General features: G+C 63.6%; 100 protein-coding genes (1 of these 100 running past the window's edge). 53 read left to right on the top strand and 47 right to left on the bottom strand.

The features are described 5' to 3' along the window. Positions 1-1,016 carry the 3' portion of a sensor histidine kinase gene (locus B0919_RS12635; protein ID WP_078012621.1) on the top strand. Its footprint begins 19 nt before the window's first position, so only the last 1,016 of its 1,035 coding nucleotides appear in the window; its start codon lies off the left edge, out of view; the stop codon is at positions 1,014-1,016. A gap of 154 nt (positions 1,017-1,170) precedes the next feature. On the opposite strand, the gene B0919_RS12630 is transcribed toward B0919_RS12635, so the two are convergent. Beyond that, the gene (locus B0919_RS12630) at positions 1,171-1,710 is read right to left on the bottom strand and encodes an alpha/beta hydrolase (RefSeq protein ID WP_254846573.1); all 540 of its coding nucleotides are present in this window, start codon (positions 1,708-1,710) and stop codon (positions 1,171-1,173) included. Positions 1,711-1,793: 83 nt separating this feature from the next. Between B0919_RS12630 and B0919_RS12625 the strand changes: the two genes are divergently transcribed. After that, entirely contained in the window at positions 1,794-2,564 is a 771-nt protein-coding gene (locus B0919_RS12625; protein WP_078012619.1) for a LytR/AlgR family response regulator transcription factor, read from the top strand. A gap of 20 nt (positions 2,565-2,584) precedes the next feature. Here the strand turns inward: B0919_RS12625 and B0919_RS12620 are convergent, their stop codons facing one another. Continuing rightward, on the bottom strand, positions 2,585-3,784 hold the full coding sequence (locus B0919_RS12620) for an acyltransferase family protein (RefSeq protein ID WP_078012618.1): 1,200 nt from the start codon (positions 3,782-3,784) through the stop codon (positions 2,585-2,587). A 59-nt stretch (positions 3,785-3,843) separates the two neighbouring features. After that, positions 3,844-4,539, bottom strand: coding sequence for an HAD family hydrolase (locus B0919_RS12615; RefSeq protein WP_078012617.1), 696 nt, complete (start codon positions 4,537-4,539; stop codon positions 3,844-3,846). Positions 4,540-4,615: 76 nt separating this feature from the next. Here B0919_RS12615 and B0919_RS12610 point away from each other — a divergent pair, with 76 nt between their 5' ends. Next, on the top strand, positions 4,616-5,257 hold the full coding sequence (locus B0919_RS12610; protein WP_078012616.1) for a chloramphenicol acetyltransferase: 642 nt from the start codon (positions 4,616-4,618) through the stop codon (positions 5,255-5,257). Positions 5,258-5,298: 41 nt separating this feature from the next. Here the strand turns inward: B0919_RS12610 and B0919_RS12605 are convergent, their stop codons facing one another. From B0919_RS12605 to B0919_RS12580, 6 genes are all read right to left on the bottom strand, one after another. Next, the gene (locus tag B0919_RS12605) at positions 5,299-5,835 is read right to left on the bottom strand and encodes a pyridoxamine 5'-phosphate oxidase family protein (protein WP_078012615.1); all 537 of its coding nucleotides are present in this window, start codon (positions 5,833-5,835) and stop codon (positions 5,299-5,301) included. Positions 5,836-5,974: 139 nt separating this feature from the next. Continuing rightward, positions 5,975-6,508: a GAF domain-containing protein gene (locus tag B0919_RS12600; protein WP_078012614.1), complete on the bottom strand. Its 534-nt coding sequence runs from the start codon at positions 6,506-6,508 to the stop codon at positions 5,975-5,977. Between the two features lie 99 nt (positions 6,509-6,607). After that, positions 6,608-7,393, bottom strand: a complete 786-nt coding sequence (locus B0919_RS12595) for a LytR/AlgR family response regulator transcription factor (RefSeq protein ID WP_078012613.1) — start codon at positions 7,391-7,393, stop codon at positions 6,608-6,610. An 80-nt stretch (positions 7,394-7,473) separates the two neighbouring features. Further along, positions 7,474-8,610: a sensor histidine kinase gene (locus tag B0919_RS12590; protein ID WP_078012612.1), complete on the bottom strand. Its 1,137-nt coding sequence runs from the start codon at positions 8,608-8,610 to the stop codon at positions 7,474-7,476. Positions 8,611-8,701: 91 nt separating this feature from the next. Continuing rightward, on the bottom strand, positions 8,702-9,406 hold the full coding sequence (locus B0919_RS12585) for a hypothetical protein (protein WP_078012611.1): 705 nt from the start codon (positions 9,404-9,406) through the stop codon (positions 8,702-8,704). Between the two features lie 294 nt (positions 9,407-9,700). After that, positions 9,701-11,923, bottom strand: a complete 2,223-nt coding sequence (locus B0919_RS12580) for a TonB-dependent receptor (protein WP_078012610.1) — start codon at positions 11,921-11,923, stop codon at positions 9,701-9,703. Positions 11,924-12,109: 186 nt separating this feature from the next. Between B0919_RS12580 and B0919_RS12575 the strand changes: the two genes are divergently transcribed. The 5 genes from B0919_RS12575 (at position 12,110) to B0919_RS12555 (ending at position 17,257) form a co-directional block, all read left to right on the top strand. Beyond that, positions 12,110-13,822 (top strand): T9SS type A sorting domain-containing protein, encoded by a 1,713-nt coding sequence (locus B0919_RS12575; RefSeq protein ID WP_176133026.1) that lies wholly within the window; start codon positions 12,110-12,112, stop codon positions 13,820-13,822. A 342-nt stretch (positions 13,823-14,164) separates the two neighbouring features. Then, positions 14,165-14,626 (top strand): YsnF/AvaK domain-containing protein, encoded by a 462-nt coding sequence (locus B0919_RS12570; RefSeq protein ID WP_078012787.1) that lies wholly within the window; start codon positions 14,165-14,167, stop codon positions 14,624-14,626. A 42-nt stretch (positions 14,627-14,668) separates the two neighbouring features. Next, entirely contained in the window at positions 14,669-15,505 is an 837-nt protein-coding gene (locus B0919_RS12565) for a YsnF/AvaK domain-containing protein (RefSeq protein ID WP_078012608.1), read from the top strand. A 268-nt stretch (positions 15,506-15,773) separates the two neighbouring features. Then, complete coding sequence (locus B0919_RS12560) at positions 15,774-16,787, top strand: SDR family oxidoreductase (protein ID WP_078012607.1); 1,014 nt, start codon at positions 15,774-15,776, stop codon at positions 16,785-16,787. A gap of 35 nt (positions 16,788-16,822) precedes the next feature. Further along, positions 16,823-17,257 carry a hypothetical protein gene (locus B0919_RS12555; RefSeq protein WP_078012606.1) on the top strand — a complete coding sequence of 145 codons (435 nt, stop codon included), beginning with the start codon at positions 16,823-16,825 and terminating at the stop codon, positions 17,255-17,257. Between the two features lie 160 nt (positions 17,258-17,417). Here the strand turns inward: B0919_RS12555 and B0919_RS12550 are convergent, their stop codons facing one another. Further along, positions 17,418-17,966, bottom strand: coding sequence for a DUF4136 domain-containing protein (locus B0919_RS12550; RefSeq protein ID WP_078012605.1), 549 nt, complete (start codon positions 17,964-17,966; stop codon positions 17,418-17,420). Between the two features lie 195 nt (positions 17,967-18,161). Here B0919_RS12550 and B0919_RS12545 point away from each other — a divergent pair, with 195 nt between their 5' ends. Beyond that, positions 18,162-18,653, top strand: coding sequence for a hypothetical protein (locus tag B0919_RS12545; RefSeq protein ID WP_139362091.1), 492 nt, complete (start codon positions 18,162-18,164; stop codon positions 18,651-18,653). Between the two features lie 48 nt (positions 18,654-18,701). Here B0919_RS12545 and B0919_RS12540 read toward each other — a convergent pair whose 3' ends face one another. Next, positions 18,702-19,133 carry an EamA family transporter gene (locus B0919_RS12540; RefSeq protein ID WP_078012603.1) on the bottom strand — a complete coding sequence of 144 codons (432 nt, stop codon included), beginning with the start codon at positions 19,131-19,133 and terminating at the stop codon, positions 18,702-18,704. Between the two features lie 220 nt (positions 19,134-19,353). On the opposite strand from B0919_RS12540, the gene B0919_RS12535 reads away from it, so the two are divergent. Next, positions 19,354-20,313 carry a 3-oxoacyl-ACP synthase III family protein gene (locus B0919_RS12535; RefSeq protein ID WP_078012602.1) on the top strand — a complete coding sequence of 320 codons (960 nt, stop codon included), beginning with the start codon at positions 19,354-19,356 and terminating at the stop codon, positions 20,311-20,313. Positions 20,314-20,405: 92 nt separating this feature from the next. Here B0919_RS12535 and B0919_RS12530 read toward each other — a convergent pair whose 3' ends face one another. Next, the gene (locus tag B0919_RS12530) at positions 20,406-20,795 is read right to left on the bottom strand and encodes a hypothetical protein (RefSeq protein WP_078012601.1); all 390 of its coding nucleotides are present in this window, start codon (positions 20,793-20,795) and stop codon (positions 20,406-20,408) included. A gap of 178 nt (positions 20,796-20,973) precedes the next feature. Here B0919_RS12530 and B0919_RS12520 point away from each other — a divergent pair, with 178 nt between their 5' ends. Both B0919_RS12520 and B0919_RS12515 read left to right on the top strand, forming a co-directional pair. Further along, the gene (locus B0919_RS12520; RefSeq protein WP_078012599.1) at positions 20,974-21,795 is read left to right on the top strand and encodes an aldo/keto reductase; all 822 of its coding nucleotides are present in this window, start codon (positions 20,974-20,976) and stop codon (positions 21,793-21,795) included. Between the two features lie 238 nt (positions 21,796-22,033). Further along, positions 22,034-22,483 (top strand): GNAT family N-acetyltransferase, encoded by a 450-nt coding sequence (locus B0919_RS12515; RefSeq protein ID WP_078012598.1) that lies wholly within the window; start codon positions 22,034-22,036, stop codon positions 22,481-22,483. Positions 22,484-22,568: 85 nt separating this feature from the next. Here the strand turns inward: B0919_RS12515 and B0919_RS12510 are convergent, their stop codons facing one another. The 6 genes from B0919_RS12510 to B0919_RS12485 form a co-directional block, all read right to left on the bottom strand. Next, positions 22,569-23,819, bottom strand: a complete 1,251-nt coding sequence (locus B0919_RS12510; RefSeq protein ID WP_078012597.1) for a glycoside hydrolase family 88 protein — start codon at positions 23,817-23,819, stop codon at positions 22,569-22,571. 135 nt (positions 23,820-23,954) lie between these two features. After that, complete coding sequence (locus B0919_RS12505) at positions 23,955-26,267, bottom strand: glycoside hydrolase family 3 N-terminal domain-containing protein (RefSeq protein ID WP_078012596.1); 2,313 nt, start codon at positions 26,265-26,267, stop codon at positions 23,955-23,957. A gap of 260 nt (positions 26,268-26,527) precedes the next feature. Beyond that, positions 26,528-29,284: a glycoside hydrolase family 2 TIM barrel-domain containing protein gene (locus tag B0919_RS12500; protein WP_254846571.1), complete on the bottom strand. Its 2,757-nt coding sequence runs from the start codon at positions 29,282-29,284 to the stop codon at positions 26,528-26,530. Next, entirely contained in the window at positions 29,284-31,731 is a 2,448-nt protein-coding gene (locus B0919_RS12495; protein ID WP_254846570.1) for a glycoside hydrolase family 2 TIM barrel-domain containing protein, read from the bottom strand. The genes B0919_RS12500 and B0919_RS12495 overlap by 1 nt, the downstream gene beginning before the upstream one ends. A gap of 204 nt (positions 31,732-31,935) precedes the next feature. Then, positions 31,936-33,123 (bottom strand): mannonate dehydratase, encoded by a 1,188-nt coding sequence (gene uxuA, locus B0919_RS12490; RefSeq protein WP_078012595.1) that lies wholly within the window; start codon positions 33,121-33,123, stop codon positions 31,936-31,938. Between the two features lies 1 nt (position 33,124). Then, complete coding sequence (locus tag B0919_RS12485) at positions 33,125-33,940, bottom strand: SDR family oxidoreductase (RefSeq protein ID WP_078012594.1); 816 nt, start codon at positions 33,938-33,940, stop codon at positions 33,125-33,127. 436 nt (positions 33,941-34,376) lie between these two features. Here B0919_RS12485 and B0919_RS12480 point away from each other — a divergent pair, with 436 nt between their 5' ends. Then, positions 34,377-35,495, top strand: coding sequence for a LacI family DNA-binding transcriptional regulator (locus B0919_RS12480; protein WP_078012593.1), 1,119 nt, complete (start codon positions 34,377-34,379; stop codon positions 35,493-35,495). A gap of 226 nt (positions 35,496-35,721) precedes the next feature. Here B0919_RS12480 and B0919_RS12475 read toward each other — a convergent pair whose 3' ends face one another. Beyond that, positions 35,722-36,702, bottom strand: coding sequence for an aldo/keto reductase (locus tag B0919_RS12475; protein ID WP_078012592.1), 981 nt, complete (start codon positions 36,700-36,702; stop codon positions 35,722-35,724). 127 nt (positions 36,703-36,829) lie between these two features. Beyond that, positions 36,830-37,075, bottom strand: coding sequence for a glycine zipper domain-containing protein (locus B0919_RS12470; protein ID WP_078012591.1), 246 nt, complete (start codon positions 37,073-37,075; stop codon positions 36,830-36,832). Between the two features lie 316 nt (positions 37,076-37,391). On the opposite strand from B0919_RS12470, the gene B0919_RS12465 reads away from it, so the two are divergent. The 3 genes from B0919_RS12465 to B0919_RS12455 all read left to right on the top strand — a co-directional run bounded on the left by B0919_RS12465 (position 37,392) and on the right by B0919_RS12455 (position 41,749). Continuing rightward, complete coding sequence (locus B0919_RS12465) at positions 37,392-38,600, top strand: Gfo/Idh/MocA family protein (RefSeq protein WP_078012590.1); 1,209 nt, start codon at positions 37,392-37,394, stop codon at positions 38,598-38,600. Between the two features lie 69 nt (positions 38,601-38,669). Beyond that, positions 38,670-39,641, top strand: coding sequence for a D-2-hydroxyacid dehydrogenase family protein (locus B0919_RS12460; protein ID WP_078012589.1), 972 nt, complete (start codon positions 38,670-38,672; stop codon positions 39,639-39,641). A 395-nt stretch (positions 39,642-40,036) separates the two neighbouring features. Continuing rightward, positions 40,037-41,749, top strand: a complete 1,713-nt coding sequence (locus tag B0919_RS12455; RefSeq protein WP_078012588.1) for a T9SS type A sorting domain-containing protein — start codon at positions 40,037-40,039, stop codon at positions 41,747-41,749. 85 nt (positions 41,750-41,834) lie between these two features. Here the strand turns inward: B0919_RS12455 and B0919_RS12450 are convergent, their stop codons facing one another. After that, entirely contained in the window at positions 41,835-43,097 is a 1,263-nt protein-coding gene (locus B0919_RS12450; RefSeq protein WP_078012587.1) for a cytochrome P450, read from the bottom strand. A gap of 564 nt (positions 43,098-43,661) precedes the next feature. Here B0919_RS12450 and B0919_RS12445 point away from each other — a divergent pair. From B0919_RS12445 to B0919_RS12425, 5 genes are all read left to right on the top strand, one after another. Continuing rightward, positions 43,662-44,564: a fatty acid desaturase gene (locus B0919_RS12445; RefSeq protein ID WP_078012586.1), complete on the top strand. Its 903-nt coding sequence runs from the start codon at positions 43,662-43,664 to the stop codon at positions 44,562-44,564. 146 nt (positions 44,565-44,710) lie between these two features. Further along, a complete protein-coding gene (locus B0919_RS12440; protein WP_078012585.1) occupies positions 44,711-45,157 on the top strand; it encodes a hypothetical protein in 447 nt (148 codons plus the stop codon). A 228-nt stretch (positions 45,158-45,385) separates the two neighbouring features. Continuing rightward, positions 45,386-46,690: a PAS domain-containing protein gene (locus B0919_RS12435; protein ID WP_078012584.1), complete on the top strand. Its 1,305-nt coding sequence runs from the start codon at positions 45,386-45,388 to the stop codon at positions 46,688-46,690. 48 nt (positions 46,691-46,738) lie between these two features. After that, positions 46,739-47,098, top strand: a complete 360-nt coding sequence (locus tag B0919_RS12430; protein WP_078012583.1) for a hypothetical protein — start codon at positions 46,739-46,741, stop codon at positions 47,096-47,098. Between the two features lie 121 nt (positions 47,099-47,219). Continuing rightward, complete coding sequence (locus B0919_RS12425; RefSeq protein ID WP_078012582.1) at positions 47,220-47,828, top strand: hypothetical protein; 609 nt, start codon at positions 47,220-47,222, stop codon at positions 47,826-47,828. A gap of 32 nt (positions 47,829-47,860) precedes the next feature. Here the strand turns inward: B0919_RS12425 and B0919_RS12420 are convergent, their stop codons facing one another. Then, entirely contained in the window at positions 47,861-48,679 is an 819-nt protein-coding gene (locus B0919_RS12420; protein WP_078012581.1) for a hypothetical protein, read from the bottom strand. A 96-nt stretch (positions 48,680-48,775) separates the two neighbouring features. Between B0919_RS12420 and B0919_RS12415 the strand changes: the two genes are divergently transcribed. Further along, positions 48,776-50,431 carry a M28 family peptidase gene (locus tag B0919_RS12415; protein ID WP_254846569.1) on the top strand — a complete coding sequence of 552 codons (1,656 nt, stop codon included), beginning with the start codon at positions 48,776-48,778 and terminating at the stop codon, positions 50,429-50,431. A 76-nt stretch (positions 50,432-50,507) separates the two neighbouring features. Here B0919_RS12415 and B0919_RS12410 read toward each other — a convergent pair whose 3' ends face one another. Continuing rightward, positions 50,508-51,203, bottom strand: coding sequence for a MarR family winged helix-turn-helix transcriptional regulator (locus tag B0919_RS12410; RefSeq protein WP_078012580.1), 696 nt, complete (start codon positions 51,201-51,203; stop codon positions 50,508-50,510). 146 nt (positions 51,204-51,349) lie between these two features. Here B0919_RS12410 and B0919_RS12405 point away from each other — a divergent pair, with 146 nt between their 5' ends. Both B0919_RS12405 and B0919_RS12400 read left to right on the top strand, forming a co-directional pair. Next, complete coding sequence (locus tag B0919_RS12405; RefSeq protein ID WP_078012579.1) at positions 51,350-53,815, top strand: TonB-dependent receptor; 2,466 nt, start codon at positions 51,350-51,352, stop codon at positions 53,813-53,815. A 12-nt stretch (positions 53,816-53,827) separates the two neighbouring features. Next, complete coding sequence (locus B0919_RS12400) at positions 53,828-54,097, top strand: hypothetical protein (protein ID WP_078012578.1); 270 nt, start codon at positions 53,828-53,830, stop codon at positions 54,095-54,097. Here B0919_RS12400 and B0919_RS12395 read toward each other — a convergent pair. The 3 genes from B0919_RS12395 to B0919_RS12385 all read right to left on the bottom strand — a co-directional run bounded on the left by B0919_RS12395 (position 54,094) and on the right by B0919_RS12385 (position 55,875). Beyond that, complete coding sequence (locus B0919_RS12395) at positions 54,094-55,128, bottom strand: alpha/beta hydrolase family protein (protein WP_078012577.1); 1,035 nt, start codon at positions 55,126-55,128, stop codon at positions 54,094-54,096. The genes B0919_RS12400 and B0919_RS12395 overlap by 4 nt on opposite strands. A 26-nt stretch (positions 55,129-55,154) precedes the next feature. Beyond that, positions 55,155-55,544 carry a VOC family protein gene (locus tag B0919_RS12390; RefSeq protein WP_078012576.1) on the bottom strand — a complete coding sequence of 130 codons (390 nt, stop codon included), beginning with the start codon at positions 55,542-55,544 and terminating at the stop codon, positions 55,155-55,157. A gap of 88 nt (positions 55,545-55,632) precedes the next feature. Next, positions 55,633-55,875, bottom strand: coding sequence for a hypothetical protein (locus B0919_RS12385; RefSeq protein ID WP_078012575.1), 243 nt, complete (start codon positions 55,873-55,875; stop codon positions 55,633-55,635). A gap of 244 nt (positions 55,876-56,119) precedes the next feature. On the opposite strand from B0919_RS12385, the gene B0919_RS12380 reads away from it, so the two are divergent. Further along, entirely contained in the window at positions 56,120-57,481 is a 1,362-nt protein-coding gene (locus B0919_RS12380; RefSeq protein WP_078012574.1) for a YfcC family protein, read from the top strand. A gap of 140 nt (positions 57,482-57,621) precedes the next feature. Here the strand turns inward: B0919_RS12380 and B0919_RS25255 are convergent, their stop codons facing one another. After that, a complete protein-coding gene (locus B0919_RS25255; protein ID WP_176133025.1) occupies positions 57,622-58,017 on the bottom strand; it encodes a DUF6960 family protein in 396 nt (131 codons plus the stop codon). Positions 58,018-58,385: 368 nt separating this feature from the next. Here B0919_RS25255 and B0919_RS12370 point away from each other — a divergent pair, with 368 nt between their 5' ends. Both B0919_RS12370 and B0919_RS12365 read left to right on the top strand, forming a co-directional pair. Further along, positions 58,386-59,099, top strand: a complete 714-nt coding sequence (locus B0919_RS12370) for a DUF421 domain-containing protein (RefSeq protein ID WP_078012572.1) — start codon at positions 58,386-58,388, stop codon at positions 59,097-59,099. A gap of 36 nt (positions 59,100-59,135) precedes the next feature. Then, a complete protein-coding gene (locus tag B0919_RS12365; RefSeq protein ID WP_078012571.1) occupies positions 59,136-59,843 on the top strand; it encodes a DUF421 domain-containing protein in 708 nt (235 codons plus the stop codon). Between the two features lie 50 nt (positions 59,844-59,893). On the opposite strand, the gene B0919_RS12360 is transcribed toward B0919_RS12365, so the two are convergent. Next, complete coding sequence (locus tag B0919_RS12360) at positions 59,894-60,577, bottom strand: hypothetical protein (protein WP_078012570.1); 684 nt, start codon at positions 60,575-60,577, stop codon at positions 59,894-59,896. 103 nt (positions 60,578-60,680) lie between these two features. Between B0919_RS12360 and B0919_RS12355 the strand changes: the two genes are divergently transcribed. Next, complete coding sequence (locus B0919_RS12355) at positions 60,681-62,528, top strand: alpha-amylase family glycosyl hydrolase (RefSeq protein ID WP_254846568.1); 1,848 nt, start codon at positions 60,681-60,683, stop codon at positions 62,526-62,528. Between the two features lie 143 nt (positions 62,529-62,671). Continuing rightward, positions 62,672-64,528 carry a glycosyltransferase gene (locus B0919_RS12350; RefSeq protein ID WP_078012569.1) on the top strand — a complete coding sequence of 619 codons (1,857 nt, stop codon included), beginning with the start codon at positions 62,672-62,674 and terminating at the stop codon, positions 64,526-64,528. Between the two features lie 87 nt (positions 64,529-64,615). Here B0919_RS12350 and B0919_RS12345 read toward each other — a convergent pair whose 3' ends face one another. Beyond that, positions 64,616-65,569, bottom strand: a complete 954-nt coding sequence (locus B0919_RS12345; RefSeq protein ID WP_254846567.1) for a fasciclin domain-containing protein — start codon at positions 65,567-65,569, stop codon at positions 64,616-64,618. A gap of 597 nt (positions 65,570-66,166) precedes the next feature. Here B0919_RS12345 and B0919_RS12340 point away from each other — a divergent pair. The 7 genes from B0919_RS12340 to B0919_RS12310 all read left to right on the top strand — a co-directional run bounded on the left by B0919_RS12340 (position 66,167) and on the right by B0919_RS12310 (position 73,186). Further along, positions 66,167-66,967: a DUF4198 domain-containing protein gene (locus tag B0919_RS12340; protein ID WP_176133024.1), complete on the top strand. Its 801-nt coding sequence runs from the start codon at positions 66,167-66,169 to the stop codon at positions 66,965-66,967. Positions 66,968-67,072: 105 nt separating this feature from the next. Beyond that, a complete protein-coding gene (locus B0919_RS12335) occupies positions 67,073-67,447 on the top strand; it encodes an STAS domain-containing protein (protein WP_078012567.1) in 375 nt (124 codons plus the stop codon). A gap of 160 nt (positions 67,448-67,607) precedes the next feature. Then, positions 67,608-68,519: a ribonuclease Z gene (locus B0919_RS12330; RefSeq protein ID WP_078012566.1), complete on the top strand. Its 912-nt coding sequence runs from the start codon at positions 67,608-67,610 to the stop codon at positions 68,517-68,519. Positions 68,520-68,688: 169 nt separating this feature from the next. After that, the gene (locus B0919_RS12325) at positions 68,689-69,462 is read left to right on the top strand and encodes a queuosine precursor transporter (protein ID WP_078012565.1); all 774 of its coding nucleotides are present in this window, start codon (positions 68,689-68,691) and stop codon (positions 69,460-69,462) included. Between the two features lie 16 nt (positions 69,463-69,478). Next, positions 69,479-70,081 (top strand): hypothetical protein, encoded by a 603-nt coding sequence (locus B0919_RS12320; RefSeq protein WP_139362089.1) that lies wholly within the window; start codon positions 69,479-69,481, stop codon positions 70,079-70,081. A gap of 9 nt (positions 70,082-70,090) precedes the next feature. Continuing rightward, complete coding sequence (gene trpS, locus B0919_RS12315; protein WP_078012563.1) at positions 70,091-71,068, top strand: tryptophan--tRNA ligase; 978 nt, start codon at positions 70,091-70,093, stop codon at positions 71,066-71,068. A gap of 393 nt (positions 71,069-71,461) precedes the next feature. Then, positions 71,462-73,186: a DUF262 domain-containing protein gene (locus B0919_RS12310; RefSeq protein WP_176133023.1), complete on the top strand. Its 1,725-nt coding sequence runs from the start codon at positions 71,462-71,464 to the stop codon at positions 73,184-73,186. 81 nt (positions 73,187-73,267) lie between these two features. Here B0919_RS12310 and B0919_RS12305 read toward each other — a convergent pair whose 3' ends face one another. Both B0919_RS12305 and B0919_RS12300 read right to left on the bottom strand, forming a co-directional pair. Further along, a complete protein-coding gene (locus B0919_RS12305; RefSeq protein WP_254846566.1) occupies positions 73,268-74,173 on the bottom strand; it encodes a hypothetical protein in 906 nt (301 codons plus the stop codon). A 125-nt stretch (positions 74,174-74,298) separates the two neighbouring features. Continuing rightward, on the bottom strand, positions 74,299-75,456 hold the full coding sequence (locus tag B0919_RS12300; protein ID WP_254846565.1) for a CaiB/BaiF CoA transferase family protein: 1,158 nt from the start codon (positions 75,454-75,456) through the stop codon (positions 74,299-74,301). 181 nt (positions 75,457-75,637) lie between these two features. On the opposite strand from B0919_RS12300, the gene B0919_RS12295 reads away from it, so the two are divergent. Beyond that, positions 75,638-76,693, top strand: coding sequence for a Gfo/Idh/MocA family oxidoreductase (locus B0919_RS12295; protein ID WP_078012779.1), 1,056 nt, complete (start codon positions 75,638-75,640; stop codon positions 76,691-76,693). 68 nt (positions 76,694-76,761) lie between these two features. Here the strand turns inward: B0919_RS12295 and B0919_RS25250 are convergent, their stop codons facing one another. Both B0919_RS25250 and B0919_RS12285 read right to left on the bottom strand, forming a co-directional pair. Continuing rightward, on the bottom strand, positions 76,762-77,070 hold the full coding sequence (locus B0919_RS25250) for a hypothetical protein (protein ID WP_078012561.1): 309 nt from the start codon (positions 77,068-77,070) through the stop codon (positions 76,762-76,764). A gap of 247 nt (positions 77,071-77,317) precedes the next feature. Then, positions 77,318-77,977 (bottom strand): NAD-dependent epimerase/dehydratase family protein, encoded by a 660-nt coding sequence (locus B0919_RS12285; protein WP_078012560.1) that lies wholly within the window; start codon positions 77,975-77,977, stop codon positions 77,318-77,320. A 263-nt stretch (positions 77,978-78,240) separates the two neighbouring features. Here B0919_RS12285 and B0919_RS12280 point away from each other — a divergent pair, with 263 nt between their 5' ends. The 5 genes from B0919_RS12280 (at position 78,241) to B0919_RS12260 (ending at position 84,466) form a co-directional block, all read left to right on the top strand. Beyond that, positions 78,241-79,812: a DEAD/DEAH box helicase gene (locus tag B0919_RS12280; RefSeq protein ID WP_317043894.1), complete on the top strand. Its 1,572-nt coding sequence runs from the start codon at positions 78,241-78,243 to the stop codon at positions 79,810-79,812. A gap of 204 nt (positions 79,813-80,016) precedes the next feature. Further along, entirely contained in the window at positions 80,017-80,580 is a 564-nt protein-coding gene (locus B0919_RS12275; RefSeq protein ID WP_078012559.1) for a biliverdin-producing heme oxygenase, read from the top strand. Continuing rightward, positions 80,562-82,877: an ATP-binding protein gene (locus tag B0919_RS12270; protein ID WP_176133021.1), complete on the top strand. Its 2,316-nt coding sequence runs from the start codon at positions 80,562-80,564 to the stop codon at positions 82,875-82,877. Before B0919_RS12275 ends, B0919_RS12270 begins: the two co-directional genes overlap by 19 nt. Continuing rightward, the gene (locus tag B0919_RS12265) at positions 82,878-83,324 is read left to right on the top strand and encodes a response regulator (protein ID WP_078012557.1); all 447 of its coding nucleotides are present in this window, start codon (positions 82,878-82,880) and stop codon (positions 83,322-83,324) included. Positions 83,325-83,338: 14 nt separating this feature from the next. After that, complete coding sequence (locus tag B0919_RS12260) at positions 83,339-84,466, top strand: hybrid sensor histidine kinase/response regulator (RefSeq protein WP_078012556.1); 1,128 nt, start codon at positions 83,339-83,341, stop codon at positions 84,464-84,466. Between the two features lie 412 nt (positions 84,467-84,878). On the opposite strand, the gene B0919_RS12255 is transcribed toward B0919_RS12260, so the two are convergent. The 7 genes from B0919_RS12255 to B0919_RS12225 form a co-directional block, all read right to left on the bottom strand. Further along, entirely contained in the window at positions 84,879-85,130 is a 252-nt protein-coding gene (locus B0919_RS12255) for a hypothetical protein (RefSeq protein ID WP_078012555.1), read from the bottom strand. Between the two features lie 35 nt (positions 85,131-85,165). Next, the gene (locus B0919_RS12250; protein WP_078012554.1) at positions 85,166-86,098 is read right to left on the bottom strand and encodes a 1,4-dihydroxy-2-naphthoate polyprenyltransferase; all 933 of its coding nucleotides are present in this window, start codon (positions 86,096-86,098) and stop codon (positions 85,166-85,168) included. A 150-nt stretch (positions 86,099-86,248) separates the two neighbouring features. Further along, complete coding sequence (locus tag B0919_RS12245) at positions 86,249-86,845, bottom strand: glutathione peroxidase (RefSeq protein ID WP_078012553.1); 597 nt, start codon at positions 86,843-86,845, stop codon at positions 86,249-86,251. Between the two features lie 85 nt (positions 86,846-86,930). Beyond that, positions 86,931-87,512 (bottom strand): TIGR00730 family Rossman fold protein, encoded by a 582-nt coding sequence (locus B0919_RS12240; protein WP_176133020.1) that lies wholly within the window; start codon positions 87,510-87,512, stop codon positions 86,931-86,933. Positions 87,513-87,598: 86 nt separating this feature from the next. Then, the gene (gene argS / locus B0919_RS12235; protein WP_078012551.1) at positions 87,599-89,389 is read right to left on the bottom strand and encodes an arginine--tRNA ligase; all 1,791 of its coding nucleotides are present in this window, start codon (positions 89,387-89,389) and stop codon (positions 87,599-87,601) included. Between the two features lie 394 nt (positions 89,390-89,783). Beyond that, positions 89,784-90,221, bottom strand: coding sequence for a YbaY family lipoprotein (locus B0919_RS12230; RefSeq protein WP_078012550.1), 438 nt, complete (start codon positions 90,219-90,221; stop codon positions 89,784-89,786). Positions 90,222-90,359: 138 nt separating this feature from the next. Next, the gene (locus B0919_RS12225) at positions 90,360-91,334 is read right to left on the bottom strand and encodes an arginase (protein ID WP_078012549.1); all 975 of its coding nucleotides are present in this window, start codon (positions 91,332-91,334) and stop codon (positions 90,360-90,362) included. A 267-nt stretch (positions 91,335-91,601) separates the two neighbouring features. On the opposite strand from B0919_RS12225, the gene B0919_RS12220 reads away from it, so the two are divergent. The 3 genes from B0919_RS12220 (at position 91,602) to B0919_RS25240 (ending at position 93,711) form a co-directional block, all read left to right on the top strand. After that, the gene (locus tag B0919_RS12220; protein ID WP_078012777.1) at positions 91,602-93,002 is read left to right on the top strand and encodes an arginine decarboxylase; all 1,401 of its coding nucleotides are present in this window, start codon (positions 91,602-91,604) and stop codon (positions 93,000-93,002) included. Between the two features lie 189 nt (positions 93,003-93,191). After that, the gene (locus B0919_RS25245; RefSeq protein ID WP_176133019.1) at positions 93,192-93,338 is read left to right on the top strand and encodes a hypothetical protein; all 147 of its coding nucleotides are present in this window, start codon (positions 93,192-93,194) and stop codon (positions 93,336-93,338) included. Positions 93,339-93,558: 220 nt separating this feature from the next. Then, entirely contained in the window at positions 93,559-93,711 is a 153-nt protein-coding gene (locus tag B0919_RS25240; protein WP_176133018.1) for a hypothetical protein, read from the top strand. A gap of 156 nt (positions 93,712-93,867) precedes the next feature. On the opposite strand, the gene B0919_RS12215 is transcribed toward B0919_RS25240, so the two are convergent. Next, complete coding sequence (locus tag B0919_RS12215) at positions 93,868-94,392, bottom strand: D-glycero-alpha-D-manno-heptose-1,7-bisphosphate 7-phosphatase (RefSeq protein ID WP_078012548.1); 525 nt, start codon at positions 94,390-94,392, stop codon at positions 93,868-93,870. A gap of 102 nt (positions 94,393-94,494) precedes the next feature. On the opposite strand from B0919_RS12215, the gene hemG reads away from it, so the two are divergent. From hemG to B0919_RS12200, 3 genes are read left to right on the top strand one after another with little or no spacing between them, the layout of a single operon-like run. Next, positions 94,495-95,832: a protoporphyrinogen oxidase gene (gene hemG / locus B0919_RS12210; RefSeq protein ID WP_176133017.1), complete on the top strand. Its 1,338-nt coding sequence runs from the start codon at positions 94,495-94,497 to the stop codon at positions 95,830-95,832. Positions 95,833-95,854: 22 nt separating this feature from the next. After that, a complete protein-coding gene (locus tag B0919_RS12205) occupies positions 95,855-96,652 on the top strand; it encodes a polyprenol monophosphomannose synthase (protein WP_078012546.1) in 798 nt (265 codons plus the stop codon). 54 nt (positions 96,653-96,706) lie between these two features. Next, entirely contained in the window at positions 96,707-97,660 is a 954-nt protein-coding gene (locus B0919_RS12200; protein ID WP_078012545.1) for a TerC family protein, read from the top strand. Positions 97,661-97,789: 129 nt separating this feature from the next. On the opposite strand, the gene B0919_RS12195 is transcribed toward B0919_RS12200, so the two are convergent. Continuing rightward, positions 97,790-99,973, bottom strand: coding sequence for a biosynthetic peptidoglycan transglycosylase (locus tag B0919_RS12195; RefSeq protein ID WP_139362088.1), 2,184 nt, complete (start codon positions 99,971-99,973; stop codon positions 97,790-97,792). Positions 99,974-100,213: 240 nt separating this feature from the next. Here B0919_RS12195 and purB point away from each other — a divergent pair, with 240 nt between their 5' ends. The 5 genes from purB (at position 100,214) to B0919_RS12170 (ending at position 107,791) form a co-directional block, all read left to right on the top strand. Continuing rightward, complete coding sequence (gene purB / locus B0919_RS12190; protein WP_078012776.1) at positions 100,214-101,566, top strand: adenylosuccinate lyase; 1,353 nt, start codon at positions 100,214-100,216, stop codon at positions 101,564-101,566. A gap of 96 nt (positions 101,567-101,662) precedes the next feature. Then, positions 101,663-102,391 carry a helix-turn-helix transcriptional regulator gene (locus B0919_RS12185; RefSeq protein ID WP_078012543.1) on the top strand — a complete coding sequence of 243 codons (729 nt, stop codon included), beginning with the start codon at positions 101,663-101,665 and terminating at the stop codon, positions 102,389-102,391. A 1,762-nt stretch (positions 102,392-104,153) separates the two neighbouring features. After that, entirely contained in the window at positions 104,154-106,265 is a 2,112-nt protein-coding gene (locus B0919_RS25235) for a T9SS type A sorting domain-containing protein (protein ID WP_176133016.1), read from the top strand. A gap of 62 nt (positions 106,266-106,327) precedes the next feature. After that, complete coding sequence (locus B0919_RS12175) at positions 106,328-106,537, top strand: PID-CTERM protein-sorting domain-containing protein (protein WP_254846564.1); 210 nt, start codon at positions 106,328-106,330, stop codon at positions 106,535-106,537. Between the two features lie 150 nt (positions 106,538-106,687). Continuing rightward, on the top strand, positions 106,688-107,791 hold the full coding sequence (locus tag B0919_RS12170; RefSeq protein WP_078012541.1) for a glycosyltransferase family 9 protein: 1,104 nt from the start codon (positions 106,688-106,690) through the stop codon (positions 107,789-107,791). 257 nt (positions 107,792-108,048) lie between these two features. On the opposite strand, the gene B0919_RS12165 is transcribed toward B0919_RS12170, so the two are convergent. From B0919_RS12165 to B0919_RS12145, 5 genes are all read right to left on the bottom strand, one after another. After that, complete coding sequence (locus B0919_RS12165; RefSeq protein WP_078012540.1) at positions 108,049-109,191, bottom strand: glycosyltransferase; 1,143 nt, start codon at positions 109,189-109,191, stop codon at positions 108,049-108,051. Between the two features lie 161 nt (positions 109,192-109,352). Beyond that, on the bottom strand, positions 109,353-110,339 hold the full coding sequence (locus B0919_RS12160) for a glycosyltransferase family 2 protein (RefSeq protein WP_078012539.1): 987 nt from the start codon (positions 110,337-110,339) through the stop codon (positions 109,353-109,355). Further along, a complete protein-coding gene (locus B0919_RS12155) occupies positions 110,332-110,859 on the bottom strand; it encodes a DUF4199 domain-containing protein (protein ID WP_078012538.1) in 528 nt (175 codons plus the stop codon). Before B0919_RS12155 ends, B0919_RS12160 begins: the two co-directional genes overlap by 8 nt. A 27-nt stretch (positions 110,860-110,886) precedes the next feature. Continuing rightward, the gene (locus B0919_RS12150; protein WP_078012537.1) at positions 110,887-111,405 is read right to left on the bottom strand and encodes a DUF4199 domain-containing protein; all 519 of its coding nucleotides are present in this window, start codon (positions 111,403-111,405) and stop codon (positions 110,887-110,889) included. Positions 111,406-111,475: 70 nt separating this feature from the next. Beyond that, complete coding sequence (locus B0919_RS12145) at positions 111,476-113,524, bottom strand: BatA domain-containing protein (RefSeq protein ID WP_078012536.1); 2,049 nt, start codon at positions 113,522-113,524, stop codon at positions 111,476-111,478. Between the last annotated feature and the right edge of the window lie 343 nt (positions 113,525-113,867).

Genomic DNA, 113,867 nt, shown 5'->3' with positions numbered 1-113,867 from the left:
GCCTGCTGGGCATTCCGCTGCTGAGCCTGCTGATTGTGCTGCTGAATGGGTGGTACCAGGAGTCAGTGGCGAATTTTGTCGTGAGCTGGGGCATTTCTGCCCTGTTTACGGCCGTGCTGTGGCTGGGCGTGCGCAGCATTTGGGCGCTGCTGGTGCAGCGTTTTCCGCGGGTGGAGCACACCTCGCGCCGGCTGTGGCTGCTGGTGCCAGCCTGCCTGCTCTATACCAGCGTGGCCACCGTCGCCATTGTGGCGCTGCTGCAACTGTTTCTGCCGCAGTATTTCTCGTTCACGCCGCGGTACCTGGCCGAGCAGATCAAGTTCAACCTAGTGCCCACCAGCATTGTGATGCTGGTGTACGAAAGCCGGATGTTCTTTCTGCGCTGGGCCGAAAACGTGCGCCGGGCCGAGCAGCTGCAAAGCGCCAGCCAACGGGCCGAGCTACAGGCCCTGCAGCAGCAGCTCGACCCGCACTTTCTCTTCAACTCGCTCAACACCCTGGCCGCCCTGGTGGAGCCCGACAACGCCCCGGCCCAGCAATTTGTGGAGCAGCTCGCCGACGTGTACCGCTACGTGCTGCTGAGCCGCGAGCGGCTCACCGTGCCGCTGCGCGAGGAACTGGCCTTCGTGGAGGCGTATGTGGCGCTGCAGAAAGCTCGCCTACGCGACAATCTGCAGGTGAGCGTGGAAGTACCCGGGGCGCTGCTCGACGAGCAGGTAGCCCCGCTGAGCGTGCAGCTGCTGATCGAAAACGCGCTCAAGCACAACGAAGCCTCGCGCCGGCACCCGCTACGGGTGCGCGTAACGGCAGCGGAGGGCTGGCTGACGGTGCAGAACCCGCGCCGCGCCCGCACCACCAGCCTCGGGCCGAGCACCGGCCTGGGCCTGCGCAACATCCGGGAGCGGTACGCCCTGCTGGCCGCGCGGCAGCCCGTGCAGATTCACGACGAGCCGGCCACGTTTACGGTGCGCCTGCCGCTGCTCGGGGCTGCGGCTGCTGTGCCGACGGCGGGCTAGCCAAGCTGTGTCTGAAAACTCGAAAACGGTCATGCTCCATCTGGCTCCCCCTCTCCTTTTCGGAGAGGGGCCGGGGGTGAGGCGCAACGAAGCAGTAAAGATGCTCCGCTCAGCAAGACGCTCAATAAGCCCAAAACGACTTTTCAGGCACAACCTAGGAAGGGGCTGGGTTTGTCAGCGTTTGCAACAGGGCGTGGCCTTCGGGCCACAGACCGAGCCCGGAGGCTGAGTTGAGGTGACCGTGAGGCCCCATGTTCACGAAACGGCTGCCCCAATCCTGCGCCAGCTGCCGGGCCCGCTCCAGGCTGATGTACTCGTCGGTGGTGCTGCCGACCACCATGGTCGGAAACGGCAGCCGCCGGCGCGGCATCGGGCCAAAACCCCGCAGCACCGCCGGAAAGTCGGGCCGGTCGGCATCGGGCGGCGCGACCAGCAGGGCGCCGGCCACGCGCAGGCTGGTGGCGCCGGCCCAGTGCGCCACGGCCAGGCATGCCAGGCTGTGCGCGGCCAGCACCACGTTCGGCCCTGCAGCAGCCACAGCGCATTCCAGGGTGTGCAGCCAGTCGGCGCGGTCGGGCTCGTCCCAGCTGCCGGGCACGATGCGCCGGTAGCCGTAGTGCTGCTCCCACTGGGTTTGCCAGTGCTCAGAATCGGAGCTGCCCCAGCCCGGAAAAGTTAATACCTCAAGTGACACGTGCAACAGCCAAGGGTGGAGTCCAAAGATGCTACTTTCAGCCCGGCGTATTGTCTTTGCCCTGTGTTTGTCCGTCCCCTGCCATGAACGTCCTGCTCCTCGAAGACGAATACCCGGCCGCCGAGCGTCTGCAGCGCCTGCTGGCCCAGGCGGCGCCCGAAGCTACCGTGGTGGCCCACCTCGATACCGTGGCCGGCGCCGTGGAATGGCTGCGCACCCACCCCGAGCCGCAGCTTATCCTGGCCGATATTCACCTCGCCGACGGCATCAGCCTAGATGTGTTCGACCAGCTGGTGGTGACCACGCCTGTCATCTTCACCACCGCCTACGACCAGTACGCCCTGCAGGCTTTTAGAACGCACAGCGTGGACTACCTGCTCAAGCCCATCAAGCTGGCCGAGCTGCAAACCGCGCTGCAGAAGCTGCGCCAGTGGCACAGCCCGGCGCTGGCCGCCTCGGAGGTGGCCCAACGGCTGCAAAACCTGCTCAACGTGCCGACCGGTGCGGCTGCGGCCCCCAAATCCCGCTTTCTGGTGCGACAAGGCGAGCAGCTGCTGCCCGTGCAGGCTGCCGATATTGCCTGGTTTCAGAGCCGCAACGAAACCGTGACGCTCGTCACGCTGGCCGGGCAGCGCTACCTCGTCGACTACACCCTCGAGCAGCTGGAGCAGTTGCTGGACGGGCGGCAGTTTTTCCGGCTCAACCGCCAGTTCATTGCCCAGCTACCGGCCGTGCACCGCCTGCACCCGTGGTTCAACGGCAAGCTAAAGCTGGACCTGCAGCCCGCCCCCGCCGACGAGGTCATCGTGAGTCGCGAGAAGGCCACCGCCGTCAAAAGCTGGCTGGAAGGCTGAGCTGCCGGCGGGCCCAGACGCTACGCCACGGCTGCTGGCGCGGCAGCGTTTGTGGGTTCCTCGGCAGCTACCGGCGGGGGCAGCACGGCGGGCATCAACCTGCCGTACAGCCGCAGGAATGGTAGCTCGAAGTACCAGAAGCTGACGTAAGCGGCAACGACGGTCAGGCCGAAGGACCACACGGGAATCCACCAGATCATGTCCCAAACGTCTTTGCGTAGGCCGAACAGGCGGTACACCCCGTACATGGCCACGATGGCAATACCGTGCAGCAGGTACAGGCCGTAAGCCAGCTGCCCCAGGCGGCGCAGCATCTTGCGCCGGCCCAGCTTGAAGAGCGAGTGCCGCCCGTAGTTCTGCTCCAGCAGCACCAGCACCGCCACCGCGTCGATGAGCGGACGCTCCAGGGGCTGCAGCGTGGGCAGGGCCTGCAGGCCGTGGCGGTACAGGTAAACGGCCGCAATCCAGAGCAGCGCTACGCCCCAGCGGGGCAGCTGCCGCACAGCCAGCAGCCAGCGGCGGGCCCACGGGTGACGCACCTGCTCGGCGTAGAACACGCCCAGGGCGGCCAGCCCCCCCACGGCCAGATCGGAGGTGCACGTAAACGTGTGGTAGCCAGTGGCCGGGTGCGCCCATTGCCAGCCAATCGACGCGGCCAGGATGGCCAGCATGGCGGGTAGGTAGGCGCGCACCGGTAGCAGCGCCAGCAGCACGGGCCACACTAGGTAGAACTGCTCCTCAATGGCCAGCGACCAGAGCGGACCGAGCCCGAAAAAGGTGGGCGCGGGGCTCAAGTGGTCGATATTTTGCAGAAACAACACGTAGGGCCACAGCGCCGCCGCTTCCTGGTACGGATGGGAGCCGAAACGACTCAGCCAGGGAAACGCGCAGAAGCCCACGAACAGCACCGCGTAATACAGCGGCCAGATGCGCAGCAGCCGGCGCAGGTAAAACGCCCCGACGCCGATGCGGCCCGTGTGCGCCCGCTCGCGCAGCAGCAGCAACGTGATGATAAAGCTGCTCATCACGAAGAAAAAGGCCATGACCAGCGACGGGTTGTGCACCGAGCCAAATTGCACGAGCGGCTTCACCCAATGCTTTTCCAGCTCCGGCGCTTGGTAGCTGCAGCCGTGGGCAATGAACACTAAGATGAAAAACAAACCGCGCAGGCCGTCCAGATTGGCGAAATAAGCCCGCTTGCGAGGGGTAGATAGGGACATAGAAAGCTATAAACCCCGCGTGGGGGCGCCCGGAAAGAGGGGCGTAAAGGAGTTTCTGGTTAGCACAGCAAGGCCGGGACTTCGGCCAGCGACGCCACCTGCTCGAAGGCCACGCCCTGCAGTTGCTCGGCGGGCACTTCTTCCATGATCCAGGTGGTGTGGTAGGGCACGTGCACGGCCCGCGCCCCCAGCCGCGCCACCGGCAGAATATCCGACTTAAGGGAGTTGCCGATCATGACAAACTCCGCCGGCGCCACCTGGTAGCGCGCGAGGATGCGCTGATACGAGGCCTCGTTTTTCTCGCTCACGATTTCCACGTGCTCGAAGTAGGCGTCGAGGCCGGAACGGGCCAGCTTGCTTTCCTGGTCGAACAGGTCGCCCTTGGTGAGCAGCATCAGCGGCAGGCCGTGCGCCTGCAGCGTGCTGAGCACGTCCACTACGTGCGGCAAGGGCTCGATGTGGAAGTCCAGCAAGCGCTTGCCGTGGTCGAGAATCTGCTGGATTTCGCGGCCGCTCACGGCTCCGTCGGTCAGCTGGATTACCGTCTCGACCATCGAGAGCATAAAGGATTTGGCGCCGTAGCCGAGCAGGGGTAGGTTGTGGCGCTGCACTTCAAAAAAGCGCTGGCCCAATGTAGCGGCGTCGGCGTAATGGGTAAGTAACTCGTAGAGACGGGCTTCGGCGGCGTCGTAGTGCGGCTGATTGGGCCACAGCGTGTCGTCGGCATCGAAGGCCACCAGCTTGGGAAGGGACATAGCAAAGAGCAAAGCTGCTGCGCGGACGTGGATTAGTGCAGCGGCAGCCCGGCAAAGTTACCGAACTTTGTGCCCCATGAAACATTTACTCGACCTATCTACCTGGAATCGGCGCGAGCATTTCGCCTTTTTTTCGGGCTTCGCCGAGCCATTTTTTGGGCTGGTGGCCGAACTCGACGCGGCACGCGCCTACGAGCGGGCCAAGACGCTGAACGTATCGTTTTTTCAGCTGTACCTGCACGCGGTGCTGCGCGCCGCCAATGCGGTGGAGGCCCTGCGCTACCGCGTGGAGGACGGGCAGGTAGTCTGCTTCGACGAGGTGCACGCCTCGGCTACGCTCACCCGCCCCGACCATACGTTTGCCTTCAGTTTCGTGCCCTATACGGCTTCGCTGGCGGACTTCGGGCCGGGCCTGCAACGGGAAATGGACGCGGTGCGCGCCAGCACCGGCCTGCGCCTCGGCGGCGACTCCGCCCGCCTCGACGTGGTGCACTTCTCGGCCCTGCCGTGGGTGGCCTTCACCAGCCTCAGCCACGCCCGCCACTTCCCCCACCCCGACAGCATCCCCAAAATTTCGGTGGGCCGCTACCGCCGGCAGGGCGCGCAACTGCTGTTACCGGTGAGCATTCACGTGCACCACGGCCTGGCCGACGGCTACCACGTGGGCCTGTTCTACGAAGCCTTGCAGCGCGAGCTGGACGGCGGGGCGCAGAATTAATAGTTAATGGGGTGCCGCACCGGCGGCTGGCCGCATGGCGGCTAAATGCCGGTGGGTTTGCCGTCCAGGCTCAGGGCATTGCGCTGCTCCCAGTATTCCTGCACCTTCGCCGGGCCCTTCTTTTCCAAGGAGTGGTTTAGCTCGTCCCGCTCGCTCCGAAAATCCATCAGCGGAACGGCCATGCCGCAGGAAGTCGTGACCAGGTCGAGGTCCATGACGAAGATTTGCCGGGCACCGGGCAGCGGCGGAAACAGCGCCATCAGCTCCGCCCATTCGGCGTCGCGCGGATGAAAAATTACCGCCGTACCGTACAGCCGCAGAATGTTGGGCTTGCCCTCGAAAGCGCAAAACATCAGCGTCATGCGATTTTGTTCGAGCAGGTGGGCGGCCGTTTCGTTGCCACTGCCCGTCAGGTTCAGCCAAGCCACCCGCCGGCTGTCGAGCACCCGCAACGTGTCCTGGCCTTTGGGCGAAACGTTGACCCGGCCTTCCGGGGCGGCCGTGCCCACGAAGAAGACTTTCTGCTGCTCGATAAAGGCCCGGTGGGCGGCTTCTAATTCGGTAAAGTGCTTGGCCATGGCTCAGAAGGCTTGGGGCTGGAATATGTTGCCGACCAATGCAAGGTGCATACGAACTTGCATGGCGGCAACAACTCCACAAGTTACCTCGCGAAGGCGCCTGCCGGTGTAGAAAGAGCTAAACTTTTGCAGCGGGGCCTTATTCCACCGCCTGGCCTTGCATATAGGCCTGTACCACCGGCAGCAGCAGCGGCAAGGCGGCTTCCAGGTACTCGCGCTGGCCGGCCGTCCAGTGGTGCGGGTGGCCAAAGACGCAGGGCTGCAGAATACCCCAGAGCTGTCTGTCCGCATCGAGGATGGGCGCATGCACCAACGCCCGGTGCCCGAAGGTGCGGCGCTCGAAGTCGCGGTTGAGCACCTCCGGCCCGGCAGCGTCCACATCGTCGACATACACTGTGGGCTCAGCGGCCAGGGCGGCCCGAAACAGCGGGTCTTCGGTGGGCAGCGCGCCGGTATCGTCCTGCCACGGGTGGCGCGGATCGGGCACGGCCTCGTCGAGGCGCCAGAGCAGGGCAATGCGGCCGCGCCCCCGCGCCGGGTCGCGTACGTACAGAAAGCAGCGGTCGGCCCCCACGTGCGGGCCAATGAGGGCCAGCGCCTCGTTCAGGACAGTTTCGGGCGAGTCGGCACGCGTGAGCGTATCCTGCAGGGCAACGAGTTCGGGCGTGGGCATAAGCAACGGAGTTGTTGCAGGCAGTACGCGCCCCTGTCGTGGGGGTTGGCAGCATGCCTTCGGGTGGGGCCGCTCGTGCTCCGGCACTATTAGGCCTGCTCAGCGGTCCAGCCAGGCGCGGAAGGCCGGTACCCGCTCGCGGCTGACGAGCACGTCGCCTTCGGGGCTGGCGGGCTGCAGGGTGGTTTTCAGGCGCGAGTTGGTGTAGTGAATAATGTCCTGAATGGCCTCGTGGTGCACGAGGTAGGCGCGGTTGAGGCGGAAAAATTGCTGCGGATCGAGCAGCTTCTCCAGCTGCTCCAGTGTTTGGTCGAGCACGAAGCGGCGGTTTTCGCGCGTCTGCACGAAGGTGGCTTTTTCCAGGCTGAAGAAATAACTCACCTGCTCCACGGGCACCACTTTCAGGTGCTCCCCCACTTTCACCACAAACTGCTTCTTGTACTGATTTTGCTGCGGCTGCAGTTGCTGCAGCATCTGCGCCAGCAGCGCGGAATCGAAGGCGGGCGGGGCAGCAGCCGGCGCGGCGGCGCGCATGGTGCGCAGCTTGCGCAGAGCCGCCTGCAGTTCCTCCTCGTCGATGGGCTTGAGCAAATAATCCACGCTGTTGACCTTGAAAGCGCGCAGCGCATATTGGTCGTAGGCGGTGGTGAAGATGACCGGGCAGCGCACCTGCACCCGCTCAAACAGCTCGAAGCTCAGCCCATCGGCCAGGTGAATGTCGAGGAAGAGCACGTCGGGCGGTGCGGCAGCCGTTTGCAGCAGAGTCACGGCGGCCTCCACCGAATCGGCGGTGGCCAGCACCTGCACGGGCGGCTCCTGGCGGCGCAGCAGGTCGGTGAGGCGGCGGGCGGCCAGCGGCTCGTCTTCAACTACAAAGGCGGTCATGGGCGGTGAAATGGTGAGTTGATATTTAGGAGGTGCGGGGCCGCGCAGCTTGCGCAAATAGAACGATGCTCACCATTTCACTACCCCACCAACTCACCACTCAGCGCCAGCACGGGCAGCGTCACGCTGAACTCCGCGGCGTCGCGCTCCACCTGCACCGGCTCGGCGGTGAGGTGGCGGTAGCGGCCCTGCAGGTTGGGCAGCCCGATACACGTGGACTCGCCCGGCGCTACCCGGCGCGGGCGCAGCGTGTTCACCACGCGCAGGCGGCGGCCCGCTTCGTCCAGCTCGATGCGCAATTGCAGGGGCTGGCTGGCGGTGGCTACGTTGTGCTTCAGGGCGTTTTCGATGAGCAGCTGCAAGCTCAGCGGCGGCACCACGGCGTCGGCGGGTACGGCGGTGGCGTCGGGCATGGTCACGGCCAGAGCCTCGCCGTAGCGGATGCGCTGCAGGAAAAGGTAGGACTCGGCGAAGGCCAGCTCGTCGTGCAGCGGCACCACGTCGCGGCCGCGGGCGTCGAGCACGTAGCGGTACACCAGCGAAAGTTGGCGAATGAAGCGCACGGCCACTTTCGGCTCTTCTTCCACCAGCGAGGTCAGCGCGTTCAGGGCGTTGAACATGAAGTGCGGATCGAGCTGCTGGCGCAGGGTTTCGGCCTCGGCCTGGGCCATTTCCTTCTGCAGCCGCTCGTTTTTCACCAGCGCCTCGCGCCAGCTCAGCAGGAAGGAACGGCTGTGCAGCACCAGCGAAATCAGCATGGCCATGAACAGCGGAAACACGTAGCGCGGCCAGATAGCCGCCGACCACAGTATCTCCACCGGGCGGCCCAGGTAGAGCACCAGAAAGCCGAAGTTGATGAGCAGCACCACCAGCAGCGAGCCGCCGATGGAAATGAGCAAGGTGAGCAGCAGGCGCCGGATCGGCTCCTCCCGCCACGACACGTAGCCGTCGAGCCAGTCGACAGAGTAGCCGTTGCTCAGCCACAGGCCCATCGAGTAGGTAAAGTTCATGACGAAGTTGACCAGCATGGCCTCGCCGTCGCCTTGCCAGCACCGGGGGCAGGTGCTGATGCTGGTGAATACCGACAGAACCAGCACGGACAGCAGCAGCCGCAGCCAGCGCCGCCGGTTCTGGAGCGACCAGCGGCGTACCGGGGGAATCTGGGTGGAGCGGTCGGCGGGCATGGCGGGAGCAAAAACGGCGTGGGCGGCGGGCATTGGGCAGGGCAAGATAAGCGCGGATATGCTGTTCTACGCCGCTGCCCGGCCGCTCCTGCGCTGGGGCAGGCCAGCCGGGCAGCGGCGGTGGTTACTTCGAGGCCTGGGTGCTGGCGGCCGTTTCGTACTGCTTCAGGCGGCCCATCAGCTGCCGCTCGCCCCAGCTGGGGGCGAGCGGCGTAGCAGGCCGGAAGGCGGCGTAGCGGGCTTTGGCTTCGTCGTACACGGGCTTGGCGGCCTCGGCTCCGCCTCCGAACATCTTGGGCGTGAAGTACAGGTTGTTGGCCTGCACCAGGTAGATGCGTGGGTTACCCGGGTTCAACTCTTTGGCCGCGGCCAGCGCCTCGTTGACCTTCGGCGACAACTGCATGGAGCGCATCATGGGCGAAATGCTCAGGCGGGCCTGGTAGATGTAGGCCTGCAGCACCAGCAGCTCCGATTTGTCGCCCCCAAGCTTGCGGGCCTGCTGCAGGGCGGTTTCAGCCTGGTCGAGCTGCTTATCCTTCACGTCGCCGTCTTCCTTGCTCTGAAAGGTGGCAATGAGCAAGGCGTAGCTCTGGTAGTAGCGCGGCAGCCAGTCCTGCGGGGCCACGGCGGCGGCGCGCTCCATCTTGCTGGCCAGCTCCTTCAGCTGCACCGCGTCGCCGGTGCTCATGATGTCCTGGATGGTGGCCGCGAGCATGTCGTGGTAGCCGGCGGGGGCGGCTTGCGCGGCGGTAGTTTTGGGTTGAGTCTGCGCGGCAGCGGGAGTCAGCGAAGCGGCGAGCAGGGCGAAGAAGAGCAGGGACGTTTTCATGGTGATTGAGGCGGTTGGAGGTTGAGGTTTGGAAGAAGGCGGCGGGCGTTTGCCGCGCTGGTGATTCAAAAGTGGGGGCCGGCTTTCCGGGCCGAAACTTTGGGTTGCCCAAGCGTCGGATGGGGCGGATGAAGCGTTGGCGCGCAGGGCCGAATTGTTCTGCGGTTTCGCCTTACCGGCTGCCTCTCTCCGAAAAGAGAATGCGCATCAAGCTTTGGGGTGAGCTGGAAGAGTTGGGTGATTCATGGAGCCGTTCTGCCAACTCACTATTTTCACCATCTTACCAGTTCACCGCTACTCCGGTGCGGTTTCGGTGTCGGCGGGGCGCTTTTTGTTGATGGAGATGAGCAGGCCCACAAACAGCATGCGCGGTGCGGCGGGCGTCACGGCCGTGCCCTGGTAGTGGCCGCTGGCGTCGGGCGTAGCGGCGTAGCGGTAGCCGAACACGTTGTTGCGGCCCAGCACGTTGGAGCAGGAAACGTGCACGATGGTCAGGTTGCGGCGGATGCTCGTCACGTAGCTCAGGTTCAGGCTCAGGTCCTGGTAGTTGGGCGTGCGGGCCTGGTTGTAGCCGGGCTGGTTGGGGTCGTAGTAGGCGCGCGGCGAGCCGTAGCTGTAGGTAGCGCCCAGCAGCGTGTGCAGCGGCTGAATCCAGTACTTGCCGACTACCGAGAGATTGTGGCGCGAGGCGAAGGTGGGCACGGCCAGCACCGGGTCTTGGCGCTGCTGCCGGCGCGTGTCCACCAAGCCGTAGCTCACCCAGTAGTCGAGGCCTTTTACCGTCTTTTTGTCGCGCCAGAACAGGTCCACGCCGCGGGCGTAGCCCTGGCCGGTGCTCTGATAGCTGCTTGGGCTGAAGGGCAGTAGCACGTTGCCGGTCAGGGCCAGCGGCGCGTAGCGCACGAGGCGGGCGTAGTCTTTGTAGTAGGCTTCCAAGCGCAGCGTGCGCTCATTTTTCACGCGCTGATAGCTGACGAGGTAGTGCGTGGCCCGCTCGAAGCGCAGCGCGGGGTTATACTGTCCGAAGCGCAGCAAATCGTTGGCCGGCGTCTGGTAGAAGTAGCCCCAGGCGCCCGACAGCTGCGAGCCTTCACGGAACTGATAAGCTAGGGCCAGGCGCGGGGCAGCGTTCCAGCGGCCCAGCACCCGCGAGTATTCGGCACGAGCACCGGCGCGGGCCACCAGCTTGTTGCTGAAAGCAATGTCGGATTCGGCGAAGGCGGCGGCACGGGTTTCGTCGAAGCCCGAGCGCAGCTCCGGGGCGGCACCTTCCGTGTTGGACTGGTACTGCTGCCGGAAGCGTTGGGCCAAGCCCTCGGCGCCGAGCTTTAGGTTCCAGTAAGTGCTGGCCGAGTCGTTGGTGAGCACCACGCGGCCTACCAGGCTCTGCTCCAGCTCGTGCACGCGCTGCACGTCGGGGCGGATTTCCTGCTCGTCGCGGGTGCCGGCCAGGCCCGTCTGCAGGCTCCAGCCGCGCCGCAACGGGCTGCGGAAAGTGGCGTTCAGGTATTCGTTGTTGTTGCCAAGGGCCACGGGCCGGCCGCCGTCGAAAGCCGGGTCGGGCTGGCGCAGGGCAAAGCGCGAGCGGGTGACGGCGCCGTACACTTTCAGCATGCCCAGCTCGCCTACGCGCTGCCGCACGGCCACCGAGCCGCCCGCCGACTGCGGGGCCGTGGTCCAGCCCCAGCGCTGGGGCACTAAGCGGTAATAAGGTTGTAGGTTCGTGTAGTCGCCCGTCATGGCCACCGAGCTGCGCTCGAAGCGCTGCTGGTGCGAAAGACTCAGCCCCACCGACAAGAGCGAAATGCCGGTCTGCGTTTCGGGCGCCAGGTCGTAGGAGTTCAGCCCCACCACCGCCGACAGCGCCTGCCCGTACTCGGCCGAGTAGCCGCCGGTGCTGAACACGGTGCCCTTGAACAAATTCGGCGAGAAGCGCCCGCGCGAAGGAACGCCGGCCACCGACGCGTTATAGGGGCTTTGCAGGGGCAGGCCGTCGAGGTACTGCCGGGTTTCGCCGGCCGCCCCGCCGCGCACGAACAGCTTGCCCTCCTCTCCTACCCGCGAGGTGCCCGGCAAGGTATTCAGTGCCCCGCTTACGTCGGCCAGCGCCCCGGCGGTGGTTTGCACGTCGCGGGTGGTGAGCACCGTGCTGCGCTTTTCGTCGCTGGCCTCGAAGGAGCCGGCCGTAATGGTCACGTCGCCGAGCTGGTTGCGCACTTCCTTCAGCGTGAGGGCAAGGCGGTGAATCTGCCCGTCGAGCACGGCGGGCTGCTCCTGGGGCTGGTAGCCCAGCAGCGTGACCAGCAGCGGCAGCGTGCCCGTCTGGCGGGTACTGAAGCGGAAGCGGCCGAGCGAGTCGGTGGTGGCGCCGTCGAAGGTGGTTTTCAGGAACACATTGGCGCCGGGCAGCGGCTGGCCGGCCGCGTCGCGCACGGTGCCGCTGAGCGTGGTTTGGGCAACGACGACGCTGGTGGAGGCGAGCAGCAGCGGCAGGGCGAGAAGTAGCGGACGGTTCATGGCTGGGGCGTTTGGAATGCTCCAAAGGTGGCCGCCATGCTCCCCTGGCCGCCACTTGCCGTTGCCGAAGCGTCGGCTGGTCAGGACGAAGCGTCGCGGCGGGCCGATGAGGCCGGCGCGGCCCGTAGGTTCTGCGGCGCCAGTCCCGTAACTTACCCGACCTGTTTTGTCCGCTCGCTTGCCTGCATGCCTATTGCCCTTTCTACCCCGCTGCGCCGGCACACGGCGCGCTGCCTGCGCCCGTTGCTCCGCTTCCTGGTTCTGCTGCTGGCCACCGGCCTGCCGGGGCACCGCGCCCGCGCCCAGGCGCCGCCGAGCTGGCTGCTGACGGCTCAAAGCCGCACCACGTCGGTGTCCGGCGTCAATGCCATGCGCTGCGCCGTCGATGCCGGCGGCAACGTCTTCGTGGTGGGCAGCTTCAACGACGTGCTGAACTTCGGCACGCTGCCCGCGCTGACCAGCCGCGGCAACAGCGACATTTTCGTGGCCAAGCTCAGCCCCGCGGGGCAGTGGCTGTGGGCCCAATCGGCCGGTGGCTCCGGGGCAGATTACGCCACCAGCATTGGTCTGAGTTCCACCGGCGAGGTGCTGGTAGCGGGCAACTTCGTGGGCACCGCCCGGTTTGGCTCACTGCCAGGTGTGGTCAGCGCCGGTGGCCAGGACGTCTTTGTGGCGCGCTTAGCCGCCGCCAACGGCCAGTGGCTCGCCACACAGCACGCGGGCGGCGTCGGCCTCGACAACTGCAGCAGCCTGGTGGTGACGGCCAACGACGAAGTCGTGGTGGCCGGAAGCTTCAGCCAGGTGGTTGCCTTTGGGCCGACTCATCAGCTGACGACCAACGGCGGCGAAGACGTGTTTGTGGCCCGGCTAACCAGCAACCTGGCCTCCTGGCACTGGGCCACGCAGGCCGGCAGCACCGGCACCGACGGTGCCAACGACCTGGCTCTGACCGCCAACGGCGACGCCGTGGTAGTGGGTGCTTACACCAATACCACCCGCGGCGCCACCTTCGACAACCTGCCTCCGCTCACGGGCACCACAGGACGCAATATGTTTGTGGCGCGGCTGCAAGGCACCACCGGCGAGTGGACGTGGGCCATTGGCAGCGCCGGCCAAACCGGCTCGGCCATAGCCATCAGCGTGCCCACCGACGAAGTGGTGGTGGCGGGCAACTTCGCGGGAACGGTGACGCTGGCGGGCAGTGCGCTGGTCAGTGCCGGCTCCAACGACGTGTTTGTGGCGCGGCTCGACGGCACCGGGCAGTGGCTGACGGCCCAGCGCGCCGGCGGCCCCGGCGACGACACCGCCAACGACGTGGTCATCAGTGGAACGGATGGCGCGGTGGTGGTCGGCTACTTCAATGCTACGGCCACCTTCGGTACGCAACCGTCCCTGACCAGCGTCGGCGCCCGCGACCTGTTTGTGGCCCAGCTGAACCGCCCGCTCAACCGTTGGGGTTGGGCATTGCGTGCCGGCGGCACCAGCCACGACAGCGGCAACGGCGTGGCCGTGGCCCCTAGCGGCCGGCTGACCGTTACGGGCTACTTCGGTCAGCAGGTGAGCTTCGGCGGGCTGCCCGCGCTCAGCAGCACCAGCCTCGATGCCTTCGTGGCCCAGCTCGGCGGCGCGACAACGGCGGCCAGCCCGCGTCAACCCGGAATCCTCAGCGCGCAGGTTTATCCGAACCCGGCTTCCCGGAACGTGAGTGTGCAGCTACCCGGCCGCGGGGCCGGCAGCGCGGTGCTCCTCAACAGCCTGGGGCAGCTGGTGCGGCAGGCCACGTGGCCCGAGGCGGTAACCAGCCCCAGCCTAGACGTGCGCGGCTTGCCCGCGGGCGCTTACCAGCTGCGCCTGACGCAGGGCGCGGCTCAGCAGAGCCAACGCCTGATGGTGGAGTAGCTGACGCGGCTTTTTACGCTGCATTTGAAAATGCTGGCATGGTTTGGCGGCGCCTGGCGCCCGCACATTCGGAGCCGGACAATTCAAGATGAGCAAAAACCGCTTTCAGACGACATGCCAACTAGCAAACTGTTTATTTTCAAATAAATAGCTTAAATATTATATATTAATATCCGGCAATCAGATAGGCTACCGCTAAGCTCGTGTGTTGTATTTTTTATCCTAATCTGGACAATAACAAGTCAACAAGGCACGCGTAAGCTCAGGTGATTTACCGCTTTAGTCACCTGCGGGATGTTTCACCCGGCCCAGTTCTCCACTGGGCGCTAGCCACGCTTGCGCATGCTTCCCCCTGCCGCCCCCACCCCCTCCGACGACTTTAATGCGCCCCAGTCCATTGAGCCGCAGCTGGTGATTCCGGTCATCGAAGAGCAGTTGCGCGTCGGGACGGAAGTGGTGGAAACCGGCCGCGTGCGCGTAACCAAGCAGGTACACGAGGAACACCACGACATCACGGCTCCCACGGTGCGCGAGGAAATCGAGGTGCAGCGCGTGCCCATCAACCAGTACGTGGACGTGGCCCCACCGGCCGTGCGCCAAGAGGGCGACACCACCATCATGCCCGTGCTGCGCGAAGTGCTGGTGGTGGAAAAGCGCATTCTGTTCGTGGAAGAAGTGCGCATCACCAAGCGGCAGGTGCACGCCGAAACCACGCAGCCCGTCACACTGCGCCAGGAAGAAATCATCGTGGAACGCGTCAGCGGCGCCACGCCCCCACCGGCGGGCTCGGGCATCAGTGCCTGACCCGCCGTTTTATTTCCCCAACCTAAACCTTACCCAAACACCATGGCACAACAAACCGTCATCGGCATGTTCGACGACGCCAACCAGGCGCGTCAGGCCGCTCAACAACTGGAATCCATCGGGGTTACCCGCGACCATATAGATGTATCGGCCCAAAGCGCCGGCACCCAGCAAACCACTCAGTCGTCGAGTGACGACTCCATCGGCGGGTTTTTCCGCTCGCTGTTCAGCAGCGACGACGAAGTGCAGAACTACTCGGAGGTAGCGCGCCGCGGCGCCCTCGTTACCGTGCACGCCGACACCACGCAGGAAGCCGAGCGCGCCCGCGACATCCTGGACCGTTTCGGGGCCGTGGACGTGGATGAGCGCGCCCAGCAATACCGCAGCGGCTGGATGGATGCCAGCCAGCAGCAAACCGGCGCCCAGAACCTGACAGATCAGCAACAAACCACCGGCGCTATTCCCATCATTGAGGAGCAGATGCAAGTGGGCAAGCGCGTAGTAGAAACCGGTGGCGCCCGCCTGCGCAGCCGCATCATCGAGCGCCCGGTAGAAGAGCACCTGCGCCTGCGCGAGGAACACGTGAACGTGGAGCGCATCCCCGTAAACCGCCCGGCCACGGAGGCTGATATTCAGAACTTCCGCGAAGGCGAAATGGAAATTACCGAGCGCGCCGAGGTGCCCGTAGTGGGCAAAGAGGCCCGCGTGGTGGAGGAAGTGCGCCTGGGCAAAGACGTGGAGGAGCGCGACGAAACTATCCGCGGCACGGTGCGCCGCACCGACGTGGAAGTGGAGCGTATGGAAGGCGACCAGGCCTTTCAGCAGCGCCGCATGACCTCCGACGATGACGACGACACCAACCGCGGCAGCGGGCTGTAGTAGCCGGCTCCCACCACCTATTGCCAGAACGGGCCGCTGCGTGTGCAGCGGCCCGTTTTTTATGCTGGCGCCGGTTCCACAAAATCCGCTTCCATAGCCACCAAAGCGAATAATGAGCTGATCCATAGCCGTATCTCGACACTAACCTGCGGGGCAGCCTCCCGTTTCACCCAACTCACGTCAGGCGCACCCGGGCAGCTGGTGCGGCCCGGAGGCTGCGCGAATTGTCTGCGTTCAGCACTGCCCTTTTTTCCTCTAAACACCCGCTATGAAACTCAAGCTTAAACCCCTTGCTCAACAAGTCATTGTCATCACCGGCGCGTCGTCCGGCATCGGGCTGGTAACGGCGCGTATGGCCGCCAGGCAGGGCGCCAAGGTAGTGCTGGCCGCCCGCAACGCCGAAGCCCTGCGCGAGTTGGCTGATGAAATCCGCGCGCAGGGCGGGCAGGCGCTGGCCGTGCCCACCGATGTCGGCAGCGAGGAGGAGATGATGCGCCTGGCGGCGGCAGCCGTGGCCGAATTCGGCACCTTCGACACCTGGGTCAACAACGCCGGCGTGAGCATCTTCGGCTACTGCGACGAGGTGTCAATACCCGACATGAAGCGCATGTTCGATACGGTGTATTGGGGGGCGGTGTACGGCTCGCGCCTGGCCGTGGCGCACTACAAGCAGCGCGGCGAGGCGGGCGCGCTCATCAACATCGGCAGCTTCTTCGGCGACCGGGCCACGCCGGTTCAGAGCACTTACTGCAGCGCCAAGCACGCCCTGCACGGCTGGACAGATGCCTTGCGCATGGAGCTGGAAATGGAGAAGGCGCCGGTGTCGGTGACGCTTGTTCACCCCGGCCGCATCGACACGCCCTACAACGAGCACGCCCAAAGCTACTACGAGCACCAGGTGGCGCACCGCGGCATGGTTTACCCTCCCGAGTCTGTCGCCGAAGCCGTCCTGTTTGCCGCCGAGCACCCTAAGCGGGATATGTTCGTGGGTTTTCAGGCCAAGGCCCTGGCGGTAGTCGGCCACGTGGCCCCGCGGTTTATGGATAAGCTGATGGAGGCACTGATTCCGCCTACCCAAATTGACCCGAAGCGCCCCTCCAAAAACCCGGAAACCAGCGCGCTGTACGAGGCGGGTTACGGCCTGCAGGAGCACGGTTCGCACGAAGGTTGGTTTCGCTCCGGCAGCTACTACGTGAAAGCGCAAAAGCGGCCCTGGCTGGCCGCGCTGGCCTTGGCAGGCGTGGGCGGCGCGGCTTGGCTGCTGGCGCGGCCGCGCTCCTGACATCATCTGACAGCTACCCTTTCATCAACGCTGAAATGACCACTTCCCGGCCCTCCCTGGCTACTGCGCTGGCCGAAGCGCAGCATGTGCTTGGCCAGGCAAACAGCTACATACCCAAGCCCGTGTCGCCCCAGACCCACGCGTGGATTGACCTGCTGGCCTTCCCGGCTATGCTGGGGCTGTCGGCCTGGCTACGCAAGCGCAACAGCGCGGCGGCAGCTTTGGTACTGTTCAATGCGTTGGGCGAGGGCACCATTGCCGGCATTACCGATTTTCCGCCTAGCCTGCTGCCGCTGATCAGCTTTCGGAACCACATCCGCATCGGCCTGCTGGCCTCGCCCATGTATCTAGCCTTGGCAGCCCTTACGCCGGGTATCCCCTGGCGCTACCGGCGCTTCCCGGTATACCTGGGATTGGTGCCGATAGTGCTCAATAGCTTGAGTAACCCGAAGAACCGCGCGGCTCACTAATTCCGGCACGGGCCAAAATGTGCGCAGCGGCCGGGTTCACCAAGAGGAGTTTGGTGAACCCGGCCGCTACGACTTTCTGAGGCGCGGCCACATCGTTCAGCGTGCCTCGCTGCCGGGTCTATCAAGCAAAACGATACGCGGGGGGCCAGCCATTTCCCGGCTAATGCCGCGGCGCCACCGGGAACCGCTCGAACAGCTCGGCCATGGCGTCGTCGATGCGCCTGGTGAGCTTTTCGGGGTCTTTGGTGAGCGTGCTGGCGGCCACGCCCTGCCACACGGCTTCGTTGCGGGCCGCATCCACCAGCTCCACGGTGGCGGTGCCCACGGCGTAAGTGCTCACCGGCACTTCCTCACTTTTCCAGTGGTAGTTGCGCTGCCCGATGTACTGCGGGGCGCCGTCGGTGATAAAATTCGTCTGGCGCGTCTGCACCTTTTCTTCCGTTACCACGCCGATGTTCACCCATACGTCGGGGGTGGCGGCCTGACGGTAGCCGCGGCGTTGCAGCTCGCGTCCCACGGCTTGCTTTAGCGCGTCGATGGCGCCGGGCGGGGCGTCGAAGGCGGCTTCGTTGCGGGCCGTTGCGTCGAGGAAGTTGTAGGTTTTGTAGCCGGCCAGGTTGATACCGGGCGTCTCGGTGGTCGATTTGATGTCGGTGGTGGAGCAGGCAGCCAGAAAAGGCAGCAACAGCAGCAAAAGCAGTTTGCGCATGACTAAAAGAGCAAGGTTGACGCGGCGCGGGGCCTGAAGGCACTCCGTAGCGCCTGATGTTTGACTAACAACGGATTATACGCGCCGGCGTCCATCGTTGCCGGCCAAAGCGGGTTGATTTGATTGGCGGGGCGTATTTTCGGAAATCTGCACGCCTGCCTTGGCAGCTGATTATCCAACCTGATACTTTTCCCCGTGAAACCATTTACCCTGTGTACCGCCGCATTGGCCGCCACCGCTACGCTGATCCTCGCCACGACGTCCTGTACCGCTCCCCGCAGCGCGCCGGCAGCCCCGCAAGCAGCGGCCACAGTGACGAAGCCCACCATCGAAATCCTGTCGCTGAATCCGGCGGCGGGCAGCCAGCTCAGCGCGGCCAGCACCATCCGGGCCCGGCTGGCCTACACCGTGCCGGCGGCCGATACGGCTACGTATGGCTACAGCTTGTTTGTGCAGTTTGCCACCACGCTGGCCGATGGCCGCACCGTGGGAGCCCCTACTTCGGGGTCACTCCCGAAGCTGACGCCGGGCAGCGGCACCCTGGACGTCGTCACGTCCCTGGACCGCGTGTGGAACAACCCGGTCATCAAGCACCCGCTCACCTGCTCCTACTATTTGGTGAAGTACACTTCGGCGCACCGCTCCACGGTGGTGGCCCGTACCGAACCTATCACCTTCGCGGAATAGTCTGCCGCCGTTAGTCGGGGCACTTACAGCAGAAGTAGGCCTGATCCGCTACCCGGCCTGCTTCTGCGACCAGGCGATAAACACGGCGCCGGCCACCATCAGCACGGCGCCCACCACGAGCTGCCAGTTCAGCTTTTCCTTCAGAAAGACGACGGCCAGAATCACCACGAACACCAGCGACACTTTATCGAGCACACCGGCGCGGGAGGCCGCCCCGAGCTTGAGAGCCTGAAAAGAAAACAGCGACGAGAGGCAGGTGATGACGCCGGCTGCCACCAGATACAGCAGGTCGCGGCGGGGCACCTCGGCCAGCCCGCCCAGCTTGCCCTGCCAGGCCACCACGCCCCACGACACCAGCAAGATCAGCACGGCCTGAATGGCAAAGGCCAGGACGGGGTCGACGTGCTTGATGCCTACCTTCGAGAGGGTTACGACCACGGCGGCGGATATAGCGGCCAGCAATGAAAAGATAATCCACATACGATGCGGGCGCAGCCACCGGCGGCCGGGAGAGGCCCCGGTCCGCGGCCGCCGCGGTAGTAGACGGTACGGGCCCTCGGCGCCCGAGTTACCGCGGCCACACCCGGCGCAACGCGGCCCAGCCCGCCCCGTACGCAAAGGCTGCCTAACTTGGGCCCGGCCAGACGTCTTTCCCCCGTTACCGCGCCGCTTTTGTTGTCTGCCTACCCCCATCGTTTCTGTGTACCTCCACCACGTCGCGGCGTATTTGCCCGCTACCGTCGTTTCTAACGACCACTTCACCCAGCTCAACGGCCTTTCGTCGGACTGGATTATCGAACGAACCGGCATCCGTGAACGACGCCGCGCCGGCAAAGGCGAAAACACCAACACCATGGCCATTGCGGCCAGCCAGCGGGTTCTGCAGGAAGCGCCCGGCATCGAAGCGGCCGACATCGACCTCATCGTGGGCGCCACCTACACGCCCCACGATACCATCGTGACGCTGGCCCACGCCGTGCAGCACGCCCTGGGCGTGGCCGACATCCCGGTGGTGAGCATCTCCTCGGCCTGCTCCTCGCTGCTGAACGCGGTAGAAATCGTGCAGGGCTACTTCGCCTTGGGCAAGGCCCGCCGCGCGCTGGTCGTCACCTCGGAGCACAACACGGCCTACAACAACGAGCAGGACACCGTGGCTGGCCACCTCTGGGGCGACGGCGCCGCGGCGCTGCTGCTCACGCCGGAAAAGCTCGCCGACACCGATTTGCGGGTGGATGAAGTCATCACCGCCGGGGCCGCCACGGTGGGCAAAGCCACCACCAGCGTGACGCTGAAACCGGTGGAGCGCGGCATCGTGATGCCCCACGGCCGCGACGTGTTTCAGTACGCCTGCCAGTACATGACCCGCGTAACCGAACAGGTGCTGGAACGCCACGGCCTGACCGTGCAGGACTTGCGCTGGCTGATTCCGCACCAGGCCAACAAGCGCATCAGCGACGTGGTGGTGCGCAACACCGGCCTGGCGCCCGAGCGCGTGGTATCCAACGTGGAGCGGCTTGGCAACACGGGCTGCGCGGGTGCCGCCATCGGCCTGGCCGATACCTGGGCGCAGCTGCAGCCCCACGACCGGGTGGTAGTGACGGTGTTCGGTGGGGGCTACTCCTACGGTGCCATGCTGCTGACCCGCGAAGGCGCCGCGTAACGGCTGCCAGGCAGCCTGAACGGCTTACTTACACGCAAAAAGGCCCCGGCAAGCCGGGGCCTTTTGCAGTGGGTCGTGCGCCGCAGAGCGGCTTAGTCGTTGTTGCCGGTGGCGCCTTCGTCGGTGAAGTTGCCCTCGTTCTGTGGGCTCGATTGGGTGGCGTTGGCCACTTCGGCGCTCAGGTCCGGGTCGACGCCTTTCACGGCTTGGCCCTGTCCTTGGTCCTTGTTGTCCTGGCTCTTGCCTTTGAAGAGGCCGGTGGCGGCTTCCTGCGCTTGCTTGATGGGCCAGCTGCGGCGCGTGAGGGCGATGAGGACGCCGGCACCCACGGCCAGCAACGAGGCGCCCATGATGGTGCCGGTGCTCGGGCCTTTTCCTTTGGACTTGTAGCCCTGCTCCTTGGCGGTGCTCGGGTGCTCGGCGCTGGTCGAGGCCCCGCTCGGGCGCTGGGCCTTGGCAAATTTCACGGATTTCTTGCTCATGGTGTTTCGGTAGAATGGAGGTAGCGCTTACGCAACTGCCGTGGGCCACGTTCTGCAAAAACCACATTCGCAACGCACAGCTCGACTTTACCCGGCGGTGCCAGCCGGCAATTCCGGCCGCGGCCGGCAGCCTCGGGCGCCAGCTTGCGTACACGCTTCCGACCATCCTTGCCCTGCTATGCTTACCCGCCTGATTCCGTCCAGCCAGCAGCCGCTGCCCGCCGTGGGGCTAGGCACCTGGCAAACCTTTGACGCGCCCAACCCCGGCGCCCAGCCCGGTCTGCGCCAAACGCTGGAAACCCTGCACACCCACGGCGGCGCGGTCATCGACTCGTCGCCGATGTACGGGCGGGCCGAAAGCGTGGTGGGCGAGCTGACGCAGCAACTGCCCGCTGCCGACACGTTTTTCTACGCCACCAAAGTCTGGACCCAGGGGCGCCAAGCGGGCATCGCGCAGATGGAGGGCTCGCTGCGCAAGCTGCGCCGCCCAAGCCTCGACCTGATGCAGATTCATAACCTGGTGGACTGGCAAACGCACCTGCCCACGCTGCGCGACTGGCAGGCGGCCGGCCGGGTGCGCTACCTCGGCATCACGCACTACACCGACGGCATGCACGCCGAGCTGGAGCGCGTGCTCACGCAGGAGCCCGTGGACTTCGTGCAGTTCAACTACTCCATCCTCGACCGCCACGCCGAGCAGCGCCTGCTGCCCGCGGCCGCGGCCCGCGGCGTGGCCACGCTCATCAACCGCCCCTACGGCGAGGGACGCCTGCTCCAGCGCCTGCGCGGCCGCACCCTGCCCGAATGGGCCGCCGAGCTGGGCATCGGCAGCTGGCCGCAGTTTCTACTTAAGTTCATCCTTTCGCACCCGGCCGTCACCTGCGTCATCCCCGGCACCAGCAGCCCCGAGCATATGGCCGATAACCTGCGCGCCGCCGAAGGCGAGCTGCCCGACGAGCCGATGCGCGAGAAAATGGCGGCTTACGTGCGCGGGTTGTAGGTGAAAGTGTGTTCTTGTTCAACGCACATACTTCCGCTGTCATCCTGAGCAATGGGCGAAGGGCCTGCTCACGTTGGATAATACTCTAAAGCCAGTCGCTCAGGATGACAAGGTGAACAACGACTCAGGCCAGCGAGGAAGCAGCTTTTTCGGCTGCGCCGGGCGCCAAATGAAGCAAGGCGGGCGTAGCTCCGCTGCCAGTTGCCCCGTACTTTTGCCGCCCATATTTGCCTTCCCAATGACGCTGACCTGGACCACCAAGCCGTTTGCCGACCTTTTCCTCGCCGAGCTTTACGCCCTGTTGCAGCTGCGCAGCGAGGTGTTCGTGGTGGAGCAGACCTGCGCCTTTCAGGACATCGACGGGCAGGACCAGGTGGCCTACCACCTGCTGGGCCACACCCCGGAAGGCGACCTGGCGGCCTATGCACGCTTGTTCGGGCCGGGGCTGAGCTACGCGCAGGTGAGCATCGGCCGCGTGGTGGCGTCGCCGCGCTTCCGGCGCTACGGCTTCGGCCGCCAACTCATGGGGCAAGCCATAAGCCAGTGCGAGACGCTGTTCGGCGCGCAGCCCATCAAGATCGGGGCGCAGCTGTACCTGAAGCACTTCTACGAAAGCTTCGGCTTTGAGCAGCAGGGTGAAGGGTATCTGGAGGATGGCATTCCGCACATCTACATGCTGCGGGCATAACGACTCGACTGCACTACCTACCGAAAACACCAGTGCCAGCCAACGGCTCGTTGACTGGCACGACGGATGCGCCCCGGCCGCCAGGTTAGCGCGTGGCCTGGCTGGCGCCGGCCTGCAGCACGTTGGTGCCAGTAGCCAGGTTCTTGCGCCGCTGCAGCGCTTCCAGGAAGTAATAATCGGCGTAGATCAGCGGCACGTCGATTTCGCTGTTGGCCGGTTTGTGGCCGGTGCTGTGCAGCAGCAGGAAGCCGTGGCTGCCGCCGGGCTGCGCGGTGTAGGACTTGGCGAGGCTCTTGACCATCTGCTCGGCCTTGCTGCGGTAGAGCGCGGCGTTGGCGGCGCTGTAAGTACTCAGCTCGTACAGGGCCGAAGCCGTAATGGCTGCGGCGGAGGCGTCGCGCGGGGCAGCGGGAATATCGGGTGCGTTGTAGTCCCAGTACGGCACCAGGTCTTTCGGCATATTGGGGTGGTTGAGGATAAACCGGGCAATGTTTTCGGCCTGCTGCAGATAGACCTTGTTCCTGGTTTCGCGGTAGCACATGGTGTAGCCGTACAGGCCCCAGGCCTGCCCGCGCGCCCACGCCGATTCGTCGGCGTAGCCCTGGGCCGTCTGGCGCTGGCGCACCTGGCCGGTTGCCGGGTCGTAGTCCACCACGTGGTAGGAGCTGAAGTCGGGCCGGAAGTGGTTGCGCAGGGTGGTGTTGGCGTGCGTCACGGCCAGTTGGTAGAACGAAGAGTCGCCGCTGAGCCGGGTGGCTTCGAAGAGCAGCTCCAGGTTCATCATGTTGTCGATGATGACCGGAAACTGCCAGTTGTCGCGGTTATGGTCCCAGGAGCGCAGCGTGCCGGTCTTGGCGTTGAAGCGGCTGCTCAGGCTGCGGGCCGCCTGCAGAATCACCGGTTTGTAGTGCGCGTCCTGCGTCAACTCGTAGCCCTTGCCCACGGGGCAGTACACCATGAAGCCCAGGTCGTGGGTGGTCTTGTTGTACTGCTCCGGCTCGATCCGGGCCGTGTACGTGCGGGCGGCGGTTTGCCACTCCGCCTTGCCGGTGGCCTGGTAAAGCAGCCACAGCTCGGCGGGAAAGAAGCCGCTGGTCCAGTCGGGCGAGGGCACCACTGCCAGCTCGCCCGCGGGCGTGAGGCTACGCGGCGACACCGGGGCGGGCTTGCCGGCCGCGGTGGGCTTTTGCTGCACGGCTTTGGGCACTTCCTGCAGCATCAGGTTGGCCTGCGTTTCGGCCAGCTTCAGCGTCTTTTTGTAGAGGGCGTCCTGCGCCCAGGCCGGGGCCACGAGCAGGCTCAGGCCTAAGCTGATGGGAAGAAGCTTTCGGTTCATGGTATCGAAGGAAAGAGGAATAGGTAGCACGCCGGGCGGTCCGGATTGGTATTCAAGCTCTGGCTGCAAACTTCCGCCCGTCGTGTTTCGGCCGGGCCGCTGCACGACGGGCGGAAGCCCCACGGTACGCCACCGCTACGGCAGCAGCTCCAGCTTGGTCTGCTGGCGAATGTCGTCGGAGGCAGAGCCAATCATCAGCTCGAACTCACCGGGCTCGGCCGCCCACTGCAGCTGCGCGTTGTAGAAGGCCAGCTGATCGGGGCCGATGGTGAAGGTGACGGTGCGGGATTCGCCGGGCTTGAGGTTGATTTTCTGGAAGCCCTTCAGCTCCCGGAGCGGGCGCACCACCGAGGCCACCAGGTCGCGCACATAGAGTTGCACCACCTCCTCGCCGGCCCGCTGGCCGGTATTGGTGACGGTGCATTGCAGCTGCGCGGTCTGGCCAGTGCCGAGCTTGGGCTGGCTCAGCTGCAGGTTGTCGTAGCGGAACGTGGTGTAGCTCAGGCCGTGGCCGAAGGCGTAGCGCGGCGTGTTCAGCTCGTCGATATAGGCCGACTTGTAGCGGATGTCGCCGGGCTTGGTGACGGGCCGGCCGGTGTTGTACTGGGTGTAGGGCAAGGGCAGCTGGCCCACCGAGCGCGGGAAGGTGCTCGGCAGCTTACCCGCGGGGTTGTAGTCGCCGTAGAGCACGTCGGCCAGGGCGTGGCCGCCTTCCGAGCCGGGAAACCAGGCGTAGAGAATGGCGTCGGCCTGCTCAGCAATCTGGTTGAAGATGAGCGGACGGCCCCCAAAGACCACCGCTACCACGGGCTTGCCGGTGGCTTTCAGCGCCTGAAACAACTCCTCCTGCATGCCGGGCAGGTGAATGTCGACCCGCGACTTGGCCTCGCCGCTCATATCCCAGCTCTCCCCCACGGCTAGCACCACCACATCGGCGTTTTTGGCCGCTTCCACCGCCTGCGCAAAGCCCGCGCGCGAGCTGCCCGTGATGTCGCAGCCCTTGGCGTAGCGCAGCTCGGCGCTCTTGCCGGCGCGCTGCTGCAGCCCGTCGTACATCGACACGATTTGCGTGGTGTCGGCGTACACCGTCCAGCTCCCGGCCAAGTCACGCTTGCTCTTGGCCAGCGGACCGATGACGACAATACGCCGCTGTTGCGCACTCAGCGGCAGGGTGTTGCGCTCATTTTTGAGCAGCACCATGGACTTGCGGGCCACCTCGCGGGCGGCGGTGCGGTGCTGCGGGTCGGCCAGCACCTGCTTTTCGCGCTTCAGGTCCGAGAACTTATAGGGGTCGTCGAAGAGGCCCAACTCAAACTTCTTGCGCAGGATGCGGCCGGCCGCGTCGTCAACCAGGGCTACGTCTACCTTGCCGTCCTTGACCAGCTGGGCCAGGGTGGTGCGGTACACGTCGTTTTCCATGTCCATGTCGTTGCCGGCCACCAGGGCTTTCTGGGCCGCGTCGGCGGGCGTCGGGGCGTAGCCCCAGGGCACCATTTCGCGGATGGAGCCCCAGTCGGACACCACGAAGCCGGGGTACTTCCACTGGCCCTTCAGAATGTCGCGCTGCAGGTAGCTACTGCCGGTGGCGGGCTGCCCGTTCAGGGTATTGAAGGAGTTCATGAACGTGGCCACGCCGGCATCGACGGACGCTTTGAAGGGCGGCAAATACACCTCCCACAGCTGCTGCGGACTCAGGTCCACGGCGTTGTAGTCGCGGCCGGCAATGGCGGCGCCGTAGGCGGCAAAGTGCTTGGCGCAGGCCATGATGGCATCGGTGCCGCCGAGCCGCTCGCCCTGGAAGCCCAGCACCCGCGCCCGGGCAATCTGGCTGCCGAGGTAGGTGTCTTCGCCGGCGCCTTCCATCACGCGGCCCCAGCGCGGGTCGCGGCCCACGTCCACCATAGGCGCGAAGGTCCAGTGCACGCCCGAGGCGGCGGCTTCGCGCGCCGCTACGTGCGCCGACAAGCGGATGGCATCCAGGTCCCAGCTGGCGGCCTCGCCCAGCGGCACCGGAAACACCGTCTGGTAGCCGTGAATCACGTCGAGGCCGAAGAGCAGCGGAATTTTCAGGCGTGCCTTCAGCGCTTCGGCCTGAATGGCGCGCGTATCGGCCACACCCTTCACGTTCAGCATGGAGCCTACCTGGCCGGAGCGAATCTGGTTGAGCAGGTCGGTCTGCCGCGGGTTTACCGGCCCGGTCACCTCGCGGCCGGAGTACTGGGTCAGCTGCCCGATTTTCTCCTCCAGCGTCATCTGCGCCAGCAGCGCTGCCACGCGCTGCTCGACGTTGGCCGCCGGGGCCGCTTTTACCGCCGATTTAGCTGCCTTGCGCTGCGCGGCCGCGGGGGCGGCCGGCGCCAGCAGGGCCCCGAGCAACAGCAGGGTTTGGGCGGCGGAAAGCGTTGATTTTACGCTGGTCGGAGCCAGCTTCCACGATCTGAAAATCATTGGTTTGGAGTAAGGCAAAGGTTGACGCTGCCCGTGCAGCGCCGGGTAGAAGTAAGGCCGCGTATTCACCAGGAATAGCGGCGACTGTATGCACATCGGGCGCCCGCAGCGCCGTGGCCGCAAGGGTACTGCTCGCCGGAGGTGTTCCCACGCACCTTCCTTTTTCAGCAGGGCTGCCCGGCCGGCGGCCCTTTCCCTTGTAGCCCGACGCGCGGGTTCCCGATGGCAAAAATCAACATGACGCGGCTCGATGAACCACCTCAGTAGCGCCGCCGGAGCTGGATACCGTTGAGCACGGCCTCGCCCACGAGCGGCTTGAAATCGACAATAATGCCCTGCCCCGCCCGCGCTGACGCCGGAAAGGTGAAGCTAGTGGCTTGCAGCGGCAGCAGCCCCGTAGCAGCGCCCAGCGCGGGCAGCACCGGTAGCCCGTTCAGCAGCACTGCGAAGGTCCGCGTGGGCTTCGTAGCCACGCTACCCGCGGCGGTACTGGCTGAGAGGTTGTAGACCAGTTGCTCGGCCTGGGGCACGGCTTCCAGCTCGGCGAAGTGCAACGTGACTTCGTACTCGCCGTCGGGCACGTCGGCGCGGAACTGCTGCAGGCCTACCCGCTGGGTTTCGTAGATGGCGTCGTAGTCGGTGCCGAGGATGTTGCGGTCGGAGCCGTAGGGCAGCCGCTCACCGGGCAGCTTGTACACCTGCCCGCCCACGTAGCCCCAGCCGCCGGGCCGGTATTCCTGCTCGGGCAGCCACACCTGCTGCAGCTTGTCGTCGGTGAAGATGCGGGCGTCGCCCAGGCTCACGTTCAGCTCGGTGAAGGACAGCGCGGCGGCGCGCAGGTCGGTGGGCACGAGCCGGAACTCGATATCTGCTTGGTCGCTGAGCGGCTGATTAGGTGCTTCGGCGTGCAGCTGGTTCCGGCCGTTGGCGAAGGGAACCCGGAAGCGGGCAATACCGCCTTCGGCAGGCTGGGTGCCCAGGTCGCGGCCGTTGAGCAGCAGGCGCACGGCGGGCTGGTTGGTGTACACGTCCACGGGCTGCGGACAGTAGAGCGAATCGGGCCCGGCGGCCAGGCCGCTGCGCAGTACCCAGCCGCGGGAGCCGATTTTGAGGAAGGGCGTTTTCAGCAGCTTGGCCTGGTAGTAGAAATAGGTGTCCTTGGGCTGCCGCTCCCCGGTGAGCAGGCTCTTGTTGTTGACGTGCGGCACGGCTTCCTGCCGGGTTTCAGAGTTGAACTCGGCCAGGTTCCAGACGGTGCTGCCCGCCACGAAGGGCCGGGCCAGAATCTGCTCCAGGTAGTACTGGTGGTAGCGGTTGGCGTACTCCATGGTCTTGTCGAAGCGCCGGGGCTGGAAGCTGTGCAGGCGCACGTCGGAATCGGCGCCGTACTCGGTAATGAGGACCGGCTTGGTGGGCAGCTCGCGGTGGTGCTTGTCCAAGAATTCGGCAAAGCCGGTCAGCTCGCCGGAGTACCAGCCCTGGTAGAGGTTCCAGCCCACAAGCATCGGAATCTGCGTCAGGCCTGCCTGCTGGTAGAGGTTCCAGTCGCCGTGGTTCACGAGCATGGTGGCGCGGCCCGGGTCTTCGCGCCGGGTGAGGTCCTCGAGCTGCCGGGCCAGCTCATTGACCTGCTGCAGGTACACCTTGCCGGCCTCGTTGTCGCGCTTGATGCCCTCGGGCAGGCGCAGCAGCACCTCGTTCATGTAAGCCCAGATGATGACCGACGGGTGGTTGAAGCCCTGGCGGATCATCTCCCGCTGCATGGTCAGGCAGTTCTGGGTAAAGCCTGCCGAGGGCGTAATGGCGTTGACAATGGGAATTTCCACCGAGGCCAGAATGCCGAGCCGGTCGCAGGCTTCGAGCACCGCGGGGTCCTGGGGGTAGTGCGACACGCGCAGAAAGTTGCCGCCCATCTGCTTGAGCAGCCGCACGTCGCGCTCGTGCAGGGCATTGGGCAGGGCGTTGCCGAGGCCGGGCTGGTCCTGGTGGCGGTTGGTGCCGATGAGCTTGAGCGGCTGCCCGTTCAGGAAAAAGCCCTTGTCGGCATCGAAGCGAAACCAGCGCAAGCCCAGCGGGTTGGTCACCTCGTCGAGCTGCTGCTGGCCTTCGGTGATGGAGGACACCACCCGGTACAGGGCAGGCGCGTCCGGCGACCAAAGCCGGGGCGTTAGCAGTTTTGGCAGCTGCTGCCGGAAGGGCCGCCTCTCCCCTGCTTTCAGCGCAACGCTGGTTTGCTGCCGCGCCACCACGCGGCCGCTCGGGTCGAGCACCTGCGTGAGCACCGCCACCTTGCGGCTGCGTTCCGAATCGTTGCTTACGGCCCCGCTCACCACCACTTCCGCCGCCGCCGCCGACACGGCCGGCGTGCTGACGAAGACCCCGCTGGAAGCGTGATTGTCGAGGTCGAAGTGCACGGGGTCGGCGGCCTCCAGGTGCACGTCGCGGTAGATGCCGCCGTAAAAAGTGAAGTCGGCCGAAAGCGGCGGGATGTCCACGTTATGCCGGTTGGTGAGCTTGACCAGTACTTCGTTGGCAGCCCCGGCACCGAACTTCAGCCACTGGCTTACGGGCACCCGGAAGGCCGTGTAGCCGCCAGCGTGGCGGCCGGCCAATTGCCCGTTCACGTACACCTCGGTCTCCTGGCTGGCGCCCTCAAAGCGTAGGTACACGCGGCGCGGCTGCCAGTCGGTGGGCACCTGCAGGGTCTTTTTGTACCAGCCCACGCCGCGGTAGTAGCCCGGTTCGTCGTCGAGCACGTCAGTGGCATTCCAGGTGTGGGGCAAGGCCACCTTTTCCCAGCCGCTGGCCGGGGCCTGGGCACTGGCGAAGTCCTGGCCGGGCGCTTTGGCGAACTGCCAACCGGTGTTGATGGTCTGCGTGAGGCGCTGGGCCAAGGCGGGCGGCCCCAGCAGCACGAGCAGCACCAGGCATAACGCCGAGGAAACGCGCCACTGACCAGCCCGGAGGGTAAATCCTGGGCTGGCGCGGTTTGCGCGGTGCTTGGTCATCTTTTTCATCACAGCGTCAGCAACACAGTTTCGAGGCCCGGCGACTGAACGGCCACGGCGGTTTTGCCCTTTTGCGGGGCGCGCAGGCGGATGATGGCGCGGCCGTTGTAGGCCTGCACCTTACGCGAGCCGCTGCTGGTGCCCAGGTCATCGAGCAGTTGGCCGGCGCCGGCCAGGGAGAAGTTTACCCAGTTGGCGGCATCGAGGCACTGCACGCCCTGCGCGTCGTAGAGCTTGACTTCCACGGTGGTCAGCCCGTTGGCGTCCCCTACTTTCTCCAGCGTGAGCTTGGCCGGCTTGCCCCATTTCTGCGTCTGGTAACGGAAGCTGAGCTGGTCGGTAACCGTCTGCTTGCCCTGGCGGGCCACCACGCGCACCTCGTTTTGGCCGCTGATGAGGGGCACGTTCCAGTGCAGGCTGGCGGCGGGAAAGTCCTGGCTGCTGCGCTTTTTCACGCCGTAGCTTTTGCCGTTGACGAATAGCTCGGCCTCGGCGCAGTTGGAGTACACCTTCACCATTTTCAGTTCGCCTTCCTCGCCCCAGCGCACCGGCCAGCCGTGGCCGTAGATGTGGGCCATCGGCTGCGCGGTCCAGTACGACTGGAACACGTAGTAGGCCTCCTTGGGCGTGAAGTCGCGCTCCACCACGCCCTTCTGGTTCATGTAAGGCACAGGGTTGTCGGGGCGCACGGGCGTGCTGAAGTCCTTGAAGGGCCAGTAGGCCGCGCCACTGAGCCAGGGCATGGTTTCCTGCTCCTTGAGGTGCCAGTCCACGAGGTTGCAGAGGTAGGATTCGCTCCAGTCGCCGTCCTTGGATACGCGGGCCGCACCGCCCACCAACGAAGCGTCGCCGGCGCGCTCGTCGGCGCCCTGCCCAGCGCTGATTTTGGCCAGGGCGTTGTCGGGGGTTTCGGAGTGGCGGCCGGCATGCGAGTCGCCGCCCCACTCCACGTGCAGGAAGCGCTTCACGCCCTCAAATTCCTTGCGGCTGGCCTCCTTGTACTCGGTGTAAATGCCGCGGTACCAGCCGGCCCAGATGGAGGGCGAGTACACGTCGACGATGTCCTTGCAGAAGTCGCAGCGGCGGATGGCGGTGTAACGCGCCGGGTCGAGCTGGTGCGAGAGGTCATTCAGCTCGGTCATGAAGGCGCGGATCTGCTGCTTGTCGAACTCGGGAAAGTCGCCGGGCCAGTCGTTTTCGTTGCCCAGGCCCCAGATGATGACGGCCGGGTGGTTGTAGTGCTGCTGAATCATGTTGGTCAGCATGCGCTTGGCCTGCGCCTGGTACACCGGCCCACCGAGGCCGCCGCGGCACCAGGGAATTTCCTCCCAGACCAGGATGCCCAGCGAGTCGCAGAGGTTGAGCACGATGGGCGACTGTTGGTAGTGGCCGAGGCGAATGAAGTTGACGCCCATTTGCTTCATCATCACCATTTCCTGCTGAATCATGGGCTCGGTCATAGCCGCGGCCACGCCGGCGTGGTCTTCGTGGCGGTGGGTACCGCGCAGCAGCAGGCGCTGCCCGTTGAGCTTGAACGGGCCTTTTTCCACGAACTCAATGTGCCGGAAGCCCACTTTCTCCGTCTGCCGGTAGGCCTGCGCGCCGGTTCCCACGGAGACTTCCACCGCGTAGAGCTGCGGCGTTTCCGGCGACCAGAGCCGCGGGTTCTTGAGCTTGAACTGGTGCACGGCTTGCTCGCCGGCATGCAGCGGCAACGGGCCTTTGAACTGCTCTATCTGCTTGCCGCGCGGGTCCAGTACCCGCACCGTGACGGGGGCCGCGCTGCTGCCGGTTGGGTTATAGAGCGTGGCCTTGACGGTGAGCGTGCCTGCCTTGCCCGCCGCGTCCACTTCGGCCTTGGCCGCCACCCGCTCCAGGGCCACAGCAGGCAGGTACTCCAGATTGAGGTAGCGGTAGAGGCCACCGTAGAGGTTGAAGTCCGAGAGGTCGGACGGTATCATTTCCAGGTCGCGAGAATTGTCGCAGCGGATGCTGAGCGGCACCTTGCCCTTGAACTGCTTCTGGTAGACGTCGGTCTTCTGGAAGTCGGCAATGGCCTGGGTCAGGTCTACCGTCCATTCGTCGTAGCCGCCCACGTGGCTGCCGACTTTGGTGGTGTACAGGTACACCTCCGTTTTCTGCCCGGCGCCCTCGAAGTGCAGCACGGTACGGCCGCCAGGGTACGGGTTCTTTACTTCGAGCTGGGTGCGGTACCAGCCCGGCCCCTGGTAGTAGTTCACGTCCGGGTCCACGGCGTCGCGGGCGTTGAAGCAGTGGGGCACGGGCACGGGCTCCCACAGCGGCACGCCCTCCGGGTTGCCGGCCCCCACGGGACGCACGGCTTCCCACACGCCGCCGAGGTCCTGGCGCACAAACTCCCAGCCGGCATTGAGCCGCACACGCTGCTGCCCGACAGCCGCCGCAGCCGCTGTCAGGAGCAGCAGTGCGGCGGCCAATATGGGCGTGCAAATGGTTCTGAAAGTACTCACGCAGGGCTCCAAGAGTGGAGTAAAGGGAATGGCTTAGTAGAGCTGCGAAATTGTCTGTCATCCTGAGCTAAAGGCGAAGGACCTTACCACGTCGGCTAGTAGCTGACGCAGGTCGAGCACGCGGAATAAGGTCCTTCGCCTGCGGCTCAGGATGACAAACGGCACAAATTCCTAGTGCAGGCTGCGGGCTATGCCCAGCTCCAGGCCGCGCAGCTCCGCGAGGCCGCGCAGGCGGCCTATGGCGGAGTAGCCGGGGTTGGTTTTCTTGGTCAGGTCGTCGAGCATCTGGTGGCCGTGGTCGGGGCGCACGGCCAAGCTGAGTTGGCGCTGCTGCATCACGGCTACCAGCTCGCGCATCACGCCGTACATGTCCACGTCGCCCTCGAGGTGGTTGTCCTCGAAAAAGTCGCCGTGCTCGTTGCGGCGGGTGCTGCGCAGGTGCACAAAGTGGATGCGGTCGGCAAACTGGCGCACCATGGCGGGCAGGTCGTTGTCGGGGCGCACGCCGAAGGAGCCGGTGCAGAAGCATAGCCCGTTGCTGGGCGAAGGCACCGCCTCGAACAACGCTTGTACATCGGCGGCGGTGCTCACCACGCGCGGCAGCCCCAGGATGGGGTACGGCGGGTCGTCGGGGTGAATTACCAGCTTCACGCCCGCTTCCTCGGCCACCGGCGCCACCTGCTGCAGGAAGTAGATCAGATGCTGGCGCAGCTTGTCGGCGTCGATGCCCTGATACGTATCCAAGGCCTGCTGAAACTGCTGCAGGGTGAAGCTTTCCTCCGAACCGGGCAGGCCGGCAATGATGTTGCGCACCAGCAGCTGCCGCTCGGCCTCGCTCATGCCTGCCAGCCGGGCTTCGGCGCGGCCCAGCTCCTCGGCTGGGTACTCGGCTTCGGCGCCGGGGCGCCGGAGCAGCAGCGCATCGAAGGCCACGAAGGCGGCGCGCTCGAAGCGCAGGGCGCGGGAGCCGTCGGCCACTTCGTAGCTGAGGTCGGTGCGCGTCCAGTCGAGCACGGGCATGAAGTTGTAGGTCACCACGCGTACGTCGCAGGCGGCCAGGTTGCGCAGGCTCTGCTGGTAGTTGAGGATGTAGCGCTGGAAGTCGCCGGTCTGGGTTTTGATGGCTTCGTGCACTGGCACGCTTTCCACCACGCTCCATACGAGGCCCGCAGCCTCGATTTCGGCTTTGCGGCGCTGAATTTCGTCGACTGGCCACACCTCGCCGTTGGGCACGTGGTGCAGGGCGGTGACTACGCCGGTGCAGCCGGCCTGGCGGATGTCGGCTAGGGAAACGGGGTCGTTGGGGCCAAACCAGCGCATGGTCTGCTCCATCAGGTAGAGGTTCATCGGCTGCGTCATGTTATACGCCGCCAAAGATGGAGAACCCGCCGTCGACGCAAATCATGGAGCCGGTCACGAATTTGGAAGCGTCGCTGAGCAGCCAGACCAGGGCGCCCTGCAGCTCGTCGGGGTGGCCGAAGCGTTTGAACGGCGTCTGGCGAATGACTTTCTCGCCACGCTCGGTAAAGGAGCCGTCCGCATTGGTGAGCAGAGCGCGGTTTTGCTCGGTGAGGAAGAAGCCCGGGGCCAGCGCGTTCATGCGCAGCCGGTCGCCGTAGCGGTGCGCCATTTCCACCGCAAACCATTGGTTGTAGCAGTCCAGGGCGGCCTTGCCCATGTTGTAGCCCAGCACCTTGGTGATGGCGCGCTTGGAGTTCATGGAGGAGATGTTGACGATGCTGCCCGTGCCCGACTGGGCCAGTGCCTCGCCAAATACCTGCGTGGGCAGCACCGCCCCCCAGAGGTTCAGGTCCATCACGCGCTTCATGCCCGCCAGGTTCATCTTGAATACGTCCTCCGCCGGGTCGAGCACGCCGTCGGGACCGTTGCCGCCGGCGGCATTCACCAGCCCGTCGATGCGGCCGTAGGTGCTCATTACCTGCTGGCAGGCGGCGCGCAGCTGGTCTTCATCCAGTACGTCGGCCACCAGCGCCAGCGCATCGCCGCCCTGGCTTTTGATGGCCTCGGCGCGCTCGTGCGCTACCGCGGCGTTGCGGCCCAGAATGGCGACGGTGCCGCCCGCGTCGGCAATGCCGCTGATGAAGGCCTGGCCCAGGATGCCGGTGCCGCCGGTGACGACGACCACCTTACCGCGCAGGGAAAAACTATCGGTCATGGTACTTGAAAAAAGGTAAAAACGGCGCAGCACACGCGGCGCCGAAAAACCGCAACAGGCACGCTCGCGGAGCTTGCCGGCGCTAACAGCGGCAGAGACAGGACGGTCGTCTAGGGCAGGTCGCGGCTTGCTCAGGAGAATTGATGGTGGAAATCTCCGCAAACTGCGAGTCGCAAAAACGCTGTAAGGCGACTTTATTTACGTAAACGTTTACGGAACATGAGCGCGCACTCACCCATTGCCGATAGGGTTACCTCAGCGGCCCACGCGCCTTAATTACACTTTCACTATCAGTAATTTACAACATGTAATCACGCACTTACTTCAACTGACATAAGCCAGCGAAAAGCCTGATTTTGTTACGTAAAACCAACGCAATAGCTGCTACCGCCCTGAGCAAGTGGGGTAAGCCCGCGCGGCCTACCTACCTTGGATTATGAAATCGGTGAACCTGAAGAAACTGGCCGAGGAGCTGAACCTCTCCGTGGCCACAGTCTCCCGCGCGCTCAACGACCGGTATGACATCTCGCAGGCGACGAAAGACCGGGTGCGCGAACTGGCCAACAAGCTCAACTACGAACCCAACCCCTACGCCAGCAGCCTGCGGCGGCAGCGCAGCAAAACCATCGGCGTGGTGATTCCGGAAGTCGCCAACCACTTCTTCTCCCTCGCCATCAACGGCATCGAGGAAGTGGCCCGCAACAACAACTACCACGTGCTGGTGTACCTCACCCACGAGGATTACCAGCAAGAAGCGTCCATTGTGCGGTTGCTGGCCGGCGGCCGCGTCGACGGGGTGCTGCTCTCGGTAGCCAGCACCAGCCACGATTTGGGCCACCTGGACATGCTGCGCGAGCGGGGCATTCCGATGGTGTTTTTCGACCGGGTGTACGACGACATGGCCACGGCCAAAGTCACCACCGACGACTACGACAGCGGCTACCGAGCCACGCGGCACCTGCTCGAGGTGGGCTGCCGCAGCATTGCCCACCTCACCCTCTCTCCCAGCTTGTCCATTAGTCGCCGGCGCATGCAGGGCTACATCGACGCCCTGCGCGACGCGGGCGTGCCCTTCGATGAATCGTTGGTACTGCAGGGCGGCACGAACCGGACGCAGGATATCGACGCCATCGAGCAACTGCTCCGGCAGCGCCGCATCGACGGCATTTTTGCCTCCATCGAGAGCCTGGCCATGTGCAGCTACGAAGCCTGCCACAACCTGGGCCTGCGCATCCCGCAGGACGTCAAAGTCATTGGCTTTTCCAACCTGGAAATAGCCTCCCTGCTCGATCCGCCCCTCACCACCATCACGCAGCCGGCGTACTCCATCGGCAAGGAAGCGGCCCGGCTGCTGTTTCAGGCCATCACGAAAAACCGCCCCATTTCCTTGGGTCACAGCCAGGAGCTGAAATCGGAGCTGGTTATCCGGGCTTCCACCAGCCTGGAGCAAAGCCAGGCCCGTGCGGCGGCTTTGGCGGCGTACTGCGTCCGCCGCCCCGCCCATTACACCGAAAACGCTCTTGCCTCGGACCCGGCTCCGTTGCAGGGCTTTTGACCTTGATTCCGGGAAGCCGGCCCCGCGGCTCCTGATGCAGTACCAAGAGCACGCGGCGGGGCAAGCTCATCCGTGAGCACACGAGTCAGCCTGCATTTGGCGCATGGCACAGCAAAAGGCCTTTCGGCTGCGCCGTACGCCCGATGCAGGCTGACGCTTGCGGAAAGCTCAAGTGGCACCAAGCTGCGCCTGCTGTTCAGGGGCTCTCCTGATCCTCCCCGAAAGCTTACGAAAAGCCTAGTACCGGGTGCGGCTGATACAGCTCTTCCAGCTGCTTGATTTCCTGGCCCGACAGCTTGACCGATACGGCGGCCACGGCGTCTTCCAGGTGCCCAGGCTTGCTGGCCCCGACGATGGGCGCCGTCACCACCGACTTCGACAGCAACCAGGCCAGGGCAATTTGCGCGGCGGGTAGGCCCCGTTGTTCGGCCAGCGCCGAGACGCGGTCGGCTACCTGAAAATCATCGTCGCGGGAGTACATGCTCTTGGCGAAAGCGTCGGTGCGGGCACGCTCGGTTTCGTTGCCCTCCTTGCGGCGCTTGCCCGAAAGCAGCCCGCGCGCCAGCGGCGACCAGGGAATTACGCCAATTCTCTGGTCCTGGCACAGCGGCAGCATTTCGCGCTCCTCCTCGCGGTACACCAAGTTGTAGTGCGGCTGCATCGACACGAAGCGCGTCCAGTTGTGCTTGTCGGCCAGGTAGAGGGCCTGGGCAAACTGCCACGCGTACATGCTGGAGGCACCGATGTAGCGCGCCTTGCCGGCCTTTACCACGTCGTGCAGGGCTTCCAGCGTCTCTTCAATGGGCGTGTTGTAGTCCCAGCGGTGAATCTGGTAGAGGTCGACGTAATCGGTGCCAAGGCGCTTCAGGCTCGCGTCGATGGCACTCATGATGTGCTTGCGCGAAAGGCCGCGGTTATTCGGGTCGGGGCCCATGGGGTTGTACACTTTGGTAGCCAGCACCACCTCGTCGCGCTTGGCGAAGTCGCGCAGGGCGCGGCCCAGCACTTCCTCACTGGCCCCGTTGGAGTACACGTCAGCCGTATCAAAGAAGTTGATGCCCAGCTCCAGGGCCTGCTGAATAAATGGCCGACTGGCTTCCTCTTCCAAGGCCCAGGGCCACCGCTCGGTGGGGCGGCCGTAGGTCATAGTGCCGAGGCAAATGCGCGAAACTTTCAGGCCGGTATTTCCGAGGCGGATGTAGTCCATAACTGACGAAACGGGCCGCAGCGAGCGGCCAGTGAGATGATTCGGTAACAACAGACGGCATACGCAACCGGGCACAAAAAAGACCGCTCCGGGCGGTCTTTTTTTGCTACCTGCACTGCTGCAGTTCCTATCGGTTGCGGGCTACTTCGCGCTGGCGCCGACGCTCATCGCGCCGCTCCTCTTTTTCGCGTTCTTTCTTCTTGTCGCGGGCATTGCCAATGATGGCCCCGCCCACAACCCCGGCGGCACCGCCAATCACGGCCCCTTTTTTACCCCCGATGGCGCTGCCGGTAACGGCGCCGGCCGAGCCACCCAGAATGGCCCCGGTGGTGCGGCCGGAACAGCTGGCAAAAAACAGGCTGGTGACGAACAACAGAACAAGACTTAAGGCTCTCATGGCTCACTATCGTTTTGTGCAACAATGGCTTCCTTGCGGAAGCTTCGGGCACTACTCAAGACAATTTCGTGCCATATTTAAACAAGAGAGCAGCCACTAAAATTCGATTTCCCGCCTTGGCAGTGCCCTGCCCTCTCAAGCAGGCCTGCTTACGATGCCAAGCTCCTGTCCGGCAACGGCTTGGTAGCAGGCCGAGCTGCGGGCAAACATTCGCCGCCTTCCCGATAACCCAGTCGGCTTTTTGCCGGTACTACAGCAACGGCTCCGTCATCCTCCACAACTACCTTGAGTTATGAAAAGCGTTGACCCTTCCTCCTCACCGGCTACCGCCTCACGGCGCGAATTTATCCGCACCGCGGCTTTGGGCCTGGGCGCCACGCTCGTGGGCTCGTCGGTGTTGGGCGCCCCCTTTTCCTGGCTGGAAGAAATGCCCTACGGCCCGGCCAGCCTGGAGGCCCTGCGCCAGGGCCGCAAGCTGGGCGTGGCGCTGGTGGGCCTGGGCAAGTACAGCAGCGGCCAGCTCGCCCCGGCGTTGCAACAAACCAGGCTCTGCCGCCTCGCGGGCATCGTGACGGGTACGCCGGGCAAGGCGCAGCAATGGCAGCAGCAATACGGTATTGCGGCCAAGAGCACATACGACTACAAGACCTTCGACCGCATTGCCGACAACCCCGACATCGACATTGTGTACGTGGTGCTGCCCAATGCCTTGCATGCCGAGTACACGGTGCGCGCCCTGCAGGCAGGCAAGCACGTCATCTGCGAAAAGCCGATGGCTACCACCGTGGCCGACGCGCAACGCATGATTGCGGCCAGTCAGAAAGCGGGCAAGAAGCTGGGCATCGGCTACCGCCTGCACTCCGAGCCGCACCACCGCGAAATGATGCGCCTGGGTCAGCAGCAGGTGCTTGGGCCGGTGAAGCGCATCCTGGCCGATAACGGCTTCCGGTTCAACAACGACACGCCCTGGCGCGTGGACCGGGAGCTGAGCGGCGGCGGGCCACTGATGGATATGGGCATTTATTGCCTGCAGGGCGCGCTCTACACCAAAGGACAGGTGCCCGTGTCGGTTACGGCGAAGTTCACGCCCAAGCCCGGTGGCGACCTGTTTAAGGAAGTGGAAGCCGGCGTGGACTGGCAGCTGCAGTTTGCCGACGGCTCGGTGGCTGATTGCCGCACCAGCTACGCCGAAAACATGCAGAGCCGCCTGCGCGCCGAAGCCTCCAAGGGTTGGTTTGAGCTGCAGTCCGCCTTCGGGTACGGCGGCATTGAGGGGCGCACCAGCCAGGGCGGGATGAACATTCGGAACGTGAACCAACAGGCTGCGCAGATGGACGACTTCGCCGACTGCGTGCTCAACAACAAGCTCACCCGCGTGCCCGGCGAAATGGGCCTGCGCGACGTGCAACTGCTGCTGGCCATTTACCGCGCCGCCGAAACCGGGCAGAAGGTATCAACCAAGGACGTAAAGGACGTGCTGGACCGGGTGGGCAAAGGTTAAAGGCTGAATTCGCTTTGGTTGGAGCCAAAGACATGCCGTCATTATGCCCGATTCTCCTGCGCCTGCCCCATGCACATCATCATTCCCGACGACTACCAGCACGTCATTCAGACCCTGGACTGCTTCCGTCTGCTCGACGGCCACCGGGTTAGTATTTACCACGACGCAGCCACTGACCTCGACACGCTGGCCAGCCGCTTTCAGGAGGCCGATGCCCTGGTGCTCACGCGCGAACGGACCAGCATCACAGCTGAATTGCTGGCGCGTCTGCCCAAGCTGCGCCTCATCAGCCAGACGGGCAAGATTTCCAGCCACCTCGACCTGGAGGCCTGCACGGCCCGCGGTGTGGCGGTGGCCGAGGGCGTCGGCTCACCCGTGGCGCCGGCCGAGCTGGCCTGGGCCCTGATGCTGAATGCGCGGCGCGAACTACCGGCCGCCATAGCGGCCATGAAGCAGGGCCGCTGGCAGGTCAACATGGGCCGCGCCCTGCAAGGCCAGACGCTGGGTATCTGGGGCTACGGCAAAATCGGGCGGCGCGTGGCCCACTACGCCCAGGCCTTCGAGGTGCCGGTGCTGGTGTGGGGCAGCGAAGCCTCGCGCCGGGCGGCCGTGGCCGATGGGCACCAAGCCGCCAGCAACCGCGAGGCCTTTTTCGCCGAGGCCGACATTGTGAGCCTGCACTTGCGCCTGACCGACGCCACGCGCCACCTCATCGGCCCCGCGGACCTGGCGCGCATGAAGCCCGACGCCCTGCTGGTCAACATCAGCCGGGCCGAGCTGCTGCAGCCGGGCGCGCTGGAAGCGACGCTGCGCCGGGGCCGCCCGGGCTTCGCCGCCGTGGATGTGTACGAGCAGGAGCCCATATTCGACCCCAACCACCCCTTGCTGCAACTGCCCAACGTGCTGTGCACCCCGCACCTAGGCTACGTGGAGCGCAGCAGCTACGAGCTATACTTCGGCAAGGCCTTCGAGAATGTGGTGGCCTTTGCCGCTGGCCGCCCGCAGGGCATTGCCAATCCGCAGGTGCTGCCCTCAGCATAATCAGCCAAGCCAATGCTGCTACCGTGCCCAAACCACGGACCTTGCTCCCTGCCTGCTACTTCCCGCCCGCTGCGCATCAGCGGGCGGCTTGCTTAGCACTTACTGGCAAAGCAGTATCTGCGCATACGGCAAGGCCTGGTTTTGGCGCATCAAAAAGTCAGAATATACCAGCCAAAACGCAGCCAAAAACCGCTGCCAATATACCTATTGGCGCATTTATTCAGATTGGCCTAAAGTCAGCTTAAACCACACTTTGGTGTGGTGGCAAGGGCTGTCGGCGACGTACTTGCTGAGGCTTTCAGCACTGCCGGGCAGCCTCCCTCCTACTGCGCCTGGTTGGCCCGAAGCAGTTTCGCCTTTCGCCGAGTCTACCACCGTTTATTGTTCTCATTCTGATGACACGCTTACTCCGCTATTCGCTTATGCTACTGGCCGCCGGCTTTGCGGCCCGCGCCACGGCCCAAACGCCCGACTGGAACCTGGCCCTGCCGGTCGGCGGCGCTTCCCCGGTGCTGATCCAATCCATCGTGGCCGATTCCAGCGACAACGTGTACCTGGCCGGCTCGTTCTACGACACCGCCACCTTCGGCCACCTCTCCCTGACCAGCCAGGGCTCTGAGGACATCTTCGTGGCGAAGTGGAACCGCACGACCCAGCGGTTTGTGTGGGTGCAGCGCGCCGGCGGCCCCGAAGCCGACCACGCGGCCCAACTGGTGCGGCGCGGCCCCTACCTCTACCTGACGGGTGAGTGCCAGAGCACGGATTATACTTTCGGCGCGCTGCACCGGCGCAACGCGGGCTTCACCGGCAACACCGAAGCCTTCGTGGCCAAGCTCACCGACGCCGGCCCTAGCAGCAGCTTCGCCTGGGTGCAGCCCCTCGGTACCGGCCAGGCCCAAGGCACGGCCCTGGCCGTGGAGGGCTCCCGCGTGTACGCGGCCGGCACCTTCTACGGGCCTTTGCGCTTTGCCACATTCACGCTGCCGAACAACAACCTACCCGGCTACGGCACCCAGGATATCTTCGTAGCGGCCGTGGACGACCAAGGCAGCAGCGCCTCCGTGGCGTGGGCCGATCGGGCCGGCGGTATCCGCGACGATTTTCCGACGGCCCTGGCCGTGTCGGGGCACCAGATCTACCTTTCGGGTGCCTTCTATAGCCCCGTAGCCCGCTTCGGCAGCACGGATCTGCCCAACAACGACCCCGAACGCCACACCTCCGACGCTTTTGTGGCCAAGCTTACCGACAACGGTTCGCGCGGGCAGTTTGTGTGGGCCCGGGGAGCCGGTGGCTGGTTTCACGACCAGTTTTCGGGCGTGGCCGTGCAGGGCCCGAACGTGTACGCAGTGGGCTCCATCGGCACCGCCGTGGACTTTGGCCCGCTGAAGGCGCGCACCGCCGGCACGCTGGACATGGTGGTAGCCAAGCTCGTAGACGCCGGGCCAAGTGCAGCCTTTAAGTGGGTGCAGACGGGCGGCGGCGCAGGCTACGAAGAAGCCAGGAGCGTGGCCGTGCAAGGCAACGTGCTGTACGTGAGCGGCGAGCTGAACAGCGGCGACAACCGCTTCGGCAACCTGCACTTCCGGCGCCAGGCCAGCATCGGCACCGGCGTGTTCGTCACCCGGCTTACCGACCTGGGCGAAATGAGCAATTTTGACTGGGTGCGCGAAGCCCACGGCGCCACCAACGGCCACGCGTACGCCTTTGCCCAGAGCGGCCAGCAGCTGTACCTGGCCGCTGGCTTGCCGCCTTCCGCGCAGCTCGGCCAGCTGCCGGCCACCCCACTCGATACGCCGCAAATCCTGCTGCTGGGCCTGACGGACACCCAATCGTCTGTATTCAACACTCCGGCCAGTAGCCTGGAAGTATTCCCCAACCCTGCCACCAACGCCCTGTGGGTACGCCTGCCCACAGCCGGCGCCGCGCCGGTGCGCCTGCAGGTACTGGATATGCTGGGCCGGGTGGTGCTACAGCGCACCGAGGCCGTGACGGAAGCCGGCCTGCTGAGCCAGGTACCCGTGACGCAGCTGGCTAGCGGCACCTATGTGCTGCGCGTGCAGGCCGGCCCCGCCACTGCGGCCACCCAACGGTTTGTCGTCACGCGCTAACGTCTGCCATTAATTGGCAACGGCCCCGGTGCTATCTGCACCGGGGCCGTTTCGTTTAGAGCAAGGCGTATCATCAGGCACGCTACTACAGCGGCTTGTAGGGCCCGAGCCGCCACACGTTGCGCATGATGAACTTGCTGCGCGGGTAGGTGGGCATGCGCGCCAGGCTGAAGCTCAGGTCCTGCTCGGGCACCTCGTAGGCGAGGTTGACGAGAAACTGCACGGCCACTTTGGTGGCTTCGATGGTAATCCACTCGCCGGCGCAGCGGTGCCCGCCGAGGAAGTCGCCGCCGCCCTGCGGAATAAAGTCGAAGGGGTTTTCCTGCCAGTGCCGAAACCGTTCGGGCTCGAACTCGTCCGGCCGCTGCCAGCGCTGGGCGTCGCGGTTGGTGCCGTACACATCCAGCAGCACCAGTGTGCCCTGCGGAAAGTGGTAGCCCTGCCAGTCAAAATCGGCCCGGACGCGGGCGCCGGTGAAGGGTGCAAAGGGGTAAAAACGCCGCACCTCGTGCACGAACAGCTCCAGGTAGCTGCGGTCGGCCAGCAGCTGAGCGCGGCACTCGGGGTGCTGGTGCAGCGCCAGCGCCGCGAAGGTGACGTACCACGCAATGGCCACGATGGGCCGGATAAGGTTGATGAGCTCCACGGCGGCCATTTGCACGCTCAGCAGCTCGTCGTCGAGGTTGCGGTGCCAGGCCACCACATAGGCCGGCGAATCCACGGCCGGGGCCAGTTCGCCCTTGCGAATCTGGCGGATAACGCCCCGAATCCAATGCTCGGCGCGGCTGCGGGCCGCGCGGCCGCGCCAGTGCCGCGGCGCCATGGTGCCGAAGGCGTCGACCATGGTGGCAAAGTCACGGGCGCGGCGCGGCGCATCAGCCTCCGACAGCGGCACCCCGGCCCAAGCGCAGGCGGCGCGGCACAGCACTTCCTGCGCTTGCTCAAACAGCCGGATTTCCTCTTGCTGCTCCCAGCCGGCGGCGTAGGCTTCCCAGTGCTCCTGCATCAGCGTCATCAGGCGGCGGATGTTCTGGGGCGTCATCACCGACATAAACATGGCCTTGCGGTGCCGGTGGGGCGCGTCGTCCATGGTTTGCACGCCGTTTTCACCGAGCAAGGTTTTCTGCACCGGCTTCGGAATGGCCCCCGTGCGCACAAAATGGCCCTGATCGTAGAACAGGCGCACCGCCTCCGGGCCGTGCAGGCAGATGGTGGTCATGCCCAGCAGGCGCATCTGGAACACGTCGGTACCGAGGCGGCGGCAGCGGTTGTTGATGAAGGGAAAGCCTTCGCGCAGCAGCGCCACGGTGCTGTCGAGGCTGGGGTCGCGGGGAATAGTTGCGTTCATAGCGGGCCAAAAAGCAGGTAGGCGGCGCCCTGTGGCCGGTGCCAGTACCGGCCAGCGCAGAGGCACCGTGCCTTGCCTACGCACGCCCGTTCATCAGGATACAACGGTCGAGCTGGCCCGCCGCTGCCGTCCGCGCTTTAGCCCTGATTTCCCGCCCGCTGGCCTCGGCCATAAAAAAGGCCACCCCGGCGGGGCAGCCTTAGTTCGGCACGAGAAGCCGCGGCTATTCGCTGCTCCGGTCGCGCTGCTTTTTCTTTTCGTCCTTCGCCGCTTTTTTCTCTTTGGCGGTTTTGGTGGGCTCCTTTTTTTTTTCCTTGCGGGCGTCTTGGGCTTTGGCCATGATGGAGAAGAGATTGGGGGTGAGTGTGCAGAGTTACTAACGAACGGGCCAACGCCGGCGTTGCCCGCTCAGAGGCGCAATAAACGCCAAAACCAGCAGAAAACCCGAGTAGAACCCGACGACCTACACCGGCCGGCAGCAGCCAGCAAAAAGCCGGCCGCCGCACCCAACTTTTCCGCGTGCCGGCAGTTGCTTACCGTTAGGCACTCAGACGTCGTGATGGTATGCTCGCTGACCGCATAGTTCCGCCCGGCGACCGGCTCGTAGTAGGCTGGCCGAAAGTATGTTGGCTGTACCTCATGCTGGTGCCCGCGGTGCTGTGGGCCCCGGCGGCCGTCAGTCTGCCGCGGGCGGTGGCCTCGGTACTGCTCACGTTCCTGACGGTGGGCGTGGGCCACTCCATCGGGCTGCACCGCGGGCTGATTCACCGGGCCTACCGCTGCGCGCCGCGCACGCGCCGGGTGCTGGCATACCTGGCCGTGCAGGCGGGCATGGGCGGGCCGCTGAGCTGGGTGCGCGTGCACTTCTACCGCGACTACTGGCAGAACCAGCCCGATTGTCCGCGCTACTTCGCCTACCGCCACTCGGCCCTGCGCGACTATTTCTGGAACCTGCACCTGAGCGTGCACCCCGCCGACGACGCCCGCTACGAGCTGCCCCCGGACGTGCTCCACGACCCGTGGCTGCGCTGGCTGGAGCGCACCTGGCAGTGGCACGTGCTGGGCGGCATCGGGCTGCTGGCCCTCGTCTTCGGCCCCGAGACGGCGGTGGTCTGCGGCTGCGCCCGTATCAGCGTGGCCATCCTGGGTCACTGGTTCGTCAACTACGTGTCGCACTCCTACGGCTACGTGCGCTACCGCATCGAGCGGGCCACCGAAAGCGGCTACAACAACTGGCTGCTGGGCCTGCTGTCCTTCGGCGAAGGGCTGCACAACAATCACCATGCCCACCCGCAGTCGGCCAAGCTGAGCGCGGCTTGGTACGAGGTGGACCTGGGCTGGCCCGCCGTGCGCGCCCTGCAGTGGCTGGGGCTGATCTGGGACGTGCAGGCCGTGGGCCACACGCCTACCCAGCGCCGCCGGGCCCTTAGCGGGCCGCTGCGCTGGCGCTTCTGGTGGCAGAAGTAGCCCGCGCCACGCCGTCGTTCCCAACCCGCGCCGGACTTGCTGCGTTGAGCTAAGGGTTATTGCGCCGACGCGGAGCTGCCGTGGCTGCTTTCCAGCCGCGCCCCCGCCGTTGGCGTACCCGTTCACCCCCAACCTTCCTCCCTGCCATGGCATACCAACACACCGTCGTCGGCGCCTTCGGTACCGTCGAGGCCGCCCAGCGCGTGGCCGACCAGCTCACCCAACACGGTTTTCCGACCGGCGCCGTAGAGGTGGCCGACCACGACACCACGACCACGGAAAACCCCACCGGCGAGTTCCCGGAAAACGACGGGTTCCACCACCTCATCATGGCCATCTTCGGCCCGCACTCCGATAGCGCCCACCCACGCTACGACGCCCGCCGCCACGGCTTCGTGGCCGTGCACGTGGATACCTACGCCGAGGCCGAGCGCGCCCGCGACCTGCTCGACGCGGGCGGCGCCGTAGACGTGCACGAGCTCGGCATCGGGCACCGCGGAGCCACCGCCGGCACGGCCCAGGACGCCGAGCTGCGCCCGCAGCGCAGCCGCATCGTGGAGCGGCGCCCCGGCCAGCCGCTGCGCCCGGTATAGGTAACGCAAGGGGGCTCTACCCCCTTATTTTCGGTTCGATTATCGGCGCTGGCCTTGTAGCCAGCGCCTTTCTTTTACCTATCCAACAAGCATTTAGTATCATGCCATTGATACTACCCGGCACCAGATAACGCTTTTCACTTGCCTCGCTGCCTGCCCCTGTAGTAGCTTCGAAGTACCGCAACCCGCACACCCTTCTTTTCAGGCTGGCTTCCTGCCTGCATTTCTATGGCCGACCGCTCCACTTCCATCGACTACCAACGCCTGTTTCGCGCGCTGCCGGATAACTTCCTGGTGATTGGCGCCGACGCCGACGCCACCATTCTCGACGACACCCACAACCACGCCGCGGTGGCGATGAAAAGCCGCGAAAGTGTGGTCGGCAAGCCCTTCTTCGAGGCGTACCCGATAGCGGACCAGAACGAAGCCAACGTCATCCGCGAATCGCACGAGCATGTGCGCCGCTACAAGCAGCCGCACACCATGCCCCTGATTCGCTACGACCTGGAGCGGCCCACGGAGCAGGGCGGCGGCTTCGAGCAGCGCTACTGGGAAGCCACGCACTTCCCCATCCTCGACGACAACGGCGACTTGCTCTACATCCTGCAACGCTCCCACGACGTGACCGAGCGGCACCTGGCCGAGCAGCACCGCCTGCGCATTCAGGCCGAGCTGGCCGAAAGCCAGGAGCGCGCCCGCTTCACTCTGGAAGCCCTGCCGATGATGGTGTGGACCACCAAGCCCACGGGCGAAGTCGAGTACTTCAACCAGCGCTGGCTGCAGTTTACCGGCCTGAGCATGGAGCAGCTGCGCGACCATGGCTGGACCGACAGCCTGCACCCCGACGACCGGGAGCGGGTAATGCAAACCTGGCAGCAGGCCGTCCAGAGCGGCGCCGAGTCGCAGCAGGAATACCGCCTGCGCCGCCACGACGGGCAGTACCGCTGGCTGCTGGCCCGCGGCGTGCCCCGCCGCAGCGCCGATGGGCAGATTACCATGTGGGTGGGCGGCGCCACCGATATTCACGACCAGAAGCAGATGGTGCAGGAGCTGCTGGAATCCAACGAGCAGCAGGCCCTGCTCTCCGATCAGGCCTACCAGGCCTACCAGCTGGCCGAAAGCCAGCGCGAGACGTTCCACAACCTGTTCATGCAGGCGCCGGCCCTGATCTGCATCCTGCGCGGTGCCGAGCACCGCTACGACTTCGTCAACCCCTTGTACCAGCAGCTGTTCCCGGGCCGGCAGCTGGTGGGCAAAACCGTGCCGGAAGCGCTGCCCGAAGTGCTGGAACAAGGCTTCCTGGACCTGCTCGACCGCGTTTACGAAACCGGCGAGCCGTATTTGGGCAACGAAATCGTGATTATGATCGACGACAACGACGGCACCCCGGCGCGACAGATGTACCTCAACTTTACCTACCAGCTGTTCCACGAAGCGGGGCAGAAAGCGGGCATTACCGTGTTTGCCTACGACGTGACGGACCTCGTGCAAGCCCGCAAGACCCTGGAGCGCCTCAACGGCACCATCCAGTAGCCCTTCCCCTTCCGCCCCATTCTGCCGGCTTTCTTTGTTCCCCTTCCTATGAGCCTTTCCAGCCTGGATTTCCAGCAAGCCAGGATCAAGCAGGTGCTCTTCAAGTCGCGGCTGCGCTCCGTGCTCTACGGCGTGCGCGAAGCCGACCCGACGTTGTTCTCCGCGCGCGACAACCCGCTGGGCCAGTGGTTTGAAGCGACCGTGCGGCCGCAGTTTGGGCGTACCCCTACCACCGTGGAGCTGGAGCGCGCCATTCAGCAGATGCTGGACGCGGGCCAAAACCTGGTGACGCAGTACCGCCGCGGCCAGATCGAAGAAGCCCGTGCCGGCCTCGACCAGGTGGACGTGCACGCGGCCCGCATTGAGCGGCTGCTCCAGCAGCTGGAGCGGGGCGCCGCCGCGGCCTAGCGTCGAGCTTGGCGCAAGATTCTCGCCTTTGCGCATGATTTAGCACGGGTTCGTGCTATTTTGCAGGCGGGGCCCGGTCTTTAGCGGCCGGGCCCCGCCTGTTTTTCTTTCGCGAGTCACCATGGTAGTTATCGGCTATACCTCTACTCACCTGCGGACGGCCAAAGTCCCCGAGGCCCCGTGTCCGGCGTGCGGGCAGGCCGGGGCCGTGCGCCTGCGAGTGTTTGGGCGCTATGCGCACTTGTCCGGCATTCCCATCTTCACCCTCGGCAAAACCGGCCACTTGCACTGCAACTACTGCCAGGTGGTGCTCAAGCCGCGGGAGCTGCCGGCCACGCACCGCTCGCACTGGCAGGCCCTGAAAAACCGCGTGCGCACGCCTAGCTGGCACTTTGCCTGGTTTATGGTCGCCGCCACGGTGGCCTTCGGCAACTGGGCGCACGGGGCGTGGCAGCTGTACCAGGGCGAGACGCGGCTGGCCCACCCGCACGTGGGCGACGTGTACCGCATCAGAAGCGAGGCACCGGGCTACTTCACCCTGCTGAAAGTGGTGGAAGTGAACGGCAACAGCGTGCGCCTGCGCCAGAACGCGTACGAATCCAACATCGAAGCCGACTTCCGGCAGCTGAACAAGCCCGCCAACTATGAGCCCGACCCCTTCGACCTGACGCAGCTGGATTTGCAGATCATGCAGCAGCAGCACGAACTGCTGGCGGTGGAGCGGCCGTAGTGAGACGTTTCAGCTGCGCTGGCTTTGGCGCCTTAACGAGCTTCCAAAGCACTTTTCATTATTCGGTCACGGTCGAGCCAGAGCAGCCAAAATGCCCAATGGTGGTAGCGCTCTGCCTCGTTCGCGGGTTTGGCATGTAAGGCAGCGAACAACCAGTGTGACCTTGGACCGGCCAGAACCTGTTTATTGAAGCTCTCCAAGCGTTGTTCGAGGTCCGCTAGCTCCTTCTCGTACATAATCTGCAAATCTCGGCCTACTTCGGCCAGCACATAATGCAAGATGGCTTTGGTAGCTTCGTCTGCTTCCCGCCCAAACTCTCTAAGGGCTGGGACATGCTCCAGTAAGCTGTGCCTCAACAGCGCCAACTGCAATACTTGCGGCGCCAAACGGCGGTATTCGCGATAGTGGTCAGACAACAGGGCTTCCCTCTTTCGTTTGAGAAACTGGCGATACTCTTCCAGCACATAAATGTCCTTATGAACCTGGCGGCTGCTTAATGGCCGCTTTAAGGTGAGCTGCTGTAGCGTATCTCCTATTTCTCGGCGGTAATAATCCAGCATCTGTTCCGCTACTGGTAGCTGAGCAGCGGCCTGTGCATCCTGTTGGTGCAGCCGCTGCTCGTGCTCCGCCATAGCTTGTTCATACTCGCTCAGATATAGCGGCCACTGCGCAGGCGTTAAAATGCGCTGAAAGTTTTCGTACTCAAAGTCGGTGCTTTCCCAGAAGCCCTGAATCAGGTCTTGGTCCTGCTGAAACCGCACAATGGCCTCGGCCTGCCCGGTGGTGATGTTCCAATGTTTATAGAGCACGCACGTCTGTTTGACGTGCCGAGCAAATTCTTTAGGGTTCATAGACGAAGGCTGAGAACTGGCAAAATAGCGGACTTGCGCAGCAATGCCACCCCACACGGCCGCGCGCCGTATGTTTGTGCTTTCCCGCGTTTGCCCATGATGCCACTTCGTTCCTGGCTTGCCCTAGCCAGCTTTTGCCTGCCGCTGACGGTGGCGGCGCAGTCTCCCGCTATTGATAAACCGGCAGCTTCGGCCCTGAAAAAGGTGAAGCCGGCCGATATCAAAGCCCACATCCAGTACCTGGCTGATGACAAGCTGCAGGGCCGCCAGCCCGGCACGCCCGGCTACCAGATGGCCGTCGATTACGTCACGCAGCAGCTCAAGTCCTTCGGGGTGCAGCCCGCCGGCGACAACGGCACCTTTGTGCAGAAAGTGCGCCTGCGCCGCGCCTTCGTGAAGCCCGAGCCGCTGCTGGTGCTGCGCGACGCGGGCGGCGTACCCACGGCCCTCACCGCCGGCCGCGACTACGCCTTCTACCCCAACCCGGCTGCCCCTACCGTGCAGACGGAAGCCCCGCTGGTGTTTGCCGGCTACGGCATCACCGCGCCCGAGCTGAAATACGACGATTACCAGGGCCTCGACGCCAACGGCAAAATCGTGGTGGTGGTGCGCGGGGCGCCCAAGTCGTTTCCCTCCACCGTATCGGCGGCCAGCCAGGACCTGCTGCTGGTGATGCAAAACGCGGCCCGCCACGGCGCGCTGGGCGTGCTGGTGGCCAGTGCCAATCCCAAAGCCAGCGTACCGAACCTGAAGCGCGGTGCCTACAGCGTGCTCGACGCGAAAGGCCAAGTAGCGGCCTCGCGCACCTACGCCGCCGGCTACAACCTGAACCTGCTGGCCTCGGTGGACGCGGCCACGCTGAACCGCCTGCTCACGGCCGCGCAGCTGGACACGGCCCGCACCCTGGCGGCCATGCGCAGCGGCAAGCCTGCCTCGGCCGCGCTGCGCACCACGGCCCGGGCCGATTTCGGCAGCACTTATCAGGACTTCGATTCCTACAACGTGGTGGGCAAGATTCCGGGCTCCGACAAGCAGCTCGGCAAGGAGTACGTGGTGCACTCGGCTCACCTCGACCACCTCGGCATCAGCACGCCGGTGAAGGGCGACTCCCTCTACAACGGCGCCCACGACAACGCTTCGGGCGTGGCTTCGGTGCTGGAAATTGCGCGCCTCTACTCCCACGTCAAGCAGAAGCCCAAGCGTAGCATCCTGCTGGTGCTGCAAACGGGCGAGGAGCTGGGCCTGTTGGGTTCGGCCTACTTCGCCTCGCACCCCACCGTGCCGAAGGCCCAGATTGTGGCCGACGTAAACACCGACATGCCCACCATCATTGCCCCGCTGCTGTCGGTGGTGCCGCTGGGGGCGCAGCATTCGTCGCTGCTGGAGCCAGTGAAGCGCGCCGCCTCCTACCTGGAGCTGACCGTGGAAGACGACCCGGAGCCCGAGCAAAACCGCTTTATCCGCTCCGACCAGTACAGCTTCGTGATGCAGGGCATTCCGGCCCTGCACATCAAGTACGGCAACAAGACCAAGGACGGGAAGAACAACCTCAGCGAGCTGGTGCAGAAGTGGCGGGCCGAAACCTACCACAAGCCCCAGGACGACATCAACGGCCTGTTTGACTTTGAAGCGGGCAAGAAGTACGTGCAGCTGAACTTCCTTATCGGCTACCAGGTGGCCAACGACCCGCAGCGCCCCAAGTGGAATGCGGGTGACTTTTTCGGCAGCCGCTTCGGAGCCGGCCGGCGGTAGCACGCCGGGCGCGGGCTGAAGTCCGCCCGACAAACAAGCGGCCCGCTGGTTTTGTACCGGCGGGCCGCTTGTGGTTTTAGTAGCCCGTCGGGCGCCAGTCGGTGGGCACGTGCGGGAAGTACTTCCGGCGCATTTCCTCGAGCGTGGCCGGACGGGCGGCCGCGAAGACGGGAAAGTGAAATGCATCGAGCTTGGTGAGCAGGTAAGCCAGCTGCTCCTGCTCGGCGGCGGTGAGGTTGCCGGCGGCCATAGCGGCTACCTGGCTCATGTTGGCAAACGCTTCGAAAAGCACCCGTTTGCCTTGATCCGTCAGGCTCAGCAACTTGCGGCGGCGGTCGGTGGCGTGGGGAGCTTCCTGCACCAGGCCGGCGGCCAGCAGGCGGCGGATGATTTCGGAGCCGGTGGGCTTCTCGTGAATGTTGCGGGTTATCAGTTCGCTTTTGCTGAGTGGGCCGCGCCCGTACACGGCGGCCAGGTACGAAAAATCGTCGTAGGTGATGAGCGGGGTATTGAGCAGGGCCAAGCGCGAGTACGTGCGCAGGTAGCGGTACATGAACGTGACGAACTTACCGATAACCGAAGCCGCCGTTTCCATCGGGTGGCTGGGCTCCCGTTCCACCGTCTGGCGGCGGGGGCTGCTGGCGGCACCGGTGCGGGCCTGCAGCCAACGGCTGAATTCGGCTAGTTCTGCGGCTGGGTCAGCCGTGGGGGACGCGTCGCGGTGAAATTCCTCGGCCAGCTCTACCAGCTGTTTGACCAGGCTGTAATCCATAAAACAAATGCCAGCGGGCAGACGCCGCCCGGGCTATATCCACTTACACCGAAAGGTAGAAAAACATTTAAAACATCTGAGCATTTAGAACGTTTTTAGACCAAACACGCTAACATTGCGGGCCATAACGGCTAAAAACATTCTATATGCGTCCTTTTCTACCCCCACTGCGTCCGATAGTTGTAGCTGCGTCAGTCCTGCTGAGCAGCACCGCCGCCTTGGCGCAGACGACTGGCATCATCACCGGCACCGTGCGTGACCGGCGTACGCAGGAGTTGCTGCCGGGCGTGTCGGTGGTAGTGGAAGGCGCCAACGTGGGCACCGTGACGGATGAGCAGGGCCGCTACCGCCTCACCGGCGTGCCCACCGGCAGCTACAACCTACGGGCCTCCTTCGTGGGCTACGACGCGCTGCTACGGGCCAACGTGCTGGTGAACAGCGGCAACGCCAACATCCTGAATCTGGAGCTGAACCCGGCCGCTCAGCAGCTGGGCGAGGTGCAGGTGGTGGCCAACCGCGCCATCCGGGTGGCCACGGCCGAAACGCCGCTGTCGGTGCAGCGGCTGAGCGTGGAGGAAATCCGCTCGAACCCGGGCGGCAACTTCGACATCTCGCGGGTGGTACAGAGCCTGCCGGGCGTGAGCGGGGGCGGCACCAACGGCACGGCCGGCTTCCGCAACGACATCATCATCCGGGGCGGGGCACCCAACGAAAACGTGTTTTACCTCGACGGCATCGAGGTGCCCGTCATCAACCACTTTCAGACGCAGGGCTCGGCCGGCGGCCCCACGGGCATTCTGAACGTGTCGTTTATCGAGGACGTGACCTTGAGCACCTCGGCCTTCGAGGCGCGTTACGACAACGTGCTGTCGTCGGTGTTTCAGTTTCGGCAGCGCGACGGCAACCCCGACCGCCTGCAGGGCAACGTGCGCCTGAGCGGCACCGAAGTGGCCGGCACGCTGGAAGGCCCGCTGGCCCCGAAAACGACCTTCCTGGCCTCAGCGCGGCGCTCTTACCTGCAGTTTCTGTTCAAGACCCTGGACATTCCCATCCGGCCGAACTACTGGGACTTCCAGTTCAAGACGACCACCAAACTCTCGCCCAAAACCACCTTCACTACCCTGGGCATCGGGGCCATCGACAAGTTCCGGCTGGCCGTGCCGCGCAAGTCCTCGCCCGACAAAGAGTACGTGCTGCGCTCCAACCCCAGCATCGACCAGTGGAACTACACCGTGGGCGCCTCCGTGCGCCAGCTGCTCACCGATGGCTACCTGAACGTAGCCCTAAGCCGCACCCAGCTCGATAACAAGCTCGACCAGTTTCAGGACGGGCAGACCGGCGACGAATCGAAGCGGGTGCTGCTGACGCGCTCGGGCGAGGCCGAAAACAAGCTGCGCGTGGACGTGAACAAGGCCCGCGGCAAGTGGCAGTGGGCCTACGGCGGCTCGGCCCAGTTCATCGAGTACGACAGCCGCTACTTCGCCCGCCTGCGCCGCGAAGTGCGCGACGTGGACGGCAACGTGGTGTCGCCCGACGTGGACGTGCGCTTCCAGACGGACCTGCATTTCCTGCGCTACGGCCTGTTCGGGCAGGTGACACGCACGCTGCTGCCCGACGACCGGCTGACCCTTTCGGCCGGCCTGCGCACCGACGGCAATACCTTCACCGACGACGGCCACAACCTGCTGCGCACCCTCTCGCCGCGCGTTTCGGCCTCCTACGCCCTGGCCGATAAATGGAACCTGAACGCCTCGGTGGGCCGCTACTACAAGATTCCGCCCAGCACCATCCTGGGCTTCCGCGACGAGGCCGGCCGGGCGGTGAACAAGCCCAGCCGCTACATCCGCTCCGACCACTACGTGGTTGGCCTGGAGTGGCTGCCCGGCCCGGCCACGCGCGTTACGCTGGAGGGCTTTTACAAGCGCTACGCCCACTACCCCGTGTCGGTGCGCGACGGCATTTCCTTGGCCAACCTCGGCGGCGACTTCGCGGCCCTGGGCAACGAGGCGGTGAGCAGCACCGGGCGCGGGCGCACCTTCGGGACGGAGCTTTTCTTTCAGCAGAAGTTCACCCGGCGCGTTTTCGGCGTCGCGTCGCTGACGGCCTTCCGCTCGGAGTTCAGCGGGCGCAACGGGCGGTACGTGTCCTCGGCCTGGGATTCGCGCTTCTTGGCCTCGGCGCTGTTCGGCTACAAGTTCGGGCGCGGCTGGGAAGTGGGGCTGAAGTACCGCTTCGCTGGCGGCTCGCCCTACACGCCCTTCGACGACGCGGTGTCGCAGGCCAGCTACCTGGCCACCGGCCGCGGCGTGCTCGACTACTCGCGCCTGAACACGCTGCGCCTGGGCAACTTCCAGCAGCTGGACTTCCGCCTCGACAAGAAAATCAACTGGCGCCGCACCACGCTCGACCTGTTCGTGGACCTGCAGAACGTGCTGGCCATCGTGAACCCCAGCCAGCCGAGCTACACCTTCCAGCGCCTCGACGACAACTCCGGCTTCCTGACCACCGACGGCCAGCCCCTGCAGCCCAACGGCTCAAACGCGCTGCCCATCCTGCTCTTCGACGACGACGCGCTGATTACGCCCACCATTGGCTTCATCTTCGAGTTCTGAGCCGCCCCCGCCATGCCCCACGCCGCCCTTGCACACTTGCTCGGCCAGTTGCTGTACCGCAGCCGGTGGGCCCCCACGCCCGCCACGCCGCTGACGCGGAGCTTCCGGGAGCTGGGCATGGCCGAGCCGGACTTGCACCGGCTGCTTTTTACGCTGCAGCGCTACCACGGCGCCGACTATCCCGCCGAGTGCATCAGCCTCGACGACCCGCTGCACTATTTGGTGGCCCTGACGGCCATGCTGCTGCGCCCGCCCTTGGCGGGAGAGTTGCGGCCATCTTAGGGCCGAGCTGCCGGGCCCGGCGCCGCCGGTAAGCGGCCGGTCTGCACCCAGCGCGCGAAGTCGTCGGCCACGTCGTCCCAACGGTACTGGTCGTAGTCGAGGCGGCCGTCGGGCGTGAAGCCAATGAAGTTGTGCTCCAATCCGGGGTAGTCCCGAAAGTGTAGGCGTGCGTTGCCGGTACGCATCATTTCCAGCCGGAAGGCGTCGTTGAAGGGCGCGGCGGCGTCCCGGGTGCCGTACATCACCAGTACCGGTACCCGGCTGCGCACCAAGTACTGCTGGGGCGGCACCGAAAACGAGTACGTGGTTTTGGGCGCGTCGCCGGGCGTGCAGGTCACCTCGTCGGGCTGCGCGAGGGTGCTTTGCCAGTAATGAAACAGCTCGGCTACATCGGCTCCCTCCGCCCCGCGCTGCTGCGTGATGATGGTAGCCATGCGTCCGGCCGGGTTGCCGCTCAGGTACACGACGTGGGTGAGGCGGCGGTCGGTAGCGGCCATTTTGGCGACGACCGTGCTGCCCTCGGAATGGCCTGCCGCTACCACAGTGTGGGCATCTACCCAGGGCTGCCGGGTCAGGTAGCGGAGCACGGCGGCATTGCGCGCCACGTAGTAATCGAGGTAGTTGCGCTGGCAATAGGCTTGCGGCGGCGCTTTGGTTAGCGGGTCGAAGTAGCTGAAGTTGGGCTGCAGCGCGCCGACCGGAGTCACCAGCGGAATACCTGGCTTGCTGATGATGGCCAAGTGGTACGCCTCAGCGAGGCGGCTTCCCTTGAAAGGAAACAGCGGGTACGCCCCTTTTTCGTGCACCTTAATCAGCGGCACGGGCAGAGAGCCCTGCACAAAAAGTAGCAGAGGTTTGCGCCGTTGTTCCTCGCCAGGCTTGGACAGGATCAGCACCTCGACCGTGTCGCGGCCGTAGGGCACGCGCAGGTGGCGGTAGCCGTAATCTGCCGGGGTTTTAGCCACCGGCTGGGCACTGCTGCCGTGGCTAAATGCCAGCCAGCATAAGGTCGTAAGCAGGTACCGAATCATGCACGCGGAATTTGGGGCGCAAGTTATCAGCCCTCGTAGAGTTCCAGCGGCAGGTGGTCGGGGTCGAAGAAAAAGGTGAAGCGCTTGCCCGTCCACTCGTCGGTGCGTATCGGCTCGTGCGCCACGCCCTGCTGGGCCAGCTCGGCCACGGCCGCGTCGAGGTCAGCCACTTGAAAGGCGAGGTGACGCAGCCCGGCCGCCTCGGGCCGCGACGCCCGCGCGGGCGGGGTCGGAAAGGAAAACAGCTCAATCAGGTACTGCTCCCCTAGGGCCATATCCAGCTTGTAGGACTGCCGCTCGGCACGGTACACCTCACGGATTACCCGCAGCCCGAGCACCTCGGTGTAGAAGCGCTTCGACACGGCGTAATCGGTGCAGATGATGGCAATATGGTGAACCTGAGCCAACTGAAGCATAACGGAGCAACTTAAGGCGGCGAGGCGCTGCCCGTAGCGGCCGCAACCTACGGCATCCGGTCGGTTTGGGCGGTGGTGCCGCCGCGGATTACACCTCGGGCAGCTGTACGCCTTCGAGCCAGGTATGCAGCAGGGCGGGCTTCTGAAACAGGTTGATGAAGAGCACGCGCTCCTCCCCTACCAAGCGCCATACCTCGGCGTAAAAATCCTCCAGCGCGTAAAGCTGCAGCCGGCAGCCGTGCTCGGCGCGGTCGGCCAGGTGGTGCCCCGCGCAGCGCAGCACTTCGGCCTGCTGGCCCAGTGAAAGAGTAGTGAAGTCGGCAAATTTCATAGCAACACGGAAGGCAACAACGCGGCCGGACGGGGGCAAGATACAAGGTTTGGGCACTCGTGGTACTCCGATAATTTTCGGCCTGCACCACCGCGCCGGAGCGGCCGGTGGCGGCCGTGTGCGGCGCACGCCGGGGCAGCTCTGGCGGCCGAGGGGCCCTGGCGTGCGCCGCTACGCCCTGCCTTAACTTCCGGATGTGGCTCGGGAGTTCGTTCTTTGGCGCTTCATTCTTCCCGCCGAGCTTATGCCCGCGTTTCGTTTTCCGCACCCACTGGTGCTCTTAGTTGGGTTTATTATGTTGGCCGTCGCGCTGAGCTACGTATTGCCGGCCGGCCGCTTCGAGCGGCGCCAGGACGCCGCCACCGGGCGCGAAGTGGTGGTGCCCGGCTCCTACCACCGCGTCGCGGCCACGCCGGTGTCGCCGCTGGCAGCTCTCAACGCCATTCCCAAAGGCCTGCAGGAAGCTGCCGACGTGATTTTCCTCGTCTTCCTGGCCGGTGGCGCCTTCACCGTAGTGGATCTGACCGGGGCGCTGCGCCGCGGCGTCGATTGGCTGCTGGATAAGCTCAGCGGGCGCGAGGCACTGGTCATCCCGGTGGTGGCGCTGCTCTTTGCCACCATGGGCGCCCTCGAAAATATGCAGGAGGAAATCGTGCCGCTGGTGCCGGTGCTGCTGGTGCTCATGCGCCGCATGCGCTACCCGGTTATCGTGGCCGCAGCCGTGAGCATTGGGGCGGCAGCCGTGGGCGCGGCTTTTAGCCCCATGAACCCCTTCCAGGTGGTGGTGGCTCAGAAGCTGGCCGGCCTGCCCGTGTTTTCGGGTCTCGCTTTCCGCCTGGTGTTCTTAGCCCTGGCCCTGCTGATCTGGATCGGGGGCACGCTGCGCTACGCCCTGCGCCACCGCGAAGCCGCCCCGCTGGCTGCCGATGCCGCGCAGGTTGAAGCCGAGCACTCGGCCCACGAAGGCGGCCACCGCCACGGCTTGGTGCTGCTGTTGCTGCTGGTCACCTTCGCCTTTTTCGCCTATGGCGTGCTGGAGCTGGGCTGGGACTTCGGGCAGATGGCGGCGTTGTTCTTCGCGCTAGGCGTGACGGCGGGGCTGATCGGCGGGCTGGGCCTGACGGGCACCGCCGAGGGCTTCATTGCCGGTTTCAAAGACATGGCCTTTTCGGGCATGCTCATCGGCTTCGCCCGAGCCATTTTTGTGGTGCTGGAGCAGGGGCAGGTTGTCGATACCCTCGTCAACGGTCTCTCTGCCCCGCTGGCCCACCTGCCCGTGGCGGCTTCGGCGCTGGGTATGCTGGGCGTGCACACAGCCCTGCACCTACCGGTGCCCTCCGTGAGCGGGCAGGCAGTGCTCACCATGCCCATCCTCACACCGCTCTCCGATTTGCTGGGCCTCTCGCGCCAGGTGACGGTACTGGCCTACCAGTATGGCGCCGGCCTGTGCGAAATTATCACGCCCACCAACGGGGCGCTCATGGCCATTGTGGCGGCCTGCGGTGTGCGCTTTGATCAGTGGTGGAAGTTTGTGCTGCCGCTGTACCTGCTGCTGCTGACGCTGGCCGTGGTGGCCATTCTGGTGGGTATTGCGCTGGGTATTTAGGCAAGTCACAGCATTCGCAACACGCCGCGCGGGTGGCAGCTCGTAGCCCCTGGAACGAAGATGTTCGGGCGCTACGAGCTGCCGCCCGCGCGGCGTTGCAGGTGCCTTATTTAGCAGAGCGCTACTCTAATAGCTTCGCATTAGCCGGCGCGCAGTTCGTCGGCTTCGAACACGCGCGGCACTTTCTTTTTGCGCACCACGATTTGGTAGCGGGCCTGATCGTTTCGCTCATCCCACATGATGTCGGACACCACGCCGCGCAGGCGCGGCTGCCCCGGCTCGAGGTGCACGGCCTCCACCGCGTCGCCGAAACCGAACGCGGGACGCTGAATGGGCCGGAACAGCTCGGGCCGCACCAGGTAGTTCCGCTCGTCGTAGCGCAGCGTAATCCATTCGTCGTCCTCGGAAATCTTTTCGAACACTTTATCCAGCGGCTCTACCCACTCGAAGGAGCGGCGGTTGGCTGGGTGCAGGTAGGAGTAGCCGTAAGCAGGCGACCAGCCATACAGGCCGTATTGGAGCATGGGACGGGGCACGGGCGAAAAAATTTTGGTGGTCCGTAGATGGGTAAAACACCGGCCCGCGGCCGGTGGTTCGGCGGGCGGCAAAAGTAGTACTACCCGCCTAACTGCTGCCGAGTTGTGGCCCCGCGTCAGCGCCTCGGCAGCCGGCAAAACCGCACAAAGCCGCCGGCTTACCCAGTCGGAAGCTGGGTTAAACTATTCCAATATCACTACACGATAAAAGGTTGAGCTTGCCGCCCGGCCGCAGCCCTGCCGCTGCGTTTACCCGCAACCCAAATACGTAGTTTTCAGCCAACAGCGCGGGCTTACTGGCCGTTCAAGAGCATTCGTGTCAGCTAGCCAGGCTACTGACGAGAAGGACATTTAGCTGTTGGAAAACCATGAAACCGGAAGACATCCACCTCTGGGACTTTAGACGCATTTTGATCGGTGAGGCGCCGGGCGAGTTCATGCTGGAAGTGCTGATCCGCTCCATCATTATGTATGCCGCGCTGCTGGTGGTGTTTCGGCTGCTGGGCAAACGCATGAACGCCCAGCTCACCGTCACCGAAATGGGCGTGATGATTACCCTCGGTGCCATTATCGCCGTACCCGCCCAGATTCCCGACCGTGGGCTGCTGGTGGGAATGGCGGCATTGCTGACGGCGCTGGCCCTGCAGCGTGGCCTCAACTACTGGGCCGTGCGCCAGCGCCCCGTGGAGGTAACCCTGCACGGCGACGCCTCGCTGCTGGTCAAAGACGGCGTGCTGCAAACCGAACAGCTGACCAAGGGTAGCATCTCGCACGAGCAACTGTTTGCTCAGCTTCGCTCCCACGATGTGCTGCACCTGGGCCAGGTCCGGCGGGTGTACCACGAGGGCGGCGGCCACTTCAGCGTTTTTAAACGGCCCCAACCGCAGCCTGGGCTGAGCGTCATGCCGCTCAAAGACCAGAAGCTGCACGGCGAAGAAGCCCACGCTGAGGGGCTGCAAGCCTGCCTGCACTGCGCTACTGTGGCCGAAGCCCACTCGGCACAGGGTGCCTGCCCCACCTGCGGGCAGCAGCAATGGACCTACGCCGTGGAAGCCGAAGCCCACGCCGTAGCCAAAGTCTAACCCCTGCTTTTTATCCTCGTTCAGCTACGCTTAGCCATGAAACCCGAAGACATCCACCTGACTGATTACATGCGTATTATCCTGGGCCAAGTACCCTGGAGCTTCCTGTTCGAAGTCGTGTTGCGCATGGTATTTCTATACCTGCTGCTCATCATTTCCATGCGGCTGATGGGCAAGCGCATGGCCGGCATGCTTAGCCGCATCGAAATGTCGGGGATGGTGACGCTGGCGGCGGCCATCGGCGTGCCCCTGCTGGCGCCCGACCGCGGCCTGCTCCCAGCCGTCATCATTGCCGCGGTGGTGATAATCGCCCAGCGCACCATTGCCCGCCTCGGCGTCGACCACAAACAGCTGGAGCAAATCACGCAGGGCGACATCGGCATCGTGGTGGTGGATGGCCGCCTGCAGTACCCGGCTATGGTGAAAGCGGTGCTGTCGCAGGAGCGGCTCTTTGCCGAGCTGCGGTATGCCGGCATCGACAACCTGGGCAAAATCAAGCGCGCCTACATGGAAGCCAACGGCAGCTTCACCATTCTGAAGGAAACCGACCCCAGGCCGGGCCTCACGCTGATTCCCAGCTGGGACCGGGATTTTATCGAAGAGCAACCCAAGTCCCCCGACGACTACGCCTGCTGCAACTGCGGTTTCGTGCGCCACAGCATCGGGCACGCGCCCAACACCGCCTGCGACGCATGCAGCCATAAGGAGTGGACGCCAGCCGTGCTCTGCGCGGACGTAGACTGAGGAATAAGGAATGGCTACGCTCCTAACGTTGCGCGGGGTTGCCCCAAGCCTTATTCCTCACTCTTCATTAACCTATTTGCTATTGCGTGGGCCAGCACTTGTTCGCGTAGCGTGGCTCCCTCGTGCATCTGATCAAAGGACAGGCGCCGTTCGCGCCCGTCGCGGTGGCGCACCAGCAGTTCGGCGGCACCTACCGGCTCTACGCCAGTCAGTTCTTCCCAGCGGTAGTCGAAGCGACGGCTGAACGGGTGCAGCCGCCCGGTAAACCCATCCTCGTGCAGGTGCAGGAAGCGACGCTGCTGCAGGCGCTGACTATTGAAGGCCAGCCACACATAGATGGCCGCAATCAGTGCGTACAGGTAAGGCAGCACGTGTATGCGCGCCGGCGCGCCGCCCAGCTCGGCCTCGTGGTGGCGGTGCCAGATATGATAACCTTCCAGGGCCGCAATGCCCGCGGCCGCCAGCTCCAGCCAGGCCACCCGCTCGTGGTGGTGCGGGTCGTGGCGCAGGTGGCGCAGCTCGCGCAGCAGCAGCACTAGGTACGCAGCTCCGACCACAAACTCCACTACCAGCAGCGGGGTGAGCGGCTCTGCCTTGGTCAGCACGCCCACCACCCCGGTTACCAGCATGCCCGCGGGCACCAGGTGCGACAGGCTTTTGGCCCGCGCCATGCGGGCCTGGCGCTTGTGATGCAGCACGATGTGCTGCTGGGAGGCGGGGGCGGCAGGGTTCATACCCCCAAGCACGGCAAATTCGCTGGCCTGTGCAATGCCTGGCTCACAACCAAATGCGGAGAAAGGCAGTAGCAGAGCTTACTGACGAGTTCCCGCATTCCTTATGTCTTCCCCTAAGCTGCGCGCCCGCCCTGCCAAGCAGAAGCCGGCGTCTCAGGCTGCCCTGCCCGCCGGCATGGGCGCCATTCTCCACCGCGACGGCACTGCCTTCCGCGTGTGGGCTCCCAATGCCCAAGCCGTGGCCGTAGTTGGCCCCTTCAACGACTGGAACCCCGAAGCCCATCCGCTCGCGCACGAAACCGACGGTTACTGGGCCGCCAACGTACCCGCGCTGGCCGCGGGTACCGAATATAAATTCTGGCTGAAAACCGAAGCCGGCGACGAGCTAACCCGCAACGACCCGTACGCCCGCGAAGTCACCCACTCAGCCGGCAATTCCGTGGTGCACGACCCCGGCTTTGATTGGGGCGACGACCAATTCGACATGCCCGCCTGGAACGAGCTGGTTATCTATGAGCTGCACGTGGGCACCTTCTACGCCCCCGACCCCACGCGCCCCGGCACCTTCCTCGACGCCATCGAGAAGCTGGGCTACCTGCAAAGCCTCGGGGTGAATGCCGTCGAAATCATGCCGGCCACCGAGTTTCCGGGCAGTTTGTCGTGGGGCTACAACCCCGCCCACCCCTTCGCCATCGAAACCGACTACGGCGGGCCGCTGGCCTTCAAGCAGTTCATCAAAGCCGCCCATCAGCACGGCATTGCCGTGATTCTGGACGTGGTGTACAACCACTTCGGCCCCGGCGACCTGGACCTGTGGCAGTTTGATGGCTGGAGCGAAAACGACGGCGGCGGCATCTACTTCTACAACGACTGGCGCGCCGAAACGCCCTGGGGCCACAACCGTCCCGACTACGGCCGCGACGCCGTGCGCTTCTACATCCGCGACAACGCCCTGATGTGGCTGGAAGAGTACCGCGTGGACGGCCTGCGCGCCGACGCCATTGCCCACATCCGCAACGTAGACGGCACCAGCGACCCGGCCCGCGACCTGCCCGAGGGCTGGAGCCTGATGAAGTGGATCAACGAGGAAATCCGCGAGCGGATGCCCTGGAAAATCACCATCGCCGAGGACCTGCTCGGCAACGAGTACATCACCCGGGCGCCCGAGGACGGTGGCCAGGGTTTTGCGGCCCAGTGGGATGCGGCCTTCGTGTACCCGGTGCGCGAGGCGCTGGTGACGCCCAACGACCAGGACCGCAGCATGCCCGCCGTGGCCGAAGCTATTAGTAAGACTTACAACGGCGACGCCTTCCAGCGCATTATCTACACCGAGTCGCACGACGAAGTGGCCAACGGCAAGGCCCGCGTGACGGAGGAAATCATGCCCGGCAACGCGGCTTCGTGGTTTCCCAAGAAACGCTCCACGCTGGGCGCCGCGCTGGTCTTTACCGCCCCGGGCATCCCCATGATTTTCCAGGGCCAGCCCATGCTCGCCGACGGCTATTTCAGCGACGACCAGCCCCTGGACTGGACGCGCGAAAAGCAGTTTGCGGGCCTGGTGCACCTGTACCGCGACCTGATAGCCCTGCGCCGCAACCAGCGCGGCGTCACCCGCGGCCTCACCGGCCAGCACGTGGAGGTGTTTCACGTCAACGACGAGCAGAAGGTGCTGGCTTTCTGCCGCTGGGCCGACGGCGGCCCCGGCGACACCACCGTGGTGCTCTGCAACTTCGCCGACCGCGCCCACGACGCCTACACCATCGGGCTGCCCACGGGCGGCCAGTGGCATGTGCGCTTCAACTCCGACTGGGCCGGCTACGACGAGGAGTTCGGCAACTCCGAGAGCGTAGGCACCGAGGCCGAGGAGGGTGAGTACGACGGCAAGCCCTTCAACGGCAGCTTCGGGCTGGCCCCCTACTCAGTGCTGATTTTGTCGCAGGACGCTGGTTAAGCAGCGGGTTTCCAGCCTCAGCCATGGGCGGTCGGCGCAGGTTTGCGTAAAAAACCTGCGCCGACCGCTTTTTTGGCGCTTTGCTGCCTGCTAAAACTGTCAGCGGCTTCTATCTTGCCGGACCTCTGCCAACCCACCGCTTCATGCAATTCCCCGTGCCCGCCCCCGAAACTGTTGTTCCCAACGCCCTGCTCATCGAAGTGGCTTGGGAAGTGTGTAACCAAGTCGGCGGCATCTACACCGTGATTCGCTCCAAGGTGCCGGCCACCGTGGAAGGCTGGGGCGAGCGGTACTGCTTGCTCGGCCCCTACTTTCCGCAGCAGGCCCAGGCCGAGTTCGAGCCGCTTTCCGATACCCAGCTGGCCGCCGCCTACCACGACCCCATTGCCCGCACGGTGCGCCGCCTGCGCCAGCAGGGCCTGGAAGTGCACTACGGCCACTGGCTGGTGACGGGCAAGCCGCGCGTGGTGCTCATTTCGCCCTTTCAGGCGTACCACGAGCTGGGCCAGATCAAGGCCAACCTGTGGGAGCACCACCACATTCCGTCGCAGGAGAACGACGATTTGCTGCACCAGGTATCGGCCTTCGGGCACCTGGCCACGCGCTTTATCCGCACGCTGGAAGCCGAAGCCGCCACCACCGAGCTGAGCATCATCGCCCACTTTCACGAGTGGATGACGGGTACGGCCATTCCGGCCCTGCGCCGCGAGCAAACGCGCGTGCGGCTGGTGTTTACCACCCACGCCACTTTGCTGGGCCGCTACCTGGCCATGAACGACCCCAACTTCTACGACCACCTATTGTATGTGGACTGGGAGCGGGAAGCCAAGCACTTCAACATCGAGACGGCCGTGAAGATGGAGCGGGCCGCCGCCCACGGCGCGCACGTGTTCAGCACCGTATCGGAGCTGACGGTGCGCGAATGCATTTACCTGCTCGACCGCATCCCCGATGCGGTGCTGCCCAACGGGCTGAACATTGAGCGGTTTGTGGCCCTGCACGAGTTTCAGAACCTGCACCAGAAGTACAAGTCGAAGATCCATGAGTTCGTCATGGCTCACTTTTTCCAGAGCTATTCCTTCGACCTCGACAAGACGCTGTACGTGTTTACCTCGGGCCGCTACGAGTACCACAACAAGGGCTTCGACCTGACGCTGGAGGCCTGCGCGCGCCTGAACTACCGCATTCAGCAGAGCGGGCTGGAGGGGCAGGTGGTGCTATTCATGATTACCAAGCGTCCCTACCACAGCATCAACGCCGAGGTGCTGCAGAGCCGCGCCATGCTCGATGAAGTGCACGCTACCTGCAAGGCCATCGAGCAGCAGGTGGGCGAGCGGCTGTTTTACCAGGCCGCCAGCAGCTCCGATTACCAGCTGCCCAATCTCACCGACCTCGTCGACGACTACTGGAAGCTGCGCTACCGCCGCGCTCTGCAGAGCTGGAAAACCACGCGCCTGCCCCCGGTCGTCACCCACAACCTGGTGGATGACGCCAAGGACGAAATTCTGGACTTCGTGCGGCGCGCCAACCTGGTCAACAACCGGCATGACCGGGTCAAAATCGTGTACCACCCCGATTTCGTGTCGCCTACCTCGCCGCTGTTCGGCATGGAGTACGGGCAGTTCGTGCGCGGCTGCCACCTGGGCATTTTCCCGAGCTACTACGAGCCCTGGGGCTACACCCCGCTGGAGTGCGTGGCCCGCGGCGTGCCCGCCATTACCTCCGACCTCTCCGGCTTCGGCGACTACGTGCAGCAGCACGTGCCCGACCACGAGCAGAAGGGCATTTTCGTGGTGCGGCGCAAGGAGCGCAGCTTCGACGAAGCCGCCGAAGAGCTGACCGACATGCTCTGGCGCTTCGTGATGCTCAACCGCCGCGAGCGTATCGCCCAGCGCAACCAGGTAGAAAGCTCCTCCGGGCAGTTCGACTGGCACCAGCTGCGCCAGTACTACGACCGCGCCTACGAGCTGGCCCTGGCCCGCGCAGAAGAGCCGGAATAACCCTGCCCAACAGAAATACCGGCACAAAAAACGCCCGACCAGCAGTCGGGCGTTTTTGTATCGGAAAGTAAGGATGTGGGCCCGGAATTAAGGGAGCAACACGCGGTCGATGACGTGAATGACGCCGTTGGTGGCCAGCACGTTGGCGGTGGCCACGTTGGCAGGGGTAGTGCCGTTGCCGGCGCCGCGCACGGTCACCGCGTTATTGGCCAGGCCCACGGTCACGTTGCCGTTCAGCGTCGGCACGGTCTGGCCGTTGGTCAGGTCCGACGAGAAGGCGCGGGCGTTGTTCACGATGTGCAGCTGCAGGATGCTGACCAGAGTGGCATCGGGCACCTGGTCGAGGCTGGTGAGGTTGAGCTGCGTCAGCAGGGCCCGGAATGCAGCATCGGTGGGCGCAAATACCGTCAGGTTGGCGTTAGCGTTGCCGGCGGCCGTCAGCAGGGCGGCGGCAGCGGGGCGCTGCAGGGCGCGCAGCAGTAGTGTAAACTGCGGCGTCGAGGCCGTGGACGAAGCCACCACGATTTCCGAAATGCGCTGCGTAGGCGGCATCAGCACGCGGTCGATGACGTGCACGATGCCGTTGCTGGCATCCACGTCGGCCTGCGTCACGCGGGTGTTGCCGTTGATAATCACTCCGCCCGCGGCCGGCTTGCTGATGTAAATGCTGTTGTCGTTGAGGCCCGTGGTAGCGGGGCGCTGCGTAGTGTAAGCGCGGGCCTGCAGCTCGCTGGCATCCAGGTCGCCGGCCGTCACGTGGTACAGCAGGATGCCGCGCAGGGTGGCAATCTGCGCCGCGTCGGTGATGGCGCTGATGTTCTGCGCGTTGTTAAATGGTGCCGGCAGCTGGCTGAACGCGTCGTTGGTGGGGGCAAATACCGTCAGTTCGGTGCTCCCGCTGAGCGTACTCACCAAGTCGGCCTTCTGGGCGGCAGCCACGAGGGTCGACAGGTTGGCATTGCCCTGGGCCAGCTGCACGATGTTGGACTGCGCAGCGGCGCTGCTTACGTCATCATCATCGTCGCAGGCGGTTAGCCCCATTGCGGCAGCTATACCGCAGATCAACAACGCGCGGGTCAGCGCCCGCGAAAAAAGGTTAGGTGTGGTTGGCATTTTGTTTAACTTTTTAGCATTAAACATTAAACAAGCCTTTAACCTACCCATGTTTAAAAGGTTGTTGAACTCACTATATTAAATTATTTTAATACATCTGTTACTATCCTAGTATGCCGCATCAAGGCTGTAGATGCTGGCCCAGCGCGGTAGTTGCTGTACCTCTTAATCAAGGCAGATACTCCATTACCCGCTTCCTTCAGGCCCGCTTCATCCATGCACACAGAACTTGTAAGCTGCATGTGGGGGTACGCCCTCACGCGTTTCCTTCTTTCTCGGCCAAGCTGCAGGATGCTATTATCGCAGCGCAAGTGGCTCTGAATAAGCAAATTTTCTTAACTATCAAGCCCGGGCTTATCTACCAAAACACAACGACGCCAAGCCCACAGACCACTGAGCTTCTTCGACAAAACCAGAAAAATGCCGCTTCGCTGTAACCGTATCGGGCTTTTAGCAGTAAGGCGGACTCGTGCCGGCCAAGTCGTCTATCTTAGCTCAATGCCAAAACCCCTACCGATGTTGCTTGTGGGCCTCCTCCTGCTCGGTTCCGCGGCCGCGGCGCACGAGTTCTGGTTGCAGCCTACGCGCTACGTCGTGCCCCCCGGCAGCCGCGTGCATCTGGGCCGCTGGGTAGGCGCCGCGTTTCGGGGCGAGCGGTGGGGCGGACAGAGCGCCCGCCTGGAGCAGCTGGTGCACCTGCAGCCCGGCGTGGCTGCCCCCACCGACCTGACGGCTTCGGCCCGGCAGACCGATTCGCTGCAAACCACGGCCCAACTCACGCAGCCCGGCACCCACCTGCTGGCCCTGCGCACCAACGACGCCTACCTCACCCTGCCGGCGGCAGAGTTTGAGGCCTACCTAAAGGAAGAAGGACTGAGCGACGTGAGCTGGCAGCGCCAGAAATACAAGCAGCAGGACCAGCCCGGCCGCGAAGCGTACCGCCGCTGCGCCAAGACGCTGGTACTGGCCGGCGCGGCCTCGGCACCTGATTCTACTTTTCGCCGCCGCGTGGGCCATCCGCTGGAAATCGTGCCCGAGCAAAACCCCTACCTGCTCCGCGCCGGCGCCTCGCTTACGGTACTCGTGCTGGCCGATGGCCGGCCGCTTGGCAGTCAACCGCTGCAGGCCTGGCTGCGCCCCACCGACGGCCATCCGGCCCAACATTTTACGCTGCACACCAACCAAAACGGCCGCGCCTTGTTACGGATGCAATACCCTGCTGACGTACTATTGGCCGCCGTGCGCATGACGCGACTAGCCAAATCCAGCCAGGCCGACTGGCAAAGTACCTGGGCTTCGCTCACTTTCACATGCTTAGCGCGTTGAATATGGCCGAAATCCGATAAATTCGTATGAATCCCTCCTTTCCCGGAGTCTTCTTTTTTCATTACCTTCGCAACCTACCCCTCCGAAAGCAACCTCCTCTCTGGTATGAAGTACTCCATTGATAAAAAAGAGAACTACACGATCATCACGATTGACGAGAAAAAGCTCGACACCACCGTCGCGCCCGATCTGAAATCTGAGTTCGTGAAGCTCAATGCCGAGGGCATCAACAACCTGATCCTCGACCTTCAAAACGTGAAGTACACCGATTCGTCGGGGCTGAGCTCAATCCTGATTGCCAACCGCCTGTGCAACTCCACCGGCGGCCTGCTGGTGCTGACCGGCCTGCAGGACCACGTGATGAAGCTCATCACCATTTCCAAGCTGGAGTCGGTACTGCACATCCTGCCCACGGTGGAAGAAGGTATTGACCGCATTTTCCTGCACGCCATCGAGCGGGACCTGACGAGCAAGGAGTAGTTTCTGCTAGCTGTTGGCTGTTGGCTGCTAGCCGTTAGTGTTCGGCTAACGGCTGGCAGCCAACAGCTTTTTATTGCTAAATGGCTGAATGGCTAACTGGCTGGTCGTTCTGACAACGGAACAATCAACCATTTAGCCATTCACCCATTTAACCATTTACATGGAGTTTGAGCTAACGATACTCGGCAGCGCCTCGGCCACGCCCATGCTGGGCCGCCACCACACGGCCCAGGTGCTCACGGTGGGCCGCGAGCCATACCTGATTGACTGCGGCGAAGCCACGCAGGAGCGCCTCATCGAGCAGCGCATTCGGTTTGGGCGCATCAACCGCGTGTTCATTTCGCACCTGCACGGCGACCATTTCTTCGGCATCTTCGGGCTGCTGGGCACCCTGCACCTGCAGGGCCGCACCGAGCCGCTGCAGCTGTTCGGCCCGGCCGGGCTCGACGAAATCATCACTACCCAGCTGCGCTGCTCGGGCACGCCCCTCTCCTTCGACGTGGACTTTGTGGCCGTCGACACCGAGAAACACCAGCTCATTTATCAGGACGCGCAGGTACAGGTGCTCACCCTGCCGATGCGCCACCGCATCCCGTGCTGCGGGTACCTGTTTCGGGAGCAGCCGCGGCGGCGGCGCCTGGTGAAGGAAAGCCTGCCGGAAGCCCTGACTCCGGAGCAGCTGCAGGCCCTGAGCCGCGGCGAAGACCTGCGCGACGCAGCCGGCCACGTGTGGCTGCGCCACACCGACGTAACCACCGCCCCGCCCGCGCCCCGCGCCTACGCCTACTGCTCCGATACGGTGTACCTGGAGTACCTGGCCGACTTAGTGCGCGGCGTGGACCTGCTCTACCATGAGTCGACCTTCCTGCACGAAATGGCGGAGCGGGCGCAGCAAACCGGCCACTCCACGGCCAAGCAAGCCGGACAGCTGGCACGCCTGGCCGAGGTGAAGCAGCTGCTCATCGGGCACTTCTCCTCCCGCTACCGCGACCTGCAACCGCTGCTAGCCGAAGCGCGCCACGAATTCGAAGCCACGCAGCTGGCTACCGAAGGGCTGACGGTGACGGTATAACTACCTCACAAAGACTAGAAAAGCCCGTCCTATCAAGCGCAGCCAGACATCTCGCGTGCTGACGTCTCGGATGGCAAATCAATGGTTCAACGAGCAGAATGCTATCCGGCGAGATGTCTCGATCAGCTCGACAGGACGAGCTGCTGACCGCCACCTTATTTTCTCCTCTATGTCTACTGCTGCCAACTCGCTGTTTACCCACAAGAAGCAACAGCTTTATTTGGTGCTCAGCGCCATTTTCATCGTCAACGCGCTGCTGGCCGAAATCATCGGAGTGAAGATTTTTCACGTCAACGGGCTACTGGGCCTGCCCGAATCAATGCCGGGCGACCTGACGGCGGGCGTGCTCATCTGGCCGGCGGTGTTCGTGACCACCGACATCCTGAACGAGTACTTCGGCCCCAAGGGCGTGCTGCGGGTGAGCCTGCTCACGGCCGGGCTGATTCTCTACGCCTTTGCCGTCATCTACGCCACCACGCGGCTGCAACCGGCCGCGTTCTGGCTCGACGTGAACAAGACCGATAACAACGGCCGCCCCTTCAACATCGACTACGCCTACCAGAGCATTTTCCGGCAGGGCGGCAACATCATCCTCGGCTCCATCACGGCCTTCATCGTGGGCCAGATTCTCGACGCGACGGTGTTTCAGGCCCTGCGCCGCATCACGGGCAGCCGCCTGATCTGGCTGCGCGCCACCGGCTCCACGCTCGTTTCGCAGCTCATCGACTCATTTGTAGTGCTATTCGTAGCCTTCTACGTGTTCGGCAACTGGAGCTTTCAGCAGGTGCTGACGGTGGCTAACACCAACTACTGGTATAAATTTGCGGCCGCGGTGCTGCTCACGCCGGTGCTCTACCTCGCCCACGCCATCATCGACCGGTACTTGGGCAAGGAAAAAACCATGGAATTGCAGCAAGAAGCTGAGCAGAACGTGAGCGTATAACTAACCGAAACGCGTTGTGAACAAAGCTCTACTGTTGCTGCTGGCGAGTATCATCGCGGCCCAAACGGCCCGCGCCCAGCAGATGATGCCAGGCAGGACGGCTATGTCGACAACTGCCGCTCAACAAGGCACCTGCGTGTTGCGCGACAGCTCACGCGTAACGGGCAGGCTCTGGCTGACGCCCACCAAAGCAGGTGAGCTACTGGTTAAAACAGAAGACGATCAGCAGTTTAACTACACCCCGGCGCAGCTGGCCTATTTTACGTTTGGCACGGCTAAGTATATCACCATCGACTTTCCCAACGAAAAAGGCAGCCCGGCAACGCGCCCCGTGTTTGCGCAAGTGGTGGCCACGGGCAAAATAGAAGCCATCCGCTATTCTTTCGTTCGCAACGTAGGTGGTTTACTGGTTTCAACGCTGCTCGTGCGACCGATTGGCTCCTCGGCCTGGACTTCCTTGCCCGAAAACGGCGGGCTCAAACAACTACGCGAAGTGGTCGGGCCACTGGTAGCTGACCAACCTTCCTTCGCGCGGGTGTTGGTCAGCGGCCGCATCAATTACGATAACCTTCTCGAGTACATCGTTTCCTACAACGGTTACGTAGCGAAGCAGCCTTAATTTCTTCCCATGTCCCGTATCCTGACCGGCATTCAGAGCACCGGCCGCCCGCACTTGGGCAACCTGCTCGGCGCCATCCTGCCCGCCATTGAGCTGTCGAAAAGCTCGGCCAACACCTCCCTGCTCTTCATCGCCGATCTGCACTCGCTCACCCAGGTGCGCGACGCGGAGCTGCTGCGCCACAATACCTACTCGGTGGCCGCCGCGTGGCTGGCCTGCGGTTTCGACACCGACAAGAACCTGTTTTACCGGCAGTCCGATGTGCCGCAGGTGACCGAGCTGACGTGGTATTTGTCGTGCTTCACGCCCTACCCGATGCTGGCCAACGCGCACTCGTTCAAGGACAAGTCGGACCGGCTGTCGGACGTGAATGCGGGGCTGTTTACCTACCCCGTTCTCATGGCCGCCGACATCCTGCTCTACGACGCGGATTTCGTGCCCGTAGGCAAGGACCAGATTCAGCACCTGGAAATTGCCCGCGACATTGCCAGCGCCTTCAACAACCGCTACGGCGAAACCTTCGTGCTGCCCCAGGCTCGCGTGGATGAGCAGATCCAGACCATTCCCGGCCTCGACGGGCAGAAGATGAGCAAGTCGTACGGCAACATCATCGATATCTTCCTCGACGACAAGGCCTTGCTGAAGAACATCCGCGGCATCGTGTCGGACAGCACGCCGCTGGAGGCCCCCAAAAACCCCGATACCGACACCACCTTCAAGCTGTTTTCCTTGCTGGCCACGCCCGAGCAGACCGAAGAAATGCGCCAGAACTACCTGAACGGCGGCTACGGCTACGGCCACGCCAAGCAGGCGCTGTTCGAGGTCATCCGCACGCGCTTTGCGCAGGAGCGGGAGCAGTTCAACTACTACATGCAAAACCTGCCGGAGGTGGACCGCAAGCTGGCCGAAGGCGCCCGCAAAGCTCAGGAATACGGCACCGTAGTGCTCAATAAAGTGCGCGAAAAAGTCGGCTACCAGCAGCGGTAGCACCCGCTGTCATTGAGAGGAGGTAGGAGATTCCGCACACCAAGCGGCATCAATTCTTCCTCTCGTGGCGCAAACGGCACAAAACAGCACCGCCCGAAACCGGTAATTCTGGTTTCGGGCGGTGCTGTTTTCGGTCTGAGCATTGTAGCGGCGGTGCTACTAGCAGAAGGATTGGCTAACGCCTTCCTACGGTTGCTTCGGCTACGCCTCGCAATGACGCGGGGTGCGCCGTCTGCCGGGCCGGCTCCTAACGGGCTTCACTATTTAGCTACCTGCTTTTATTCTCAAAAAACTCCGGCGCGGCACGCAGCTGGTCGGTTACCTTTGAAGTAATATCCGCTAATTGTCCACGGTGTTATGCACGAACAGACGGTAACTAATAGCCTTTTTGCTATGATTTTCGCCGGCAACGTCCGGTACGAAATTCCTTTCTTTCAGCGGGGCTACGCCTGGGAACAGGAGCAGTGGGACCAGCTGCTCTTCGACCTGGAAGAAAACGTGCTGGATGCGGATGCTACCCAGCACCGCCCCGAGCACTTCTTCGGGCCGGTGGTGCTGCTGCGCAAAACCCTCACGGCGCACCCCGACCTCCGCGAGTACTTGGTTATCGACGGGCAGCAGCGCATCACCACGGTGTACCTGCTGCTGCTGGTGCTGGAGCAACTGCTGCGCCCGCACGCTTCCGATGCGGAAGCCGCGGCCGTGCGCCAGGAGCTGGAGCCTTTGCTGGCCAACGAGCTGCCCGGCACTACCGATTCTTACCTGCAGCTCAAGGTATTCAGCACCAAGGGCGACCGGCTGCCGACGTATCGCATCCTGACCGGGCAAAACCCCAAGAGCCCGCACCTGGCCTCCGACCTGCGCCTCTACGACGAGAATACCAACGGCATCACGGCGCTGGCGCACTACCTGCAGCAGCGCCTGGCCGGGGAACCCGCAGCCTACCTCACCCAGCTGGCCCGGGCCGTGCTGCACGGCCTGAAAGTAGTCTGGATTCCGCTGGACGAAACGCGCGACAATCCGCAGTCCATCTTCGAAAGCCTGAACAACCGCGGCCGCCCACTGACGGCCGCTGAGCTGCTGTGCAACTACCTGTTTCGGGCGCTGCCGGCCACGGCCGAAGCCGATGCGGCCCGGCGCATCGAGGAGCTGCACAACGAGCAGTGGCTGCTGGCCCAGCAGCGCATGGGCTCGGCTGAGTCCTTTGAGGAATACCTGCGCTGCCTGCTCTCCATGGACGAGCCGCAGCTGCTAGAAACGGGCCGGCCGCTGTACACCCACTTCAAGCGCCGCTACCGCCAGCTCGATATCGGCACCGTGGAGCACTTGCTACACCAGTTGCGCGACGGCGTGAGCTCGTACCTGTACCTGCGCTTTCCGCACCGCTACAGCATTGGCGACGCGGGCATCCGGCAGGCGCTGCAGCACCTGGCCGCCGTGCTTACGCCCGCTGTGCAGCCGTTTTTGCTGGCCCTGCTACAGGCCTGGAAAACCCAGCGCGTATCGACTGAGCACACGCAACATCTTCTGGAAGCTACCTATGGCATTCTGGCCCGGCGGCGCCTGGCACGCCTACCGGAGCAGGCTTACGCCGCTTTCTTCCCGAGCTTGCTCACTCGCCTGCTCACGGCCGACGACCTGGTGGACGCGTTTAGGCAGGCCGTGCGGCGCGCCGGGCTGCTCGTGCCCGATGCTCTGCTGACCTCGGCCCTGACCGAGCAACCGTTGTACCAGCCGCATGAAGAGCCGTTTGTGCGCCACGTGCTCACCCACCTCGACGGCGCGCTGCAGCCCCTCGACCAGCAGCCCAACTACGAGCAGCTGACCGTGGTAGAGCATGTGCTGCCGCCCGAAGCGCCGGCCGGCTTCGATACCCGCCCGCCCGTGTGGTACGACAAGCTCGGCAACCTGGCCCTGAATACGGCCGACGCCTTCGCGCTGTTCGGCCACCAGTCGCCGGCCGAAAAGGCCCAGCAGTACCGCCACCCCGCCAGCGCCCTGCTGCGGCAGGCCCTGGCTGAACGCCGCTGGGACGAAACCACCGTCGACGCCCGCACCCGCGAGCTGGCCCAACGTGTGGCTCAGCTCTGGCCCTGCCCCATCGCGGCGGCCAGCTAGCCGCAGCCCGTATGCCGAAGGCCCGGGTCAAGTCCATTTATGGACTTGACCCGGGCCTTCGGCGTGTATTGCAGAGCGGGTTTAGTACGCCAGACCGTCGTAGCCGCGGGGGTGCTGCTGCTCGTTGCGGAAGCTGAAGCCCACTTTGCTACCGCGGCTAACCTGCTGGTTTTCCACCTTTTGCTTAACGGTTATTTTCTGAATATCCTGAATCGAGGGAGCCATCAGGTCGTTGTTGACGGCCGCAATCATGGCGCTTTCCACGTACAGGCGCATCGCGTCGTTGTTGACGACGTTGTGCTCCATGTCGTTGTCGGGCATGTCCAGCTGCTTGGCGCCCTCGATGTAGTAGTGGTTATCGATGTTGATCAGCAACCGCCCCACGAGGTAGCCCGGGTCGTTCATGCGCTGGTACTTGATGCTGTCGGCCATGAAGTTGTAGGCCATGATGTGCCCAAAGAAGCGGCGCCGAAAGTCCTCGCTCACGTAGCGCGAGCCGAACAGCGGAAACTCGTCGGGGAAAGTGATGATGTTGGAGTGCATCACGAACACCAGCAGGTCGCCGGAGAAGCGGATATGGAACTCCAGCTCGTTGACGGGCCGGTACTCGATGGCCACGCTGGCGTCGACGGGCGAGATGCGGCGCGTCAGCTCCAGCACCAGCTCCTGCGTCACGGTGCGCAGGCAGTCGAAGGCGGCCTGGGTATTGCGGAAGATGGCCTGCTTGGCGGTTGATTTCTGCCGCAGGCCTTCAAAGATGATATTGAGCTTATCCTCTACTTCCTCGGGCTCGGTTTCGGCTGCGGCGGCTGGAGCCGCCGCTTTTTCGGCCGCAGGTGCCGCCTGGGCCTTAGGGGCGGCTTTCTTGCGGCTCCGGCTGGCAGGCTTGGCTTCCTGCGCGGGGGCCACGGTCAGTTTCTTGTCGAGCTCGGCGGAGTTGTCGTTGAATTCGGCGGACGGAGTCGGGTGGTTCGTTTCCTCGGGCATAGGTGAGCAGGCAGAGCCTTTTGGGTCAGGAGAAGAACAGGCGCGGCGCCGACCTCGTCGGCGCGGCCATGACCTAATGCTACGAATCTTTGCGCCGGCCGGATGGTTTTTTCGACTGATTGCCCTTATGCGTCGCCCAACGTGGCCGCGTGGTCACCCAGCGTCGGCGGCGCGCCCAAGGCTTCGGCCACAGGCCAATCGGGGCTGCGAAAGGCCACCGTGCGCAGCCCCTGATGCGGAAAAGCCGGCGTAGGCGGCAGCAGCATGGCCGCAGCGGCGGGCTGGCGCAGGGCCTCCCCTACCGTGCGCACTGCCCCGGCCGGCACGCCCCGGCGCTCCAGGGCCGCCAGCAGCGCGGCCCCGCTCACCTCACCGATGCGCGCGGCCAGCAGCAGTTCCAGCTCCAGCCGGTGCTGCACGCGGGCGCCGTTGGCGGCGAAGCGCGCGTCGGTGGCCCACTCTGGGCGCTCTAGCGAGGCGCACAGGTCCTGAAACTGCCGGTCGGAGCCCACGGCCAGAATCAGGCGTACGCCGTCGGCGCCCTGGTACACGGTGCCGTAGGGCACGATGCTGGGATGGGCCGAGCCCAGCGGCTGCGGGTCGTGGCCGGTGACGAGGTAGGTGCTGCCCTGGTTGGCTAGCGAGGCCAGCCCGGCTTCCCACAGCGACACCTGCACCAGCGTACCCTGCCCTGTCCGCTCGCGGCGGTAGAGCGCCGTCAGCAGGCCTTCCTTGAGCTGGTGGGCGGCCAGCAGGTCCATCAGCGCCACGGGCATCTTGAGCGGAGGCTGGCCGGGTTCCCCGTTCAGGTGCATGAAGCCGGCCTCGGCCTGCACCACGGCGTCGTAGCCGGCGCGGGGCTCCTGCGGTCCGTAACCGGTAATCTGCCCGTAGATCAGGCGCGGGTTCTGCTGGCGCAGCGTGGCGTAATCGACTTGCAGCTTCTCGGCGTCGCCGGGCTTGTAGCTGGCCAGCACGATGTCGGCCTGCGCGGCCAGCCGGTGCACGGTGGCGAGGCCCACGGCCGTGCGCAAATCCACCACTACGGACTGCTTGCCCCAGTTGGCGCAGGCGAAATACGCCGACACGTCGGTGCCCGCCGGCTCGGCGGCGGTTTTCCAGCTGCGCGTCACGTCACCCGCGGGCGGCTCTATTTTGATGACCTCAGCGCCGAGTTCGGCCAGAAACTGCCCGACCTGCGGGCCGGCCAGCACGGCGGCCAGCTCCAGCACGCGCAGGCCGGCCAGGGGCAGTTCAGAGGAGGAAGCAGGATTATTTGGCAAGGCGAAGCTTCTACTGATTGGGTGCGAATGTAGCGCCGCGCGGCTCACGTGCCCGGCTTGAAGAGCAGACCCGCTGCTGTTCTTTGCCTGGCGCATGGGCGCGGTGGCGGCGAAAATCCATCGGCCCGCCGCCCGGGCCCGTGCCGCGACGCGCTTAGGCTTCTTCGCGTACCTTGCCGCCATGACCAACGCCATCCAAACCGGCCTGCTCGCCTACGGTATGTCGGGCCAGCTCTTTCAGGCGCCCTTCGTGGCGGCGCACCCGGGCTTCGCGCTCCGCGCCGTGGTGGAGCGCAGCCGCAAGCAGGCGCAGCAGCGCTACCCCGACGTCATCAGCTACGACGCGGTGGAAGAGTTGCTGGCCGACGAGGCCATCGAACTGGTCGTCGTCAACACCCCCAACGACTCGCACGTGCAACTGGCCCGGCAGGCCCTGCAGGCCGGCAAGCACGTGCTGCTGGAAAAGCCCGTGGCCACCACCATGGCCGAAGTGGCCGAGCTGTGGCAGCTGGCCCGCGCCATGAACCGGCAGATCTTCGCCTACCAGAACCGCCGCTGGGACTCCGATTTTCAGTCGGTGCAGCAGGTGGTGGCGAGCGGGCAGCTCGGGCAGCTGGTGGAAGTCACCTTCCGCTTCGACCGCTACAAGCTGCCGCTGCACCACAAGCTGTTCAAGGAGCAGCCCGAAACGGCCGGCAGCGGCCTGCTCTTCGACCTCGGCCCGCACATTCTTGATCAGGCCCTGAGCCTGTTTGGCCAGCCCCACCGCACGCGCGCCACCCTGGGCCGCTACCGGCCCGGCTCGCAGGTTACTGACTACTTTCAACTGCAGCTCTTCTACCCCGGCGGGCCGCTCGTGACGCTGGTATCGGGCCTGGTGATTCCGCAGCCCCTGCCCTCCTACGTGCTCCACGGCACACAGGGCAGCTACCTCAAAGCCCGCGCCGACGTGCAGGAAACCCAGCTCGATCAGGGCCTCTCGCCCCTGGACCCGAGCTACGGCCTCGAACCCGGTGAATTAGCCGGACAGCTCACCTTGGTCGACTCCGAGGGGCAGAAAACGGTAACTCCCGTGCCCGCTCCCAAGGGCGACTACCTGCAGCTGTTCGAAGCGGTGTACCAGGCCCTGCGCCACGGCGCGCCCTACCCCATCACGGAAGAACATCTGCTCTGGCAACTGCGCGTGATGACCCAGCCCGACGAGCGGTGGGAAATCGGCCACCAGAGCGGCGCCTAACCGAACATTTCCAACAGCAAAACGCCCTGGCCTTTCGGTCAGGGCGTTTTGCTGTCGGGGCAGAAAGCTTAGCGGCGGTAGCCGTCGTGCCGGCCGTGGTCGTCGTGGCGGTCATTGTGGTGCTGGGCTGAGTAGCGGGCCCGCTCGGCGGCGCGCTGCTGCTCGGCGCGGCGTTGGGCCTCCAGTCGGCGCTGGCGCTCCAGTTCCAGCTTGCGCTGGGCAGCTTCGCGGCGGGCGCGTTCGGCCTCCATTTTCCGGTCGTAGCGGATGGCTTCCTTCCGGTCTTTGTAGGGGTTCGAAGCCGGCGCCGCGGCGTACGAAGCGGTGGTGGCCAACAGGCCGAGGGCGGCAGCAAACGAAAGCAGGGAGGTTTTCATGGCAAACGAGATGTTACGGGTGAAGAGCTGTTTGCAACCTGGTAATCAGCGTTTCGGACTAATCCCAGGCGCTTGTCTCCCCATTTGCAAGCCCTGTGCCGCTCCCCACGTTGGCAGTGCTCTATCCCTCGAATCGGCGCCAAATGGGCCTGAATCGTCGCCCATCCTCCGCGTTTTATCTACCAATTGGGCACGGCATGAGCAGCGGCGTCAAGCTTGCTGCGTGTGCTTGGGGTCAAGCCTTAACTCAGCGCGCCTGCGCCGCTTGCACAATATCCTTCACCTCCAGCACGGGCTTGGCGTAGCCGCGCCGGGTCACGTTGATCATGGCCTGGCCCAATTCGGTCAGGGTAGAAACCCAGCCGGGCGTGAAGCGGCGCAGCACCGGGTACAGCCACGCTATGTATTTGTACATGGGCAGCACGTTTTGCTGACCCGGAGTAGCCTTCAGAAAGCCCGGCCGGAACATGTACGCCGCGCGGAACGGCAGCCGCAGCAGCTCGTTTTCGGTGCGGCCCTTCACCCGGGCCCACATCTGCCGGCCCTTTTCTGAGCTGTCGGTGCCCGCGCCGGAGACGTAGCAAAACGTCATGTGCGGATTCAGCCGGGCCAGCGTGCGGGCAAAGCCCAGGGTGAGGTCGTAGGTCAGGCGGGTGTACTCCGGCTCCTTCATGCCCACCGACGACACGCCCAGGCAGAAAAAGCAAGCGTCGTAGCCGCGCAGCTCCCGCTCGACGGGCGTGGGGTCTGCGAAGTCGGCGAGCAGTACTTCGTGCAATTTGGGGTGCTGCCGGCCGGTGGGCTTGCGCGTTACTACCAGTACCTGCTCGATGCTGGCGTCCTGCAGGCATTCGAGCAGCACGGCTTCGCCCACCATGCCGGTGGCGCCGGTTATCATCACGTTCATGGAGAAGGGCTGAGGTTGGTTGCCTTGCTAAGTCGACTTGGCCCGGTGAATACTTTGCCGCCGAGGCAAAAATCGGCTATTAGCAAGCTCATCAGGGCGCCGATGAGCTTCTAATTCCACAATATCAGCAGCTTGCTATACCCCGTGCGAACCATACCCCGCCGGCTCCTGTTGATTTCGCGTATCTTTAGCCAGAATACGCTGCTGTTTGCTGACCAGGAACCCAAAGGTCAGCCATCTTTCCAACCCATTTTGCTGAACCCTTGACGTTCGACGATTTCCAACTGCACCCCGACGTAGCCGACGGGGTACACGGCATGGGCTACACCAAGCCCTCCCCCATTCAGGAGCAGGCCATTCCGGCCGCCCTCGCCGGCAAAGACCTCATTGCCTGCGCCCAGACCGGCACCGGCAAAACCGCCGCCTACCTTCTTCCGGTCCTCGATTTCATCGCCTACGAGCGACCAGCCCACACCACGGCCCTTATCCTCTGCCCCACGCGCGAGCTGGCCAAGCAGATCGACGAGCAGGTGGAAGGCTTCGGCTACCACGTGGGCGCCAGCAGCATTGCCATCTACGGCGGTGGCAAGAGCGAAAACTGGGAGCAGCAGAAGCGCGCCCTCACGCAGGGCGCCGATATCATCATTGCCACGCCGGGCCGCCTGATTGCGCACATGCAATTGGGCTACGTGAAGCTCGACCAGCTCGACTTCCTCATTCTCGACGAGGCTGACAAAATGCTGGACATGGGCTTCTCGGACGACATTATCCAGATTGTCAACCATCTGCCCACCAAGCGCCAGACCCTGCTCTTCTCGGCCACCATGCCGAACAAGATACGCGAGTTTTCGAAGAAGATTCTGCACGAGCCGGAGGAAATCCGCCTGGCCGTGTCGAAGCCGGCCGAAAACATCAACCAGCAGATGTACATGGTGTACGACACCATGAAGCTGGCTTTGCTGGAGCACCTCATCGGCGAGCTGGACGTGCAGAGCATGATTCTGTTTACCTCGCGCAAGATGAACGTGGGCCCCATCGAGCGAGCCTTGCGCAAAAAGGGCCTGAACGTGCGCGGCATCACTTCCGACCGCACCCAGGAGGAGCGCGAGCAGGTAATGCGCGACTTCAAAAACAAGCAGTTCCAGATCCTGGTAGCCACCGACGTGATGTCGCGTGGCATCGACGTGAGTGAACTATCGCACGTGGTGAACTTCGACCTGCCCCGCGACGCGGAAGACTACGTGCACCGCATCGGCCGCACGGCCCGCGCCGGCACCTCCGGCATGGCCATTACATTCGTTTCGGACCACGACCAGGATGCGGTGGTGAAGATCGAGAAGCTCATCGAGCGGGAGCTGGAAAAGAAGCCCACGCCCGAGGAAATCGGCCCCTCGCCCGAATTCGACCCGAAGAAATACCGCGGCCGCGGTGCCAGCGGGCCCGGCGGCCGGGGCGGTAAGTCCTCGCCCTTTGGCGGTGGCGGCCGCAGCGGCAGCCGCCCGGAGCGCCCCGCATCCAGCGCCCCCAAACCGGCCATAGCCGTGGCCGAAGGAGCCGAGGCACCCGCCGTAGCAGGCGAAACCGACGAGCAGAAGAAGCGCCGCAAAAAGCGCCGCCGCGGGCCGAAGCCCGAAGGCGCTACCAGCGGCGGCATCGAGGCCACGGCATCGACCACAACTGAGAGCCCCGCTGGCGAAGCAGCCCCGAGCGTCGATGGCAGCACCGACGAAGCCGCCAAGCGCCGGCGCAAGCGCGGCGGCCGCAACCGCAGTGGCCGCGGCCCCAAGCCCGAAGGCAGCAGCGTAGCCGCTGAAGCTACCGCCACCAGCGAATAACAATCGCTCAACCGCAGTTCCTGCACAAAGCCCGGCCGCTAGCGGCCGGGCTTTTTTCGTAGTCTTACGGCCGAACCCCGCTTACTTATTCGGTAGTTGTGCATTTCTAATACCACCCGCTGCACATTAAGGGGTTGTTGGCTGCGGCCCGGTATCCTTCGCTCGCTTGCTTTATCTTTACCCTTCGTACCTGTCGCGCCACCTATGCCGATTGCCCTCGAACGCCCCGCCATTCTGCAACGCCTGCGCCGCGACACGCACCCGTATCATGAGGCGCTGGAGCAGAACGACTTCAATCAGGAGCTGACTGCGGGCACGGTTTCGCGGGCTGCTACCGAGCATTTTCTGGGCAAGCTCTACGGCTTTTTACTGCCCTACGAAGCCCAGCTGCGCCAGCACGCTTTGGCCCCGGCGTGGCAGGCTAGCGAGCGGCAACGCGCCCAGCTGATTCGTGCCGATGTGCCGACCGCCGAAGCGCTGCCGGTATGCTCCGACATGCCTCCGCTCGGCACCCGCGCGCAGCTGCTGGGCGCCATGTACGTGCTGGAGGGCTCTACGCTGGGCGGGCAGGTGATTACGCGCCAGCTGGCCAAAGCCGGTATCGACGCGCGCCACTACTTCACGGGCTACGCCGAGCGCACCGGCCCGATGTGGAAGTCTTTTTGCCAGCTGCTAGCCGACGAAGCCACTACCGACAACGAAGCGGAAATCGTGCACTCCGCCATCCTGACCTTTCAAAAGCTACACGCGTGGATCGAGCAACGGTAGTGTACTCCGACGAGAGCCTGATCAATGCGCCCGTCACTCTCACCAACTGCGACCGGGAGCCTATCCATATCCCCGGCTTGGTGCAGCCGCACGGCTTTTTGCTGTGCTTCGACGAGCAGACGCAGCGTGTAGCGCACGCGAGTGCCAACACGCAAAGTTTTCTGGGCAAGGAAGCCCAGGAGCTGATCGGAGCCAGCCTGGAAGAGGTACTGGGCCCACCCACGGCCGCTGCCGTAGCGCAGCGCTGGGCCTCGCTCACCGAAAACAACAAGCTGCTGATCACCCCGCTCGCCGCGGCGCCGGGCCACCCGCTCTACCAGCTCATTATGCACCGCTCCGACGGGCTGCTGTGGCTGGAGTGTGAGCCCGTGCCCCACGAGGGTACGCACGCCCTGGATCTGCCTTCGCTCAACGCCGCGCTGGGGCAACTGCTCAGCGCCACCAGCCTGCAGGACTTCTGCCAGTTCACCGTCGACCAGATCCGCGAAATCAGCGGCTACGACCGGGTGCTGATGTACCGTTTCGCTGCGGACGCCAGCGGCGAGGTGGTGGCCGAAGCCAAGCGCGACGACCTGGAGCCCTTCTTCGGCCTGCATTACCCGGCCACCGACATTCCGCAGCAGGCGCGGGCCATGTACCTGAAAAGCTGGCTGCGCTTTATCCCCGACGTGGATTACGTGCCGGTGCCGCTGGTGCCCGCGGTGCACCCGGCCAAGCAGCGCCCGCCCGACATGACCTACTCGGTGCTGCGCAGCGTGTCGCCGATTCACCTGCAGTACCTGCGCAATATGGGCGTGGCCGGCACCCTCACCGTCTCGCTCATCCTCGATGGGCAGCTGTGGGGCCTGATTACCTGCCACCACCTCACGCCGCGGCTGCTGAGCTACGAGCTGCGCGAGCTGTGCGTGTTCATCGGCAAGACGTTTTCGGCCCTGCTCAAAACCAAGCTGCAGCAGGAAGACTACGCCTACCAGCTGCACATCCGCGAAACGCAGGTGCGGCTATTTGAGCAAGTGGCCCGCCACAGCAACTTCATGGATGGCCTCTACCAGCGCAAGCCCACGGTGCTCGACGTGTTCGACTGCGGCGGGGTGGCCATCTGCTTCGAGGGAAACATCGTGACGCTGGGCACCACGCCCAGTAAGCCGCAGATTCAGGAGCTGACCAACTGGCTGCGCACCAACGTGGCCGACAACCTGTTCTACACCGATTCCTACGTGCGGCACAACCCCGCCGGCATTGCCATCCGCGGCGTGGCCAGCGGCATCCTGGCCATTTCCCTGGCCCAGGAGCCCGGCGACTACCTCATCTGGTTCCGCCCCGAGCTGATTCAGACCGTAACCTGGGCCGGACGCGAACAGAAAGTAGAGTCGGTGGAAAACGGCGTGCTGCACCTCTCGCCGCGCAAGTCCTTTGAGGCCTGGAAGCAGACGGTGGACAGCACCTCGGCCCCGTGGCGGCCCATGGAGCTGGAGGCGGCCGAAGAAATTCGCCTGCACCTCTCCGACGTGCGCCTGAAAATCTACAACGAACTGCAGGCCCGCGCCGCCTCGCTGAGCCGGCTGAACTCGGAGCTGGAGCGCAGCAACGACGAGCTGGACTCCTTCGCCTACGTGGCCTCCCACGACCTGAAGGAGCCCCTGCGCGGCATTCATAACTACTCCATCTTCCTGCTGGAAGATTACGCCGACAAGCTCGACGCCGACGGCACGCAGAAGCTGCAAACCCTCGTGCGCCTCAGCCAGCGCATGGAGGCGCTCATCGAGTCCTTGCTGCAGCTCTCACGCGTGGGCCGGCAGGAGCTGGTGGTAACGGAAGCGCCCCTACGGGAGGTGCTGGACGAAGTACTGGAAATTCTGCAGCCACGCTTCGAGCAACTGAATGTGCACGTGACGGTGCACGACACGCTGCCCACGTTCCGCTTCGACCAGGTGCGCATGCGCGAGGTGTTCAACAACCTGCTTACCAACGCGCTAAAATACAACGACAAGCCCGTTCGGCTCGTAACGGTAGGCATGGCGCCGCCCACCGTGCGCGGCCCGCGCGGCACCGGCGACCCGGCCAGTTACTACGTGTTCTACGTACAGGACAACGGCATTGGCATCGACCCGCGGCACCACGAAGCGGTGTTCAAAATCTTCAAACGCCTGCACGCGCAGGACAAGTACGGCGGCGGCACCGGGGCGGGCTTGTCCATTGCCCGCAAAATGGTGGAACGACACGACGGGGAACTGTGGTTAGAGTCGCAGCCGGGCGCCGGCACCACTTTTTTCTTCTCTCTTTCAAAGTACCTCTGAGTGATACCCTCCGTTCACAAACCTATCCTTGTCGTGGAAGACAGCGTGGAAGATTTCACGGCACTGGGCCGCGCCTTCCGCAAGCAGGCGCTGCCCAACCCGCTGCTGCGCTGCGAAGACGGTGACCAGGCCTTGGAGTACCTGCAGGGTTACGGCAAGCACGCGGGCTGGCCGAAGGAATTGCCGGCTTTCGTGCTGCTCGATCTGAACCTGCCCGGCACCGACGGGCGCACCGTGCTCGGCATCCTGAAAAAGGATCCGCAGCTACAGTCGATTCCGGTGATTATTTTCAGCACCTCCACCAACTCGCGCGACATCGAGGAGTGCTACCGGCTCGGGGCCAACAGCTACCTGACCAAGCCCATCGAATACTCCGTACTGGAGGAAAAAACCCAACTGCTGGTACGCTACTGGCTCAACACCGCCGAACTTCCTCCTCTTAGCTAGGCCTCGTTTTCCGCGTGAAGAAGATCTTACTCGTTGACGATAACGAGCACGACCGGATGCTCTACAAGCGCTTCCTGCGCAAGCATGCCGACTATCAGCCCTTCGAAATATTTGAAGCCTCCTCCGGCGAGGAGGGCTTCGCCCTGTTTCGGCAGCACCGCCCCGACTGCGTGCTGCTGGACTACAACCTGCTCGACACCGACGGCCTGGAAGTGCTGGATGGCCTCAAGCAACTGGCCCCACCCGATACCCTGTGCGCGGTGATGATAACCGGGGGCGGCAGCGAAACGCTGGCCGTGCGGGCCCTCAACAACGGCGCCCTGGACTACCTGGTCAAGCAGCAGTTCGACCACGAACTGCTGTACAAGACGGTGATGCACGCCATCGAGAAAAATGAGTGGCGCCAGCGCGTGGCCCAGCATCACCAGCAGCTACAGGCCGTTAATCAGCAACTGGCCCGCACCAACGCCGACCTAGACAACTTCGTGTACGCCGCCTCGCACGATTTGCGCCAGCCCGTGAACAACCTGCGCGGCCTCTTCGACGAGTTGCGCCGCGTAGCCACCTTCAACGACCCCGAGGAAGCGCAACTGCTGCACCTCGTGGATGAGTCGCTAGAGGACTTGTCTACCACCATCACCGATCTGGCGGCCGTGGTGCAGGTAGCGCGCCGTCCCGGTGAGCAGACCACCGAGCCTGTGGCCCTGGCCGACCTCACAGCGGACGTGCTGCAAACCCTGCGCCCGCAGATTCAGGAAGTTGATGCCACCATCAACACCGACTTCACGGCTCTGCCGGAGCTGGAATACGTGCGCAGCAACCTGCGCACAATTCTGCTCAACCTGCTCAGCAACGCCGTCAAGTACCGCCACCCCGACCGCTCCCCGTGCATCTGCGTACGCACGTACCCCGCGGGCGAGCAGCCGGTACTGGAGGTGAAAGACAATGGTCTGGGCATGAACCTCGAGCGTCACGGCAGCGAGCTGTTTCAGCTGTTTCGCCGCTTTCACCCGCACGCGGGCGAAGGCACCGGTGTGGGGCTATTCCTGGTGAACCGCCTGGTGCAGCCACATGGCGGCCGCGTGGAGGTGGAAAGCAAGGAAGGCCGGGGCACCACGTTCCGGGTGCTGCTGCGGGGGTAACCGACTTAACGGCGTCTGTCGCTCATCTTTTCTGCCGTTCCGATCATCCCCCCTCCTACATGTGCCTGACGCGAGCACGCCCAACGGCGATGCAGCCGTGCGACGGTGGCGCAACCAGGTATCTGCATTATCTACGATGCGCAGAAGTTGGACGAGCTCCCAGACTGGATTATCAAGACCGTGTTGCTGGGCAATGCGCCGTACGACACCAAGGCCAAGTTTGAACCCCAGGAGGAAAACAGCGTGGGTGAATACTGGACATGCTTCCCAGCGAAAGAGCCATTGCCGTGTATATGTTGCACGAAGTCCGCTACCAACTGCTGGGCGAATAGGGCTAGCCAGGTAGCATCACCGTAGCTACTAGGCCCGAAGTAGCGGTAGACGAAGCCTTTGAGAAGTATGTAGGCCGCAGTTACCCCATACTATCGTAAGGATAAAACGGCTCTTTGGGCTGCTCCAGCTGCATAAAAGCTTCAATGGCCTCGTCAGAAACGCGCCAGTCGTTTCCCTTGGCTTCGTAGACGTAAGCAATGCCGCAGAGCTGAATGGGGTCATATGCACCCAATTTTACCCCGTCTTTTTCCGCGGTGTACCACTCAGTTTTCTGGTCGTATTTTACCGTATATCCCTTTTCCAGAAGCACGTAATACGCGGGAGCCAGCACATTGGCGGCAGCTGCCAGGTTAGCTATAAGTCTTTTTACAGCAACTGCCCCACCCCGAACAGCAGCACGAACAGCAGCGTGCTCATGGCCATCTGCTTCAGCAGCGGGTCGAGCTGCATGGACTGCTGCCGTTTCCAGACCTGCACGCCATTGAAAACGAGCAAGGGCACGGCCCCCAGAAACAGCCACTGCCATGCGGAATGGTAGTTCTGCACCACGTACGTCACGGCGGCCCCGATGCCCAGCAGCAGCAGCAGCCAGTGATACAGCCGGGCCCGGCGTGGCCCGAGACGCACCGGCACCGTGATTTTGCCGGCAAGTTCGTCGGAGCGGATGTCGCGGATGTTGTTCACGTTCAGCACCGCCGCCGAGAAGCAGCCCAGGCTGATGGCCGGCAGCAATACGTCGTAGGGCAGCTCGCGCGTCTGCAGGAAGTAGCTGCCGCACACGCCCACCAGGCCGAAGAACAGAAACACCGACACGTCGCCGAGGCCGGCGTAACCGTAGGGCCGGGCGCCAGCGGTGTAGTTGACGGCCGCCCAGATGGCGCCCAGCCCCAGCAGCAGAAAGCCCATAAACAGCCACAGCCCCGACGAGCCCAGCGCCACCCACAGCAGCCCAAGGCCCGAGGCCAGCGAAGCGGCCCCGAATACCACCATGCCCTGCTTCATCGCGGCCGGGCTGATGGTCCCGCTCTGCACGGCCCGCTGCGGCCCCTCGCGGTGCACGCTGTCGGCCCCGTTCTGCGAGTCGCCGTAGTCGTTGGCCAGGTTGCTGAGCACCTGCAGCAGCACGGTGGTCAGGGCGGCCAAGCCGATGACGGCGCCGTTGAACTCGTGCTGGCTGGCGGCCAGGAAGCCGCCCATCAGGATGCTGGCCAGGGCCAGCGGCAACGTGCGCGGCCGAAAAGCCGAAACCCAAGCCCCGACGAGGCTAGGTTTGGCGGAAGGAGTTGAGGAAGTAGTCACAGCTGCAAAGAAAACAGGCGCAGACCGGTGCGCGGGGGCCGACGGCCACGGCGGGCTTTTTTTAAGACATAGTAATGTCCGGGGTCAGACAACAGTATGTCTTGCCCCGGACATTACTATGTCTTGCAGGATGGCTGGCGGCAGCCCTCGTTATTTCATGATGGCGGCCACCAGCTCCTCGCTCATGGGCTTCACCTTCGAGGGGTAAAACGCGACGACCTGTCCCTGCTCGTTAATGAGGTACTTGCAGAAGTTCCAGGTGGGCTTGTCGTCGGTGGTGCCGTTCTGCGCTTTGCTGCCGAGGAACTGGTAAAGCGGCGCGGTGTCGGCGCCCTGCACCGATACTTTCGAGAAGAGCGGGAACGTCACGCCGTAGTTTTTCTCGCAGAAAGTGGCAATCTGCTGGTTGGTGCCCGGCTCCTGCCCACCGAAGTTGTTGGCCGGAAAGCCCAGCACCGTTACCCGGTCGCCGTGCTTGCGGTAGAGCTCCTCCAGCTCCTTGTACTGCGGGGTGTAGCCGCACTCCGAGGCAGTATTGACGATGAGCAGCTTCTTGCCGGCGTATTGGCTCAGCTTCACGGGCTGGCCGTTGATGTCATTGACGGTGAAGTCGTAGACGGTGCCGCGGGCGGCGGGGACGGCAGTTTCGGTTTCGGGCATGGCGGCAGTGGCGTTGGGGCCGGAGGCCGAGCGCGCGCCGCAAGCGGCCAGCGCCGCGGCCGCGGCGTAGAGGACAAGTGTTTTCATGACTAACGGTGGTGAGGGTTGAACGGTCAACCGCCGGTCGGCAGGCTAACCCGGAGCAGGTATGGTTTGTTTGGCCGCGTGGGGCTTAGGTGCGGCGCGGCGTGAGCCACTTTTCCACGTTCAGCGGCTGCCAGGCGTTCATCTGAGCAAGCAGGTCGGTGATGTTGTCGGCTACCAGCAGCTGGCCGCGGTTTTCGGCCCGCAGCAGGCCCTGCTGGGTCATGTGGTCGAGCAAGGCAATCAGGGCGTCGTAAAAGCCGGCCACGTTCAGCAGGCCGATGGGTTTGCGGTGCAGTCCCAGCTGGCCCCAGGTCAGCACCTCGAAGAGCTCTTCCAAAGTACCGAATCCGCCGGGCATGGCAATAAAGCCTTCGGCCAGCTCGGCCATGCGCAGCTTGCGCTGGTGCATATTGTCCACCACTTCCAGCGTGGTGAGGCCCAGGTGGGCTACTTCCTTGTCCTTCAGGAAGCCGGGAATCACCCCAATGGCCTGGCCGCCGGCGTCCACGGTGGCGTCGGCTACGGCGCCCATCAGGCCCACGTTGCCGCCGCCGTACACCAGCGTGATGCCGCGCTGGGCAAAGGTCTGTCCTACTTCGGCGGCGTGCTGGCGGTACCGCTCGTCGGTGCCGGCGCTGGAGCCGCAGTATACTGCAATTGAGTTCATCGGAATCTGAGAAAGGGCACCTCTTGGCGGGCCCTCTGACTGGTGGTAAAAAGCAGAACGCGCCGAAGCGCGTTCTGGGTAAGCAATTACATGCGCTCCGGCGCTTGGATGCCGAGTAGCTTCAGGCTCTGCCGCAGCGTGTCGGCCACCTGGGCCGAGAGGGCCACGCGCAGGCTGCGCTTGGCCGCATCGGGCTCGGGCAGCACCGGCACTTCGGTGTAAAAGCGGTTATAGGTTTTGGCCAGGTCGTAGGCGTATTGGGCAATAACAGCTGGCGAGTAAGCCTTAGCGGCCTCGGCCACAGCCGTGGGGTAGCTGGCCAGAGCCTGCACCACGTCGCGTTCGGTTTCGTGCAGCTCAGATATATCGGCGTTGAGCTCGGGCTGAATACCCATTTCGGCCGCCTTGCGCCGGAGCTGCGCAATGCGTGCGTGGGTGTACTGAATGAACGGCCCGGTGTCGCCGTGCAGCTGCACCGACTCATTCGGGTCGAAGAGCATGCGCTTTTTCGGGTCCACCTTTAGCAGGTAGTACTTGAGCGCGCCCAGGCCCAGCTTGTGGTAGAGCTGATCCAGCTCCTCGTCGCTCAGGCCCTCGGTCTTGCCCTTGGCCAGGGTGGCTTCCTTGGCGGCTTCCTTCACTTCTTCCACCAGCTCGTCGGCATCCACCACCGTGCCTTCGCGCGACTTCATCTTGCCCGAGGGCAGGTCTACCATGCCGTAGCTGAGGTGGTAAATGGCGTCGGCGTAGGGCTTGCCCAGCTTTTTGAGCACGAGCTTGAGCACCTGCATGTGGTAGTTCTGCTCGTCGGCAATGACGTAGACCGAGGAGTCGTAGCCGAAGTCCTGGTACTTCAGCTCGGCCGTGCCCAGGTCCTGGGTCATGTACACGGAGGTGCCGTCGGCGCGCAGCAGCAGCTTCTGGTCGAGCCCCTCGTCGGTGAGGTCCACCCACACTGAGCCGTCCTCCTTGCGGAAGAACACGCCCTTCTGCAGGCCCTCTTCCACGCGCTCCTTGCCCAGCAGGTAGGTTTCCGACTCGTAGTAGAACTTGTCGAAATCCACGCCGATGCGCTGGTAGGTGTCGTTGAAGCCCTCGTATACCCACCCGTTCATCTGCCGCCACAGGCTCACCACCTGCTCATCGCCGGCTTCCCAGTCACGGAGCATGTCCTGGGCGTGGCGCATCAGCGGGGCTTCGCGTTTAGCTACTTCGTTCGATACGCCCTCGGCCTCCAGCTGCTTGATTTGCTCACGGTAGTGTTTCTCAAACAGCACGTAGTACTTGCCGATGAGGTGGTCACCCTTGATGCCCGCCGACTCCGGCGTTTCGCCGTGCCCATACTCCTGGTAGGCCAGCATCGACTTGCAGATGTGGATGCCGCGGTCGTTTACCAGGTTGGCCTTGGTGACGGTGGCGCCCGTAGCCTTCAGGATTTCGGCCACCGAGTAGCCCAGGAAGTTGTTGCGCAGGTGGCCTAGGTGCAGGGGCTTGTTGGTGTTGGGCGAGGAATACTCCACCACCACGTTCTGCGGACCGCCGGTTTGCACCGGCGCGGTAATGTCCTGGCTACGCAGCTCGCTAAGCAGCCGTAGCCACTCGGCGTCAGCAATTTCCAGGTTCAGGAAGCCTTTCACCACGTTGAAGCCGCTCACGCGCGGTTCATTGGCCGTCAGCCACTCGCCCAAGGCCTGCCCGATCTGCTCGGGGCCTTTGCCCAGGGGCTTGGTCAGCGGGAAGGTTACCAGCGTGAAGGTGCCGGCAAAATCCTTGCGCGTGGGCTGAATGGTAAGCTGCTCCGGCGCCACGGCCGCGCCGAAAACTTGCTGAATGGCGGCACTGAGGGCCGCTTTGAGGTCTTGTTCGAGTTGTTGCACGAGGTGCGGATTTTATACCGAAGCGGCGGGCTACCGGCCGGCCGCGCTGAAAAAACAATGGGCTTAAGAGACAAAAGCAGACTCCAGCGTAAACCTCGCCCGCGGCAACACCCGTTGCTGCGTCGGCGGCAGGCTTACGCTACATTCGTCGCTCGCTTCGGCTCCGAAACGACCGCACCCCAGGCATCAAAACGAAGAAAGGCAGCGGTTTCACGGGCGCAAAGCTAATCACGGATTCGGCGGATTTTTCGGATTCGACGGATTTTGTGGACGATTGCAGCCCTCTACCCTCCCGCAAAATGCTGCTTGCGCCACCTCCCGGGGACTTTTTGGCCGGCCTATACCAAGCCAGCCTGGCCCAGGCACTAACTGGATGGAGCGAAGCGCTTTTGCGCTATTCCGTGGCCCGGCGCACGGTCATCTGCACCCGCTTGGGGTTGCCGCGCGTGATGACGGGATAAGCCGCGTCGTTGGTGAACAGCAGCTTGCCATCGGCCTCGATGCGGGCCTGCACGGCGTAGGTGTTGGTGCGGTCGATACGCAGCGTATCGTAGCGCAGGCTGAAGGGCAGTGGCACCTGCCGACCGTTGGTGGGCACCGTAGTAGCGGCCACCACAGTAGCAGCGGCATCCTGCTTGGTCACGTCCTGCAGCTGCACGGTCAGCACTGCGTTGGGCGGCAGGCCAATCCGTTCGCGGTAAGCCACGGTGCCCGTTACCGAATCCTGCACCACGGCCGTGATGCTGGGAGCGGCGGCGCGGGCCGTTGGCTTGGTACAGGCAGCGGCGAGGGCAAGACAAAAGAAGGCAGTCGGCAGAACAACGGTTTTCATAGCGCAAGCGGCGAAACCCAGCCCAAACGTGACTGATTATCACGAATGTACCGGGTTTCGCCGCTTTTGCATTATTCATGCCATGAATTATTCTTTTTCATTGACCAGCCCGAATGCTACCGGTTTGTGGCACGTCGTTCAGCGCCCCGTCACCGTATCCAGCCGCAGCCGCTCCTGAATGGCGTCGGTGGCCACTTCCAGGATGTCGAAGGCGTTGGCGGCCATGGTGTTTTCCGAGTCGAGCGTGGGGTTGATTTCCACCATTTCGAAGCATACCACCCGGTCATTTTCGAGCAGATAGCGGCACAGGGCCATGGCTTCGCCCACGTCGAGACCCAGTTCCACGGGCGTGCCGGTGCCCTTGCTGAAGCGCGAATCCAGGGAGTCCACGTCGAAGGAGATGTACACTAGGTCGCAGAAGCGCAGCTGCTCGTAAATCTCGCGGGCTATCTGCCGGGCGCCTTTGGCGCGGAACTCGTCGAGCTTGAAGTTGCGGATGCCGTTGCGGGCAATAATGGCGTCCTCTTCCGGTTCGGTGTCGCGCACGACCACGTACACCAGGTGGTCGGGGGTGATTTTGGGGCCTTCTTCGCCGAGGTTCTTGATTTTGCGCCAGAAAAATTCGGTTTCCGGCTCCACCTGGTTGTGCTGCAGCTCGCGGTGGTCGGCCCCGAGGGCCATGGCCAAGGGCATGCCGTGCACGTTGCCCGAAGGCGTGGTGTAGGGTGAGTGGATGTCGGCGTGGGCATCGATCCAGACGACACCCAGGGTCTTGTGCGGGTACGCGGCCTTGATGCCGGCAATGGTGCCCGCGGCGTTGCTGTGGTCGCCGGCCAACACCAGCGGAAACTCCCCGAAGCGCAGCGTCTGCTCCACCGTGCTGCTGATGCCCTTGAGCACGTTGTAGATGGAGTCGATGTGCTTGGCGTAGGGGAAGTGGTTTTTGTCGAACAGCACCTGGTTTTGGTCGGGTACTGCCACGGAATTGAAGCGGCGGAAATAGTCGGAGCCTTTGTTCAGGCAGGCCACTTTGAGGGCATCGATGCCCAGGCTGGCCCCACGGGTGCCAGCGCCGAGTTCGGACCGAACTTCGATCAGTTTGATGCGTCGCATAGAATCTTACATGGGCAGAAAAGGTTAAAAGGTGTTGTTTGCCGATTGGTGGGTGGGAAGGCACTCAACCAGGCTCGGAGCGAGCGGACTTTCCGCTCTGTTATTCTCCGACGTACAATCAACAACCAAAACACCCCCGAGGGGGTATCTTTGCGGGCCTGAAGTTCGCGAAAAAGCCGTGCTTCCGGCTGCTGTCCCATAATTTACCCATTCTTCGCTGCTTTTCCGAGCCCGCCGGCACCCGCGCGGGCACCCCAGCTAATGCCCATGGACACGTACCACGACCTTATCAGCCAGACCTTCGATTTTCCCTCGCAGGAATTCACCGTGGAGCAGAGCGAATTGCGCTTCCACGACATTCCACTGATGGACCTGATCCAGAAGCACGGCACCCCGCTGCGCCTCACCTACCTGCCCAAAATCAGCTCCAACATTCAGCGGGCCAAGCAGTGGTTTCAGCAGGGCATCGAGAAAATCGGCTACCAAGGCTCGTACACCTACTGCTACTGCACCAAAGCCTCGCACTTCGCCTTTGTGGTGGAGGAAGCGCTGAAAAACGACATCCACATCGAGACGTCGTCGGGCTACGACATGCACATCATCCGCGCGCTCTACGGCAAGGGTAAGATCAAGAAGGATACTTACATCATTGCCAACGGCTTCAAGCGCGAGCGGTACAAGCGCTACCTCACCGAGTTCATGAACGACGGCTTCGTGAACTGCATGCCGATTCTCGACAACCTCAACGAAATCGACTACTACAAGGAGCACGTGCGCGACGACGTGCGCGCCAACCTGGGCATCCGCCTGGCCTCCGACGAGGAGCCGCGCTTCCAGTTCTACACCTCGCGCCTGGGCGTGCGCTACGCCGACGCCATCCCGCTCTACGAGGAGAAGATCAAGGAGGACCCGCGCTTCGAGCTGACGATGCTGCACTACTTCATCAACACGGGCATCAAGGACACCTCCTACTACTGGTCGGAGCTGCGCCGCTTCGTGCACAAGTACTGCGAGCTGCGCAAGGTGTGCCCCACCCTGCACACCATCGACATCGGCGGCGGCCTGCCCATCCAAACGTCGATTCAGCCCGAGTACGACTACCCGTACATGATCGAGGAAGTGCTGCGCACCATCCAGCGCATCTGCCGCGAAGAGGGTGTGCCCGAGCCGCACATCTTCACCGAGTTCGGCATCTTCACGGTGGGCGAGTCCGGCGCGCACATCTACAGCATCCTCGACGAGAAGCTGCAGAACGACAAGGAGCTGTGGTACATGATCGACGGCTCGTTTATCACCAACCTGCCCGACACCTGGGCCCTGAACCAGCGCTTTATCATGCTGGCGCTCAACGGCTGGGAGCGGAGCTACAAGAAGATTCAGCTCGGCGGCATGACCTGCGACTCGCAGGACTACTACAACGCTGAGAAGCACATCTACCAGGTGTTCCTGCCCGAGCAAAGCCCGCAGAAGCCGCTGTACGTGGGCTTCTTCCACACCGGCGCCTACCAGGAGCAGCTTTCCGGCTACGGCGGCATCAAGCACTGCCTGATTCCGGCACCCAAGCACATCATCATCGACCGCAACGAGGACGGTACCGTGCGCGACTGGGAGTTTGCCCCGGAGCAGGACCCCGAATCGATGATGCGCATTCTGGGCTACACCGAGTAAACTGCGCGTCCCCCTTGTTGAGCGTCCTGCCGCCTTGCCGCGGCAGGACGTTTTGTTTCGGGCCAAGGAACCAGCGCGCCAGCTCAGCTATATCTGATTGCTGCGCTGAAAATTGCCGGGCTGGTTGGAGGTAAGCGGCGCTAAGTCGTAAGTTTGTAAAGCTCACATACGCTAAGCATCTCCCCTACCATGAAAAAAGCTCTACTCCTGCTGACGGCCGCTGCTTCGCTGGCCCTGGGTGCCTGCAACAAAACCACCTGCCCGGCTTACTCGAAAGCCGACAACAAAGTAGCCGAGCCGGTAGCTTCGGCCGCTACGCCGCAGGCCCGCCAGTAATACTGCTTACAGCCGTTTTAAAGCCCGACGGGCGCCTTATATGGGGCGCCCGTCGGGCTTTTTTGGCTTTGCATAGTACTGCTCAGCTGAGCCGGTCAATTTCATAAAAAGATAGTCACAAATAAAATTTTTCCAATACCACACAAACTAACCGCCGTGCTTACTTCGTTGATATCACGTGTTTCAACAAACACACTGCTCATCTCTTTTTTACTTTTCCATGAAAAAGCTTTCACTCGCTGCCGTTGTGACCTTGGTAGTTGGCTTGGCTTCGTGCCAGACCAAATGCCCGGCTTACACCCAGAAGGCGGCCAACCGACAGGCATCGGCCGTCACGGCTAGCACGGCACAGCCCAGCACCAACCGGCTGTAGACATTAGACATAAGGTTGCGTTAGGGGCGTAACCTTGGCGTCCCGGCAGGCAGGCTTCAACGCGGAAGCCATCCGGCCGGGACGCCACTTTTTTGAGTAGTCGGACGAAGCGGTAGCCGATTTCGACTCTTCCCAACAGCTGTCATCCTTAACTTCTTACACGCTACCAATACCAAGAATCAAGTCGGTGGCGGCGGCCAGGTTCTCCACGCGCGGCTCGTAGGTCAGCGGCTCTTCGTGGCCCACGAGGATGGCCCGCACGCCGACTTTGGCGGCTGCCTGCAGGTCGCGGGCCCGGTCGCCGACGAGCCAGCACTGCGCGGCATCCACACCAAAGCGGGCCATGGCCTTTTCCAGCATCAGCGAGTCGGGCTTGCGCGAGAGGGACTGTGACACCGACGGGTGACCCGGCGCGAAGTAAAAGGCGTCGATCAGGCCGCCGCAGGCCTGCTGCAGCTTCTGGTGGCAGGCGTCCATGTCGGTGCGGGTGTAGAGGCCTTTGGCAATGCCGGCCTGGTTGGTCACGACGATGAGCCGGTAGCCGGCCGCGTGTAGCCGCTGCAGGGCGGCCGGGACGTCGGGCAGCACCTGAAATTCTTCGGGCCGCCACACGTAGTGGCCGATTTCAGCGTTCAGCACCCCATCACGGTCGAGGAACACGGCTTTGTTGGTAGCAGTCATGGCACGAAAGTACCGGCTTTCGGCTCTATCCTCGGGCTTAAGAAGGCGGAAATGGGGCCGGCGCGTGCTATTTTTGCGGTTTCGGGCGCTTTACTCGGCAGCATGAACGTAGCAATAATCGGGGGTGGCATCACAGGCCTGGCCACGGCGTGGCACCTGCAGCAGCGCGGGGCTACGGCCCACGTATTCGAAGCCGGCCACGACGCGGGCGGCAACATGCGCAGCCGCCAGTTGCCCGGCGGCTACGTGGTAGAGCTGGGTCCGAACTCGCTGCAGCTCAGCCCCGAGCTGGAGCTGCTACTCAAATCCCTGAACCTGGAAGACCAGATTCAGGAGCCCGAAGCCGTGAGCAGCCGCCGCTACGTGGTGCGCGGCGGTAAGGTGCGCGAGCTGCCGGCCAAGCCACAACAGCTGCTCTTCAGCGGCTTTTTCAGCCTCGGTGCCAAGCTCAACGTGCTACGCGAGCTACGCCGGCCGGCCCAGGCACCAGACCCCAACGAAAGCATTGCCGACTTTTTCCGCCGTCGTTTCGGCCAAGAAATCGTCGACTACGCCGTCAACCCCTTCGTATCGGGCATCTACGCCGGCGACCCGGCCCAGCTGCTGGTGCACAAGACGTTTCCCCAGCTGCCCGCCCTGGAGCAGCAGCACGGCTCGGTACTGAAGGGCTTTGCCAAGACGATGAAGGGAGCGGCCCGGCGCCGCATCATCTCGCTGCGCGGCGGCCTGCAGGCCCTCACCGACGCCTTACAGGCACACCTGCCGCACGTGCACCTGCACACCCAGGTGGAGGCCCTGTTGCCCCAGCCCGATGGCCGCTACCGCCTGCGCCTAGCCGATCAGCCCGCCCTGGCCGAAATGTTCGACGCCGTGGTGCTGGCCCTGCCGGCCTACGCGGCTGCTCCGCTGCTGGCCCCGCTCGATGCCGCAGCCGGCGAGGCCCTGACGGCCGTGCATTACCCGCCCATGACGGCCGTGCACACGGCCTACGACCGCAGCGCCGTGCAGCACCCGCTCAATGGATTTGGCGCCTTAAGCCCGCGCGTGGAACAACCCGTGGCCGCCGGCACGTTGTGGAGTAGCTCACTGTTTCCGGACCGCGCCCCGGCCGGGCAGGTGCTGTTCACCTCCTTCGTGGGCGGGGCACAGTACGAGGCCCTGGCCCAGCAGCCGGATGAGCAACTGCTGCAGGCCGTACGGGCCGAGCAGGAGCGGCTGTACGGGCTGCAACCGGGGGCGCCGGCCCGGCTCCAACATATTTTTCGCTGGCCCCGAAGCATCCCTCAGTACGATTCTCGCATCCTACCAGCACACGCCGCCGCCGACCGCCTGGAAGGACGTGGCATCTGGACGGTGGCCAACTGGCGCGCCGGCGTGGGCATCCCCGACTGCCTGCGCCGGGCCGAAGCAGTAGCCCAAAAAATCACCTCGGCTGCGTAGCCGAATTCTTACCTTTGCCCTAATGAACGATTCGCTCGTCATCATACCGACCTACAACGAACGGGAAAACGCCGAGCTAATCATTCGTAAGGTGTTTTCGTTGCCCAAGCTATTCGATGTGCTCATCATCGATGACGGCTCGCCCGACGGCACCGCCGACGTGGTGCGCGCCCTTCAGCACGAGTTTCCGGAGCGCCTGCACCTGGAAGAGCGGCGCGGCAAGCTGGGCCTGGGCACGGCCTACCTGCACGGCTTCAAGTGGGCCCTGCAGCACGGCTACAGCTACATCTTCGAGATGGACGCCGACTTTTCCCACAACCCCGACGACCTTATCCGCCTCTACGAAGCCTGCGCCGTGGAGGGCAACGACATGGCCATCGGCTCGCGTTACATCACCGGCGTGAACGTGGTGAACTGGCCCATGGACCGCGTGCTCATGTCGTGGTTTGCCTCGGCCTACGTGCGCTTCGTCACCGGCATGCCCATCATGGATGCCACGGCCGGCTTCAAGTGCTACACGGCCCGGGTACTGCGCACCATCACGCAGAACAAGATTCACTTCGTGGGCTACGCCTTCCAGATCGAGATGAAGTGGCTGGCCTTCAAGCACGGCTTCCGCATTAAGGAAGTGCCCATTATCTTCACCGACCGCACCCGCGGCGCCTCCAAGATGTCGAAGGGCATCTTCAAGGAGGCCCTGCTGGGCGTGATGCAGATGAAGGTGGGCAGCTGGTTCCGCCAGTACCCGCACCCCGACGCGCCGGCCCTGCAACCCACGATGCCGCAATCGGCCGCAACCTCGGCCCCCGAAACACGGTAAGCCCTTGGTAAAGGCCCGCCTTGCCGCGCGGGCCGCTTACGACGGGCACCACGCATGATTTCTCCCTGGTTCTGGGTTGGCTTCAACCTGTTTGTGCTGGCCATGCTGCTGCTGGACCTGCTGGTATTCAACCGCAAGGCCCACGTGGTGCGCATGCGCGAGGCGCTGAGCTGGAGCGCGTTCTGGGTGGCGCTGTCGTTGGCGTTCAACTACTTCGTGTACCGCGAGTTCGGGCGCGAAGCGGGCATGAACTTCCTGACCGGCTACCTGCTGGAAAAGGCCCTGAGCGTGGACAATCTGTTCGTGTTCCTGCTCATCTTCACCTACTTCAAAGTGCCGGGCGAGTACCAGCACAAAATCCTGTTCTGGGGCGTGCTCGGCGCCTTGGTGCTGCGGGCGGCGTTTATCGTGCTCGGTGCCGCGCTCATTAGCAAGTTTAGCTGGACGCTCTACCTGCTGGGGGCATTCCTGGTGTACACGGGCATCAAGATGGCTTCCAGCAGCGGCGACCCGGACATCGACCCGGAAAACAACCCGGTGGTGAAGTTCCTAAGCCGCCGCTTGCCCATCACCTCGCGCTACGAGGGCGGCAAGTTCTTCGTGCGGCGCGAAAAGCTGCTGTTTGCCACGCCCCTATTCGTGGTGCTGGTGATGGTGGAAACCACCGACGTGGTCTTCGCTGCCGACTCCATCCCGGCCATCCTGGCCGTGACGCAGGACAAGTTCATCGTGTACACCTCCAACGTGTTTGCCCTGCTGGGTTTGCGCGCCCTCTATTTCGCGCTGGCCGGGCTGATGACGCTGTTTCACTACCTGCACTACGGCCTCTCGCTCATCCTCATCTTCATTGGGGGCAAGCTGCTGCTGCACGACTTTTTCGTCATTCCTACCGAGTGGGCCCTGGGCACCGTGGCTGCGCTGCTGGCCCTTTCCATTGTCGCGTCGCTGCTGCTGCCGAAGAAGGAAGTGCCCGTCGACGAGCCCGAGGACCTGCCCAAGGTGCAGTAGCCCGGACGACTCATCTGACCTTGCCGAGACGCGTCGCTACCGCCCTTTGCCAACCGCTATAAATGCCCGACGCCCGAGCAGCAGTGCTGCTCGGGCGTCGGTGTGTTGGGTAGTGCAGCGGGACAACTGCTAGCGCTGCTTGTCCTTGCCGGCCGGAGCCGCTTGCTCCTCGCGGGGCTGGTTGGTGTTGACGCCCGCGTCGGGCGCGCCGCCGGTGTTCAGTAGGTCGATGAGGTTGATGGGCTCAAACTGGCTGCTGTCGGCCGGCACCACGCGCGTGGTATCGGGGCGGGCAGAAAAGGCCATGTAGGCGCGGGCCGGACCGGTCAGGTTCACCGAGCGGCTCAAGCCCTCGGCCTCGCCCTCGGGAATGTAGCCGCGGGCGGCCATGATGTCGGCAATCAGGCGGAAGAAGTAGCGCGTGCTGCGGCGCAGGTCGCCGTAGGCATCAAACGACTGGCGGGCGTACTTGGGCTTGGGAATGATGCTGGCCAGGTACAGGCTTTCCTGCAGGTTCAGCTCGGCGGGCTCCTTGCTGTAGTAGAAGCGGGCCGCCTCTTTCACGCCGTACACGCCCCGCTCGCCGCCGGGCCAGCGGTACTTGCTCGGGCCCCACTCGATGATGTTCAGGTACACCTCCATCATGCGCTGCTTGCTCACGAGGCGGGTGTTTTCGATGAGCCACACCATCAGCGCCTCCTCGGCTTTGCGAGCAATGGTTTTCTGCCGGGTCAGGAACACGTTCTTCACCAGCTGCATCGATAGGGTGCTGCCGCCGCGGGCGAAGCGCTTCTCCTTAATGTTCTGGATGGCCGACTTCACGAAGGCCTTTTCCATGAAGCCCTTGTGGGTAAAAAAGCGCGGGTCTTCGGCTGTGATGATGGCGTACTTCAGGTAGTTCGATACCTGGTCGAAGGGCACAAACTCGGGGTTCGACGGGCCAACCAGGAAGGTCTTGAGCGAGTCGCCTTTGTCGTTATAAGCCGTGTAGGGAAACTCCGTATTGAGCATGCGCAAATCGGTCTTGCCGAAGCGCGTGATGCGGAAGTTCTTGGCGCTCAGGCCCGAGTCGAACTTCAGGCTATCGACCCGCTGCATGTCCAGGGCAGCGCTGAGGCGGTACTGCAGCGTACCGGTGCCCTGCATGCCTTCCACGGCCTCGAAAATGCCCTGCGGCAGCGAGGCGAAGAAGTCGGTGGCGGGCGTCGCGGCTGATTCCACGTTCAGGGCCACCAGCAGGCCGCGCAGGCGCGGGCTGTAGTTGAGGGTATTTTCGTCGTAGCGCCCTTTCAGCTCGGCCGGCGTGCGCATCTTTACGCTCAGCTGCGGGTAGGCCTCAATCTTGTTGAGCCGCACCTTCGAGCCCTTGTCCAGAGCGAGGTAGTTCTGCCCCAAGGTGGCCACAAAGTCGATGCCGCCGCGCTGCACCACTACGTCGGCAACCGAAATCTTGGGGTGGTTCACGCGGAAATTGCTGGCCGAGGCCGCGCCGCGCACGGTCAGCTGCTCGTCGTCGAACTCCTTGCCGGCCAGGCTCAGGTTCAGGGTATCGAACTGCACGCGGGCGCCGTAGCGGCGCTGCAGGTAGGGCAGAATCACGGGCTGGCGGTTCTGGCCGAACACCTGCACGTCCAGGTTTTCGTCGCCCTGCTCCACGTGGCCCGTCAGGCCGATGCGGTTGGTGACGGAGTCGAGCACCACGGTGAGTTGCCCGGTCAGGTCACCGTCTTCGATGGCTAGGCGCGGCATGGTGAGCGTGGCCGTGTGGCGGGGGCTGCGGTAGTCCACCAGGAAGTCGCGGAAATCCGCCTGCCCGGGAATGTTGTCCAGGCCCGCGTCGAGCAGTTGGTTGAGCACGGCGCCGTAGTTGGTGCCCTTGGTGGTGTCGCGCTTGACGGTGGCCGCGCCGCGCTTTTTGAGCAGGAAGCCGTAGTTATCCAGGCCGGCCGCGTTCTTGCGGGCCCGTAGCTGCGCCTGACTGATTTGCAGGTCGCTGAACACCGGGCGGCGCGCAAACAAGGAGCGCAGCGAAATGCTGGCGTTGATGCGCTTGGCCGTCAGCAGCGTATCGCGCAGGCCTTCCGTGGGCAGCAGGCTCACCCCGTCGATCTGCACCGTGTTCAGGTCGGTGAAGCGCGCCGGGCCCAGGGCCAGCGTTACGGGGTATTTGCGCTCTACTTTGGTTTTGACTTCGCCCATGGCGTAGCGGAGCAACTCTTCGCGCTTGAGCAGAAAAACGGCCAGCCCGATGAGCAGCAACCCCGCCACGGAGCCCAGGCTCCAGTACAATATCTTCTTGGTCTTTGGCTTCACGCGTCGGTCGGAAGTAGGTAAGCGGCGGCCCCCGGGCCACTTTCGTGCCGAACCGGGGACGCCCACGGTACAAAAGTACCAATAAACTGCCCCCTACGCGCAGCCGAGCCCAACGTTACCGAGGGTACGGGCCTTTCCTTACCTTCGCCCCCGAATCAAGCGGAGTACCCTGGCGCGGCGGACAGGAGCCTATTGCTTCAGCGTCTGAAACCCGCCGGCTGGCTCCGCGAGTTCCGCCCTATGCTGCACGACGCGCTGACGCCCCTCACCGCCCTCTCGCCCCTCGACGGCCGCTACCGCCGCCAAACCGCCCCGCTCGCCGCGTATTTCAGCGAGCTGGCCCTGATTCGCTACCGCGTGCTGGTGGAAGTGGAGTACTTCATTGCCCTCTGCGAGTTGCCCCTGCCCCAGCTCACGGGCGTTGATTCGGCCGTGTTCGAGCCCCTACGCCGCCTCTACCAGGACTTCACCGAGGCCGACGCGGAGGCCATCAAGGCCCATGAGCGCATTACCAACCACGACGTGAAGGCCGTGGAGTACTGGCTGCGCGACCAGTTTGCCCTACTGGAGCTGGAGCAGTACCAGGAGTTCATTCACTTCGGCCTGACCTCGCAGGACGTGAACAACACCGCCGTGCCGCTGAGCCTGCGCGAGGCGCTGCACCGCGAAATCCTGCCCGCCTACGAGCAGCTTATGGACCAGCTCCGCTCCTTCGTGGCGCAGTGGGCCGCCGTGCCCATGCTGGCCCGCACGCACGGGCAACCTGCTTCCCCCACGCGCCTCGGCAAGGAACTGGATGTATTTGTTGCCCGCCTGGAGGCTCAGCTGCACCTCCTGAAGCAGGTGCCGTTCGGGGCCAAGTTCGGCGGCGCCACCGGCAACTTCAACGCCCACCACGTTGCTTATCCGGCAGTCGATTGGCACGCCTTCGGGGAGAAGTTCGTGAACGAGCAGCTGGGCCTGCACCGCTCCTACCCCACCACCCAGATCGAGCACTACGACCACCTGGCCGCTACCTGCGACGGGCTCAAGCGCCTCAACACCATCCTCATCGATTTGGCGCGCGACGTGTGGCAGTACATTTCGCTGGGCTACTTCCGCCAGCAGGTGAAAGCCGGCGAGGTGGGCTCCTCGGCCATGCCGCACAAGGTCAACCCCATCGACTTCGAAAACGCGGAGGGCAACCTGGGCTTGGCCAACGCCGTGCTCGAACACCTGGCGGCCAAGCTGCCCATCAGCCGCCTGCAGCGCGACCTGACCGACTCCACGGTACTGCGCAACCTGGGCGTGCCGCTGGGCCACATCCTAATTTCGCTCACGGCCCTGCAGCGCGGCCTGGGCAAGCTGGCCCTCGACGAAACGGCCCTGCGCCGCGACCTAGAGCAGAATTGGGCCGTGGTGGCCGAGGCTATTCAGACCATCCTGCGCCGCGAGCGGTACCCCGACCCTTACAACGCCCTCAAGGCCCTGACGCGCACCGGCGGCGCTATTTCGGCCGATACTATCGCGGAGTTTGTGGCGGGCCTGGACGTGAACGACGCGGTGAAGACGGAGTTGCGCGGTATTACGCCCAGCAACTATACCGGCACCTGAGCGCCGTAGCGGCTGGCAGTACAGATGAATAACATATGAATATCAAGATTCAATTGTGTAGTTTGCTCATCTGCGTCTTCATTTACTACTGCCTAAATGCAATCCGACACATCTGCGCCGCTTCTTGTTCCACCCACTATTCAGCATCCTCCCACTCCGCAGCAGCAAGCCCGCATCGACGAAGCGGTGGCCGCAATAGCCACCACGGCCGATCTGCATCCCGGCGTCATTATCGTCGCCAATCTGCTGGTCGACCGCGTGGAGTACATGTCGCGGCGCGGCTTGCACGAGTTGCGCACGACGCTGCCCGAGCTACGAGCCCTCGGCGCCGGCTACTGGGCAAAGTATTTTAACCCTGCCGACGCCGCGGAGCTCTTGCCCAAGGTGTACGAGATGATTCAGAACCCGGACCCCTGGGCCTCCGTGAGCATCTTTCAGCAGGTGCGCACTGGCCCGGACGGCGGCTACGTGTGGCACCTGAGCGCCACGCGGGTAATGCTACGCGACGAAGACACCGGTCAGCCGCTGCTGATTACGTCTTCCGTCCCCATCGATCCGCTGCACCACGTTACGCACAAAGTGAACCGGCTGCTGGAGGAAAACAACTTTCTGCGTCTGAATGCGCCTCGCTTTGCCGCCCTTACCGCCCGCGAGCGAGAGGTGCTGCGGTTGCTGGTGCTGGGCCATAGTGCGCCGGAAATAGCCTTGGTGCTTCATATTTCCCCCCAAACGGCGGAAACCCACCGACGCAACCTGCGCCAGAAGCTCGGCGCGGATTCGGTGTTTGAGCTAAGCCAATACGCGCGTGCCTTCGACCTGATTTAGAAGCTCAAATCGGTTATCCTGATGGGTGTAAGCGCCGACCCAGATACCCCAAAATCACTATGCCAATCCGGTATAGAGGCGGTCCTGTACGGGCAACCGCGCCGGAACTGGTCCGCCAACAAGTATACCAGGAAGGTGGGCGCGCACTTGGTGGCCACGGCCGGTCCGCCCCGTCCGACGGACTGGGTCTACTACCCCTTGCGGTGCCTATCGATGACGTAGGCAAAACGCCAGCCCTGCGGCAGCTTCATCAACTGCAAGGAGTATGTTCCTGGCCAGGCGTGGGTAGGTCTTCCGCTATCTATATCAGATTCAAGAATGAGGTTGCGGTCATGTCGGGACGCCTACTTGCATCTCGTCGTTGAACAACAAGTCCCAAACGGCGCAGGCGACGAGACGCAAGTAGGCGTCTCTACACCATGCACAAAACTGCTATCCTGCCTACGGGGTGGCGCAGCAGGAATTCTACCTGAACTGACCACCGTAGGCCCGACAATATACCCGAAACCGGGTATGGTGACGCGTCTGCTAAAGCGTAGCTTTGGGGTTTGCTTGCTGCCAAGCAACTGATTTCCAATTTTATTCCTGCTGTATGCACAACTTCTACTCCTTTCTCCTGCCTGCGGGAGCCAAACGCCAGCTCCTCAGTTGGCTGCCCGTGTTGCTCTTAGCCCTGATGACGGCAACTTCTGCCCAGGCTCAGACCTGCGACTTAAGTTTTGAAACCCAGGCAGCGGTGAATAGCTACCTGGCATCCGGTAACCGCTGCTCCACGGCTTCTTCCCTCTTCATCCGGGGATTCGTTCGCAACCGGGACGGCTCTACCAACGGAGGGGTTTCGGATATCAGTGGGTTGCAGCACATAACTGCCGTGACGGGCAACGTATCGATTATTCTGAATGAACTAACTGGTTTGGCTGGCCTGGACAACATTCAGCGCATTGGGGGAGGATTGATCATTAGTGGGGCTACAGTTCCGACTGCGCTTGACGCCTTTCCTAACCTCCAACGGGTCGGTGGCACGGTGATGTTCATCTCCAATCCCGCCATGACAAGCATTGCTGGGTTCGGCCGGCTGCAAAGCGTGCAGGGCCTTTCCTTCGATTACAGCCCTAATCTGGCTGGCATTTCCGGGTTCGGGGCGCTGACTACCACAGGATATCTTTCCATTTCGGCACTTCCAGCTCTTCGCTCCATCAGCGGATTCAATAGCCTGCACACCATCGCGGGCCCGAATCCAAGTGCGGCAAACAACTTCGTTATAAGCGACAACCCTGTGCTGGAAACCATTCCGAATTTCAATGCCCTCACCACTGCGGCCTACATTACCATCAACAATAATCCTCGGTTACAGACTATAACCGGGTTCAACGTACTGAGAAGCGCTTCTTCCATTGTCATCTACGGCAACACGGTTCTGAGCACTATTTCAGGGTTTAATGGTCAGCTGGTGGCCAGCGGGAATGTGCAAATCCAACAGAATGCGGCGCTGGAAACCCTTTCTGGTTTTGAAGGGCTGGAAGTGGGACAGGTGAGCGTTGGCTTGCATAGCCGCTTGCGGGATATTTCCGGCTTCAACAACAGCAAATTGAATGGGCAGCTTGACGTATACCAGAATGCGGGCCTGGAGAAGATTACCGGGTTTCGGTCGCTGCGGGGCTCTCAGTATATTTCAATTCATCAGAACCCCGTACTCGACAGCATCAGTGGCCTTACGGGAAGCAATGCCCCATTGGGGCTTTGGATTAATGACAACCCCGCTTTGCAGACGCTTGCGCCCGGCCTGACGTTTGTCGATTATTCGACGTTGAATTCGCTCTCCCTGACCAACAACAGCAGCCTGATGGGCTGCGCCGTACCCTGGCTCTGCCAATACTTGGCCCGCAGCGGCTACGCCGTTATCAGCGGCAACGCGCCTAGCTGCAATTACGCAGCCATCCAGCAGGGCTGCGCCACGGCAGCGGCCTTGGACTTAAACGTATCCGGCGCCCAGGCCATTAGCGGCAGCTACCGCAACGTGACCATCACCGGCACGGGCGCGGCAGCGCTCAGCGGTCCGCTCACGGTCAGCGGCACGCTCACGGTGCAGCCCGGCGGCTCGCTCATGATGGCTTGCCAGCCCGTCACCGGCAGCGGCAGCTTCGCCCTGCAGGCCGGCGCCATGCTCAGCATCTGCGACCCGGCCGGCATCACGGCCAGCGGGGCCACCGGCGCCGTGCAGCTGACGGGTACCCGCTCGTTCAGCCCCGACGCCAACTACGTGTACAACGGCACGGCGGCGCAGGCAACCGGCAGCGGCCTGCCCGCGCAGGTGCGCAACCTGACGGTCAACAACGCGGCCGGGGTAACCCTGAGCCAGCCGCTCGGCCTAAGCCAGGTGCTGACCTTGACCAACGGCAACCTGAACACCAACGCCTGGGCGCTGACGCTGCTTTCCTCGGCCGCCAGCACGGCCCTGGTGGTCAATACCAACGGCGTGGTCAACGGTACGGCCACCGTGCAGCGCTACATCAGCCCCGCCCTGAACCCGGGCACCGGCTACCGCCACTTCTCTGCGCCGGTGCAGAACACCACCGTGGCGGACCTGTCCACCAGCGCGTTTACCCCCGTGGTGAACCCGGCGTACAACAGCTCGGCCACGCCGAACCAGGTGATGCCCTTCCCAACGGTATTTGGCTACGACCAAGCCCGGCAGGCTACCAGCCCCGCCAGCGCGTACAGCACCTTCGACAAAGGCTGGGTTTCGCCCGCAACGCTGGCCGATGCCCTGCAGCCGGGCCGCGGCTACACCGTGAACCTGTCCGCGGCGCAAACCGTCGACTTCGTGGGGCAGCTCAACACCGGCTCCCTGCCGCTGAACTTCGTGCGCGGCGCCGGGGCTGAAGCCGGCTGGCAGCTGGTGGGCAACCCCTACCCCGCCCCGCTCGACTGGAGCCGGGTCACGGTCGCCGACCGTCGTGGCCTCTCCGGAGCGATTCACATGTATGAAAGCACCGGCCCGTACGTGGGCCGCTACCGCAGCTACGTCAACGGCGTGGGCAACCCGCTGGTAGCCCTGGGGCAAGGCTTCTTCGTGCGCGTCGTTGACTCCGTCGCCACAGGCAGCCTCACGCTGCGCGACGCGCACCGCCTCACGGCTCCCGATGCTACCCCGTTGCTGCGTACCACGGCCGACCTGCGCCCGCAGCTGCAGCTGCAGCTCCTCGGGGCCGGCACCACCGATGCGTCTTACGTGTATTTTGAAGCCGGTGCCACCAGCGGCGTCGATGCCGAGTACGATGCCCACAAGCTTCCGAACAGCACCGGCCTGAACCTGGCCGCCCTGGCCGGCACCCGCCCGCTAGCCGTATCGGGCCTCCCGCTGCTGACGGCCGCTACTGTGGTGCCGCTACAGGTAGCCGTGCCCGCTGCCGGCACCTACTCGCTGCAGGCCGCTCAGCTGCTGAACTTTGCCCCCGGTACTCAGGTGTATCTGCACGATGCCTTTACCGCCCAGGATATCAGCCTGCAGCCGCAGACGACTTACTCCTTCGTGCACAGCGCGTCGAGCTCAACCGGCCGCTTCAGCCTCGTGTTCCGCCCCAGCAGTGTGACGGCTACGGCTAGCGCCCGCCAGAACGACCAACTCAGCGTATTCCCCAACCCGACGACTGGCTCGTTCACGCTGCGTCTGGCAGGGACCGTGCCGGGCAAACAGGCCGAAGCCATGCTCTGCAACGTGCTTGGCCAGGTGGTGCGGCGCCAAACGGTACCGGCCCTGAGCACCGGCCTGCAGGCGGAGGTCGGCACCACTGGGCTACCGGTAGGGGTGTACACGCTCCGCCTCGCCCTGGCCGATGGCACCTTCCTTACCAAACGCGTTGTCAAGCAATGATCCTTTCTTCGTTTTCCCCGATTGCCGTTTTCCGTTCGATTCTCCCCGCTCACTTAAACAAGTTGGCTACCTGGCTGGTCAGCAGCGCGCTACTGCTCCTGCTGACCAGCACCGCCTCCTACGCCCAGGGCCCGGGCTCGGGTGGCCCTGTGCCCGGCCCGGTTACGCCCCCCGACCCTACCGCCGTGCCCATTGATGGTGGTGCCTCCCTGCTGCTGGCCGGCGGTGCGGCCTACGCCCTCAAGCGCCTGCGCAAGCACCGCCAGGGCTAGGGGCGCCTGATCAAGGCAAACAAAAAAGCCGCTTCCCGTTGGGAAGCGGCTTTTTTGTTTGCCCGGGTCCGACATCTTGCGCGCTGGCTGGCAGCTATTGGCGCCGACACGCTAATTTTAGCCTCCGCTTATCCATTCCGCTCCGCCTTCATGCCCGATCTTAACGGCATCACCGTTCACCCCGACTGCCGTCATTTCCGCGGCGACTTGCCCTGCCGCCCCAACAAAGAGCACGGCTACCAGTGCGGTGGCTGCCCCATGTACGCGCCCGTGCAGCAGCGCATTCTCATCATCAAGCTCGGAGCCATCGGCGACGTGATTCGCACCACGCCGTTGCTGCGCCGCCTGCGCCAGGAATTCCCGCACTGCTACATCACCTGGCTCACGCACACGCCCGCCATCCTGCCCGCCCAGGAGGGCCCCGACGAAGTGCTGAAGTTTGAGCTGAGCAGCATCGTGCAGCTGCAGGGCCGCGAGTTCGATATTCTCTACAACCTCGATAAGGACAAGGAAGCCGGCGCGCTGCTGAACAGCATCCGGGCCACGCAGAAGTTCGGCTACGCCCTGCGCCCCTACGACGGCGTGGCCTGGCCCCAGAACGAGCTGGCCAACCACAAATTCCTCACCGGCGTCTTCGACGAGCTGAGCCTGCAAAACCAGAAGCCCTACGTGCAGGAAATCTTCGAGCTGTGCGGCTTCGAGTCCCGCGGCGAGGAGTACGTGTTCGACAACCACCAGGACAAGGGCTACGAGTGGCCCATGCTGCCCGCCGCCACCGGCCGCCGCGTGGGCCTGAACACCGGCTGCGGCGACCGATGGACCACCCGCCTGTGGTCCGACGAGAAGTGGGTGGCGCTTATTCAGCAGCTGCAGTACGGCGGCTACCAGCCTGTGCTGCTCGGCGGCGAGGCCGAAGACGCGCGCAACAAGCGCCTGCACGCCGCCACTGGCGCCGTGTACCCCGGTACCTTCCCGCTGCCGCAGTTCATCAACCTGCTCGACCAGATGGACCTCATCGTGACGCAGGTGACCATGGCCATGCACATCAGCATCGCCCTGCGCAAGCCCACGGTGCTGATGAACAACATCTTCAACCCCTACGAATTTGACCTTTACGGCCGCGGCCAGATCGTGCAGCCCGACCGGCCGTGCGTGTGCTTCTACCGCGGCTCCTGCAAGCTGGGCACCAGCTGCATGGAAGAGCTGCCGGCCGAAAAGGTCTTCGCCGCCGTGCAGCAAAGCCTGCCGGTATAAGCCTTCTATCGAACCTAAAAACCATTGGTTCCGGCCTGGTAGGACTTCCTACCAGGCCGGAACCAATGGTTTTTGCGCTTATGGGAACTCCCACCAGGGCAGAATCAATGGTTTCTGTGCTCATAGGAGTTCCCATGAGCACAGAAACAATGGTTTCCGAGCAGGTACGACTTGGCACGAGCACAGAAACCATCGTTTCTGCGCCCGTGGTCATCACCTCAGCCGGACCGGAGGCGCTGGCTACCGCAAGAAACCGCTTACGCCTTGCTTTCCGGCTGGGCTACAGCCTTGAGCGCCTTCACCATCTCCGCCCACGAGAACTGTTGCTTGTAGTGCCGGGCCCCGGCCTCGAATACGGCTTCTTTTTCGGGGTGCGTGGCAAAATCCACCAGCGCATCGGCAATGGCTTGAGGAGTGGGTTCTACCACGTAGCCCACCTCGCCGTGCGGAATCAGCTCGGCCAAGCCGCCCACGTCCGTCACCAGCATGGGCCGCTCGAAGTGGTAGGCAATCTGTGAGACGCCGCTCTGGGTGGCATCCTTGTAGGGCTGCACCACCAAGTCGGCGGCGCAGAAGTACTCGGGCACCTGCTCATTGGGGATGAAGCGCGTGGCCCGCACCAAGCGACTTTCCAAGTGATGCTCGCGAATCAGCTCCTCGTAGGGGGTCGGGTCCTTGTAGAATTCGCCCGCTACAATAAGCTTCAGAGGTAAACGCTGTAGTCGCTCGTCGGCAAAAGCCTCAAGCAGGATATCTAGGCCCTTGTAATCCCGAATAAGGCCGAAGAACAGTATATAGCGGTACTGCGGGTCGAGGCCCAGATGTCGCAGAGCCTCGGCTTTAGGTAGGATTGCGCCGAAGCTGTCGTAGAGCGGGTGCGGCTCGTACCGGGCCGGCTGCTTGAGGCCCAAGCGGCGTAGATCGGCCAGCACGGCCCGGCTCATGGTCACAAAACCGTGGTTCTTCGGCAAGAAGTACTGGGTCAGCGGTCGGTCACCGAGGCGCGCCTCGTGCGGAATGGCGTTGTCGCAGATGGTAACTACACGGGTGTACCGGTTGCGGCGCACCAAGCGGGCAATGGTGCCCAGGGCCGGCCCCATAAACGGCAGCCAGAAGCGGAACACGACCAGGTCAGGCCGCTCCCGGCGCAACTTCTGCCCCACGCGCCACCAGCTCAGCGGGTTCACCGAGTTAATGCTGACTTCGATGTCCAGATCGGCCGGCGCCGGGCTGCTGCTGTACTGCGTGGTGCCCGGAAACAGAAACTCCGGGTACTGCAGCGAGAACGTGACGATGTGCACCTCGTCGCCGGCCTCGCGGAAAGCCCGCGCCAGCCGCTCGTTGTAGGTGGCCAGTCCGCCGCGCAGCGGATACGCCGGCCCGATGATGACTACGCGCATGGAAAGTCGTTTAGGTGAAAACAGAACGTCATCCTTTATCTGGCGTCCGCGCAGCGAAAAACCTTCTCACCGATGAACGGCGGACGCCAGATAGTTGCTACCTGACGTAATAAGGTCCTTCGCTGCGCGGACGCCAGATAAAGGATGACTAATCGAACGCGTTAATCCAGATTCAGCCGCTCGCGCACCAGGTACTGGTTGTCGCGGTGCCCGTTGAGCTGCACCATTTCGGCCAGGAAGCCCACCAAAAACAACTGCACGCCCACGATAACCGCTACCAAAGCCAAGAAAAACAGTGGCTGGTCCGTCACGTCGCGCGCGCGCAGGTTGTGGCTGGCCAGCCATACTTTCTCACCCGTCAGCCACAGCGTAATGATGGCCCCGATAAGAAAGGATATTACGCCCATGGTGCCGAAGAAGTGCATCGGCCGCCGCCGGAACCGGCTCACGAAGGTGATGCTCATCAAGTCGAGGAAGCCGTATACGAAGCGTTCCAGCCCGAACTTGGTCACGCCGTACTTTCGCTCCTGGTGCTGCACCACTTTCTCGCCGATGCGCCGGAAACCGGCCCACTTGGCAATAACGGGGATGTAGCGGTGCATTTCGCCGTACACCTCGATGCTCTTGACCACGCGGCTGTCATAGGCCTTGAGGCCGCAGTTGAAATCGTGCAGCTGAATGCCCGAAATCCAGCGCGTCACGCCGTTGAACAGCTTGGTCGGAATGGTCTTCGACAGCGGGTCGAAGCGCTTTTTCTTCCAGCCGCTCACCAGGTCGTACTTCTCCTCGGTGATGAGGCGGTACAGATCCGGCAGCTCTTCGGGCGAGTCCTGCAGGTCGGCGTCCATGGTGCACACCACCCGGCCCCGCGTGGCCCGGAAGCCCGTGTCCAGCGCCGCTGACTTGCCATAGTTGCGGTTGAAGCGAATGCCGCGCAGCGCCGAGTCGGCCGCCGCCAGTTCTTCAATGACTTCCCAGGAATTGTCCGTCGAGCCGTCGTCGATCAGAATGACCTCGTACGTCAGCCCGTGGGCCTGCAGCACGCGGCGTATCCACTGCGTGAGTTCCGGCAACGATTCAGCTTCGTTGAGCAACGGAATAACGACGGACAGCTCAACGGGAAAGGATTTGGAAGCAAGCTTACTCAAACTCGGGGCGGGTGTGCTTGGTAATGGCCGACACGATCAGCGAGATAATCAAGCCGGCAATAATTGTGCTGACGACGGCAATGCCCATAAAGGCCGGCAGGCTCATGAACTTCTGCGTCATAGCCATGGCTTGATCCATCTGTTCATCGGAGTATTTGCCGCTGGCTTCCATTTGCGCACGCGCATTATCCACCATGCGGCCCATGAAGCCCGTGTCGAGGAACGAGACGTAGACGTAGAAGAATATCGCGCTAAGTACCCCCGTAATGGCCGAAAGGATCGTGCCGATGGATATGCCCTGTCCGAAGGACATGAAACCGCCGTTGTTGCGCTTGAAGAACTGATGCGCCATCCAGATGCCGGCCGCCAGGATGACATAGCCGAAAAAGCGCAGCGGGCTTTGTTCGGTGTTCGTCAGGAACATCACGGCCGACAGCAGGATGCTAGCCAAGCCCGTTATCAGGCCGTAGCGAATACCAACGGAGCCGGTGCTTACAGGGGCGGTAGAAGTGTTTTCCATGGAGAAGGATATTATGGTTGAGAGGAGTTAGCGACGTAAGAAAATAGCTCCGGGCACGGTAAGCAACAGCCCCAGCAGCAGTTTTTTCTGAAAGTCTTCATTGGCCACGCCTTGCGCCGTGCCGGCGGCTACCGGCAGGCTGCGCTTGTTGGCTTCGTAGGCCGCCTTGCTCAGCTCTTTTTCGCTGAACTGCTTGCGGCTGGCTTCCACGATTTGCGTAGCTTCTGCCAGGTTGCGCTGCATCAGCTTCTCTCCTCCCACACGCGCCACGCTGTACACCCCCACCGCCGACAGTACCGCCGTCAGGCCCACGGCCACGATGCCCATCAGCAATTGCCAGCCCATCGTCGCCTGCGCCCGGTGGTGTTTTCGCACCTGCCACTGCGCAATGACTCCGGCAGCAGGCGTCACAAAGATGATCATCAGGCGTTTGGGCCCGAAGGGGTTTTGCCCGGTGGCGTACAGCAGCACGCTCCAGGCGATGCAGACCAAACCGGCCAGTACGCCCACGCGCAGCGCCGTCCGGATTACTGCTTGCTTATTCATGGTTGGTTACCGACTCACTTGTGAATCGAAGCGCCAAGTTAGGCCTCTTTTCGCCAACAATGCCGCCTTCTTACGCTGCTTGGGCCACCGGCCGCTCGCGGCGGCGCCCAAAGCGTAGCACCAGCACCTCGCCCAGCAGGCACAGCAAGGCTCCCACCAAGCAATAGCGCCATAGCGGCGTGCCGTTACGGTCCTCTGCGAGCTGCGCCGCTGCGCTTCGCTCCCCACCGGCTTCGTACACGTGTATGTTCGGGTAAGCCGCCGTAAGCTGCCGCAGTTCCTCCGCCGAGTAGTGCGCCAGCTCCGATTCCTTTTTGTCCACATTGAACGCAAGGGTTGTTACCGCCTTACCGTTTTGCGTCAGCTGGTAAATACCAGCCCGGCGCATCGTAGCGGGCAACTGCAGATATAAGCGCCCGTTTCGCACCTGATAGGCCGGAATAAACGAGCTGCTGTCGTTGCTGAGCTTATACACCTGCTCCCCCGCGCCCTTGGCAGCAGTTGGTTGTTTCAGTACCACCGCCCGATCGGTCAGCCGGTATGCCGGCAGCTGCCCGCTGGATTTGCTGAGCGTAGCCAGCCGGTACATAACGGGTACGAACAGTGGGTGCTCCGCAAACGTGGAAAATCCAGCCTGTAACGGTGAAGCAAACAGGTATACCATGCCCTCCCCGCTGCGGAAGCCTGATAAAAAGGGCTGGCCGTCCCGAAATTGCAGAATATCGGTAGTCGAGCGCCCCCAGCTTAGCAGCGGAGTAGCTTTCGGCATTTCCGGCTGGCGGGCCTGTTCCGCAAAGACATCCTTGAAGAATGGATTTTGCTGGCTTGGCACGGCGAGTTCCTGTTGCACCGCGTTGACGGTGTTCCAGCGTACAGCTGCCACGCCCAAATCCCCCATCAGCTGTTCGTAGGCGCCTCGGCCCGCTGCCGTAGTAGGCGGCATTGCTACCACCGAACCTCCCTGCTGCACAAACTGACGCAGTACGCTACGGGCTCTACCTCCCACTTGTGCGTTGCTCTGAAGAATCACCACATCCGCTCCTTCAGCTGCCGTCGCCGACAATGCCTCGGGTCTGAGCAGCGAATAAGCAAATGTGGTTTCATTAGGATAAAGCTTTTGCGTAGGAGCTGCGCCCGCGCTAGCGTCCAGCACCCGAATGCGGCCAACGGGGTTCAGCGTGAAGTAATACAGGTTGTCGAAGCTTACCGGCTGCTCCTCAATTTCCACCCGGCATAGCTGGACCGCATCCCTGCTGAGGCGCACACGAACTACATTTTCCACGCTGCTGGTAGCCCTTACCGAGGCTTCGTAAGCGGCTACTTGCTGCTCTCCTATCAGTACGCGGATCTGTACGGTTGCTGCATCCTTGCTGCCACCATTACGCAGGCGAACATGCAGGGGGAAATCAACATTGGTTCGCACAAACTCTTCCGTCATATAGACACTGTCTACATAGACATTCGCAACGGGTTGAGCCATCAAAGGCAACAAGTACACTTCACCAGTAGTACCTAAGCTCTTTATTTGCCGCGGGCTCAAGTCGGTTTTCTGAAAGTCAGAAACTACAAACGTTGCTGCCCGCGCCACGCTCGTTTGAGCAGTTAGTCGCCCTAACTGCTCACTAACACCAGTACTCGCTCCTGATATGTCCATCCGATCGAGCTGATCAGCAAACTTGTCGGCGGAAATATTGCTATGCGAAGCACTTGAGTTCCATATCCTATACTGTGCAGTTGGTGGAAATGCTTGCTCGGTTCGCCGCATCTCCACTATAGCTTCTTCTAGCAAAGACTTACCATCATTCGCCTCCACCGACATACTGGGCGAATTATCGATGACTACGTTGACGCCTTGATTCGCAGTCTGAGCTTGTTGCTTAGCTGGAATAAACGGCTGGCAGAATAATAGCACTAGCAACGTCAAGAATGCTAGTCGCAATACCAGTACCAACAATTCTTGCAGCCGGCGCTGCTTTGCTGTTACCAGCTTTACCTCCCTGATAAACTCAACATTGGTAAACAGTATCTGCTGCGGCCGGCGCAATTCAAACAAATGTAGAATTACCGGAATGCCAAGAGCAATCAAGCCCAACAGATACCAAGGATGCGCTAACGCCATGCAGATGAATCCAGCTTATACTGCCAGAGATTCAAAGAACGCGAAAACACGAGAAAAGACGCCCAGACCCGAAATTCAATGTAAAATTTATAGCTACAACTTCGCATGAAACAAGCAGCGTAGTCAGTAGAAGCAACAGCGGCGGAAGGGGCGCAGGCCGCTATCAGCTGCAACGAGCAGCTCACGCGGGAGGAGTGCGCCTAGGGCGGGGCCGTGGGGGGGGGTAGAAACAGCGACGCCCCCTCGGCGGGCGAACCGCGAGGGGGCGAAGCGAGGGACAAGGTTGGCGGCGACCGACTCTCCCGCCGGCGAAGGCAGTACCATGGGCGCTCCGGGGCTTAAC

Origin of the sequence: Hymenobacter sp. CRA2 (assembly GCF_002007105.1) — a bacterium.
Lineage (GTDB): Bacteria > Bacteroidota > Bacteroidia > Cytophagales > Hymenobacteraceae > Solirubrum.
Note: the sequence above shows the minus strand (reverse complement) of the source record. Positions and strands in the feature narration are given on the sequence as shown.

What these genes read in the sequence shown, in the direction of transcription:
- B0919_RS12480 (WP_078012593.1), top strand. Translation starts at nt 34,377, where the DNA reads ATGAAATCGGTGAACCTGAAGAAACTGGCCGAGGAGCTGAACCTCTCC.
- B0919_RS12625 (WP_078012619.1), top strand. Translation starts at nt 1,794, where the DNA reads ATGAACGTCCTGCTCCTCGAAGACGAATACCCGGCCGCCGAGCGTCTG.
- B0919_RS12325 (WP_078012565.1), top strand. Translation starts at nt 68,689, where the DNA reads ATGTCTACTGCTGCCAACTCGCTGTTTACCCACAAGAAGCAACAGCTT.
- B0919_RS12460 (WP_078012589.1), top strand. Translation starts at nt 38,670, where the DNA reads ATGCACATCATCATTCCCGACGACTACCAGCACGTCATTCAGACCCTG.
- B0919_RS12310 (WP_176133023.1), top strand. Translation starts at nt 71,462, where the DNA reads ATGATTTTCGCCGGCAACGTCCGGTACGAAATTCCTTTCTTTCAGCGG.
- B0919_RS12500 (WP_254846571.1), bottom strand. Translation starts at nt 29,284, where the DNA reads ATGAAAAAGATGACCAAGCACCGCGCAAACCGCGCCAGCCCAGGATTT.
- B0919_RS12600 (WP_078012614.1), bottom strand. Translation starts at nt 6,508, where the DNA reads ATGCCCACGCCCGAACTCGTTGCCCTGCAGGATACGCTCACGCGTGCC.
- B0919_RS12245 (WP_078012553.1), bottom strand. Translation starts at nt 86,845, where the DNA reads ATGAAAACACTTGTCCTCTACGCCGCGGCCGCGGCGCTGGCCGCTTGC.
- B0919_RS12350 (WP_078012569.1), top strand. Translation starts at nt 62,672, where the DNA reads ATGCAATTCCCCGTGCCCGCCCCCGAAACTGTTGTTCCCAACGCCCTG.
- B0919_RS12585 (WP_078012611.1), bottom strand. Translation starts at nt 9,406, where the DNA reads ATGAAAACGTCCCTGCTCTTCTTCGCCCTGCTCGCCGCTTCGCTGACT.
- B0919_RS12570 (WP_078012787.1), top strand. Translation starts at nt 14,165, where the DNA reads ATGCTTCCCCCTGCCGCCCCCACCCCCTCCGACGACTTTAATGCGCCC.
- B0919_RS12405 (WP_078012579.1), top strand. Translation starts at nt 51,350, where the DNA reads ATGCGTCCTTTTCTACCCCCACTGCGTCCGATAGTTGTAGCTGCGTCA.
- B0919_RS12400 (WP_078012578.1), top strand. Translation starts at nt 53,828, where the DNA reads ATGCCCCACGCCGCCCTTGCACACTTGCTCGGCCAGTTGCTGTACCGC.
- B0919_RS12355 (WP_254846568.1), top strand. Translation starts at nt 60,681, where the DNA reads ATGTCTTCCCCTAAGCTGCGCGCCCGCCCTGCCAAGCAGAAGCCGGCG.
- B0919_RS12305 (WP_254846566.1), bottom strand. Translation starts at nt 74,173, where the DNA reads ATGCCCGAGGAAACGAACCACCCGACTCCGTCCGCCGAATTCAACGAC.
- B0919_RS12295 (WP_078012779.1), top strand. Translation starts at nt 75,638, where the DNA reads ATGACCAACGCCATCCAAACCGGCCTGCTCGCCTACGGTATGTCGGGC.
- B0919_RS12575 (WP_176133026.1), top strand. Translation starts at nt 12,110, where the DNA reads ATGCCTATTGCCCTTTCTACCCCGCTGCGCCGGCACACGGCGCGCTGC.
- B0919_RS12605 (WP_078012615.1), bottom strand. Translation starts at nt 5,835, where the DNA reads ATGGCCAAGCACTTTACCGAATTAGAAGCCGCCCACCGGGCCTTTATC.
- trpS (WP_078012563.1), top strand. Translation starts at nt 70,091, where the DNA reads ATGTCCCGTATCCTGACCGGCATTCAGAGCACCGGCCGCCCGCACTTG.
- B0919_RS12420 (WP_078012581.1), bottom strand. Translation starts at nt 48,679, where the DNA reads ATGAACCCTAAAGAATTTGCTCGGCACGTCAAACAGACGTGCGTGCTC.
- hemG (WP_176133017.1), top strand. Translation starts at nt 94,495, where the DNA reads ATGAACGTAGCAATAATCGGGGGTGGCATCACAGGCCTGGCCACGGCG.
- B0919_RS12220 (WP_078012777.1), top strand. Translation starts at nt 91,602, where the DNA reads ATGGACACGTACCACGACCTTATCAGCCAGACCTTCGATTTTCCCTCG.
- B0919_RS12455 (WP_078012588.1), top strand. Translation starts at nt 40,037, where the DNA reads ATGACACGCTTACTCCGCTATTCGCTTATGCTACTGGCCGCCGGCTTT.
- B0919_RS12165 (WP_078012540.1), bottom strand. Translation starts at nt 109,191, where the DNA reads ATGCGCGTAGTCATCATCGGGCCGGCGTATCCGCTGCGCGGCGGACTG.
- B0919_RS12550 (WP_078012605.1), bottom strand. Translation starts at nt 17,966, where the DNA reads ATGCGCAAACTGCTTTTGCTGCTGTTGCTGCCTTTTCTGGCTGCCTGC.
- B0919_RS12330 (WP_078012566.1), top strand. Translation starts at nt 67,608, where the DNA reads ATGGAGTTTGAGCTAACGATACTCGGCAGCGCCTCGGCCACGCCCATG.
- B0919_RS12475 (WP_078012592.1), bottom strand. Translation starts at nt 36,702, where the DNA reads ATGGACTACATCCGCCTCGGAAATACCGGCCTGAAAGTTTCGCGCATT.
- B0919_RS12445 (WP_078012586.1), top strand. Translation starts at nt 43,662, where the DNA reads ATGCTCGCTGACCGCATAGTTCCGCCCGGCGACCGGCTCGTAGTAGGC.
- B0919_RS12595 (WP_078012613.1), bottom strand. Translation starts at nt 7,393, where the DNA reads ATGACCGCCTTTGTAGTTGAAGACGAGCCGCTGGCCGCCCGCCGCCTC.
- B0919_RS12395 (WP_078012577.1), bottom strand. Translation starts at nt 55,128, where the DNA reads ATGATTCGGTACCTGCTTACGACCTTATGCTGGCTGGCATTTAGCCAC.
- B0919_RS12580 (WP_078012610.1), bottom strand. Translation starts at nt 11,923, where the DNA reads ATGAACCGTCCGCTACTTCTCGCCCTGCCGCTGCTGCTCGCCTCCACC.
- B0919_RS12415 (WP_254846569.1), top strand. Translation starts at nt 48,776, where the DNA reads ATGATGCCACTTCGTTCCTGGCTTGCCCTAGCCAGCTTTTGCCTGCCG.
- B0919_RS12275 (WP_078012559.1), top strand. Translation starts at nt 80,017, where the DNA reads ATGCCGATTGCCCTCGAACGCCCCGCCATTCTGCAACGCCTGCGCCGC.
- B0919_RS12335 (WP_078012567.1), top strand. Translation starts at nt 67,073, where the DNA reads ATGAAGTACTCCATTGATAAAAAAGAGAACTACACGATCATCACGATT.
- B0919_RS12145 (WP_078012536.1), bottom strand. Translation starts at nt 113,524, where the DNA reads ATGGCGTTAGCGCATCCTTGGTATCTGTTGGGCTTGATTGCTCTTGGC.
- B0919_RS12240 (WP_176133020.1), bottom strand. Translation starts at nt 87,512, where the DNA reads ATGAACTCAATTGCAGTATACTGCGGCTCCAGCGCCGGCACCGACGAG.
- B0919_RS12410 (WP_078012580.1), bottom strand. Translation starts at nt 51,203, where the DNA reads ATGGATTACAGCCTGGTCAAACAGCTGGTAGAGCTGGCCGAGGAATTT.
- B0919_RS12485 (WP_078012594.1), bottom strand. Translation starts at nt 33,940, where the DNA reads ATGACCGATAGTTTTTCCCTGCGCGGTAAGGTGGTCGTCGTCACCGGC.
- B0919_RS12565 (WP_078012608.1), top strand. Translation starts at nt 14,669, where the DNA reads ATGGCACAACAAACCGTCATCGGCATGTTCGACGACGCCAACCAGGCG.
- B0919_RS12430 (WP_078012583.1), top strand. Translation starts at nt 46,739, where the DNA reads ATGAGCCTTTCCAGCCTGGATTTCCAGCAAGCCAGGATCAAGCAGGTG.
- B0919_RS12205 (WP_078012546.1), top strand. Translation starts at nt 95,855, where the DNA reads ATGAACGATTCGCTCGTCATCATACCGACCTACAACGAACGGGAAAAC.
- B0919_RS12465 (WP_078012590.1), top strand. Translation starts at nt 37,392, where the DNA reads ATGAAAAGCGTTGACCCTTCCTCCTCACCGGCTACCGCCTCACGGCGC.
- B0919_RS12185 (WP_078012543.1), top strand. Translation starts at nt 101,663, where the DNA reads ATGCAATCCGACACATCTGCGCCGCTTCTTGTTCCACCCACTATTCAG.
- uxuA (WP_078012595.1), bottom strand. Translation starts at nt 33,123, where the DNA reads ATGACGCAGCCGATGAACCTCTACCTGATGGAGCAGACCATGCGCTGG.
- B0919_RS12620 (WP_078012618.1), bottom strand. Translation starts at nt 3,784, where the DNA reads ATGTCCCTATCTACCCCTCGCAAGCGGGCTTATTTCGCCAATCTGGAC.
- B0919_RS12425 (WP_078012582.1), top strand. Translation starts at nt 47,220, where the DNA reads ATGGTAGTTATCGGCTATACCTCTACTCACCTGCGGACGGCCAAAGTC.
- B0919_RS12615 (WP_078012617.1), bottom strand. Translation starts at nt 4,539, where the DNA reads ATGTCCCTTCCCAAGCTGGTGGCCTTCGATGCCGACGACACGCTGTGG.
- B0919_RS12155 (WP_078012538.1), bottom strand. Translation starts at nt 110,859, where the DNA reads ATGGAAAACACTTCTACCGCCCCTGTAAGCACCGGCTCCGTTGGTATT.
- B0919_RS12380 (WP_078012574.1), top strand. Translation starts at nt 56,120, where the DNA reads ATGCCCGCGTTTCGTTTTCCGCACCCACTGGTGCTCTTAGTTGGGTTT.
- B0919_RS12450 (WP_078012587.1), bottom strand. Translation starts at nt 43,097, where the DNA reads ATGAACGCAACTATTCCCCGCGACCCCAGCCTCGACAGCACCGTGGCG.
- B0919_RS12515 (WP_078012598.1), top strand. Translation starts at nt 22,034, where the DNA reads ATGACGCTGACCTGGACCACCAAGCCGTTTGCCGACCTTTTCCTCGCC.
- B0919_RS12370 (WP_078012572.1), top strand. Translation starts at nt 58,386, where the DNA reads ATGAAACCGGAAGACATCCACCTCTGGGACTTTAGACGCATTTTGATC.
- purB (WP_078012776.1), top strand. Translation starts at nt 100,214, where the DNA reads ATGCTGCACGACGCGCTGACGCCCCTCACCGCCCTCTCGCCCCTCGAC.
- B0919_RS12225 (WP_078012549.1), bottom strand. Translation starts at nt 91,334, where the DNA reads ATGCGACGCATCAAACTGATCGAAGTTCGGTCCGAACTCGGCGCTGGC.
- B0919_RS12510 (WP_078012597.1), bottom strand. Translation starts at nt 23,819, where the DNA reads ATGAACCGAAAGCTTCTTCCCATCAGCTTAGGCCTGAGCCTGCTCGTG.
- B0919_RS12150 (WP_078012537.1), bottom strand. Translation starts at nt 111,405, where the DNA reads ATGAATAAGCAAGCAGTAATCCGGACGGCGCTGCGCGTGGGCGTACTG.
- B0919_RS12390 (WP_078012576.1), bottom strand. Translation starts at nt 55,544, where the DNA reads ATGCTTCAGTTGGCTCAGGTTCACCATATTGCCATCATCTGCACCGAT.
- B0919_RS12440 (WP_078012585.1), top strand. Translation starts at nt 44,711, where the DNA reads ATGGCATACCAACACACCGTCGTCGGCGCCTTCGGTACCGTCGAGGCC.
- B0919_RS12610 (WP_078012616.1), top strand. Translation starts at nt 4,616, where the DNA reads ATGAAACATTTACTCGACCTATCTACCTGGAATCGGCGCGAGCATTTC.
- B0919_RS25250 (WP_078012561.1), bottom strand. Translation starts at nt 77,070, where the DNA reads ATGAAAACCTCCCTGCTTTCGTTTGCTGCCGCCCTCGGCCTGTTGGCC.
- B0919_RS12540 (WP_078012603.1), bottom strand. Translation starts at nt 19,133, where the DNA reads ATGTGGATTATCTTTTCATTGCTGGCCGCTATATCCGCCGCCGTGGTC.
- B0919_RS12520 (WP_078012599.1), top strand. Translation starts at nt 20,974, where the DNA reads ATGCTTACCCGCCTGATTCCGTCCAGCCAGCAGCCGCTGCCCGCCGTG.
- B0919_RS12285 (WP_078012560.1), bottom strand. Translation starts at nt 77,977, where the DNA reads ATGAACGTGATGATAACCGGCGCCACCGGCATGGTGGGCGAAGCCGTG.
- B0919_RS12385 (WP_078012575.1), bottom strand. Translation starts at nt 55,875, where the DNA reads ATGAAATTTGCCGACTTCACTACTCTTTCACTGGGCCAGCAGGCCGAA.
- B0919_RS12230 (WP_078012550.1), bottom strand. Translation starts at nt 90,221, where the DNA reads ATGAAAACCGTTGTTCTGCCGACTGCCTTCTTTTGTCTTGCCCTCGCC.
- B0919_RS12590 (WP_078012612.1), bottom strand. Translation starts at nt 8,610, where the DNA reads ATGCCCGCCGCCCACGCCGTTTTTGCTCCCGCCATGCCCGCCGACCGC.
- B0919_RS12505 (WP_078012596.1), bottom strand. Translation starts at nt 26,267, where the DNA reads ATGATTTTCAGATCGTGGAAGCTGGCTCCGACCAGCGTAAAATCAACG.
- B0919_RS25240 (WP_176133018.1), top strand. Translation starts at nt 93,559, where the DNA reads ATGAAAAAGCTTTCACTCGCTGCCGTTGTGACCTTGGTAGTTGGCTTG.
- B0919_RS12200 (WP_078012545.1), top strand. Translation starts at nt 96,707, where the DNA reads ATGATTTCTCCCTGGTTCTGGGTTGGCTTCAACCTGTTTGTGCTGGCC.
- B0919_RS25245 (WP_176133019.1), top strand. Translation starts at nt 93,192, where the DNA reads ATGAAAAAAGCTCTACTCCTGCTGACGGCCGCTGCTTCGCTGGCCCTG.
- B0919_RS12560 (WP_078012607.1), top strand. Translation starts at nt 15,774, where the DNA reads ATGAAACTCAAGCTTAAACCCCTTGCTCAACAAGTCATTGTCATCACC.
- B0919_RS12530 (WP_078012601.1), bottom strand. Translation starts at nt 20,795, where the DNA reads ATGAGCAAGAAATCCGTGAAATTTGCCAAGGCCCAGCGCCCGAGCGGG.
- B0919_RS12345 (WP_254846567.1), bottom strand. Translation starts at nt 65,569, where the DNA reads ATGGGGCTAACCGCCTGCGACGATGATGATGACGTAAGCAGCGCCGCT.
- B0919_RS12365 (WP_078012571.1), top strand. Translation starts at nt 59,136, where the DNA reads ATGAAACCCGAAGACATCCACCTGACTGATTACATGCGTATTATCCTG.
- B0919_RS12435 (WP_078012584.1), top strand. Translation starts at nt 45,386, where the DNA reads ATGGCCGACCGCTCCACTTCCATCGACTACCAACGCCTGTTTCGCGCG.
- B0919_RS12555 (WP_078012606.1), top strand. Translation starts at nt 16,823, where the DNA reads ATGACCACTTCCCGGCCCTCCCTGGCTACTGCGCTGGCCGAAGCGCAG.
- B0919_RS12215 (WP_078012548.1), bottom strand. Translation starts at nt 94,392, where the DNA reads ATGACTGCTACCAACAAAGCCGTGTTCCTCGACCGTGATGGGGTGCTG.
- B0919_RS12170 (WP_078012541.1), top strand. Translation starts at nt 106,688, where the DNA reads ATGCCCGATCTTAACGGCATCACCGTTCACCCCGACTGCCGTCATTTC.
- B0919_RS12360 (WP_078012570.1), bottom strand. Translation starts at nt 60,577, where the DNA reads ATGAACCCTGCCGCCCCCGCCTCCCAGCAGCACATCGTGCTGCATCAC.